This window comes from Zhenhengia yiwuensis (genome assembly GCF_014384995.1).
In the GTDB taxonomy this organism is placed as follows: domain Bacteria; phylum Bacillota; class Clostridia; order Lachnospirales; family Cellulosilyticaceae; genus Zhenhengia; species Zhenhengia yiwuensis.
Map to the genome: position 1 here is coordinate 1 of NZ_JACRSY010000013.1, position 102,100 is coordinate 102,100.

Annotated in this window: 105 protein-coding genes, 3 pseudogenes and 1 other annotated feature; of the genes and pseudogenes, 88 read left to right on the plus strand and 20 right to left on the minus strand. The window is 35.2% G+C overall.

The genetic code is table 11. From position 1 onward, the window contains the following. Nucleotides 1-314: 314 nt before the first annotated feature. Nucleotides 315-1,703 (plus strand): glycoside hydrolase family protein, encoded by a 1,389-nt coding sequence (locus tag H8718_RS09220; protein WP_249332664.1) that lies wholly within the window; start codon nt 315-317, stop codon nt 1,701-1,703. A gap of 84 nt (nt 1,704-1,787) precedes the next feature. Here the strand turns inward: H8718_RS09220 and H8718_RS09225 are convergent, their stop codons facing one another. Further along, nucleotides 1,788-2,651 (minus strand): helix-turn-helix domain-containing protein, encoded by an 864-nt coding sequence (locus H8718_RS09225; RefSeq protein WP_249332665.1) that lies wholly within the window; start codon nt 2,649-2,651, stop codon nt 1,788-1,790. 174 nt (nt 2,652-2,825) lie between these two features. On the opposite strand from H8718_RS09225, the gene H8718_RS09230 reads away from it, so the two are divergent. The 11 genes from H8718_RS09230 (at nt 2,826) to H8718_RS09280 (ending at nt 15,775) form a co-directional block, all read left to right on the plus strand. Next, complete coding sequence (locus H8718_RS09230) at nt 2,826-3,677, plus strand: SDR family oxidoreductase (RefSeq protein ID WP_177668358.1); 852 nt, start codon at nt 2,826-2,828, stop codon at nt 3,675-3,677. Nucleotides 3,678-3,689: 12 nt separating this feature from the next. Then, on the plus strand, nt 3,690-4,760 hold the full coding sequence (gene uxuA, locus H8718_RS09235; protein WP_249332666.1) for a mannonate dehydratase: 1,071 nt from the start codon (nt 3,690-3,692) through the stop codon (nt 4,758-4,760). Further along, the gene (locus H8718_RS09240) at nt 4,760-5,521 is read left to right on the plus strand and encodes a sugar phosphate isomerase/epimerase family protein (protein WP_249332667.1); all 762 of its coding nucleotides are present in this window, start codon (nt 4,760-4,762) and stop codon (nt 5,519-5,521) included. Before uxuA ends, H8718_RS09240 begins: the two co-directional genes overlap by 1 nt. Next, nucleotides 5,521-6,699, plus strand: a complete 1,179-nt coding sequence (locus H8718_RS09245; RefSeq protein WP_249332668.1) for a Gfo/Idh/MocA family protein — start codon at nt 5,521-5,523, stop codon at nt 6,697-6,699. The genes H8718_RS09240 and H8718_RS09245 overlap by 1 nt, the downstream gene beginning before the upstream one ends. Beyond that, nucleotides 6,700-8,100, plus strand: coding sequence for a glucuronate isomerase (uxaC, locus tag H8718_RS09250; RefSeq protein ID WP_249332669.1), 1,401 nt, complete (start codon nt 6,700-6,702; stop codon nt 8,098-8,100). It abuts the gene before it with no gap. A gap of 54 nt (nt 8,101-8,154) precedes the next feature. Continuing rightward, nucleotides 8,155-8,994, plus strand: coding sequence for a sugar phosphate isomerase/epimerase family protein (locus H8718_RS09255; RefSeq protein ID WP_249332670.1), 840 nt, complete (start codon nt 8,155-8,157; stop codon nt 8,992-8,994). Between the two features lie 350 nt (nt 8,995-9,344). Continuing rightward, nucleotides 9,345-10,658 (plus strand): DUF3298 and DUF4163 domain-containing protein, encoded by a 1,314-nt coding sequence (locus H8718_RS09260; protein WP_249332671.1) that lies wholly within the window; start codon nt 9,345-9,347, stop codon nt 10,656-10,658. Between the two features lie 165 nt (nt 10,659-10,823). Further along, the gene (locus H8718_RS09265) at nt 10,824-11,081 is read left to right on the plus strand and encodes a hypothetical protein (protein ID WP_249332672.1); all 258 of its coding nucleotides are present in this window, start codon (nt 10,824-10,826) and stop codon (nt 11,079-11,081) included. Nucleotides 11,082-11,138: 57 nt separating this feature from the next. Then, nucleotides 11,139-11,612 carry an LURP-one-related/scramblase family protein gene (locus tag H8718_RS09270; RefSeq protein WP_177668374.1) on the plus strand — a complete coding sequence of 158 codons (474 nt, stop codon included), beginning with the start codon at nt 11,139-11,141 and terminating at the stop codon, nt 11,610-11,612. A 281-nt stretch (nt 11,613-11,893) separates the two neighbouring features. Next, nucleotides 11,894-14,536, plus strand: a complete 2,643-nt coding sequence (locus tag H8718_RS09275; RefSeq protein ID WP_249332673.1) for a translation factor GTPase family protein — start codon at nt 11,894-11,896, stop codon at nt 14,534-14,536. A gap of 255 nt (nt 14,537-14,791) precedes the next feature. Continuing rightward, nucleotides 14,792-15,775, plus strand: a complete 984-nt coding sequence (locus tag H8718_RS09280; RefSeq protein WP_249332674.1) for a M15 family metallopeptidase — start codon at nt 14,792-14,794, stop codon at nt 15,773-15,775. 5 nt (nt 15,776-15,780) lie between these two features. On the opposite strand, the gene H8718_RS09285 is transcribed toward H8718_RS09280, so the two are convergent. Both H8718_RS09285 and H8718_RS09290 read right to left on the minus strand, forming a co-directional pair. Continuing rightward, nucleotides 15,781-16,152 (minus strand): metal-dependent transcriptional regulator, encoded by a 372-nt coding sequence (locus H8718_RS09285; RefSeq protein WP_249332675.1) that lies wholly within the window; start codon nt 16,150-16,152, stop codon nt 15,781-15,783. A gap of 70 nt (nt 16,153-16,222) precedes the next feature. Then, nucleotides 16,223-17,242 carry a helix-turn-helix transcriptional regulator gene (locus tag H8718_RS09290; protein WP_249332676.1) on the minus strand — a complete coding sequence of 340 codons (1,020 nt, stop codon included), beginning with the start codon at nt 17,240-17,242 and terminating at the stop codon, nt 16,223-16,225. 220 nt (nt 17,243-17,462) lie between these two features. On the opposite strand from H8718_RS09290, the gene H8718_RS09295 reads away from it, so the two are divergent. The 9 genes from H8718_RS09295 to H8718_RS09335 all read left to right on the plus strand — a co-directional run bounded on the left by H8718_RS09295 (nt 17,463) and on the right by H8718_RS09335 (nt 26,026). Next, on the plus strand, nt 17,463-18,428 hold the full coding sequence (locus tag H8718_RS09295; RefSeq protein WP_249332677.1) for an ABC transporter substrate-binding protein: 966 nt from the start codon (nt 17,463-17,465) through the stop codon (nt 18,426-18,428). Further along, nucleotides 18,421-19,401 carry a FecCD family ABC transporter permease gene (locus H8718_RS09300; protein WP_249332678.1) on the plus strand — a complete coding sequence of 327 codons (981 nt, stop codon included), beginning with the start codon at nt 18,421-18,423 and terminating at the stop codon, nt 19,399-19,401. Before H8718_RS09295 ends, H8718_RS09300 begins: the two co-directional genes overlap by 8 nt. 2 nt (nt 19,402-19,403) lie before the next feature. Continuing rightward, entirely contained in the window at nt 19,404-20,405 is a 1,002-nt protein-coding gene (locus H8718_RS09305; protein ID WP_249332679.1) for a FecCD family ABC transporter permease, read from the plus strand. A gap of 17 nt (nt 20,406-20,422) precedes the next feature. Further along, nucleotides 20,423-21,241: an ABC transporter ATP-binding protein gene (locus H8718_RS09310; RefSeq protein ID WP_249332680.1), complete on the plus strand. Its 819-nt coding sequence runs from the start codon at nt 20,423-20,425 to the stop codon at nt 21,239-21,241. After that, nucleotides 21,231-22,481 (plus strand): MFS transporter, encoded by a 1,251-nt coding sequence (locus tag H8718_RS09315; protein WP_249332681.1) that lies wholly within the window; start codon nt 21,231-21,233, stop codon nt 22,479-22,481. The genes H8718_RS09310 and H8718_RS09315 overlap by 11 nt, the downstream gene beginning before the upstream one ends. A gap of 131 nt (nt 22,482-22,612) precedes the next feature. Next, nucleotides 22,613-23,431: an acyltransferase domain-containing protein gene (locus H8718_RS09320; RefSeq protein ID WP_249332682.1), complete on the plus strand. Its 819-nt coding sequence runs from the start codon at nt 22,613-22,615 to the stop codon at nt 23,429-23,431. A gap of 263 nt (nt 23,432-23,694) precedes the next feature. After that, nucleotides 23,695-24,243 (plus strand): ECF transporter S component, encoded by a 549-nt coding sequence (locus H8718_RS09325; protein WP_249332683.1) that lies wholly within the window; start codon nt 23,695-23,697, stop codon nt 24,241-24,243. Nucleotides 24,244-24,274: 31 nt separating this feature from the next. Then, nucleotides 24,275-24,832, plus strand: coding sequence for a uridine kinase family protein (locus H8718_RS09330; RefSeq protein WP_249332684.1), 558 nt, complete (start codon nt 24,275-24,277; stop codon nt 24,830-24,832). A gap of 75 nt (nt 24,833-24,907) precedes the next feature. Next, nucleotides 24,908-26,026 (plus strand): aldo/keto reductase, encoded by a 1,119-nt coding sequence (locus H8718_RS09335; RefSeq protein ID WP_249332685.1) that lies wholly within the window; start codon nt 24,908-24,910, stop codon nt 26,024-26,026. Nucleotides 26,027-26,071: 45 nt separating this feature from the next. Here the strand turns inward: H8718_RS09335 and H8718_RS09340 are convergent, their stop codons facing one another. Continuing rightward, the gene (locus H8718_RS09340; RefSeq protein WP_330597630.1) at nt 26,072-26,500 is read right to left on the minus strand and encodes a cupin domain-containing protein; all 429 of its coding nucleotides are present in this window, start codon (nt 26,498-26,500) and stop codon (nt 26,072-26,074) included. Between the two features lie 331 nt (nt 26,501-26,831). On the opposite strand from H8718_RS09340, the gene H8718_RS09345 reads away from it, so the two are divergent. Continuing rightward, a complete protein-coding gene (locus H8718_RS09345; protein ID WP_249332686.1) occupies nt 26,832-27,803 on the plus strand; it encodes a tRNA dihydrouridine synthase in 972 nt (323 codons plus the stop codon). Here H8718_RS09345 and H8718_RS09350 read toward each other — a convergent pair. Then, a pseudogene (locus H8718_RS09350) lies at nt 27,793-28,008 on the minus strand (arsenate reductase/protein-tyrosine-phosphatase family protein); the annotation flags it as partial. The gene H8718_RS09345 and the pseudogene H8718_RS09350 sit on opposite strands and share 11 nt — an antisense overlap. 134 nt (nt 28,009-28,142) lie before the next feature. Here H8718_RS09350 and H8718_RS09355 point away from each other — a divergent pair. After that, nucleotides 28,143-28,856, plus strand: a complete 714-nt coding sequence (locus tag H8718_RS09355) for an HAD family hydrolase (RefSeq protein ID WP_249332688.1) — start codon at nt 28,143-28,145, stop codon at nt 28,854-28,856. A 67-nt stretch (nt 28,857-28,923) separates the two neighbouring features. On the opposite strand, the gene H8718_RS09360 is transcribed toward H8718_RS09355, so the two are convergent. Continuing rightward, nucleotides 28,924-29,670 (minus strand): 3'-5' exonuclease, encoded by a 747-nt coding sequence (locus tag H8718_RS09360; RefSeq protein WP_249332689.1) that lies wholly within the window; start codon nt 29,668-29,670, stop codon nt 28,924-28,926. A 124-nt stretch (nt 29,671-29,794) separates the two neighbouring features. On the opposite strand from H8718_RS09360, the gene H8718_RS09365 reads away from it, so the two are divergent. Together H8718_RS09365 and H8718_RS09370 are read left to right on the plus strand one after the other, a co-directional pair. Beyond that, nucleotides 29,795-30,937, plus strand: coding sequence for a metallophosphoesterase (locus H8718_RS09365; RefSeq protein WP_249332690.1), 1,143 nt, complete (start codon nt 29,795-29,797; stop codon nt 30,935-30,937). A 94-nt stretch (nt 30,938-31,031) separates the two neighbouring features. Then, on the plus strand, nt 31,032-31,550 hold the full coding sequence (locus H8718_RS09370) for a dihydrofolate reductase family protein (protein ID WP_249332691.1): 519 nt from the start codon (nt 31,032-31,034) through the stop codon (nt 31,548-31,550). Between the two features lie 106 nt (nt 31,551-31,656). Here the strand turns inward: H8718_RS09370 and H8718_RS09375 are convergent. Further along, nucleotides 31,657-32,277: pseudogene (locus H8718_RS09375) on the minus strand (DUF362 domain-containing protein); the annotation flags it as partial. A 15-nt stretch (nt 32,278-32,292) separates the two neighbouring features. After that, a complete protein-coding gene (locus H8718_RS09380) occupies nt 32,293-32,580 on the minus strand; it encodes a hypothetical protein (protein WP_249332693.1) in 288 nt (95 codons plus the stop codon). Between the two features lie 224 nt (nt 32,581-32,804). On the opposite strand from H8718_RS09380, the gene H8718_RS09385 reads away from it, so the two are divergent. From H8718_RS09385 to H8718_RS09395, 3 genes are all read left to right on the plus strand, one after another. Continuing rightward, entirely contained in the window at nt 32,805-34,280 is a 1,476-nt protein-coding gene (locus H8718_RS09385; RefSeq protein WP_249332694.1) for a protein adenylyltransferase SelO, read from the plus strand. A gap of 213 nt (nt 34,281-34,493) precedes the next feature. Next, on the plus strand, nt 34,494-36,752 hold the full coding sequence (locus H8718_RS09390; protein ID WP_249332695.1) for an InlB B-repeat-containing protein: 2,259 nt from the start codon (nt 34,494-34,496) through the stop codon (nt 36,750-36,752). Between the two features lie 82 nt (nt 36,753-36,834). Continuing rightward, nucleotides 36,835-37,008 (plus strand): hypothetical protein, encoded by a 174-nt coding sequence (locus H8718_RS09395; protein ID WP_249332696.1) that lies wholly within the window; start codon nt 36,835-36,837, stop codon nt 37,006-37,008. A gap of 80 nt (nt 37,009-37,088) precedes the next feature. On the opposite strand, the gene H8718_RS09400 is transcribed toward H8718_RS09395, so the two are convergent. Beyond that, nucleotides 37,089-37,526 carry a GatB/YqeY domain-containing protein gene (locus H8718_RS09400; RefSeq protein ID WP_249332697.1) on the minus strand — a complete coding sequence of 146 codons (438 nt, stop codon included), beginning with the start codon at nt 37,524-37,526 and terminating at the stop codon, nt 37,089-37,091. 247 nt (nt 37,527-37,773) lie between these two features. Here H8718_RS09400 and H8718_RS09405 point away from each other — a divergent pair, with 247 nt between their 5' ends. Beyond that, a complete protein-coding gene (locus H8718_RS09405) occupies nt 37,774-38,298 on the plus strand; it encodes an FUSC family protein (RefSeq protein WP_177668413.1) in 525 nt (174 codons plus the stop codon). Nucleotides 38,299-38,353: 55 nt separating this feature from the next. Here the strand turns inward: H8718_RS09405 and H8718_RS09410 are convergent, their stop codons facing one another. Next, nucleotides 38,354-39,136: an alkaline phosphatase family protein gene (locus H8718_RS09410; RefSeq protein ID WP_177668414.1), complete on the minus strand. Its 783-nt coding sequence runs from the start codon at nt 39,134-39,136 to the stop codon at nt 38,354-38,356. A gap of 180 nt (nt 39,137-39,316) precedes the next feature. On the opposite strand from H8718_RS09410, the gene H8718_RS09415 reads away from it, so the two are divergent. Then, nucleotides 39,317-39,619 carry a hypothetical protein gene (locus H8718_RS09415; RefSeq protein ID WP_249332698.1) on the plus strand — a complete coding sequence of 101 codons (303 nt, stop codon included), beginning with the start codon at nt 39,317-39,319 and terminating at the stop codon, nt 39,617-39,619. 125 nt (nt 39,620-39,744) lie between these two features. Here the strand turns inward: H8718_RS09415 and H8718_RS09420 are convergent, their stop codons facing one another. Next, the gene (locus tag H8718_RS09420; RefSeq protein ID WP_249332699.1) at nt 39,745-40,203 is read right to left on the minus strand and encodes a LysR substrate-binding domain-containing protein; all 459 of its coding nucleotides are present in this window, start codon (nt 40,201-40,203) and stop codon (nt 39,745-39,747) included. 1 nt (nt 40,204) lies between these two features. Further along, complete coding sequence (locus tag H8718_RS09425) at nt 40,205-40,624, minus strand: LysR family transcriptional regulator (RefSeq protein ID WP_249332700.1); 420 nt, start codon at nt 40,622-40,624, stop codon at nt 40,205-40,207. Nucleotides 40,625-40,816: 192 nt separating this feature from the next. Here H8718_RS09425 and H8718_RS09430 point away from each other — a divergent pair, with 192 nt between their 5' ends. Both H8718_RS09430 and H8718_RS09435 read left to right on the plus strand, forming a co-directional pair. After that, the gene (locus tag H8718_RS09430) at nt 40,817-41,638 is read left to right on the plus strand and encodes a nitroreductase family protein (RefSeq protein ID WP_249332701.1); all 822 of its coding nucleotides are present in this window, start codon (nt 40,817-40,819) and stop codon (nt 41,636-41,638) included. A gap of 20 nt (nt 41,639-41,658) precedes the next feature. Next, complete coding sequence (locus H8718_RS09435) at nt 41,659-42,480, plus strand: nitroreductase family protein (RefSeq protein ID WP_249332702.1); 822 nt, start codon at nt 41,659-41,661, stop codon at nt 42,478-42,480. Between the two features lie 292 nt (nt 42,481-42,772). Here the strand turns inward: H8718_RS09435 and H8718_RS09440 are convergent, their stop codons facing one another. After that, nucleotides 42,773-44,632, minus strand: coding sequence for a glycoside hydrolase family 20 zincin-like fold domain-containing protein (locus tag H8718_RS09440; RefSeq protein WP_249332703.1), 1,860 nt, complete (start codon nt 44,630-44,632; stop codon nt 42,773-42,775). A gap of 124 nt (nt 44,633-44,756) precedes the next feature. Here H8718_RS09440 and H8718_RS09445 point away from each other — a divergent pair, with 124 nt between their 5' ends. Beyond that, nucleotides 44,757-45,572, plus strand: a complete 816-nt coding sequence (locus H8718_RS09445) for an AraC family transcriptional regulator (protein WP_249332704.1) — start codon at nt 44,757-44,759, stop codon at nt 45,570-45,572. Between the two features lie 33 nt (nt 45,573-45,605). On the opposite strand, the gene H8718_RS09450 is transcribed toward H8718_RS09445, so the two are convergent. Continuing rightward, nucleotides 45,606-46,925 carry an MATE family efflux transporter gene (locus H8718_RS09450; RefSeq protein ID WP_249332705.1) on the minus strand — a complete coding sequence of 440 codons (1,320 nt, stop codon included), beginning with the start codon at nt 46,923-46,925 and terminating at the stop codon, nt 45,606-45,608. A 237-nt stretch (nt 46,926-47,162) separates the two neighbouring features. Further along, nucleotides 47,163-48,005, minus strand: coding sequence for an ethanolamine utilization protein EutJ (gene eutJ, locus H8718_RS09455; protein WP_249332706.1), 843 nt, complete (start codon nt 48,003-48,005; stop codon nt 47,163-47,165). A gap of 121 nt (nt 48,006-48,126) precedes the next feature. On the opposite strand from eutJ, the gene H8718_RS09460 reads away from it, so the two are divergent. The 5 genes from H8718_RS09460 (at nt 48,127) to H8718_RS09480 (ending at nt 51,553) form a co-directional block, all read left to right on the plus strand. Then, on the plus strand, nt 48,127-48,699 hold the full coding sequence (locus H8718_RS09460) for a shikimate kinase (RefSeq protein ID WP_249332707.1): 573 nt from the start codon (nt 48,127-48,129) through the stop codon (nt 48,697-48,699). 123 nt (nt 48,700-48,822) lie between these two features. After that, a complete protein-coding gene (locus H8718_RS09465; RefSeq protein WP_249332708.1) occupies nt 48,823-49,104 on the plus strand; it encodes a hypothetical protein in 282 nt (93 codons plus the stop codon). 150 nt (nt 49,105-49,254) lie between these two features. After that, nucleotides 49,255-49,410 carry a hypothetical protein gene (locus H8718_RS09470; RefSeq protein WP_249332709.1) on the plus strand — a complete coding sequence of 52 codons (156 nt, stop codon included), beginning with the start codon at nt 49,255-49,257 and terminating at the stop codon, nt 49,408-49,410. A 77-nt stretch (nt 49,411-49,487) separates the two neighbouring features. Further along, nucleotides 49,488-50,261 carry a GNAT family N-acetyltransferase gene (locus H8718_RS09475; RefSeq protein ID WP_249332710.1) on the plus strand — a complete coding sequence of 258 codons (774 nt, stop codon included), beginning with the start codon at nt 49,488-49,490 and terminating at the stop codon, nt 50,259-50,261. A gap of 104 nt (nt 50,262-50,365) precedes the next feature. Continuing rightward, on the plus strand, nt 50,366-51,553 hold the full coding sequence (locus tag H8718_RS09480) for an ROK family protein (RefSeq protein WP_177672293.1): 1,188 nt from the start codon (nt 50,366-50,368) through the stop codon (nt 51,551-51,553). A 35-nt stretch (nt 51,554-51,588) separates the two neighbouring features. Here H8718_RS09480 and H8718_RS09485 read toward each other — a convergent pair whose 3' ends face one another. Beyond that, complete coding sequence (locus tag H8718_RS09485) at nt 51,589-53,037, minus strand: sulfatase-like hydrolase/transferase (protein WP_177672292.1); 1,449 nt, start codon at nt 53,035-53,037, stop codon at nt 51,589-51,591. Nucleotides 53,038-53,605: 568 nt separating this feature from the next. On the opposite strand from H8718_RS09485, the gene H8718_RS09490 reads away from it, so the two are divergent. The 4 genes from H8718_RS09490 (at nt 53,606) to H8718_RS09505 (ending at nt 55,309) form a co-directional block, all read left to right on the plus strand. Beyond that, nucleotides 53,606-53,776, plus strand: coding sequence for a hypothetical protein (locus tag H8718_RS09490; RefSeq protein WP_177672291.1), 171 nt, complete (start codon nt 53,606-53,608; stop codon nt 53,774-53,776). Nucleotides 53,777-54,080: 304 nt separating this feature from the next. Next, nucleotides 54,081-54,290 (plus strand): cold-shock protein, encoded by a 210-nt coding sequence (locus H8718_RS09495; protein WP_177672290.1) that lies wholly within the window; start codon nt 54,081-54,083, stop codon nt 54,288-54,290. Between the two features lie 26 nt (nt 54,291-54,316). Beyond that, nucleotides 54,317-54,526, plus strand: coding sequence for a heavy-metal-associated domain-containing protein (locus tag H8718_RS09500; protein WP_177672289.1), 210 nt, complete (start codon nt 54,317-54,319; stop codon nt 54,524-54,526). Between the two features lie 180 nt (nt 54,527-54,706). Continuing rightward, entirely contained in the window at nt 54,707-55,309 is a 603-nt protein-coding gene (locus H8718_RS09505) for a carbohydrate-binding family 9-like protein (RefSeq protein ID WP_249332711.1), read from the plus strand. A gap of 82 nt (nt 55,310-55,391) precedes the next feature. Here the strand turns inward: H8718_RS09505 and H8718_RS09510 are convergent, their stop codons facing one another. Then, complete coding sequence (locus H8718_RS09510) at nt 55,392-57,038, minus strand: potassium/proton antiporter (protein ID WP_249332712.1); 1,647 nt, start codon at nt 57,036-57,038, stop codon at nt 55,392-55,394. Between the two features lie 165 nt (nt 57,039-57,203). Between H8718_RS09510 and H8718_RS09515 the strand changes: the two genes are divergently transcribed. The 35 genes and pseudogenes from H8718_RS09515 to H8718_RS09675 all read left to right on the plus strand — a co-directional run bounded on the left by H8718_RS09515 (nt 57,204) and on the right by H8718_RS09675 (nt 88,967). Then, the gene (locus H8718_RS09515) at nt 57,204-58,349 is read left to right on the plus strand and encodes a cytochrome c biogenesis protein/redoxin (protein ID WP_177672286.1); all 1,146 of its coding nucleotides are present in this window, start codon (nt 57,204-57,206) and stop codon (nt 58,347-58,349) included. Between the two features lie 326 nt (nt 58,350-58,675). Continuing rightward, nucleotides 58,676-60,499 carry a glycoside hydrolase family 20 zincin-like fold domain-containing protein gene (locus tag H8718_RS09520; RefSeq protein WP_249332713.1) on the plus strand — a complete coding sequence of 608 codons (1,824 nt, stop codon included), beginning with the start codon at nt 58,676-58,678 and terminating at the stop codon, nt 60,497-60,499. Nucleotides 60,500-60,528: 29 nt separating this feature from the next. Further along, on the plus strand, nt 60,529-61,803 hold the full coding sequence (locus H8718_RS09525; protein WP_249332714.1) for a Gfo/Idh/MocA family protein: 1,275 nt from the start codon (nt 60,529-60,531) through the stop codon (nt 61,801-61,803). 15 nt (nt 61,804-61,818) lie between these two features. Further along, a complete protein-coding gene (locus tag H8718_RS09530) occupies nt 61,819-62,757 on the plus strand; it encodes a LysR family transcriptional regulator (RefSeq protein WP_249332715.1) in 939 nt (312 codons plus the stop codon). A gap of 101 nt (nt 62,758-62,858) precedes the next feature. Then, nucleotides 62,859-64,034, plus strand: a complete 1,176-nt coding sequence (locus H8718_RS09535) for an iron-containing alcohol dehydrogenase (RefSeq protein WP_249332716.1) — start codon at nt 62,859-62,861, stop codon at nt 64,032-64,034. A 113-nt stretch (nt 64,035-64,147) separates the two neighbouring features. Continuing rightward, on the plus strand, nt 64,148-64,684 hold the full coding sequence (yfcE, locus tag H8718_RS09540) for a phosphodiesterase (protein WP_177672281.1): 537 nt from the start codon (nt 64,148-64,150) through the stop codon (nt 64,682-64,684). Between the two features lie 82 nt (nt 64,685-64,766). Further along, nucleotides 64,767-65,474 carry a sulfite exporter TauE/SafE family protein gene (locus H8718_RS09545; RefSeq protein ID WP_177672280.1) on the plus strand — a complete coding sequence of 236 codons (708 nt, stop codon included), beginning with the start codon at nt 64,767-64,769 and terminating at the stop codon, nt 65,472-65,474. A gap of 26 nt (nt 65,475-65,500) precedes the next feature. Next, entirely contained in the window at nt 65,501-66,826 is a 1,326-nt protein-coding gene (locus H8718_RS09550) for an MATE family efflux transporter (RefSeq protein WP_177672279.1), read from the plus strand. A 41-nt stretch (nt 66,827-66,867) separates the two neighbouring features. Beyond that, on the plus strand, nt 66,868-67,128 hold the full coding sequence (locus tag H8718_RS09555) for a hypothetical protein (protein ID WP_177672278.1): 261 nt from the start codon (nt 66,868-66,870) through the stop codon (nt 67,126-67,128). Continuing rightward, nucleotides 67,118-67,300 (plus strand): indolepyruvate ferredoxin oxidoreductase subunit alpha, encoded by a 183-nt coding sequence (locus tag H8718_RS21070; protein WP_177672277.1) that lies wholly within the window; start codon nt 67,118-67,120, stop codon nt 67,298-67,300. The genes H8718_RS09555 and H8718_RS21070 overlap by 11 nt, the downstream gene beginning before the upstream one ends. Nucleotides 67,301-67,374: 74 nt before the next feature. After that, a complete protein-coding gene (locus H8718_RS09560) occupies nt 67,375-68,688 on the plus strand; it encodes an FAD-dependent oxidoreductase (protein ID WP_177672316.1) in 1,314 nt (437 codons plus the stop codon). Nucleotides 68,689-68,754: 66 nt separating this feature from the next. Beyond that, complete coding sequence (locus tag H8718_RS20550; protein WP_283246190.1) at nt 68,755-68,889, plus strand: hypothetical protein; 135 nt, start codon at nt 68,755-68,757, stop codon at nt 68,887-68,889. A gap of 160 nt (nt 68,890-69,049) precedes the next feature. Continuing rightward, a complete protein-coding gene (locus H8718_RS09565; protein WP_249332717.1) occupies nt 69,050-70,180 on the plus strand; it encodes a 1-propanol dehydrogenase PduQ in 1,131 nt (376 codons plus the stop codon). A gap of 14 nt (nt 70,181-70,194) precedes the next feature. Then, nucleotides 70,195-70,545: an ethanolamine utilization microcompartment protein EutS gene (gene eutS, locus H8718_RS09570; protein ID WP_177672275.1), complete on the plus strand. Its 351-nt coding sequence runs from the start codon at nt 70,195-70,197 to the stop codon at nt 70,543-70,545. 4 nt (nt 70,546-70,549) lie between these two features. Then, nucleotides 70,550-70,999 (plus strand): EutP/PduV family microcompartment system protein, encoded by a 450-nt coding sequence (locus H8718_RS09575; RefSeq protein ID WP_177672274.1) that lies wholly within the window; start codon nt 70,550-70,552, stop codon nt 70,997-70,999. 26 nt (nt 71,000-71,025) lie between these two features. Next, a complete protein-coding gene (gene eutA / locus H8718_RS09580) occupies nt 71,026-72,459 on the plus strand; it encodes an ethanolamine ammonia-lyase reactivating factor EutA (RefSeq protein ID WP_249332718.1) in 1,434 nt (477 codons plus the stop codon). An 11-nt stretch (nt 72,460-72,470) separates the two neighbouring features. Next, complete coding sequence (locus tag H8718_RS09585; protein WP_177672272.1) at nt 72,471-73,835, plus strand: ethanolamine ammonia-lyase subunit EutB; 1,365 nt, start codon at nt 72,471-72,473, stop codon at nt 73,833-73,835. 18 nt (nt 73,836-73,853) lie between these two features. Next, nucleotides 73,854-74,753 carry an ethanolamine ammonia-lyase subunit EutC gene (eutC, locus tag H8718_RS09590; protein ID WP_177672271.1) on the plus strand — a complete coding sequence of 300 codons (900 nt, stop codon included), beginning with the start codon at nt 73,854-73,856 and terminating at the stop codon, nt 74,751-74,753. A gap of 15 nt (nt 74,754-74,768) precedes the next feature. After that, nucleotides 74,769-75,422, plus strand: coding sequence for an ethanolamine utilization microcompartment protein EutL (eutL, locus tag H8718_RS09595; protein ID WP_249332719.1), 654 nt, complete (start codon nt 74,769-74,771; stop codon nt 75,420-75,422). A 6-nt stretch (nt 75,423-75,428) separates the two neighbouring features. Further along, nucleotides 75,429-76,076 carry a BMC domain-containing protein gene (locus H8718_RS20555; RefSeq protein WP_283246191.1) on the plus strand — a complete coding sequence of 216 codons (648 nt, stop codon included), beginning with the start codon at nt 75,429-75,431 and terminating at the stop codon, nt 76,074-76,076. 15 nt (nt 76,077-76,091) lie between these two features. Beyond that, nucleotides 76,092-77,552 (plus strand): acetaldehyde dehydrogenase (acetylating), encoded by a 1,461-nt coding sequence (locus H8718_RS09605; RefSeq protein ID WP_249332720.1) that lies wholly within the window; start codon nt 76,092-76,094, stop codon nt 77,550-77,552. 62 nt (nt 77,553-77,614) lie between these two features. Continuing rightward, nucleotides 77,615-77,902, plus strand: a complete 288-nt coding sequence (gene eutM, locus H8718_RS09610) for an ethanolamine utilization microcompartment protein EutM (protein ID WP_177672268.1) — start codon at nt 77,615-77,617, stop codon at nt 77,900-77,902. Nucleotides 77,903-77,977: 75 nt separating this feature from the next. Further along, the gene (locus H8718_RS09615; RefSeq protein WP_177672267.1) at nt 77,978-78,724 is read left to right on the plus strand and encodes a cobalamin adenosyltransferase; all 747 of its coding nucleotides are present in this window, start codon (nt 77,978-77,980) and stop codon (nt 78,722-78,724) included. Nucleotides 78,725-78,743: 19 nt separating this feature from the next. Continuing rightward, nucleotides 78,744-79,367 (plus strand): ethanolamine utilization phosphate acetyltransferase EutD, encoded by a 624-nt coding sequence (gene eutD, locus H8718_RS09620; RefSeq protein ID WP_249332721.1) that lies wholly within the window; start codon nt 78,744-78,746, stop codon nt 79,365-79,367. Beyond that, nucleotides 79,364-79,987 carry a hypothetical protein gene (locus H8718_RS09625; protein WP_249332722.1) on the plus strand — a complete coding sequence of 208 codons (624 nt, stop codon included), beginning with the start codon at nt 79,364-79,366 and terminating at the stop codon, nt 79,985-79,987. Before eutD ends, H8718_RS09625 begins: the two co-directional genes overlap by 4 nt. 13 nt (nt 79,988-80,000) lie before the next feature. After that, nucleotides 80,001-80,276, plus strand: coding sequence for a EutN/CcmL family microcompartment protein (locus tag H8718_RS09630; RefSeq protein ID WP_177672264.1), 276 nt, complete (start codon nt 80,001-80,003; stop codon nt 80,274-80,276). Then, nucleotides 80,269-80,814, plus strand: coding sequence for a BMC domain-containing protein (locus H8718_RS09635; protein ID WP_177672263.1), 546 nt, complete (start codon nt 80,269-80,271; stop codon nt 80,812-80,814). The genes H8718_RS09630 and H8718_RS09635 overlap by 8 nt, the downstream gene beginning before the upstream one ends. A gap of 43 nt (nt 80,815-80,857) precedes the next feature. Beyond that, nucleotides 80,858-81,949: an ethanolamine utilization protein EutH gene (gene eutH, locus H8718_RS09640; RefSeq protein ID WP_249332723.1), complete on the plus strand. Its 1,092-nt coding sequence runs from the start codon at nt 80,858-80,860 to the stop codon at nt 81,947-81,949. Then, nucleotides 81,950-82,417, plus strand: a complete 468-nt coding sequence (locus H8718_RS09645) for a cupin domain-containing protein (RefSeq protein ID WP_249332724.1) — start codon at nt 81,950-81,952, stop codon at nt 82,415-82,417. A 106-nt stretch (nt 82,418-82,523) separates the two neighbouring features. After that, a complete protein-coding gene (cls, locus tag H8718_RS09650; RefSeq protein ID WP_177672260.1) occupies nt 82,524-84,059 on the plus strand; it encodes a cardiolipin synthase in 1,536 nt (511 codons plus the stop codon). Nucleotides 84,060-84,181: 122 nt separating this feature from the next. After that, nucleotides 84,182-84,361, plus strand: a pseudogene (locus H8718_RS20970) (cation:dicarboxylate symporter family transporter); the annotation flags it as partial. Nucleotides 84,362-84,493: 132 nt separating this feature from the next. After that, nucleotides 84,494-86,080 carry a hypothetical protein gene (locus H8718_RS09660; protein ID WP_249332725.1) on the plus strand — a complete coding sequence of 529 codons (1,587 nt, stop codon included), beginning with the start codon at nt 84,494-84,496 and terminating at the stop codon, nt 86,078-86,080. Between the two features lie 170 nt (nt 86,081-86,250). Next, the gene (locus H8718_RS09665; RefSeq protein WP_249332726.1) at nt 86,251-86,550 is read left to right on the plus strand and encodes a hypothetical protein; all 300 of its coding nucleotides are present in this window, start codon (nt 86,251-86,253) and stop codon (nt 86,548-86,550) included. A gap of 273 nt (nt 86,551-86,823) precedes the next feature. Next, on the plus strand, nt 86,824-87,438 hold the full coding sequence (locus H8718_RS09670; RefSeq protein ID WP_249332727.1) for a cytidylate kinase-like family protein: 615 nt from the start codon (nt 86,824-86,826) through the stop codon (nt 87,436-87,438). 104 nt (nt 87,439-87,542) lie between these two features. Beyond that, entirely contained in the window at nt 87,543-88,967 is a 1,425-nt protein-coding gene (locus tag H8718_RS09675; protein ID WP_249332728.1) for an amidase family protein, read from the plus strand. A gap of 6 nt (nt 88,968-88,973) precedes the next feature. Here H8718_RS09675 and H8718_RS09680 read toward each other — a convergent pair whose 3' ends face one another. Further along, nucleotides 88,974-89,378, minus strand: coding sequence for a hypothetical protein (locus H8718_RS09680; protein ID WP_249332729.1), 405 nt, complete (start codon nt 89,376-89,378; stop codon nt 88,974-88,976). A gap of 141 nt (nt 89,379-89,519) precedes the next feature. Here H8718_RS09680 and H8718_RS09685 point away from each other — a divergent pair, with 141 nt between their 5' ends. From H8718_RS09685 to H8718_RS09700, 4 genes are all read left to right on the plus strand, one after another. Further along, nucleotides 89,520-90,641: a cysteine desulfurase family protein gene (locus H8718_RS09685; protein WP_249332730.1), complete on the plus strand. Its 1,122-nt coding sequence runs from the start codon at nt 89,520-89,522 to the stop codon at nt 90,639-90,641. Between the two features lie 10 nt (nt 90,642-90,651). Then, complete coding sequence (locus H8718_RS09690; protein WP_177672253.1) at nt 90,652-91,479, plus strand: tRNA 2-thiocytidine biosynthesis TtcA family protein; 828 nt, start codon at nt 90,652-90,654, stop codon at nt 91,477-91,479. A 57-nt stretch (nt 91,480-91,536) separates the two neighbouring features. Beyond that, nucleotides 91,537-91,804 (plus strand) — a binding site (T-box leader). Between the two features lie 56 nt (nt 91,805-91,860). Further along, complete coding sequence (gene metG / locus H8718_RS09695) at nt 91,861-93,453, plus strand: methionine--tRNA ligase (protein WP_249332731.1); 1,593 nt, start codon at nt 91,861-91,863, stop codon at nt 93,451-93,453. 212 nt (nt 93,454-93,665) lie between these two features. Beyond that, nucleotides 93,666-94,583, plus strand: a complete 918-nt coding sequence (locus H8718_RS09700; RefSeq protein WP_249332732.1) for an aldo/keto reductase — start codon at nt 93,666-93,668, stop codon at nt 94,581-94,583. Nucleotides 94,584-94,656: 73 nt separating this feature from the next. Here H8718_RS09700 and H8718_RS09705 read toward each other — a convergent pair whose 3' ends face one another. Beyond that, nucleotides 94,657-96,264: a peptide chain release factor 3 gene (locus tag H8718_RS09705; RefSeq protein WP_249332733.1), complete on the minus strand. Its 1,608-nt coding sequence runs from the start codon at nt 96,262-96,264 to the stop codon at nt 94,657-94,659. A 160-nt stretch (nt 96,265-96,424) separates the two neighbouring features. On the opposite strand from H8718_RS09705, the gene H8718_RS09710 reads away from it, so the two are divergent. The 5 genes from H8718_RS09710 to H8718_RS09730 all read left to right on the plus strand — a co-directional run bounded on the left by H8718_RS09710 (nt 96,425) and on the right by H8718_RS09730 (nt 100,161). After that, nucleotides 96,425-96,817, plus strand: a complete 393-nt coding sequence (locus tag H8718_RS09710) for a hypothetical protein (protein ID WP_249332734.1) — start codon at nt 96,425-96,427, stop codon at nt 96,815-96,817. 17 nt (nt 96,818-96,834) lie between these two features. Further along, complete coding sequence (locus H8718_RS09715) at nt 96,835-97,719, plus strand: MYG1 family protein (protein ID WP_249332735.1); 885 nt, start codon at nt 96,835-96,837, stop codon at nt 97,717-97,719. 60 nt (nt 97,720-97,779) lie between these two features. Then, nucleotides 97,780-99,030: a hypothetical protein gene (locus H8718_RS09720; protein ID WP_330597635.1), complete on the plus strand. Its 1,251-nt coding sequence runs from the start codon at nt 97,780-97,782 to the stop codon at nt 99,028-99,030. 88 nt (nt 99,031-99,118) lie between these two features. Continuing rightward, a complete protein-coding gene (locus tag H8718_RS09725; RefSeq protein ID WP_249332736.1) occupies nt 99,119-99,883 on the plus strand; it encodes a TSUP family transporter in 765 nt (254 codons plus the stop codon). Between the two features lie 77 nt (nt 99,884-99,960). Continuing rightward, nucleotides 99,961-100,161, plus strand: a complete 201-nt coding sequence (locus H8718_RS09730) for a (2Fe-2S)-binding protein (RefSeq protein WP_177672246.1) — start codon at nt 99,961-99,963, stop codon at nt 100,159-100,161. 49 nt (nt 100,162-100,210) lie between these two features. On the opposite strand, the gene H8718_RS09735 is transcribed toward H8718_RS09730, so the two are convergent. Beyond that, nucleotides 100,211-100,450: a spore coat protein gene (locus H8718_RS09735; protein WP_177672245.1), complete on the minus strand. Its 240-nt coding sequence runs from the start codon at nt 100,448-100,450 to the stop codon at nt 100,211-100,213. 116 nt (nt 100,451-100,566) lie between these two features. On the opposite strand from H8718_RS09735, the gene tpx reads away from it, so the two are divergent. Then, the gene (tpx, locus tag H8718_RS09740) at nt 100,567-101,058 is read left to right on the plus strand and encodes a thiol peroxidase (protein WP_249332737.1); all 492 of its coding nucleotides are present in this window, start codon (nt 100,567-100,569) and stop codon (nt 101,056-101,058) included. 134 nt (nt 101,059-101,192) lie between these two features. Then, nucleotides 101,193-101,963 (plus strand): S-layer homology domain-containing protein, encoded by a 771-nt coding sequence (locus tag H8718_RS09745; protein WP_249332738.1) that lies wholly within the window; start codon nt 101,193-101,195, stop codon nt 101,961-101,963. The last annotated feature ends 137 nt before the right edge of the window (nt 101,964-102,100 follow it).

Consider the following 102,100-nt stretch of genomic DNA (forward strand, 5'->3'; position numbering starts at 1 on the left):
AGCACTAAGTCTCTATCATATCTTTGGAATTTCTGACCTTTTTTAGGCATAAGAAATGCACCTCCATTTAGTTGAACACATCTTTTTTATTATGTGTCTACTAAACGGGGTGCATTCTCTTCTTTAGGTGCTTTTTTTATAGACAGGTAAGCAAGCTGTATATACATATTGGTGCGACAAATAAAGCGATACGTTTTGTAAATAAAGAAGAGAAGGTTCTAGGTAATAAGAGTTTAGAATTGTTTAAAATTATGGTAAAATTTATTTGTAATATTTCTATTCTGAATAAATAAAATAACTAAAGGATAATGTGGATGATGAAATACGAAGCATACAAAAGTTTTTTTGTGAACCCAGCAGAGTTTGGTTTCTTACCTGAAGCAAGTGGAATTGAAAACACTAAAGCACTTCAAAAAGCTTTAGATAGGGGAGGGACGATTGTTATAAGCCGCCCTGGTACCTATAAGTTAGCAGGAACAGTATATATTGGGAGTCATACGTCCCTCGTATGTGGGAATAATGTTTTTATTAAAAAAGTAGATGAACAGGGCACTTTTACGCACGTTATACTAAACAAAGGGGCCTTAACCAAAACCTATGATGAACATATTAGTATTGAGAATTTACATATTATTGTAAATGGCATAGATGTACGTACCTTTAAAGAGGTATTTGGACTTCATGGGCAGATTGCTTTTTTCTATATTAAAGATTTAAAAATTGAGGGATTCCGCTGCATGGATCTAGGTGCATTGCAATATGGTATTCATGTGTGTACTTTTGAAGATATTATTATTAATGATATCATGATCAAAGGAGATAAAGATGGGGTCCACTTAGGAAGAGGTAAGCGTTTTAGAATCAGTAATGGTGTATTTGAAACATTTGATGATGCTATAGCGCTCAATGCGCATGATTATGATGTAGGAAATCCAGAGTTGGGGTGGATTGAAGACGGTATTGTAGAAAATTGTCATGACTTAGATGCTGAGAAAATGACAGGTTATTTCTGTCGTATCTTAGCTGGAGCATGGAGAGATTGGCAGCCAGGTATGGAAGTTCAAAAATCAGATACTGTTGTTGCACATCATAGACTTTATCGTGTAAGAGAAGATGCAGATGGGAAAATATATACATCTCATACAGAGCCAAGTCATGAAAGTGGGACAGCAGTTTTAGATGGCATACACTGGGTAATGGTTCAAGATGATGTGACTTATACAGCAGGGGTGAGGAATGTTATTTTCCGTAATATCTTTTTAAATAAGGCACGCATTGGATTCTCTGTGCATTTTGATAACGATAGATATAGCCGATCTTACTATCCAGGTTCCAAGGTGCCGAGTCAGGAGCAGCTTACTTTTGAAAATATTAGAGTGTTGCATGATGAAAAGAAAGCTTTTTTATCTATAGGAACACCTATGAATGTTATTACAGTTTCACACTCTAGTCTTAATCATAATCCTATTCATTTTCATGGTAATAAAGCTATGCCAGATTACCTTAAAACTAAGATTAACATGTTTGGATGTGTCTTTAATCATAAAGGAACAATGGATTTGATTATTAATAGTATTGAGAATAAAATGATAGAGTTAAAAACATTTTCAAACATTGAACTTTATGATGAGTTTAAAGCAAATATCATACAAGGTAATGGAAAAATTGAAGTATGCTCTGATCTTACAGGATTAAAAAACTAAAATTATGAGTTAAATAAACTTCTCTTTTGTGAAGTATTTAAGGCACCTGAAAAGGTGCCTTTTTATATGGAACAATGATTAAATTCATTTCTGTATAGAAGTAGAGTAAAATTCTTTAGGTGTCATGCCGTATTCTTGCTTAAAAGCTCTAAAAAAATGAGAGTAATCCCCAAAACCACAACGTTTATATACCTCACTAATAGTGTAATCTTTTAAAATAAGTTCTTTGGAGAAAGCTAATTTTTTCTTAATCATATACCTATGAACAGTAAGGCCTGTATATTTCTTAAATTCTCTAATAAGATGATATTTACTTGTATAAAGCGTCTGAGCAAGTGTATCTAAACTAAGCTCTTCTTCAATATGGTCATGAATATATTCAATACAATTGGAGACAAGCTCACTATAGTGATGCTGATAGATACAGGAGGCCTGAGTATTTTCAAAAGCCCTATTAATAAGGACGAGAAGTTCCGTTAAATAAGTATGATAAAGAATATCGCTACCAAAGGAGGTAGCTTTTTTAGCTTCGAGAATTTTTTTTAGTGTAATATGTATGGCATCAATAATAGACTCTGTGCATCTTAAAAGATTATTACTAGAGGTATAAGTAGAAAAGCAGCTTTCTAAATTCGTAAGAGGGGTAGATAAGCTTTTTAAAAAAGATTTATTAATCCAAAGAACAATGCGCTCATAAGGTATAGCGGGATCATGGATGAGTGCTTGATGAAGCTCTAAAGTATTAATTAAAATCATATCACCAGGTAAAAGCCTATAATGTTTTCCTTCTATAGACATCGATACACTGCCGGAGATAAAAAAGTAGATTTCATAAAAATCATGATGATGAAGTTCTAAATAAGGTAAGTAGGTATCTTTTGAATGTGTAATTTGAAAAGTTGTACTATCCATTGTTTGTTTGGGAGAAAAACGTGTTAATTCAGACATAGGTCCTCCTAGAGCAATTTTTGCAAGTTTTATGCCAATATTAAACTATTAAAGGCATATTTAATTGATCTATAATGAAGAAAATAATAGATTTAAAATAATGAATTATCAATTAATTTATTATAACATAATTTTTAAGCTGTTAGTTTATTAAAAGTCAATAGGAGGCTAATAATGCAAATTCCTTTTTATGTAAGTTTGGAAGATAAGGTGGTTGTTATAACGGGAGCAGGAGGTATTTTATGCCAAAGAATGGCCATGGCATTAGCAGAATGTGGGGCTAAAGTAGCTTTGCTAGACATTAATAAAAGCAGTGTAGATGGGCTTGCTACTCAAATACAAAGAGAAGGAAAAGAAGCTATGGGCATACAGGCTGATGTACTGGATAAGGAGAGTTTAAAAAGGGCACACGAAGTTGTATTAAAAACTTTTGGCAAATGTGACTTACTTATAAATGGGGCAGGAGGCAATCATGATAAAGGGACTACTACAAAGGAATATTTATTTGAAGAAGACCTAGTAGATCAGGAAGTGCAAACTTTTTTTGATTTAGATGATACGAGTATACAGTTTGTTTTTAATCTTAACTTTTTAGGAACGTTGCTGCCAACTCAAGAGTTTGCTAAAGATATGATTGGAAGAAAGGGATGTAGTATTATTAACATTTCTTCTATGAATGCTTTTACACCACTTACAAAGATTCCAGCTTATTCAGGCGCCAAAGCAGCTGTAAGTAATTTTACCAAGTGGCTTGCAGTTCATTTTTCAAAACTAGGCATAAGGGTCAATGCTCTGGCTCCAGGATTTTTTCTCACTAAGCAAAATGAAAAACTTTTATTGAATGAAGATGGGAGTTTAACGCAAAGAGCACATAAAATTATAGAGAGCACGCCCATGGGCCGATTTGGAGAGCCAGATGAATTATTAGGTGCTTTATTATTTTTAGCAAGTGAGCAAGGATCAGGATTTGTAAATGGGGTGGTCCTGCCAGTGGATGGTGCTTTTTCAGCTTATTCAGGTGTATAGGGGGGCTAAAGTATGAAGATGACTTTTAGATGGTATGGAGAGGATGATCCAGTTAAGCTGGAATACATTGCTCAGATACCAGGAATGTATGGCATCGTAAGTGCGATTTATGACATACCTGTAGGAGAAGTATGGCCTATTGAAAAAATACAACAGTTAAAGAAACGAGTAGAAGCACATCATTTAGAACTCAGTGTGATAGAGAGTGTACCGGTACATGAAGCAATAAAAATGGGTTTGCCTGAAAGAGATACCTATATTGAGCATTATAAACAAACCGTTAGAAATTTAGGACGCTCGGGTATCAAAACAATTTGCTATAATTTTATGCCAGTATTTGACTGGACACGTAGTGACTTAAATTATGTATTACCAGATGGTTCTACAACTTTAATTTTTGAAGCAGATAAAATTAAAACGTTAGACCCAAGTCTTGGGAAATTGAAGCTTCCAGGATGGGATACTTCTTATGAAGAGCATACGCTTAAGGCACTTTTAGAGCAGTACCAGAGTATTGATGAAGAAAAATTATGGGAGAATCTAGAGTATTTTCTAAAGGCAGTTATACCTGTTTGTGAAGAGGAAGATGTGAAGATGGCTATTCATCCAGACGATCCACCTTGGAGTATTTTAGGATTACCTCGTATTATGACAAACTTTGAAAGCTTAAAGCGCCTCATCACGTTATATGATAGCCCCTATAATGGTATTACCCTATGTGTAGGTTCATTAGGATGTGATTTGAAAAATGATGTTGTAAAGATGATTGAATACTTTGGTCAAGAGAAACGACGTATTCATTTTGCACATTTAAGAAATATACTGGTGGAAAAAGAAGGACACTTTAAGGAGATAGGACATTTATCTGAAAAAGGTTCCTTGGATTTTTATAAAATTGTAAAAGCGTATATAGATTATGATTTTGACGGCTACTATAGATCAGATCATGGCAGAATGATCTGGGGAGAGACAGGAAGAGCAGGATATGGACTTTATGATAGAGCACTAGGTGCAGTGTATATTAATGGACTTATAGAAGGTATTCAAAAAAGTAAATCTGCATATGGAGGGGGAAATAGGTAATGAGAGTAGGTGCGCAGCTTTACACTATTAGGGACTATACGCAGACAGAAGAGGCACTTGAGTTATCGTTTAAGAAATTAGCACAGATAGGATTTGAATGGATACAAGTATCAGGGATCGGTAATATAGATCCTTATAAGGTAAGAGCCTTAGCAGATGAGCATAAGCTAGACATTGTTATTACGCATACAAATCCAAAAGAAATCTTAGAAGATACAGAAGCTGTCATCAAAAAACATGAGATTTACGGCTGTCAACATATTGGTATAGGGTCTATGCCGCAAGGATATGAAAGAGACCTAATAGGCATTAGGAAATTCATTAAGGACTATACAGAGGTAGCTAAAAAGCTTCAAGCTAGGGGAATGAAGCTTCATTATCATAATCATGGATTTGAATTTGAAAAGTTTGAGGGAAGATTAGCTTATGATGTACTTATCCATGAAACTGATCCAGCATTATGGGGATTTATACCTGATACTTTTTGGATTCAATTTGCAGGCATCAATGCTGCAAAACAACTGATTGCTTTAAAAGATAGAGTCGTAGCCTGCCATTTTAAAGATCTGGCAATGAAGGGGCATAAGCAAATAATGGTACCTGTTATGGAAGGTAATTTATGTTTTGATGAAATTATAGCGGCATGTGAGATAGCGCATATTGCTTATGCCATGATTGAACAAGATGATTGTAATGGAGAAGATCCTTTTAATTGTTTAGAAAGAAGTTTCGTCAATCTAAGGAAAGTAGGTGTTAAATAATGAATGAAGTGAGAATAGGCATTGTAGGAATTGGGAACATGGGGAGTGTTCATGCCAAAAATATCGTAGATGGAAAAATACAAGGTCTTAAGTTAACAGCAGTATGTGATATTGATGCGCATAAAAGAACATGGGCTAAAGAAAATTTAGGTGAGGAGATAGCTCTTTTTACAGACTATAAAGAAATGATTAAGAGTGGATACATTGATGCGGTGCTTATTGCAACACCTCATTATATTCATCCGAATATTGCAATTTATGGATTTTCTAAAGGCCTCCATGTATTAACGGAAAAGCCAGCAGGTGTTTATACGAAACAAGTAGAAGCTATGAATGCTGCTGCAAAGGAAGCAGGAACTGTATTTGGTGTAGTCTATAATCAAAGAACCAATCCTCTTTATAAGGCATTAAAAAAATTAATCGATGAAGGAAAACTAGGAGAGCTTAAACGTTGTGTATGGATTATTACCAATTGGTACCGTACACAAGCTTATTATGATTCAGGAAGCTGGCGTGCCACATGGGCAGGAGAAGGTGGCGGTGTACTCATCAATCAATGTCCACATAACTTAGATTTATGGCAATGGTTATTTGGGATGCCTTCTAAAGTCACTGGTTTTACGGCTATAGGAAAGTATCATCACATCGAGGTAGAAGATGATGTAACAGCTTATGCGGAATATGACAACGGCGCAACTGCAGTCTTTATTACAACAACAGGGGAATGTCCTGGAACAAATCGCTTAGAAATCTCAGGAGATAGAGGAAAAGCTGTTATTGAAGAAGGCGTACTTAAATTTTATGAATTAGAGCAAGGAGAGAGAGAGTACTGTTTTACTAGCCAGGAAGGATTTGGAAGCCCTAAAATGAATGTACACAACGTGGAGGGAGAAGGGATAGAGACTGGGCATAATGGTATATTACAAAACTTTACTAATGCTATTTTATATGGTGAAAAATTGATTGCGCCAGGGAAGGAAGCTATTAGAGGCTTAACGATCTCTAATGCCATTCATCTTTCAAGTTGGCTAGGTCAATCTGTAGAGCTCCCAATCAATGCAGATCTTTACTTAGAAAAGTTACAAGAAAAGATTGCAGATTCTAAGGTTAAGCCTGAAGTCACTTCTAAAATTTCTGATTTACAAGGAACTTATAATAGTCGGTGGGATGTGAGATAGATGGAAACCTTTATGAACGATAACTTTTTATTAGAGACAGAGACTGCCAAGCACTTATTTATGGAGTATGCTAAGCATATGCCCATTTGTGATTATCATTCCCATTTAAGTCCAAAAGAAATTTGGGAGGATAAAAAGTATACCAATATTACCCAGTTATGGCTGTATGGTGACCATTATAAATGGCGTGCTATGCGTCTTGGTGGCATTCCCGAGGACTATATAACAGGAAATAGAAGTGACTATGAAAAGTTCATAGCTTATGCAAAAACATTGGAAAAAGCTATTGGTAATCCATTATATCATTGGACGCATTTAGAACTACAAAGGTATTTTGATATACATACTCCTTTATGTGAAAAGACTGCTAAGGAAATTTGGGATGCTTGTAATAAAGTGATTCAATCAGAAGATTTTAGTGTTCGAAAATTGCTAGAGAAGATGAATGTTTATTATGTAGCAACAACAGATGATCCTATAGATTCACTAGAATTTCATAAGTATTTAAAAGAAGAAGGAAAGTGTTTTACAAAAGTAGCGCCAACCTTTAGACCAGATAAAGTATTAAATATAGAACAAGAAGATTTTAGAGGCTATATAGAGGCATTATCAAAAATAAGTGGGATTGAAATTAGAAGTTTAAAAGCTTTAAAAGAGGCGCTTTTAAAACGAATAGATTATTTTAAGGATTGTGGCTGTTGTTTATCGGATCATTCACTTTCAATGGTTCCTTATGGTCCTATAGAAGAGTGTGAAGTAGCGTTCATATTAGAAAAGGCTCTAAGAGGAGAGCCTTTAACAAGTGAAGAAGTAGAAGGTTATAAAACTTATTTAATGATCTTTTTAGCCAAAGCCTATGAATCACATGGGTGGGCGATGCAACTACACTTAGGTGCTATGCGTAATAATAGTCAAAAGATGCTTAAGAAGATTGGACCAGATACAGGATTTGACTCGGTTAGAGATGGGGAAATAGCAGGTAAGTTATCAGGCTTATTAAATGAGATGGAACTACAAGATGGACTGCCTAAGACGATTTTATATACCTTAAATCCTATTTACAATATGATAGTAGGAACGATGATAGGAAACTTTAGTTCAGATAGTGTAGCTGGGAAAATGCAATTTGGAACGGCTTGGTGGTTTAATGATAACAAAGATGGCATCATAACACAGCTTAAAGATTTAGGTAACACGGGAGTTCTTGGAAACTTTATAGGGATGCTAACAGATTCTAGAAGTTTTCTGTCTTTTACAAGACATGAGTATTTTAGAAGAATCCTTTGCAATCTTATTGGCAAATGGATGGAACAAGGTGAAGTACCTAACGATTTAGCGATGATGGGTAAGATAGTAGAAGATATTTGCTTTAATAATATTAAAAATTACCTTAATGTCTAAGTCTATTATTGATAGCCAATTAACATACGAAGTTTAGGATAAGGAGAATGAAATATGAGCCAATTTATAGTATCAGCTTTTGCCGATGAGATTGATATGGATTTAAAAACTCAAATGGATGTACTAGATACGCATGAAATGAAGTTCATTGAAATGCGCGGCGTAAACGGACAAAATGTTTCAGACCTTACATTAGAAGAGGCAAAAGAAATTAAAAAACAACTAGAAATAAGAGGTTTTCAGGTATCAGCAATAGGTTCTCCTATTGGAAAAATTGGAATAGAGGATTCGTTTGAAGCTGAACTTGATAAATTTAAACATACATTAGAAATCGCAAAGATATTAGATACACGTTATATACGTATGTTTAGCTTCTTTATACCAGAAGATAAAAACCCAGAAGATTATTTCGAAGAAGTGATAAGGAGATGGGGAGCTTATATTGAAGCAGCAGTAGGAACAGGAATGATATTACTTCATGAAAATGAAAAAAATATTTATGGAGATACTGCCGGGAGATGTTTAAAGCTCATAGAGACATTAAAGTGTGATTTTGTAAAATTAACTTTTGATCCAGCCAATTTTGTTCAGGTAGGTCAAGATACTATAGGTGCTTATGAATTATTAAAAGACTATATTGCATACATACACATTAAAGATGCAGATCAAGCAGGAAATGTCGTACCCGCAGGATATGGTATAGGCAATGTAAAAGTTATTTTAGATAACCTTAAACATAGAGGATATGAGGGTTTCTTATCATTAGAGCCTCATCTTGGTCAATTCCAAGGCTTAGAGAACTTTGAGCTAGATGATCGTTATCAAAAATTACCACCAAGTGGTGCGAAGACTTTTGCTGTAGCAGCTGCTGCATTAAAGAAGCTTATGAAATAAATTCATTTATAAATTAGGTTCATCACCATTAACTGTGCTGGACAAATTAAATACCAAATTTTGCAAATAAAAAATGCATCTATTATCCTTTACTCTTGTAAGTGCGAACAAACTTGAGAGTGAGCTTTTGACAGTCTAAAGGCTGTCAAGCTGAGCCATAAATTATAGATGATAAGTCAGGATAAAGCTTTATGAGAGCTTGAAAATGAGGTAAACAAGATACAAAAGAAGTAAAGATGTTAATAGGCAATAGAGAGAGAAAAAAATGCAGTGAAAAATATTTTTTATTGAAACTTTTCAAACAACTAAACTGTCTAAAGAGTATTATAGTATGAAAAGGAGTAGATACAATGTTAAGAAGAAGTCAATGGTACATCAGACAATCTTTAAAAGTGGGGTTAATCGTAGCATCTTTAGGAATGGGGGGAATGACTTTTAATTTATATGCGAATGAACTCGATATAGCAGTATCACAGGATAGAGCAGATACAAAAGAGATAAACGTGCTTATGATACCAAAATCTTATCAAGAGGATACAAAAAGTTATAGCGTTCAAGTAACGGTTCCACAAATAAGTAGTGAAAAGTATAGTATGTATGCTAAAACGATAGAGGATAGAATAAACAAAGAGATGCAAGATGCTTTGGAATTAGCTAAACATAGAGGTAAGGAATATTATAAAGCTTATTTAGCAACAGGAGGTAAGGAGTCTGATTACAGACCTGTTGACATAAAAGTGGATTATGATGTGAAGTATAATACAGATGGAATCGTATCCCTAGGCATTTATAAGACAGAAAGTATAGGTTCTGCATATGATACAGCTTATTTTTACAATTTTGATTTAGAAAGTCAAAAAGAAATAACTTTAAAGGATTTTTATGGTGAAGATTACAAAAGGATTATTGATGAACAAATCATGAATCAAATAAAAGAGCGTATAGCTCAGGAAGATGCCGTTTATTTTGAAGGGTTTGAAGGGATTAAAGAAGATCAGGTCTTTTATATTAATGAAAAAGGAAATCCTGTAATTGTTTTTGATAAGCATGAAATTGCCCCAGAATTTATGGGGATGCAATCTTTTGAAATAGTAAATCCAGCCAAGTTACTTCAGCTAGAACCTGAAGCACATTATGATGTAAAAAGATCTATATTACCTAATAATCCACGTGTAAGTTATCCTAAGGTAGAAGGGTATAAAGGTGAACTTTTACAAGATTATATCAATCAAAGCCTGTATCGTGTAGTTGAAAAGTATCAAAAGGATACTTATTCTAATCTAAGACTAGATTATGATGTAACACGTATGGATGATAGCATCCTCAGTGTACTTTATAGAGGAAGTGTAGATATAGAAGGATTAGGAACAAAAATGTTCGTAGATAGTATTAACATAGATCTTAGTAAGGATAAAACAGTGGATGAGATTAATGTTAAAAATTTCATTTTACCTACTCAAGAAGCACAAACTGCCTTTAATAAAATTTTAGAGGAGAAATTAAAAGAACAGGGGATAGAAGAGGTACAGGTAGAAGGCCTTAGTGTATACTTTAAAGATAACAGAGCAGTATTTTATTACATGATTCCAGACGATAGTGTGCAAAAAGTTGTAGAAGTAGTGATACCTTTAGTTGAATTAGAAGGAATCAAGGCTAACTTTTAGGAGTACTTTAGTCTATATAAGATTGAAATTAATCCCCTTGCAGAAAGATAAGCTGTAAGGGGATTAATTTCAAGAGTGATAGGGTCTCCTATTGGAAAATTGGAGTAGAGGATACCTTTGAAGTCGAACTTGATAAATTTAAACCTACATGATTAAAAGACTATATTGCATATATGCATATTTAAAGATGCAGATCAAAAAGGAAATGTAGCACTGGAGGGATATGGTATAGGTAATGTAAAAGACATTTTAGATAACCTTAAACATAGAGAATATGAGGGTTTCTTATCATTAGAGCCTCACCTTGGTCAATTCCAAGCTTTAGAGAACTTCGAGTTAGATGATCGTTATCAAAAATTACCGCTAAGTGGCGCGAAGACGTTTGCCGTAGCAGCTACTGCATTAAATGAATTTATGAAATAAATTCATTTATACGTTATAATAGAACTAGAAGTATACTACAGGAAGGAGGGGTCGAATATGAAAATGCTTTTTAAACAACGTTTTTTCTCATGGTTTGATAGTTATGATATTTATGGGGAAGATGGAAGTGTCTTATATACAGTTAAAGGAAAGATGGCATGGGGACATTGTCTAGAAGTCTATAATGCCAAAGAAGAACATATTGCCACCTTGAAGGAAGAGGTATTTACTTGGATGCCAAGATTTCGTATATACTTAGGAGATCATTATGTAGGAGATATCAAAAAGGAGTTTACCTTTTTTAAACCTTCTTTTTCCTTAGATTATAAGGGATGGGAAGTAACAGGTGATTTTTTTGATTGGGATTATGAAATAACAGAGAGTGGCTCTGCTATCGCATGGGTTTCAAAACAGCTTTTCAATTTTACCGATACCTATACCATTGAAGTGGCTCAGCCTGAAAATGCCTTAATGTGTCTTATGATTGTACTTGCTATTGATGCTGCTAAATGTTCAGGAAATAATGCCTAAAGCGTATAAGTTTCCTTTCATTTAAAGTATTTTATTCATTTCATAATAGAGAATAAACAGCTTAAAGTAGGATTGCTTTAAGCTGTTTTATTTTGACAGAGATAGCATAAGTGTATAAACTTATTTAACGTATAGAATAAATAAAGCCACGAGGAGTTAAGTGAGACGAATTGTCATAATCTAAGCTTACTGGTATGATAAGAATAAGAGATTTAATGGATAGACCTAAGAAAGTTAGGATTTAATCATAGACAACAATAGTGAAGGATTTGAAATAACGTATGAAAAAATTAGTCATTGGAATATTAGCACACGTAGACTCGGGTAAGACTACCTTATCCGAGAGTATGCTTTATTTGAGCGGTAAAATTCGAAAGTTAGGTAGGGTAGACAATAAGGATGCTTATCTAGATACTTATGAGTTAGAAAGGGCAAGGGGGATTACCATCTTTTCTAAACAGGCTATGCTAACGGTAGAGGATACTCAGATAACCTTGTTAGATACCCCTGGACATGTAGATTTTTCGGCTGAAATGGAGAGAACACTTCAAGTATTAGATTATGCCATTTTGGTTATTAGTGGTGCAGATGGTGTGCAAGGGCATACACAGACACTATGGCGATTACTAGCTCTATATCAAATACCTGTTTTTCTATTTGTTAACAAGATGGATCAACCAGGAACGGATAAGGAAAAATTACTAGAAGAATTAAAAAAACGTTTAAATGATGGTTGTATTGAATTTGGACAAGAGGAGAGCGAGGACTTTTATGACCAGCTGGCCATGTGTGATGAAGAGCTTATGGAAAGCTATCTAGAAACGGGAGAGATTCATACTGTGCAAATTGCAAAAGGGATTAAAGAGCGTAAAGTATTCCCATGTTTCTTTGGTTCAGCATTAAAATTAGAGGGTATAGAAGCGTTCATGCAAGGCATTGTAAAGTATGCGCAGATACCTTCTTATGATGAGGCATTTGGTGCAAAGGTATTTAAGATCGTAAGAGATGAGCAAGGCAATCGCCTAACTTATATGAAGATTACAGGTGGAAGTCTTAAAGTTAAAGAGGCTTTAGTTAATCGGGATTGGGAAGAGAAAGTAAATCAGATTCGTATCTATTCAGGGCAAAAATTTGAAGCAGTGAATGAGGTAGAGGCAGGGGCTATATGCGCCGTAACAGGACTTAGTCAAACTAGGCCAGGAGAAGGCTTAGGGATAGAAGAAGCTTCAAGTACACCCCTCCTAGAACCTGTACTTTCTTATCAAATTTTACTGCCGGAAGGCTGTGACCCAAGAGTTATGCTCCCTAAATTACGTCAGCTTGAAGAAGAATCACCAGAACTTCATATTGTATGGAATGAGGAGCTTCAGGAAATTCAGGCACAGATTATGGGGGAAGTTCAAATTGAAATTTTACAGAGTCTTATAGAGGAGCGCTTTGGCGTGCGTGTAGCCTTTGACTCAGGAAGAATTCTGTATAGAGAAACCATTGCAAATGTAGTAGAAGGCGTGGGCCACTTTGAACCTTTAAGACATTATGCAGAGGTGCATTTATTATTAGAACCTGGAGAGAGAGGAAGCGGCGTGCAGTTTGCATCAAGCTGTAGTGAAGACGAATTAGAAAGAAACTGGCAAAGACTTGTGCTATCCCATTTAGAGGAGAAAGACCATAAGGGTGTCCTTACAGGATCTGTCATTACAGATATGAAGATCACTTTAGTAGCAGGACGCGCACATAAAAAGCACACAGAAGGCGGTGACTTTAGAGAGGCGACTTACCGTGCAGTGAGACAGGGACTAAAGCAGGCAAAATCTGTATTGTTAGAGCCTTATTATGCTTTCCAATTAGAGCTCCCTGAAAAAATGGTAGGGCGTGCTATGACAGATATTGAGAAAATGCAAGGAACATGTGAAATCTCTCAGACAGATGGTGAAACGGCAGTTCTTGTAGGCAGTGCACCTGTTGTAACCATGAGAAACTATCAAAAAGAGGTTATTGCTTATACTAAGGGACACGGCAGGCTATTTTGTAGTTTAAAGGGGTATGAACCTTGTCATAATGCAGATGAAGTTATAGAGCGTATAGGCTATGATTCTGAAAGAGACATAGAAAATCCAACAGGCTCTGTATTTTGTGCGCATGGGGCTGGCTTCTTAGTTACATGGGATGAAGTAAAAGATTATATGCATATTGAGAGTTACTTGAAAGATGAAAAAGAAGCCTTACAGCAAGTAGAGAAGAACCAAGAGACATTTGTAGAAGAAGAGTGGATTGGTTTAGAAGAGATTGACCAAATACTCAATAAAACTTTTTATGCTAACCAAGGAGAAAAATCAGTTTGGAAAAAACGTAAGGCAGGACGCCAGGCTTATTTTGAACCTGTTACTTATACAAGTAGACCGAGAGGTTCCAAAGAAGAGTATCTTCTTGTAGATGGGTATAATATTATCTTTGCATGGCCTGAGCTTAGAGATCTGGCACAGGATAATATGGATGGTGCTAGAATTCAATTACTCGAGTGCCTTACCAATTACCAAGGAATAAAAAAGTGTCAAATCATTGTTGTATTTGATGCCTATCGTGTGCAAGGTAACCGTGCCGAAATCCTGGATTATCAAAACATTCATATGGTCTATACCAAAGAAGCACAAACGGCAGACCATTATATTGAAAAATTTGTACATGATCATCAGGCTAAGTATGATGTAACAGTAGCAACATCAGATGGATTGGAGCAAATTATCATCAGAGGAGCGGGATGTGCGTTGCTATCCGCTCGAGAGTTAAAGGAAGAAATTGAAAGAGCTAATGAAAGAGTAATGCAGGCCTATCAAGATAAACAAGTGGTAGAGCGTAATTATTTAGCAGATGCCTTATCACCAGAACTTAAACAGCAGATGGAAAACTTAGTTCAAGAAGATTAAAAGGGCTATGCCTCGTATAAATGACGAGGCATAGCCTTTAAGTTTAAGGAAACGGATATTCAAATTTTATTTTTATTGTAGATAAATGTCAGTTCATGTAGTTTAGAGGTTGATAAAGTACGCGTGATAAGATACCATAAAGGTATAGAGAAGATGACTAAAAATTTACTTGTAGGAGCTAGCTATAGGGGATAAAAGTGATGCATACACCATACATGTATCCTATGTCAGCTAGATTAGCATAGGAGGGTTGAGATGAATAAAAAAGCTAAAAAAAGATACCGTAAGAAGATAAGAAAGTATATAGTAGGAACCAGTTTAGTTATACTAAGCACTGGAATGATTGTAACAATTTATAGTAGTACATTAGAAGATAAGCCTTTTAATGAATATAAAAATGAAACTGAAATGCTAGATAATGATAAGAATAAAGATGAGCCCATAAATGAAAAGCAAGAGGAAGGCATAAGCGAGGAGGCGTATAGCGATGAAAATACAAATGAAAATGCAGATGAGACTGCGGATGTAGAGCCCACTTTATACTATTATGAAGCGGATAAAGAAGAACGCTATTTAGCCTATGCCGAGCGTTATCCAAAGCTTCCATATGAGGAGGTAGTGTGGCAAGTAAATGCAGGTGTTGATCAGCCTCATTATACAGGAGTAACAGAAATTACGGATACAGAAGAAGAGATTATTCTCGTTAATAAATATCATAAGTTGCCTCTTGATTTTGAGCCAAAAGAGTTAGTGCCATTAAGTTCCGGGCCACTTGTAACCCCGGCTACTAAAGAGGCCTATGAACAGATGGTACGTGATGCAAAAGCTGAGGGATATTCTATAAGAGGAGTATCGGCATATCGCAGTATAGCTTACCAGATCGATGTGTATAATCGTTATCTTAGACAAGATCCTGAAGAGGTTGTAGATACTTATAGTGCCAGACCAGGATTTAGTGAACATCATACAGGTAGGACCATTGATTTAGATAATATCTACCGTACAATGGATGAATTTGAACATACTAAAGAAGCAAAATGGGTAGCTGAAAATGCTTATAAATATGGTTTTATTGTACGTTATCCTAAAGATCATGAAGATATAACAGGGTATATATATGAACCATGGCATATTACATATGTTGGAATCCCAATAGCTACTGAGATGAAAGAACAAGGAATAGAGACATTAGAAGAATACTGGGTAAAATATGTAGATCATAAAAAAGCTGAGTTCTAAAGAACTCAGCCTTTTTTTATAGCAATTAATTTTTTAATAGCTTCAAAACTTTCCTTACTTATAACATGTTCAATTTTACATGCATCTTCTAGTGCGATTTCTTCACTTACACCAAGCTGTTTTAGCCAAGAGGATAAAATCTTATGTCTTTCATAAATCATTTCAGCCACTTCTTTGCCTGTATCGGTTAAGTAGATAAATCCGGCTTCAGTGACCGTAATATAATGATTTTCACGTAGATTTTTCATAGCCGTACTAACGCTTGATTTTTTGAAGTTTAATTCATTTGCGATGTCAACGGAACGTACAACAGGAAGCTTTTGACTTAATATGAGAATGGTTTCTAAATAGTTTTCAGCTGATTCATTTAGACTCATAATGACTCCTTTTGTTGTCTAGAAAATAGAAATAGGTTACTCATTAAAATAAAGTATAGCATGGTGCACATTATTTTTCAAACGCTGAGGAGTGGCGATATTCAAGAGGCGTGCAGTGATATGTTTCACGAAATCTTTTAATAAAGTTACTGGTATAAGGGTAACCAACTTTACGAGCAATTTCGGCTATACTTTCATCTGTTGTGCAAAGAAGATGAGCAGCAAGGGACATGCGCATAGAAGTTATAAACTGTCCAATAGGCAGATGATAATAGTATGAAAAGCCTGCCTTCAACTTTTGAGGATTTAAAAGCACTAATTCACTTAAGTGTTCAATAGTAGGCGGAGATTGAAGGTTTTCTATAAGGATTGTATGGGCTTTTTGAATAGCACGAATATCCTGAGCATTGAAATGTAAATACTTATTTTTACCAACAGGTACTTTGCCGTAATAAAGTTGTTTGGTAAAGGCATGTTCAGGAGATGCTTGTAGGGTTTCCATAAGAATTCCTATACATTGAAGGAGATAGCTTTCTAAGAGAAGCGGATTAAGGGTATTTTGTTTAGCAAGAGACTGCATCTTTTCTAAAAGGGTAACGATCTCTATAGGAAGATAACGATAGGTAAAATTGGGTGTAAAGTTTTCAAAGCTAAAATCCGCATTCAAGCTCTTTTTAATAATATCCTCAAAATACGTATCATGTATAGTGAATTCTGCACCATGAAAGTGCTGACCTTTCGTCCAAGTTTGTTTCCCTTTAAGGTTTTTTTCGATGACAAAAAAAGAAGAAGGTGTAAAGGAACCTGTAGGCTGATTTTCAAGTTTGAAATTGGTAGTACCTTCATAAACTGTTCCAAAGCGGATTAAATGTTCTGGATTATCAAAAGCCAGCTTAAAAGAGTGAGGGACTGTATAATCTGCAATACCAAAAGAATAATAGCCAGGACGTTCATAAAATAGAAAATATCCATTTTCAGGATGTTGTGGATTTTTATAAAGAATAGAATGGTTTTGCTTATGAGGAAGAAATGTTAAGGCTTGTAGGACAGTTTCACGAAAGGATTTAGAAGATTTAACAAGTTTATACATAGTATTTCCTCCATGATAAAAAATATAGAAAAAGTATACGAGATTGTTTCTCAAAAAGCAAGGCTGTCTAAAAGGAGATAATGCAATCGGATGATAAAATAATGAAAAGAGATGAAAAGCTTGTTTGAGTGGAGGGGGCTATGTATAATCCAACTATCTGTTAGTTACAACTAACCAAAATGAGTCGAAGAGAACGATGTAGACGAAAAGGAGATATAAGATGAAAAAGTATATTTTACTTGTAATGAGCATCTTTGTATTAGTTTTTAGCCTTGTAGGTTGCGGCAATAATAACCAAGCAGGACAACAAAGTGCCAATGAAGGACAAGAAGCAAAAGAAACACGCGTAGTAAAAGATGTAAAAGGAGAAGTGGAAATTCCTATGCATCCAGAACGTATTGTAGATATTAGTGGAGCAAGTGATATTTTATCTATTTTAGGCTATGACGTTATTGGAACAGCCAATAGTGATGGTTATGATTATACAAAATTCCCATCTTATTTAGAAGATGTACTTGGACATGCACAAATTTTAGGTTACAGCATGTTAGCTGAAATGGATGTAGAAGCCATTATTGCATTAGAACCAGATTTAATTGTTATCTCTACAGTACAAGAAAAAATGTACGATCAATTATCAAAAATTGCTCCAGTCGTTATGGTGGAAATGAAACAAATGGACTGGAAAGAAGATTTTATGCACGTAGCTACAATCTTTGGTGAAGAAGAGAAAGCAACGGAGTGGATTGATACTTACTTAGCAAAAGCCAAAGAAGTTGGTGCAAGTATTAAAGAAACATATGGTGAAGAAAGTTCTTATTTATCTTTCTTAGCAAGTGGTGGTAGCTTATTTATCTTTGATGGTGCTGGCCTTGGGACAATCTTTTATGATGATATGGGCTTAGCAAAACCAGAAGGAATGCCACAGCAAGAAAATGTTAGCTTACCAGTTGTAACATTTGAAGGCTTAGCAGAAATTAATGCAGATTATATCTTTGCTATTGCAACAGATGAAGACTTAGCTGCTTTAACAGCAAGCAGTATTTGGAACGGAACAGAAGCTGTAAAAAATGGAAATGTCATAACATTACCAGCAAGTCCATACTTTAATCAAGGTTATAGCCCAATCGGAAGATTAGTATTTGTAGAAGAAATAGAAGCTTTATTAGCAGGTATGCATGAATAAGAAAACCTTTTTTCTTGTTAGTACGTGTAGCATAATTGCAGTAATCGGGCTAGTTATTGCAATTAGCTTTGGTGCTAAGCGTATTCCCTTACAAGTTGTTTGGGACAGCATCTTTCATTATGAAGATATTTTAGAAATGCAATTAGTCCGAGATGTTCGTATACCAAGAGTGATTAGTACCGCCTTTGTAGGCGGTATTCTTGGTATTACTGGGGCTATGATGCAGGGGGTTACAAGAAACCCAGTAGCAGAACCTTCATTAATGGGTATTACGCAAGGGGCTACATTTGCTATAGCTTTAGTAGGTGCAAGTTCATCTTTATATGGATTATTTGGCAATACTGCGGCAGCCTTTTTAGGTGCCATAGTAAGTGGTTTATTAGTACTTGGGTTTAGTATGAAAAGTGCTAGAAATATGAATATTTCACGTTTATTATTAGCAGGAACGGCATTAAGTACTTTCTTTATTTCTATGGCAACGATTATTGCACTGCTTACGAATAAATCACAAAACTTAGCCTTTTGGCTATCAGGAGGTTTTCGTGCAGTGACTTGGGAGAGTGTAAAATTAGTGGTTATAGTAGGTGGACTGACAACACTGATAGCACTCTTTTTATCGCCTAAAATTAATATCGTTAACTTAGGAGAAGATGTTTGTATAGGTCTTGGAGAAAATCCCGTTAAAATTCGTATGTATACTTTACTGCTGATTATTCCAATGTGTGCAGTATGTGTAGCTGTAGCGGGAAACATAGCGTTTGTTGGCTTAATCGTACCCCATATTGTAAGAAAAATAGTTGGGCAAGATTACCGCATCATTATGCCGATCTCTTTCTTATGTGGGGCAACCCTTGTCATTTGGGCAGACGTATTGGCTCGATTAGTTAATCAGCCGTATGAAACACCTATTGGACTCTTTACTTCTATCGTTGGCGTACCTTTATTTATATGGATGGTTAGAAAGGAGAGTTAGAAATGAAAAAACGTGTAGTTATGGCGACTATCATTACTAGTCTTCTTTTTATAGGTATCTTTTTCTTAGCGATTAGCTGGGGAAGTTACAATATAGCTTTTGAAGATGTTGTTAAAACGTTAGTTGGAGCAGGATCAAGACTTCAGCAAACAACCATATGGGATATTCGTTTACCTCGAATAGCAGTGGCAATGGTTGTAGCGATTGCCTTATCTACTTCAGGCTGCATTTTGCAAAGTGTGACACGCAATGAGCTTGCAGAGCCTGGTATGATTGGGATTAATGCAGGGGCAGCAATAGCTGTTGTCTTTTTAATATCTTATGGGCAAACAACTTATTATGATCGTATTGGAGATTTTGCCTTATTTGTTATGCCCATTGTAGCTATTTTAGGGGCATTTTTAAGTGGAGGACTTATTTATAGACTAAGCTATAAAAAAGGGATATCACCCACTAAGCTTATTTTAACAGGGATTGGTGTAAATGTTGGGATTAATGCTGTCATCTCCTTATACCAGCTGAATATGTCAAAAGGAGACTACAATCAGGTGCTTACTTGGATTAGTGGAAGCTTATGGGGAAGCAGTTGGAAATTTTTCTTCTTAGTTATGCCACTTATCCTTCTCTTTTTAGGGCTAGTCATCTGGAAGAACAAAATACTAGATGTGCTGGATTTAGGAGATGAAATTGCAATAGGATTAGGTGTATGTGTAGAAAAAGAAAGAAAGATTCTATTTTTCTATGCCATTGCATTAGCAGCACTTGCAACCTCTGTAGCCGGTAATATTGCTTTTCTTGGCTTATTAGGTCCACATATTGCAAAACGTTTAGTAGGTCCTATTCATAGAAGACAAATACCTATGGCAGCCCTTATCAGTTGTATCCTTATTGTATTTGCAGACTCAATTTCAAGAAATGTTTTTTCACCTATTGAAATTCCAGTTGGCATTACACTAGCAATTGTTGGAGTACCTTATTTTATTTATTTAATGTTAAAAGAATAAGAGGTTTGGAGGAACAAATGGAAGCCATTAATATAAAAGACTTAGATGTCGCTTATGAACAAAGATATATTATAAAAAATATGAACTTAGAAATTCCTAAGGGAAAAATTACAATGATTATTGGGTCAAATGGTTGCGGAAAATCTACTTTACTCAAAACCATTGCACGTATTATTACACCTAAAAAAGGAGAAATCCGATTAAATGGTGTAAGTATTAAAGAGCAGGCGCCAAAAGATATTGCAAAAAAAATGGCTGTGTTGCCGCAAAGTCCTACTGTTCCTTCAGGGCTTCTTGTTAAAGAATTAGTTTCTTATGGCAGATTTCCTTATCAAAGTGCTATGGGGGGCTTAAAGCAAGAAGATATAGATAAAGTACAAAAGGCTATGGAAGATACCGGTATTATTGAGTTCGCCAATCGCCCAGTGGACAGTTTATCAGGTGGACAAAGACAACGTGCATGGATTGCTATGGCCTTAGCGCAGGAAACAGAAATTTTAGTATTAGACGAGCCTACGACTTATTTGGATATGGCACATCAGTTAGAAATTCTCTTGTTACTACAGAAACTCAACAAAGAACAAAATCGTACGATTATTATGGTCTTACACGAACTGAATAATGCTACGAAATTTGCGGACTATCTTATTGGTGTTAAAGAAGGTGAAGTTATTTTTAAAGGGGAACCTTTAGAGGTGATTACGAAAGAAAATCTACAAAAACTTTATGGCATTGATGCCAAATTGCAGTTAGATGAAACAAACAGTTATCCAATTTGTGTTGATTTTAATATTGGACGAGAGGATTCAAAGGAAAGGAATGAGTATGCAAAGTAAGCTTTATCATAAAAATTTTAATATATTAGTACTTGGGCAGATTATATCCCTATTTGGAAGCTCTATTCAGCGCTTTGCTTTGTCCTTGTATCTACTGGATTTAACGGGATCAGCGAGTATTTTTGCATCTATTTTAGCAATCTCTATGATTCCTATTGTACTCATTTCACCTATAGCGGGGATTTTAGCGGACCGTGGCAATAAGAAAAAGCTTATGGTTGCTTTAGATCTTATAAGTGGGCTACTCTTAGTCTTCTATGCAGGAATTGTACTGCAAGGGAAAGATCATGTGGTCATTATAGCCCTTGTCATGATTTTATTATCTACCCTTTCTACTATTTATCAGCCTGTAGTCAATACTTGTATTCCTATTCTTGTTGCAGATGAGCATTTGGTAAAGGCTAATGCAATTATTCAGCAAGTTGCTTCTTTAAGCAATTTCTTAGGACCGATTTTTGCAGGGATGTTATATGGACTCTTTGGCATTACAGGCGTCATTCTTTTAAATATGATAAGCTTTTTATTCTCGGCAATAATGGAATTATTTTTAGACATTCCACATACCAAGGGAGAGCAAAAAGAATCTTTTAAACAGGTCTTTTTAACAGATATGAAAGAAAGTTATCAGTATTTAAGATATAAAAATCCTATTGTTTTACGTATGCTTTTATTCTCTGGATTCTATAATTTGTTTTTAGTACCTGTATTTAGTATAGCAGCACCTTATTTAATTAAGGTTACGTTTGGGCTATCTGCAGAGGTCTATGGAATAGCAGAAGGTATGATTGCACTTGGTATGATTATGGGTGGGGCTATTATTACATGGAAGCCTAACCGTTTCCATATTAAGCGTGTGCATAGGTTACTTTATATGACATCTTTAGCAATGCTTATGATGGGCGGTTCAGTATGGTTATTCCAATTAGGTAAGGGGTCAGCTCTTTTTAGTGTTATGATCTTTACACTGTTTGGAATGGTCATTATGGGCGTACTAGGCATTGCCAATGTGCTGAGCGCAGCTTATTTATATCATGAAGTAGAAGGTTCTATGTTAGGTAAAATTTTAGCCTTTGGCTCAGCCTTTGCTACTTTATGTATTCCACTAGGACAAATCCTATTTGGGGAGTTAATTGAGAACTTGGTAGGTCATATAGAATGGATTATTTGGTTTGCAGCCCTCTTTGTATTCGGTGTAACAAGCTTAGTACGTTGGAATGTCTTACAAATTAAAGATGAATAAAGTATTTTTTATTCTACGTTTTAGATGAAAAAATTACTTGGACAAGATATAATGAAATTACAGTAAAAGTTTAAAATTTTAAGCTATTAAATAGGAATAAGTTTGAGTAAACGAGGGTGAGGGGAAAGGTTATGAATTGGAGAGAACTGGCAAAGCATTTACAGATAAATGAGAGGGGGATAGCTTGCTTAGAGCGTGTGGAAGAAAGTAAGCTTAGCCTTGAAACAATTTGTAGTACTAAAAGTCATGAGCAGTTTTTTAAAGCAGTTAAACAACAAGCTTTATATGATAAGCTAGATTATAGAGAAGTATTTGCCTATGTGTATATGGTGTTAGCAGCTAGGGCTTATGACAAGTACAAAGAAGAGGGCATTGATGATGAGATTTATTATGATACGATGATGGACTTAGTCATTTGGAGTGATGATTGTTATAAGAAATTTGGCATATGGGGGATTGATGAATATGGCTGGCTTATTCATCATGTACAGCTTAAAATCTTTAAATTAGGGCGCTTACAGTTTCAGCCTATAACACTTGGAGAAGCCATAGTTTGTGAGGCGTACAAACTAGAAAAAGGAGAAAAGGTTCTTAATGTACATATACCAGCAGGGGAAGCATTAGATCATGATAAGTGTAAGGCATCCTATAAGATGGCCAAGCAATTTTTTAAGGATGGCAGCATGAATTGTATATGTTCTTCTTGGCTTCTTAATCCAGTTTATGAGGCGCTTCTTCCTGCAAGCTCTAATATCGTTCAATTTCAGAAGGATTACTATATCTATGAGGTAGATGATTTATGTATGCAAGCTGAGGAAAGAATCTTTGGAGAGGTTAAGTCTAATCCGAATTTCTATGCACAAGATACAACTTTGCAGAAAGTAGCAGCTACTTATTTAAAGCAAGGGAAAAGGTTAGGAATAGGTAAAGGGGTTTTAAAAGTAGATTAATAAAAAGCGAATAAGAAAATAAAAGCATTAAAACAATTAAGGTTTTAGTGCTTTTTTTTATTGAGAAGCTAAGTGAAATGAAATAAGAAGTGTAAAAAATATTTGTTGCAGATCGTGTTAAGATGGAGATCTTTAGTGTTTCATAACTTTTTTTGTTCTAAAATACATAATTATACTTATATACTTGACTTAGAGTAAACTTTAAGTGTTATGCTGAATAAGATTAAAACATTCTTAAAAAAGTTCATGAGGAGGGGATAAGGATGAGAACGAAAAAATTATGTATAGCAGGTATATGCCTTACATTATGTATGCTACTACCCTTTTTGACAGGGCAAATTCCTCAGATAGGTAATGCACTAAGTCCAATGCATATTCCTGTTTTACTATGCGGTATGTTATGTGGAGGAACTTATGGAGCTCTAATAGGTTTTATAGCGCCTATACTTCGATTTATGCTATTTGGAATGCCGCCTATCTTTCCAATAGGGATTGCTATGGCCTTTGAACTCGCAGCTTATGGTATGGCTTCAGGTGTGATTTACCGTGCATTGCCTAAAAAGGCGATTAATATTTATATTTCACTAATAAGTGCTATGCTAGTTGGGCGAGTAGTTTGGGGAATTGCAAGATTTATAATGGCTTTGGCTTTTGGCATTGAATTCTCTTTCCAAATGTTCTTATCCGGTGCTTTTATTACAGCTATTCCGGGGATTATATGCCATATTTTAATTATTCCAATCCTTGTAATGGCTTGTCAAAAAGCAGGGGCAGTTCTAAAAGCAAATGAGCAAGAAATAAAGGTAGGGTAAAATACACAGTACATAGGAAGGAAATAGAAAGATGCAGAATGAGGTTATCTTGAAGATAGAAGCGTGTATTAAAGAAAAGGATAAATGCATTTTAGCCATAGATGGCAGAGCAGCAGCAGGCAAAACAACTTTAGCCAATTTACTTCAAGAATACTTTGATGGTGCAGTTATCCATATGGATGATTTCTTTTTACCTTTGGAATTAAGAACAAAAGAACGTTATGCTACGCCTGGTGGTAATGTACATTATGAAAGGTTTAATGAAGAAGTAGGAAGTCAGCTTACAATAGGGTATGCTTTTAAATACCAAAGGTTTAATTGTAAGAAAATGCAGCTCGATACTTGGCAAGAAGTAGAAAATAAAAAAGTGATGATTGTAGAAGGGACTTATGCTACACATCCAGAAATTCAAGTAGCTTATGATATGAAGCTCTTTTTAGATATCAATAAGAAGGAGCAGAAAAGTAGAATCTTACATAGAAATGGGGAGAAGATGTTAGAGCAGTTCTTAAGTAAATGGATTCCTTTAGAGGAAATGTATTTTGAAAGTTACAGTGTAATGGAGCATTGTCATAGGGTATTGACTTAGAGCGTACTCGAAGTGCTAGGCTAATAAAGTTAGAAAAAGTAATTCTATTACAATAATCAAGGGGGATGAAGTAGAATGGAACAGAAAAAATTAGGCTTTGGATTTATGCGTCTGCCATTAACCAATAAAGAAGATCAAAATAGCATTGATTATGAGATGCTCAGTCAAATGGTGGATACTTTTCTAGAAAGAGGCTTTACTTATTTTGATACAGCCTATATGTATCATAACTTCAAAAGTGAGATTGCACTACGTGAAGTATTAGTTAAGCGTCATGACAGAGCATCCTTTACAATAGCAACAAAGATGCCAACTATGTTTTTACGTCAGAAAGAAGATATGGAAAGGATCTTTAGTGAACAGCTAGAAAAATGTGGAGTAGAGTATTTTGATTATTACATGCTTCATAATTTAGGTGTTTCCCACTATGAAATTGCAAAGAAAATGGATGCTTTTGCTTTTATACAGCAGAAGAAAGCAATAGGCCAAATCAAGCAAATAGGTTTTTCATTCCATGATACAGCAGATTTATTAGATGAAATTTTAACAGAGCATCCAGAAGTGGACTTTGTACAACTTCAAATTAATTATCTGGATTGGGATAATGAAAGCATTCAATCAAGAAAATGTTATGAAGTGGCAATTAAGCATAAAAAGTCCGTTATTGTTATGGAACCTGTTAAGGGAGGAGCATTAGCAGATATTCCAAGGGAAGCTGAAGAGCTGTTTAAAACTTATCATCCAGATTTATCTATACCATCTTGGGCCATTCGTTTTGCGGCAAGTCTAGAAAACGTCATAATGGTTTTAAGTGGTATGTCAAATATGGAGCAGCTTTTAGATAATACGAGCTATATGCAGGAATTTGAGCCTTTTACTCAAAAAGAATATGAAAAAGTAGGAGAAGCAGTAGAGATAATCAATAAAGCTATTACAGTTCCTTGTACAGCTTGTCAGTATTGTGTAGATGGATGTCCAAAGCATATTCCGATTCCAAACTATTTTGCCCTATACAACACAGAAAAGCAGGTAACCAATTCCGGATTTTCTACACAGCGCGTTTATTATAGCAATTATACAAAGCAGTATGGAAAGGCATCGGATTGCATAGGGTGCAAAAAATGTGAGAGAAGTTGTCCACAGCATATTGAAATAACAAAACACCTAGAGGATGTAGCAAGAACATTTGAATAAATAAAAAGCCAGAGTACTTTATAGAAGGTACTCTGGCTTTTTGTTTTAAAACGAATGTTGCCCTTCTTCTAATTCAGCATCTGCCTTTGTTACATGGACTGTTCCATGTGGGTGATTTGGCGGAGCGTAGATGGAATACAGCTTAAGTGGAACTGAGCCAGTATTGATTAGATTATGCCAGGTGCCAGCAGGAATGATAAAAGCATCGTCAGCAAATACAGGTTGCTGGAAACTAGGTATATCTTTATGAGTACCCATCATAACAAGGCCTTGACCTTGTTCAAGACGTATAAATTGATCGACATCACTGTGCATTTCTAAGCCAATATCTTCTCCAGGAAGAAGACTCATTAAAGTGAGTTGCAGATATGGACCTGACCATAAAGCTGTGCGGAAGTTATTATTACTTTTAGTAGCCTGCTCAATATTAATAGCAAAAGGATAAGGTCCATAATCTTTAAGGCGCTCGGTCATATCTTGGGAAGTGGCATTACCTCTGTATCGTCTAGGGTTTGGGGAATTATAATGATTAAAAAGACCCATTGTAGTGCTCCTTTCATGGTGATACATTATTAGTATATGTAAGGGCTGTATAGAAGTGATAAGTTGGGAGTATTTACTGATTTTAGATTGGATAAAAAAGGATTAAGGATTAGACAGTATAAGCTATTAGACCATTGCATAAGGACTTAGAAGGAGAAGTAAAAAAGGTAAAAGGTTTTTATAGACCTATATAAATAGGCTTTTCTGTATCTATCGCTTTAGTATATAATAGAAGCAACCTAAATAAAGGAGTTACGAATCGATGAAGTTTTATTTTGCACCTATGGAAGGCATAACAGGATATGTTTATAGAAGGGCTCATGCCCATTTCTTTAATAATGTTGATAAATATTTTCTTCCTTTTATTGCAGCTAATCAGCATGGAAGTTTTTCAACAAGAGAATTACATGATATTTTACCGGAGCATAATGAGGGGGTAGTAGCCATCCCTCAGATTTTAACGAATAACGCAGAAGATTTTATTCGTACGTCTAGGCAGCTGCAAGAATTTGGTTATAATGAGATTAATCTGAACTTAGGTTGCCCTTCAGGGACCGTAGTCACTAAAAATAAAGGGTCTGGTTTCCTTTCACAAAAGGAGGCGTTAGATCAGTTTTTAGAAGAAATTTTTGCACAATCTCTTACGAAGATTTCAATTAAAACACGTATAGGGAAAGATAGTGCAGAAGAATTTTATGAGCTTATTGAAATCTTTAATAAGTATCCTATGGAGGAGCTTATTATCCATCCTAGAATTCAAAAGGACTATTATAAGAATAAACCGAACATGGAAATCTTTAAGGAAGGTCTTGCTTTAAGCAAAAATCCAGTGTGCTACAATGGGGACCTTTTTACAGTAGAGCACTATGAGAATTTTACAAAAGCTTATCCAAATGTAGAAATGGTCATGCTAGGAAGAGGTTTACTTGCTAATCCAGGCCTTATTCGTGAAATTAAAAGCCATAAACCATTAGATAAAGAGGTACTTAAGGCCTTTCATGATAGAATTTATGCAGATTATCAAGGCATTATGTCTGGGGAACGTAATGTCCTCTTTAAGATGAAAGAATCTTGGTTCTATATGATTTATATGTTCTCTAATCATGAAAAGTATGCCAAGAAAATTAAAAAAGCTCAAAGATTATCTGATTATGAGCTAGCAGTAGAAAGTTTATTTAGAGAGCAAGAGATTGTAGAAGGCGCGGGCATGTTTTCTTCTAAATCTATAGAGTAAGCCATAAAAAGTTTAAAAGTGCTTCACAACCTTCTACAATATCCTCATAAGTTACATCAAAGTTACCTGTATACCAAGGGTTTGCAATATCCTTCGGACGAGAAGAAAAATCTAGTAGACGTTTGACTTTGCCTGTTTTATCCTCACCAATAAGGCGGAATAGATTTTTAGTATTATAACTATCCATACACAGAATAGAGCCATATTGATCATAGTCTTCCTATAAAACACTTCTAAACTTGCAAAGCCCAAAAGGATAAAATATAATAGCTTTAAACAGAAAATTGAACTAGAGTAAAGTGTAATATTGCGTAAACCATAAACAGTTAGGAGACAGAAATGGAAAAGGGAAAGCATATCAAAGGCATACTATTTGACAAAGATGGCACATTACTTGATTTTGAGGAAACCTGGAGACCTGTATGGAATATGACAGAAGAGCAATTGGGCATCATTTTACAGATAAGTGAAAAGGAAATGAGAGAAATCAGAGAAAGATTAGGGATTTTAGAAGATGGATTTACCTCAGATAGTATCTACGTAGCAGGTACACTCTTAGATTATGCACAGATTATTTCTAGGGTGAGTCAAAAAGAATTAAGTACAGTTTTAGAGGTATTGAACGCAGTATATAAAGATTTTGTAGAGAGTAAAAGATTACATATTGTACCCATTGGAAATCCAAAAGAAATTATGACTTACTTAAAACAAAAAGGCTACAAATTGGGTATTGTAACAGCAGATAATTTGTTAAATACAGAGTACTTTGTTAAGGAGACAGGTCTAGAATCATTAATCGATTTTATTGCATCAGATGATGGGTATTACCAAATGAAACCCCATCCACACATGTTGGAAGCATTTTGCATGCAAATGGGGCTAGAGAGGCATGAAGTAGCAGTAGTAGGAGATACCTTAAAAGATATGAAATTTGGTAAGCATAATCAAATGGGACAAAGTATTTATGTAACAAGTAGCTATCCTAATGCAGAAGCCATGAAGCTCGCAGACCATGTTATTAAACATGTAGGTGATTTGATAGATTTATTTTAGTAGCGTGTGATGATAGAGTAATTAGGCCTAGAACATAAAGAGAATGTTCTAGGCCTTTGTAGTTCGTTTATTCTAAAAATTGATGGGTTTTACCCATTTGATAGGCAAGCTTAATCATAGCTACTTCTTCAGGTGTCATAGCTCTTTCATACATCTTTTCAAATTGCTGGATAAGCTTTTCAAAATTAATTTTCTTTTTAGGCTGACTTGGGCGGACTGGTTTATAGAAGGGGTCATATTGAATAGAGGGCATATGAGAAGGTCTATAAACTTTTTTAAAAATTTCAGCTGTATAGTAGGCATCGTGAAGTGCATTATGAAAAGGATGAGCTATAGGAATATGCAACATAGAAACAGCAAGTTCAAGACTCAGTAGTTTTTTTATAGGGAGATGAAAGTGTAGGGAGGTATAGGGCTGAATATTAATATAATGCTTTGGCAGAAGATTGATATCAAGTTCATGAGAAAGTGCATTTTTAAAAAGTTCTTTCATATCAATAAGACCCCATACACAAAAGAGGGTATCTGTGCTTCCTATAAAATCTATAAAATCTCTATAAACTTCAGGAAAGCGTGCTTCACTTTCAAGCTGCTCAGTTGTAATGCTAGTAAGTTCTGCAACAAAGGGGCTAATTTGTCCATAGAAGGTGGGTTTAATATAGCGATTAAAGGTTTCAATTGTATGAAACTTTTCATCAAGTTTTAAAGCTCCAATTTGAATAATTTCAAAAGAACAGAGCTTTTTGGGACGATCAAAAATCCTTAAAGATGGCGCATCTTGATTAAATTCTAAGTCAAATACAATATATTGCATAATTATCTCCTTCAATCTATAAACTGCATTTATTTTTAGCCTATTGTGAAGAATCTATTCCATAAATGAAACAAAACAAGTTTGTACATATTAAAAGAAAAGACTTTTTTAAGGAGTAGACAGTATGTATAGAGACATTCCAGAATTTGCGCTTGTTATGATCATAGGACAAGATGAAATAAGTACAAAAAGTTTTGCCAAAAAGTATTTTAAACAAGAAGAAATGGTTAATAAAGAAGACTTAGAAAGTAAGGCAGAAGAAAGACTTGAGGCACGAAAGCTTACTGTTATATTGTTAGAAGACCAAAAAGAGCAGGCTTATGAGATATTTATTCAGTTAGCCAAAAGGCATCACTGTAAGCCTGTAGCTTTTATCCTTCAAACTTCACCAGAAGAAGAGGAAGCAAGGCGTATAGAAGCTTTAACCGCAACATTGCAGAAAAAAGGATTTAAGCAGATAGAGCGTGTGGACTGTGAACAAGATGATCAACACATGACCATAAGGCGTGTAAAACTTGCGAATAATAAAAGAGAAGATCATGGACCTTTTGATATCATAGGGGATATACATGGCTGCTATAAGGAACTTTATACATTACTGGAGAAATTGGGCTATAAGGTAGATGAGAAAGCCTATAAAATAGAGGGGATGGAACCAAGAAAAGTTGTTTTTGCAGGAGATCTGGTAGATAGGGGGCCTGAAATTGTAAAAGTACTAAAACTTGTTATGGGGATGGTGAAAGAGGGGCGAGCTTACTGTGTACTCGGTAATCATGATGGTAAGTTGCAGCGTAAATTAAAAGGCTCTAAAGTTCAGGTTGCTCACGGGCTTGAGAAGACTATGGAAGAGTTAGAAAAAGAGCCTGAAGCTTTTAGGCAGGAAGTCAAAGACTTTTTAGAGACGCTTGTTAGCCATTATGTATTGGATGAGGGACAATTAGTAGTTGCCCATGCAGGCCTTAAAGAAAGGCTACAAGGTAGGGAATCTAAAACGATACGTGACTTAGCTATGTTTGGGGAGACGACAGGGAGGGTAGACCAATTTGGACTTCCTGTAAGATTAAACTGGAGTGAAAACTATGAAGGTGATGCTCTAGTTGTATATGGACATACACCTCAAAGAGAGACTAAAATCATTCATAATACTATTAATATTGATACAGGTTGTGTGTATGGAGGCAAGCTAACTGCTTTTAGATACCCTGAAAGAGAATTAGTACAAGTGCAGGCGGAGAGGACTTATTATGAATCTGCTAGACCTTTCTAAAAATAATTAGATTTAAACTTTCTCTTTAAATAGTAATGCTAATATGTTAAAGTTAAAGACTAATGAAATTAAGTAAGCATAGAGAGGTATTCAAATGAGAAAAGTTATTTTATACATTGCTATAAGTATAGATGGATATATTGCAAGAAAAAATGGAGATGTAGATTGGTTAGAAGGGGATGGCAGTGCGCCACAAGCAGATAATGGGTATGAAGCTTTCTATAGTCAAATTGATACAATTATTATGGGAAATAGCACCTATAAGCAGATTAAAGGATGGGGTGAGTATCCGTATAAAGGGACTAAAGGCTACGTATACACGACTCAAAGAGAAGGGGCCAATGAGGATGTTACTTTTACAAGTCAAAAGCCTGTAGAGCTTATCAGTCAGCTTAAACAAGAAGAAGGCAAAGACATTTGGCTTGTTGGAGGAGCAGAAATTATAGATGCATTTATAAAGGATAACTTAATTGATGAGTATATCCTTACAATAGCACCTGTTATTCTAGGTGAAGGGATACCTTTATTTAAAGATAAAAATCTTGAAACGCGATTAAAGCTAAAAGAGATGAGGTCCTTTGATGGCTTTGTTCAAAACCACTACAGTGTTTAGCAAGGGACTAGCTAAGTAAAATAGATTTATAAGTGTAAGAGATGTAGCCTATTCAAGTATACTCAAATAGGCTGCATCTCTTATTTTACAAGGAAATGAATCTATTTTAGACGGGTTTATTCGAATCAATTGCAAATTTCTTTTGATAAGCACACTGGCTGAAATGTTCTTCTGCTTGATCTAAAGGAATACCTTTAAATTGAATGCCAGTTTTGTTCTGTAGGTCAAAGGTACTTCGTCCAAGACCTTTTTTAATAATTTTATGCAGATAATGAATAGCCTGTGGTTTGAAGCCTAATAGTCTAGCACCTACTACATCTGTGCTGACAGGGTCTGTACCACAAAGAACCATATCCGTATGAATAGCCGTTCCTTTATGAGGACCTGTACCAATCATAGCAGGGCTTGCGCTAACTATAGAGACATCAATCGTAAACTTTTCAAATAGGGCAGCCATAAAATCATGAAGTTCATCATGAATACCTAGGTCTTTTTTAGGATAACCTTGTTCATCACCAGCAGGCCAGCCCATAGTAATGTTTTTTATAGCACCTGATAGAGTAGCTTCTTCATGGATCTTGAGTTGAGTAAAAGAAATAAGAAAGGTCATTTCATTAAAAAGTTTATTGAGGCACAGTCTGCTGGGGCAAGGATGATTAATGTCTAGACTGATAAAAGGCCCTTTATTCAAGTTAATGAATTCTACTTGCTCCTCTTCTATAACTTGTAAGAATCCTACTTGTTACATTAAACCTTGTACATCTTCTTGTCCTGGACCTGTTGCTACTACAACACGTTTAGGGTGATGAGCTTTAACAAGCTGAATAAGTTTTTGTAAACTTTGAGGGCCTACTACGCGTCCACTTTCAGGAGTAGCTGGACTTACCCAGTTCGGTGTAATAACAACTACATCATCTTGGCGAATCATAGAGGAAAAGTTAATAAGATTAAGGCCTTCTTCGATGGCCAAAGATTCATTTTCATTTTGTGTAATAGCTACAATGGGGCTAACTTGCCTTCGAACTCTCATGATACACATCCTTTATCCATAAGATTGATTTCAAATCTATTATGTGTATAAGGAAGCTTTTTCATACACAAAAGATATACATAAGTATTTAAGAACTTTACAATAGAGATAAGGGGAGAGGGGTTAACACTATAAAAATAAAAAATGGCAAAGCTTTTATAAAGGTATAAACAAGAAGTAAAAGCAGATATTATCATTAAAAGGAAAAATGAAAGGAAGGCATTATGCAAAAACGATCATTGGCAGATTCTATAGGCTGGAAACTAGAAAATAGCTATGCAACATTACCAGAACTATTATTTACATTTATAAATCCAACACCTGTACGTGCACCAAAATTAAATAAACTTAATCATAAATTAGCAGAAACATTAGGACTTAATGGTGCAGCTTTAGAAAGTGAAGCAGGCATCCGTATACTTGCGGGTAACAGCATTCCAGAAGGAGGGTTACCTTTAGCACAAGCTTATGCAGGCCATCAATTTGGTCACTTTACCAAGTTAGGAGATGGACGTGCCCTATTGCTCGGTGAGCAGATCACACCAAATGGTAAACGTGTGGATATTCAGTTAAAAGGTTCAGGGCCAACACCTTATTCTAGAAGAGGAGATGGACGCGCCGCTTTAGGACCTATGCTTAGAGAATATATCATTAGTGAAGCGATGTATGCCCTAGGTATTCCAACGACACGTGCTTTAGCTGTTGTAACCACTGGAGAAAGTGTATGGAGAAGAGAAGAAGAAATTGGAGCTGTCCTTACGCGTGTAGCAGATAGTCATTTGCGTGTAGGTACTTTCCAATACGCAGCCAACTGGGGGACTAAGGAAGAACTTAGGGCTCTTTCTGACTATGCAATAGCAAGACACTATCCAGAGTTTATTCATAATGAAAATCCTTATTTGGCATTTCTTGAAGGGGTTATAAGCCGTCAAGCAAGAACAGTAGCTAGTTGGCAACTTGTAGGTTTTATTCATGGTGTTATGAATACGGACAATATGACCATTAGTGGTGAAACGATTGACTATGGACCTTGTGCCTTTATGGATACGTATAATCTAGCAACTGTATTTAGTTCCATTGATACGGAGGGGCGTTATGCCTATGGCAATCAACCACGTATGGCTGCTTGGGATTTAGCAAGATTTGCAGAAGCTTTATTACCACTTATAGATGAGGAAGAGGATAGAGCCATTAAACAAGCAGAAGAGGCCATTGGGCAATTTGGTAAGCTCTATCAAAAGCATTGGTTAGGCGGTATGAGAAGAAAGTTAGGACTCTTTAATGAAGAGGTAGAAGATTTAGAGCTGATTCAAAAGCTTCTTAGTATGATGCAGCAGTATAAGGCAGACTATACAGGAACTTTTATTGCCTTAACAACAGAGACATTAGAAGATACAGTACTTGGAGGTACCTCTGAATTTGTGGAGTGGTTTAAGCTTTATAAGGCAAGACGCACAAGGCAGCAGAAGACGAAGGAAGAGGTTTATACTTTAATGAAAGAGCATAATCCATCTATTATTCCGCGTAACCACCTAGTAGAAGAAGCCTTAGAGGCAGCTGTCAAAGAGGGAAATTATGAGCCTATGGAACGTTTACTTAAAGTGCTTTCTAAGCCCTATTCTTACTTAGAAGAGCAGAAAAAATATAATAGTTTACCAGGCCCATCAGTCTGTCCTTACCGTACATTTTGTGGGACTTAATTAAGAGGTATTTAGCCATATAGAATAGACGCTTTAGAAATCATTTTATAGAAGAATCTTACATTCTTAAAACATGAAAAGGCTTTATCTGTTATTAAGACCCAGTAACAAATGTATTAAGAGTTCGTGACATTTCCCTTTTTAGAGGCCATTAAGGAAGTGGCTAGGCATACACTACTTATATAAGAGGCCTAATAAAAGGGGGAAAAGTGTATGAAAAAAGGTTCTAAAAAATCTATTATATGGATGCTCGTCGTATCCATGATGGTCATTGTCATGCATGTCTTACCTGTTAAGGCTTATACGCCTGAACAGAAAATAAGTGTAAAGGATTATGTTCAGTACGGAACATACGAGAACAAGCCTATTTTATGGTATGTGCTAGATGAAAGCGAAAAAGGTTTACTACTTTGTCAGGAGGAATTATTAAAACATAGAAAAGGAGAAAAATCTTGGCTAGATGTAGAAGAACTACTCGAACAAGAGGATTTATATATGGGGATGGTAGCGGCCTTTTATCTTGATCCAGATCGTATTATCTTTCAAACAGGAGAAGGAACAAAGAAAAATCCTTATATCCTTTATGAAGAGTGGAAAGATCCTTACATTTTTGTAAATGGTACACAAGTAACCCTACCTGATATAGAACAAGTAGGGGATAAAAATATAGAAGAGCCCAGACCGAGTATTGAAGTAAATGGTGTTCTTCAAGAGATTCATACAATGACTTATGATGAGACAGGTAATAAGTTAACTTATGATCTTAAACAGCCTGTTAAGCAAAAGGATATAGTTACTTTTTCCTATAACTTAGGAGAAGATGCGACCAGTGCTATTGCTAAAAAAGGAACAAATCTTATACTCACAAATCTTTATAGAACAGCTGTTCAAAATACAACAATAGATCAAGGATTTGATCCTATTCGTATTATAAAGCCTTTGCAAGATGAATGGGTAACATTAGGAGAACAGAAAAAACTTACTGTCACAGCAAAGAGTGCAGAAACACTTCATTTTAAATGGTTTAAAGAGGATAAAGTCATTAAAGAAGAGTATCAAAACAGTGTAAAGGGTGAGGTAAGTTCTTCTTACACGATTCCCTCTATTACGCAACAAGATATAGGTAAATATAGCGTAGAAGTAAGTCATGCTTCAGATATGAAAAAGACAGAGTGTGAACTTAAAATGAAGCAGCAATATCAAGTAACTACAGCCACTTATCCTTATGATGCAGGAACGATTAGAGATAATAGTGTTAGACAAGATGGTATTTATTATTTAAATGATATGGCAACTGTTACAGCAAATGGAAAAGGCCGTTATGATTTTGTGAACTGGACTGAAAATGGAAAAGAAGTAAGTAGAGATAGAGCTTATACTTTTAAAGTAACAGATCATAGAAATCTAGTAGCTAACTTTAGATGGGATGAACCAGAATACATTCCCCAGTATACGATTCATGTTAAAATAAATCCTTCTGATGCAGGCACAGTAAGAGGCGATTATACTTACAATAAAGGAGAACATGTAACGCTTAAGGCACGTGCCAGGGATGGTTACGTTTTTGACAGCTGGATGGAAGATGGTGAAGTTGTAAGCCGAAATGAAGAGTATAGCTTTACAGTGAAGCAAGATAGATGGCTTAAAGCGAACTTTGAGCCTGAAGAAAAGAACTTTAAAGAGGAGTGGGAAGGATTAAGTTCTAGACAGCAAAAAGCTATTAAAGAACAGTTTGAAGAGTATCTTCCTTATACAACCTTAGAAGAAGAGTTGACACTTGAACAGTTAGATGAACTGACTAAAGGATATTTTACAAGAAAACAACTAAAAGAAGTTTATAGAGATCTAGATTTATTTGAAGATATTACAGATCTAGATTTAGACTGGAAAGTTGTTAACCTTGAAAAAGTAAGAGATGTTTACTTTACAGATTTACCAGTAAGGCACTGGGCTTATACGAATATTATAGAACTGGCTAAACGTGGTATTGTAACAGGTTATCCAGATTATACGTTTAAACCTAATAAAGCGCTTACTGTAGCTGATACTTTCACATTCCTTGATCGTATACTTTTAACCCATAATGAATTAGCTATTAGACAGCCAAGAAGTACTGTAGAAAGATGGATAGAGGATGAAGAGAGCTGGGCATTTGAACACGTAGCCTCCATAGGTTCTAAGCTTAGTGAGAAGACACTTAGAACAATAGGGAGCATGGACGATGAATATGTATCTCGAGAGCTCCTTGCACAGGTACTTTATGAAGTAACAGATGGCCAGCTGAAAAAAACAAAACCTTTAGTAGCCTTTACGGATACGTATTATTCAGATTATCAAGATGGGATTAATTATTGTATTCGAACAGGACTTTTAGAAGGTACAACATCTTATACTATGGAACCAACTAAACCTGTAACAAGGGCTGAAATGATGACAATCTTACAAAGGTTAGATAAGGCTTTAAATAAATAAAGGAATAAGAAGAGGTAAAGGAGTTCATAATAAGAGGAGAACATTAAGTTTAAGTCTTTCACCATAGGTAAAGGAACGTATTATGGATAATAAACCTTATAAACAGTCTGAAGAAGAACCACTTATTCCTATACCACTAGCAGCTATGTCTCCTATCCAGAATATTGGGGGTATAGAAAATGCAGTAACAGATAACATGGGTACTGGGCTTGTAGCGTATATGGGATGGAAGATGGCTACAGAAGACGATAAGTAAAATAGGAATCATAAACATGAATAAAAGAGGATGCTGCATAACAATTTGTTTATGCAGTATCCTCTTTTTTAATGAATAGATTATTTTACAAAGCTTGCAATGATTTCATTCACCATTTTGCCATCTGCTTTGCCTTTAAAGAGTGGCATTAAGTTCTTCATAAGAAGACCTTTGTTTGAAGTATCTAATCCTTGCTCAGCAATCGTTTTTTCTACAAGACTTCTTACATCTTCTTCTGTCATTTGTTTTGGAAGGAATCCAGCAAGTGCATTTAACTTAGCTTGTTCTTCATCAGCAAGGTCAGAGCGATTACCAGCAGTATAAGCTTCAATAGATTCTTTAACTTGTTTAACATGTTTGTTAAGGATAGCAAGTTCTTCAGCTTCGTCTAAATCATGTTTAGATTCTTTAGCAGCTAATTTAATATCAGCAACAACACCACGAAGTGTATCTCTTGTAACGGCATCTTTATTTCGCATAGCATCTTTGACAGCATCATTTAATTTTTCTAATAGCATAGTTCCTTATCCTCCTCAAAAAATATAATTTTTAATAGATGGTTAAATTATAACATAATTTATAGGAAAATATACAGAAAGACTTCTTTAAAAACTGATGAATGAAAGGAAGGCACATAAGAATATTGCATAAGAAGAGCAAGGTTTTGGTATAAGTTTTCTCTATATAGCCTAATTTACTTTCTTAAAAACTATATTATAATAATATTCGAGTGAACAAGAATATAAAATCAATAGAGGTCGAATAATGGGAACACAACTTAAAATAGGGATGAGAACGGTTAAAACATTACTTGCAGTAGGCATCTGCATTATTTCGCTTGCCTATATGGGGGTACCGGATCCATTCTTTGCTTGTATTGCAGCGATTTTCGTCATTCAAGGAGATAAAGATGGTTCTGTGCAGAATGCTAAAAACCGTGTATGGGGGACAGCTTATGGAAGTATTATCTCCAATATTGTTTTATTAGCTTTAAGTTTTTTACCTTATAATGCTTATGTACAGACTATTGCAACGTGCTTAAGTATTTTCTTGCTGATTCAAGTAGCTATCTATTTTAAAAAGCCTATGGCTATTTTTCCAGGATGTATTGTATTATGTGCCATTTTATGTACAACAACAAACATTCAAATGCCACTTTTCTATGGGCTGAAGCGTACACTTTATACTTTATATGGTGCCTTAGTAGGTTTAGGCGTTAATCTTTATGTATGTCCTTATGAAAAGGGAGTAGAGAAAGAAGCAGAAATAGATATTGAAGAATGTTTATAAGTATAGGCATAAAAAAACAATCCACTCGTAGAAAGAGGAGGGATTGTTTTTTTTATTAAATAAGACATTTACCTTCCCATTCAGGTGCATTTGGAAGACCTAAAAGGTGTGTTATCGTTGGTGCAATGTCTTTAATATTTGCTGATGAAAACTCATGAGCCTCCGTAAAAGAAGGGCCATGTCCAATGATTGGAATCGTCATATCTTCTGGAATGTCTGCGCCATGTCCACGGTCATGTCCTCCATGATCAGCTGTAATAATGACTTCATAGCCTTCTGGAAGACTCGTTACAAGTTTTTCAATACAAGAAGAAGCATTAGCAACGGCCTCAAAGTAGTTTGGTGTCATCCAACCAAAGTTATGGCCAGCTGCATCCACATAACCTAAATAGAGGAATAGAAAATCTGGATTTTCTTTCTTAATATAGGAAAGCGTAAGATCTGTCATAATTTGCTCGTTTTCTAAAGCTGTTTGGTGGTCATGAGGAATACGTTCATAATGTGAGAAAGCTAAACTACCAGGACGGCTTAAGTCGCGAAGTTCCTCCCAGTTGTAAACCATTGCAGCTTTTTTGCCAAATTTACTCACTATTTCACAAATCCCTTCTATAGGGCGTACAGGGGGCATCCATGTATTCGTGGTAATACCATGTCTGTCCGCATTCACACTGAAGAAAAGAGAAGTGTGACAAGGTAATGTTACAGAAGGCATAATGGTAGAAGCTGAAAATGAATAACTGCTCTTTTGACGTAATGCAGAAAGATAAGGATGGCCACATTCAAGAATGCCATCAGGGCGCATACCGTCTACGAGAATTAAGATAACTTTTGAACTCATGTTATAAATATCCTCCTTTTATACAAAGTTTTTCTTAGCTTAACACAGGTTTAAAAAACGAACAATGGACAATTTTATCAAATACATGGATTATTTAAAAGTTCAACTTATCTACATATTCAAGCAGTAGAATAAAAGTAATTTTTAAGATTTTAATTTAAAAAATAAAGGAGAGAAACCATGTTAATTAGTCTAATCCTTATTATAGTTTCAGATTTAGCTTTTGAGTTTTTATTTGAAAAGCTTAATCAAAGCAAGCTTGAGCCTTTTGAGAAAATTCAAGCTAAAACAAGATATTTATCTAAGAAGAGAGTATGGCAGTGTGGGGCTTTAATGCTTGCCTTAGTCAGTGTATTTTTATTAGGTGTACGAATCAATATGAATAGCCTGATCCTGACTTTCTTATTAGGGCTTACTTTAGCGATTATTAATACTATTTTTGAAAGTACAGTATTTGATCAAATGCGCAATACATTACGTTAAAAAAGAGAGATAAGACGAAATACCCTTTTAGTGAGCACATAATAAAAAAGTAGCCTTATCCTTCGTTCTAAAATAGGCTCACTCCTTTATTTAAAAAGATTTTTCGCTATCTTCTCCTTGTATTACTATTTTTCTAAGGACATGACATACGCCTTAAAGTCCTTTTTAATCTCCGAAGAAGATAGCTCTTTATTCCATCCCATATAAATATGCTTATATCCAATATTATCCTTGATTTTAATTACAGAGATTTTATTTGTATTAATAAGGGGTGTATTTAAAATAATGGCTATGCCTGCTCCAGCTGCTACTAGTCCTGCAAGTACACTGGCTTCATTAGGTTCAGCAAATATTTTGGGAGTATAACCTATAAATTCCGCATAAGAAATCTGCTGGTCATATGATTTACCTTTGTATACAATAAAGTTTTCGTCTTTTAAATCCTTTAAAGCAATTTCTTCTTGACTGGCCAAAGGATGATGTTTCGGAACAATTAACACATACTCCTCCTTCTTTACAAGAACCGTCTCTATTTCAGGATAAGCCTTCAACTCTTCTACGTAATCAAAAAATCCGAAATCCATTTTACCATACTTTAAGTCCTTTTAAAATCTCTTCTGTAGACTGATTATTAATATTAAACTTAACTTGTAAATGGTTATGAAAGAAGTTACTGATTAAAAATGGAATAAAGGTTGCCCCAATACAATAAGTCGATGCAATGGCAATCTCCATATCACTACTTCTTTTCATATCCCGAAGCTTTTCTTTACCTCTTTGAATTTCCATTAAAGCAGAATCAGCATATTTTAAAAATGCTTCTCCAAATACACTTAGTTTTATATTTCTTCCTTCTCTTTCAAAAAGGGAAACTTCCAGTTCCTCTTCTAGTTTTGCAATCGCTTTGCTAAGTGCTGGCTGAGTGACCAACAATTGATTAGAAGCGAGTGTAAAATTTCTAGTTTCAGCTATTACTTTAAAATACTCGAGTTGTTGTAGGTTCATTTTATCTCCTTATTCTAATGGATACTTTCAATTTAGTTCTATATATAACTTATGGTTATAGAATTATGATTTATTTTAATTAGACATATCCCTCTATACAATATATAATCTGATTATCTTTTTAATTATAGGTTTTAAAATTATAAATTTATTTTATAGATATGTCAATTTAAATGATCGGAGGTAATCATTATGGATTCTATATTTAGTACATCAGTGACCCAAGTCATCAAGCAAAGGCACTCTGTTAGAAACTATGCGGACAACCCTATTGCTCAAGATATTCTTAAAAAACTAGAAGATTATCTAACTACAGTAGATAATCCTTTCGGACAAAAGATTCGAATTCAACTCATAACAAAGGACAACTCTACCCAAGAATTCAAATTGGGAACCTACGGTGTTATTAAAGGTGCGCGCTACTTTTTAGCAGCAGCCTGTGAAAATACTGACCAAGCATTAATTGCATTAGGATATACCTTAGAAAAAGTTATCTTATACTGCACTTCTTTAGGCTTAGGGACTGTATGGCTAGGTGGTACTTTTAACAAAGGGGAATTTGCAAAAGCAATGCACTTAAAAGAAGATGAAATTTTACCAATAGTTTCTCCTATTGGTTATCAAGGAGGTAAAAAATCTTTCATTGCAACTTTAATAGGTGAAAATACTAACAAACGCAAACCTTATCATGAACTCTTCTTCAATCAAAATTTCAGTACGCCCCTTGCATCAGATGTATCTGATGTGTACTTCGAACCACTCGAAATGCTAAGGATAGCGCCTTCTGCTCTAAACAAACAGCCTTGGCGTGTTGTAAGAGAAGAGTATTTATTACATTTTTACCTAGCCTCTAACAAAGGTCTAACTAAGATTGATATAGGTATTGCACTTTGTCATTTTCACCTAACTGCTATCCAAAATCATATTCAAGGTAAATTCATAACACTTGATGCTTCTAAATACCCACAAAATAAAGACTTTACTTATATTATGTCTTGGACACAATTATTATAGTACAAAGGAGTATATGAAAAATGTTTATAGTAAATAAAGAAACATGCGTTGCTTGTGAAAGCTGTATTAAAGATTGTCCCACTCGTGTTATCTCCCTAAAAGACGGAAAAGCAGATATTAATAATGAAGGCTGTATAAAATGTAGCCACTGCATTGCTATCTGCCCTGTAGATGCGGTTTCAACAAATGACTATAACATGAATGAGGTTATTCGTTACAATAAAGAAACCTTTGCCGTAGAGGCAGATAATCTCTTAAACTTTATCAAATTCAGAAGAAGTGTAAGACGATTCAAAGGCCAAAAAGTTGAAGTGGAGAAAATCCAGAAAATCATTGAAGCAGGACGCTTTACTCAGACTTCGACGAACAGTCAGGATGTTTCTTATATTGTCATTACTGAAAAGCTAAACGAACTAAGAGAATTAGCTTATGAAAGCTTAAAGAAAAAAGGTGAGGCAATACTTGCTAACTTAACGCCTGAGACAGAACACCTTAAAAGATATGCTAATATGTGGATTTACAGCTACAATGCTTACAAACAGGACCCTGTAGCAAATGATAAATTATTCTTTAATGCCCCGCTTGTTATAATGGTGACTTCTCCTACGCCTCTAAATGGTGGATTAGCTTCCTCTAATATGGAACTTATGACAGATGCATTAGGTCTTGGTACCTTCTTTAGCGGCTTTTTAACACATGCTGCTCAGGGCGACAAAGAAATCCTTGATTTACTAGGGCTTAAAGAGAGCAGGCATATCATTTCATGTTTAGTAATCGGCTATCCTGATGTACGCTATCACAGAACAGTTCCTAGACAAGACGCAACTGTCAGCTGGATATAAGAAAAAAGACTCACTCAAGCTACTGTGTGAAGTACTAGATATTCGCCGTTTCACTTTTTATAAATATCGCTGTCATAACAGTTAAGATTTCAATGAGTATCTTATTATCAAACAAATCTTTGATGAGACGGGATGTATGTATGGCTAGCGTAGGTTGAAGAAGGCAATTTTACACCATAAAAAATAGACACGGTTTTTTCCGTGTCTAATAAAAAGGTAGCATTATCTGATCTCAATAAGTTTTATTGCTCTTTTTTTGTTTGTCTCTTTTATTTAGAGAAGTGGCTTATTTTTAAAGAGCAGTATCACGAAGGTAACCACACATATAAGTGATGACTTCTCTAATTCTATAGAGCTCACTCTCTTTGTTACGTGCTCTCCAGATTGCAGTATATTCAGTAAACCAAATTTCAAGTGCAGCGGCAAGTTCGAGTTTAGAAAGTGCAGGGACAGCTTCTTGTGTACCTACTTTATCTTGAATTAAAGTAAGAACAAAAGTATCTATGAGCTGAATAGATTTAGAAGAAATCATAAATTCTTGAAGATCAAAGTGGTTATGACGTATACCTAAAGAGAGTGTAAGAAGTTCTTTTTCCACATCTAAAGCAGTTTGGTAACCCTTTAGGATACGCTCTACATTAAGATTTGAAAGGACTTCTACTTCATCATGTTGGTTATGTTGAAGTTCTTTCCACCTTACAACATCATACCAGCTACAGCCTTGTCGTCCTGATAGCTGATGAAGTAAGCTTACAAGTTTTTCAGAAGTATCGCCATATTCAATACGAGAAATAGCTTTATACAGATCAGTAAAATCTGTTTCCTCTGTCACAGGGTTCCATGAAAGGTGAGCGCCATAAATCATACCTGGCATAGAACTTCCAAATAAGTTGATATGTCCATAATCGCCCCAGTCTGTATTAAGAACACCGATTGCGCCATGGTTTCTACCATACTCAGTCATTCTACGGATATTCTCGAAAGCGTTCCATATAAGATTCATAAGCATGTTCCAGCCACCTACGCCAGGACATACATATTGAGGACGACCTGTTTCAGCAATTTTGCTTACAGCATGGTCACTACAGCCAGAACTATAGTCCCAAGTTAAACAGATTACATCTTTAGGAATTTCATTTAATAATTCTGGATGGTGAAGGATAACATCTCCCCAGAACATAACTTGCTTATTGTGTTTTTTAACACAATTAATAATTTTATTAAGGAAATCCACGTAAAGTCTTCCTGTACCAACTTCGTCAGCTTTAGCTTTACTACGGCCTTTACCAAGGTCAAATGTTTCATCACAGCAGATATTGAATTGATTAGAGCTGAAAAGTGGAATAAAGTCATTAAGCATTTTTTCTACAAGCTTGAAGCTACCTTCTTCAAGTGTATTAAGTGTATGGTGTGCCATACGGTCTATAAAAGAGTAGTCTTTTTTGCCTGTAATATCAATCTCACAAAGGTGATTGAAAGATTTGCTTTTTAAAATTTCATAGAAATGACCAAATGTAGAAAGAGATGGTACAAGTTCTACATGACGTTTTTGACAGTATTGGTCTAAAAGTAAAATTTCTTCAGCAGTGAGAGGGTCTTTATCTACCCAAACTTCACTAAGTCCAGCAAAAGCAAAGCTGTGTTCTACATAAAGCTGAATTTGATTTAATTTATAGAAAGCTGCACGATCCACTAATGTTTTAAGTGTTTCAAGCGTCGCTACTTTTCCGCGTGTAACATCATGATAGAAGCCACGATTTTCAAAATGTGGTTCATCTTGAATGGTTAAAGCAGGTACTAAAGCGCCAGCTTGACGAATGATTTGACGAAGTGTTTGTACACCATAGAAAATACCAGCACCTGTAGAAGCGTATACAGTAATGGCTTCACTCGTAATGATAAGTTCATAACCTTCTTTGGCATAGCCAGCTTTTTTCACTAACTGAATCGTATGTAGTGTCTCTGCTGCATTAAAGCTTTTACTGATTGCAAGTGTAAAACCTAAATCAGCTTTAATTTCATCTTGAAGAGTAACAGCGGCATTTAAATCATCAAAGTCACAAGTGCCATCTAATAATAGACATGTAGAAGGCTTAATGATAAACTGACCATCTGTTAAAGAAAAGTGTTTTGGTTGTGGTAATAAGTACATGATGTCCTCCTAAAAATTTTATAGTTAAATAATGTTCTTGATAGATTCATTATATAGCGATAAGATAAATAATAAAGTATGCATTTTGCTTTAAATTAACACAATATTGCTCAAGGAGTAGCCTATGAATCCTATTATTTATGAACATCACCGTCATGACGATCCTAAATTTCCTATTATTTTTCACTACGATACTTTAGAGAGTACGCAGGAGAAATTTATTGTACATTATCATGAAAATATTGAAATACTTTACTTTGTAAAAGGAAGTGGCGTTGCTACATGTGGCAGTAACCATGTAGAAGTAAAGGAGGGAGACTTACTTGTAGTCAACTCTAATGAATTGCATTTTATTTATACGACTTCACCTGTATTAGAATATTATTGCTTAATTGTAGATAAGGCATTATGTGAAGGTTTTCAAATGCCGATAGAAGATGTAGTCGTGCAGAATCTTATTGAAGATAGTTTATCTGTGAGTTATATGGAACATATTATAGAAGAGATGGATGCTAGAAGGCCTTATTACAAATCGGCTGTTCAAGGCATGGTTCTTTTATTATTTACTCAGCTTTATCGAAATTATAGTGTCATTAAGAGCCCAGTAATAGCAGACACATGGAATCATAAGATGGAAATAGTTAAGAAGGCCATAGGTTATATTAAAAATCATTTTACAGAGGAGCTTACTATTGATGAAATGTGTAAGCAAGTAGGTTTTAGTAAGTACTATATGTGTCGTATTTTTAAAGAAATTACAGGACAGACCGTTATAGAGTATATTAACTTTTTGCGCTGTGATTATGCGCGAAACTTATTAACTTCTGGTAAGTACAATGTAAAGGAAAGTGCAGAAAAGTGTGGGATTCCTAACTTATCTTATTTCAGTAAAACCTATAAAAAATATATGGGTAAACTTCCATCTAAAGAAAATAGTTAAAGTCCTCTATCTTAAGTATAGAGGACTTTCTTGTTAAAGTTTTACAAAGTATTTTTTTAGGGTTATAAAGATTATAAAAGTAATGATTTCTGTAACAGGTAATACAAGCCATATGCCAGCTTCGCCTAAGTATCTAGGCAGAATAAGAAGGAGAATAAAGATGAGACCAATTCCTCTTAGAAAAGACATGACACTTGAGTAAAAGGATCGCTCTATAGATTGGAAATAATACATAAGTACTGTATTAAAACCTGTAAAAGCAAAAGCGATAAAATATAGATGAATAGCTTTCATACCTTGTGATACGACAGCTGGCTCTGACGAAACAAGACCTTCTATAATAGGTTTTGAAAATAGAGCAAGGAGGAGAAAGGCTAAGAGGCCACTACCTCCCGCTACCCACATAGCAAATTGATAGGCAATATGTACGATTTTAAAGTCTTTTAGGCCATAGTTTAGACTGATAATAGGCTGGCTAGCCTGAGCCATACCACCAAATAGACCTTTGGCAATAAAGCTAATGTTAGAAATAACACTAAAGATCGCAACAGCAGTAGCACCACTTACCTCCATTAAAGCAAGATTAATAAGAAAGATTGTGACGCCTGTAGAAATTTCTAAAATACTTGCCCCTACACCATTTTTAAGCATACGATTATACAGACTTAAATCCCAAAAGTATTTAGTAAAATGGACTGTATTTTTCTTTAATACAAAATGAAAGAGCAAAATGACCATACTGATTGTAAACCCAATAGCTGTAGCTAAACCTGCACCAAAAGTACCAAGGCCCATAGGCATAACGAATACATAGTCTAAAACAATATTGACAACATTCCCCACTACCCCAGCAACCATAACCAGATTAGGGTTTCCATCTCCACGTACAATAACAGTGAGAGCACCTGATAGCATATAAAATAGGACGCCCCATGAAACCGGTTTTAAATAAGCGATTACTTCTTTTAAGATAATAGGATCAGCACCTAAAATAAGTGCAAGTTGCTCAGTAAAGAGAACGCTAATGAGTGTAAAGAAGCTGCCTAAAAGAGCAATGGTTAAAAGTGCCATAGTAAGTAGTTTGTTAGAGGCCTCATGAAGGCCTTGACCTTTGCACACACCTATCGTAATAGAAGTTCCTACACCAATAAGAAGTGCAAGAGCAGAGTAAATTGTAAAGATAGGAAGTGAGATATTTAAAGCTGCCAGGCCATTACTCCCTACACCAAGAGAAACAAATAATACATCAGCTAGGCAGTAGAGGCTATAGGTAACCATCCCGATCACTGTAGGGATAAGATAGCTCACATAGTTTTTCCAAATATTTTTTTTGAGTGAACAAGAACTTTGCATAATAGACTCCTCTAAAATTTATAAAAGTTATACAGACCTATTATAGTGCAATTTAAATTTTACTTCTATAAAAAATTAATAAATTTGAATACATTAACATGGAATTCTATACGTCAAAAAGTTTGATTACCCAGAGGGCAAGGAAAACTCCAAAAAACAGTCTTTCTTTGGAAGAATATTGAGAAAATCTTAGGAAATTAAAAATAAGGTTTAGGCTTTTGGGCCTGAACCTTATTTTTAATAATGAGCTTTACTTGGTAGAAAGGGTTCACAGCTCATAGCAATGCCGGTAGGTGTAATCAGGAGAGGGTTGCTCGGTTTAATCGTTTTAATACCTACTGTTTTTTCAAATACTTTTTCCATACCGTGGAGGCAGCAAGTACCGCCACATAAATAAATGGTATCGACTGTATAACCTTTAATGTGATTTTTAACAATAGTAGCCATTTTTTCAATAACAGCTTTTACACTGCCAAGTACTTCACTTTGATGGATGGGATTTTTTTTGAAGGATTCAGCCTCTTCAACGGAGAGGTGATGGCTACCTGCTAAGACTAAGGTGAGGTGGGTTCCACCTGTTGGTTCATCTGCCACATAGACTACTTTACCTTCTTTAAAAATAGAAAGTCCCGTAGTGCCACCACCAATGTCTACAACCACACCTTCTGAAATATGGAGTACATTATTTGCAGCAGTAGGTTCATCTAGGATATGGCTCACCTCCATTTCGGCGCCTTCTATAACATGAGAGTGGGTCTTAATGCTAGATTCTGTACCAGGAGGCATAGCAATAGAAGCTTTAAGTAGTGTAACGCCTAATCTTTTCTCAAGTTTCTCCTTAAGTTGTTTAACAATCTGCAGAGCACCTACATAATCTACGATAATTCCGTCTTTAAGAACATGAGCTTCTTGAAGCTCAGAAGCTACAGGGGCATCTTGTTCATTTAAGACGACTATGCCAATATAGGCAGTACCTAGGTCTATACCTACTTTTAATTTTTCACCAGGCGTATAGTGGGTTTGTTTTAAACTTTTTTCTACTTGTTCAATTTGTGATTTAACAGCTTGTTCATCATACATAGTTTTAATTCCTCATCTTTAGATTTCTAGCTTGTGTCTTTATTTTAGTTTAGAAAATAGGCGAGTATATGTATAGGGGTAGAGCAGTTATTCATATAGATAAAGAAGAGGAGGGAGCCTAATGGATAACAAAAAACAATGTATTATTCTTATAGGGCCTATGGGAGTAGGTAAGACAACGATTTCAAAAAAATTAGCAAAGCAACTTGGATTACCCTACATTGATTGTGATGGTATGAGGCATAAATATTATGCCCAAATGTCCGGATATAATAAGAAGTACGTTAGGCAACTGCAAAAAAATAACGAAGCTTTAGCTTATTATCAGTATATGAATCCTTTTGAACTTATTTATATTGAACAAATTCTTAATCAGTATCCTAGGGGGATATTTGATTTTGGTGCAGGACATTCTGTGTACGATATAAAAGCGCATAAAGATAAAATGATGATCCTTCTTAGACCTTATCAGTATGTATATATGTTACGTTACTGTGGTGATAAGGAGGAAAGCATACAGGCATTAAGTAGACGTCATAGGTTGCCATATGGCATTAGTAGTGAGTTTTATAACATTATTAATCGCCTTTATATTGAAAGTAACTGTAATATTCGATTAGCTAAATATATAGTAGATACTAAAGGTAAAACCGTACAGCAGGTGGTAGATCAAATAAAAAGACAGCTTTATTAAATGGATTTTATAAGCAGGGAGAAAAAAGAAACGGTCATACTTTATTCATTGAGAGGGGATTATCCCGTAAAAATATGATACAATAAGCCTAGAGACTTAAATCTCTTAGAAAGTAGGTGTTATATGGAACCTAAAAATTATACATCAAAATTAGATACAGTGTATCAGGATGCAAAAAAGCGTACCTTGCTACATATTGATAAGCTTAGACATGCCAAAGAGAGTGAAATCATTGAATCAGATCGTATTTTTCAGTACTTACAGCAGACGATAGACTGTTTACAACTTTGCATAGAACATTTGCCAAAGGAATCTGAAACAAGAATACGTTATGCACAGTATAAAGATGAACTAGGAGAGCTAGGAGAAGAAGTAGTACGTCTGACTAATCCTAATAGATGGTAAGTAGAACCATTATAAAAACTTTGATAGCCTATAGAAAAACCTCATTGTAATTCCTTGTAGAAAAGTATCAAACAACCCTCCTGTTTGATAGAATAAAGTATAAGATTTTTTAGAAAAGTAACGAAGTCAAATCAAATAGGGGGGAAGAGCATGAGTTCTGAAAAGAAAATAATGCGTTTTGTCACAGGTGGAACTTTGATTGGAAGTTTAATAGGTTACTTTTTAGCGTTACCTTATGTAACAGTATGTGGTTTAGTGTGTTTAGCCATTTCGGGAGTAGGTATGATGGTTTCAGAGAGAGATTAAGAAAGGTCTAGGTGTAGTAGCCTAGACCTTTTATAGTGAAATTGTAAAATAAATTAAAGTTTAGGAGAGGGCAATATATGCTTTATGAAGTAGATAGAAATAATAGGGAAAGATTAACACCTTTATTTGCACAGATGCATGATACAATGATTCGTTCATGTTTAGAAGGACATATGGGTATTGCTAGAGCAGATGATTTAGATGATCCTACAGTAGCACAAATTGGAGTCGGTGATTTTGTATTTTTAGCAGGTGATGTAAAAAGCGAAGCTGCTAGGAAATTGTTAGAATGTATACCTTTAGGCAAGTTGGTCATTGCCCAAAATGAACAGTGGAAGGTTCAAATAGAGGCGCTTTATAAAGAACGCGTGGTTAAAGTAACACGTTATGCCTTTAAACAAGATCCTAAATATTTAAAGTGTGAACGTTTAAAGATATTGATAGGTGGTCTTGTAGAAGAATATGAGCTAAAAAGGATGGAGGGAGATATTTTAAAGAATGCTTCACTTCATGCGCTATCGGAGGATTTTACTGCTCAGTTTGACTCATTGGAAGACTTTGAAAAACGAGGAAGAGGTTACTGCATTTTATATAAGGGGCAAGTAGTATGCGGGGCCTCTAGCTATAGTATTTATAATGGGGGACTAGAAATAGAGGTAGATACACATCCTAGCCACAGGAGAAAAGGATTAGCAACAGTAGCTACTGCTGCTCTTGTATTAGAGTGCCTAGAAGGGGGGATTTATCCTAGTTACGATGCGGCTAACTTAGCGTCTGTAGGCGTAGCTCAAAAATTAGGTTATCAATTAGAAAGACCTTATGATACATATATTATTAATGAGAAGCTGTAGATAGCCCAAAGAGGTTATGGGCAGTTTTTATAACATATAAAATCATTATATGATATAATTAATTATTATAAATAATTATGACCTAGAATAGAAAAGGTGAATAGATGAATCCTATAAAAAAATCAAATCGTACCAGGATATTAGAGTATATCTTTAGAAATGCTCCTGTATCGAGAGCAACTATAGCAGAACAGACAGATATTACGCCTGCTACAGTAACGACAACTACTATGGCCCTAGTGAATGAGGGGATTATTGTAAACTTAGGTGAAGCGGAACAAGTAAGTGATAATACACCAGGGCGAAAAAGGCAGCTTATTGATTTAAATGCGGATTATGCCTATGCAATTGGCATTGAGTTTAATGAAAAAAATATTGCGTTTTGTATAACCAATTTAAGAGGGCACATTATAGATCAAAAAATTGTTTTAACTACTTATAAAGAGGTTAACAATATTACTGCTTTTATTCTTGAAGAGGTGGAAAAGCTCATTCAGCACAATGAAGGAATTTTAGGTAAACTTATAGGGATTGGTATAGGTGTACCGGGCAAAATTAGTCGTAATAAAAAAGAACTTATTACCGATTCGAAAGTATGGGAATCTTTTAATCCTGAGCGTATAAAGGAAAAGTTTGATGTACCTATTATTATGGAGAATAATGTAAGATGCAAGGCGTTTGGGGAGTATTTATTTCGTCCATTGCAGACACCAGAACATTTTTCATTTTTCCATATAGGAATGGGGATGTATTGTGCAAATGTTATTAATGGGGAGTTATTTGAACAAGAGAATTATATATCTGGAGAGATAGGCCATACTATTGTAGAAGTTGATGGGAAGCTTTGTGAATGTGGAAAGTGTGGTTGTTTACAGACTTATGCAAGTGAACGATGGCTTATTAAAGCCGGGAAGTTACTTGTAAAAAATAAAAGCTCATTAATCCTAAACAGTTTAGTAAAAGAAGAAGAGGATGTAACCATTGAGAAGCTTATAAGTGCATATAATCTAGGCGATGAAATTATAAGAGGTTATATCTCAAAAGCTTTAAAATATTTAAGTATGACAGTTTCGAATTTATCGATTGTAATGAATCCTACTAAAATCTTTTTGCACGGACAGCTTTTAGGTAATCAAGAGATTTTAAAAGAATTTCAAACCTATATTGAAAAGGATTTGAACTTTATGGGCAATAATTACTTCGAAAATATAGAAGTGCTCCCTTATGAACCTAATAATGGTGCTGTAGGGGCAAGTGCAAGAATAATCTATACTTACTTTATCAATGAATAAAATAAGGTGTCCTCATTATGAGGACACCTTATTTTTTAGTAAAATTCTTTTATACGATGGAACCAAACGCCAGCAGGGTCATGAGTTGCTTTCATATAATGAGACATTTTTTCTATGTATTCTTTTTTGATATCAGCATAGTCTTCATCATAGCATACGTTATTAAGCTGATAAGGATCTTTCGTAAAATCGTAAAGTTCCCCACGTTCATTTTCATTAAAGGTAAACTGATATTTGTTATCGCGAACCATTCTTTGGCGGGATACATAGAAATGGTTATGGTATTCGCCATAAATTTCTGTTCTACCATTAGTGGAAGATTCACCTGTCATAAGAGGAAGGATACTTTCTCCATCTACAGGTTTAGGAGGATGGGTGCCTGCAAGCTCAAGGAATGTTGGCATAAGTTCTTGAAGGTAAACAAAGCTATCATTATCTTGAGTACCAAGGCCTTTTACTACCATAGGAATTCTATAAATTTCATCATAAGTAAAAGCCCCTTTTTCAATAAGTTTATGAGCACCTAGACAGTCCCCGTGGTCTGCACTGTAAATAATAATGGTATCTTCATAAAGACCTAAAGCTTTAAGTTTCTCTACAATCATGCCTACCATATCATCAATCATAGTGCAGTGGCCATAGTATTTAGCAGCAATATCTGCAAAGCCATCCCAGCCATAATCACCAAGTCCCCACATTTTTTCAGAAAGGTAGTGACCATAAGGTTTATTTTCAAAAGTTTCTTTGTAACTTGGATGCTCTTTAATATCTTTAGGATTATACATAGAGTAATAAGGTTCAGGAACAATACTTGGAGAGTGTGGTCCCCAGAAGTTAGCCCAGATGAAGAATGGTTTATCCTCCGTATTTGCCTTATCAATTAAGCGGTTCGTTTCATGAGCAACGAAATACTCGATAGTACTTTCAACAGGACCTTCATGTTTAGCATACATTTCTTGAATTTGAAGAGCAGGATTATTACCTAAGAAACCATGAGAAACATCAGGAATGTCAAAACCATTTTCTTTTAAATACTCTTCATAGTAGTTTGGTGCATTATCTGGTGGCTGATTAAATTTAAGGCTAGGGAAAACTTGACTACCTGGGAAACCATAACCCATAAAAGGTTTTCCATCAAAGCCACAGTCTTCTGGTGTTTTAGAAGGAGACACATGCCATTTGCCTGCAAAACCGCAGAAGTAACCCTGGTCTTTCATGCACTGACCAAGAAGAGGTGTACCTTCTTTAATATCTGTAAAGTTATCAATGACTCCATGATTATGAGGATAAAGGCCAGTCATGACACTTGCCCGAGCTGGTGCACAAATAGCTGAAGAAGTAAAAGCGTTAGTAAACTTCATACCTTCTGCAGCAAGCGCATCAATATGAGGAGTTTTACATACATCATTCAATCCATAAGCACTAACTGTATCATAGCGCTGTTGGTCTGATAAAATAAGGATTATATTTTTTCTTTTAGACATCTATTCAAATCCTTTCTCTCTATGAAATGAGTAATTAATTATAAAAATAAATTATATATTTACTATAACATTAGAAGAAATTAAATACAATAATATTACTATAATTAATAATTTGTTATAAAAAATAAATAAAAATAATAAAACTAAATATTTAAAAAATATATATTTAAAAAATATATATTATACATTTTTGTATGTGTTTCTATAATAAGGCTTATTAAATAAATAATAAGAAAAAAATTTAGAAAGGGTTTGATAAAAATTATTTTTTAAAAATAATAGAATGGGATTAGAAATAGTGCTCATACAGCTCTTTTTACATTTGTTAGTCATAGAGTATGTTCTATTACATAAATATCTTAGGTATTTTAGCAGTTGTTGTAAGTTCAAGATGAATACTAAGCGTCAAAGAGAACTTGCAGGGGGAGAAGAAGGAGATTTAGATAAAGTGTGAGATGTTGAGTTCATATAATTTAAGAGAAAAACTTTTAGATTAAAAGAAATAAGCACTACTAAAAGATGAATTTTATATAGTATACTAAGTCGATAATATAAAGGAAGGAATAGTATGTTTTTTTCTTGTATAAATAAACAAAATTTAAAGTGGATTATTTTAGTAGTCATTGTCAGTATATGGATTGCTACATATACTGAAGAAAATTCGGATTTAGAGCAAATAGGCAATATCCTTTTACTTGCAGGGCAAGTGCTAATTGTATTGGGTTTCGGGAAAGAGTAAAAAATAAACATTAAGTTATTTTTTTATAAAATATATCCTTATCATAAACTTAAGGAAAAAAGTTGTAAGAACTATGAATTAAACTTTATGCAGTAAAACAAGTTATTGAACAAGGCAAAACAGCAGATCAGGTAGCTAGAGAATTAGAGGATGCTCAGCAAATACGAAGTCAATAGATTCAAAGTATAATGAAGATTCCTAAGCAGTTTTCTTCAAAAAGGAGTTTTTCATATAATTACTATTATGAAAAAATTTATTTGCACCCATACTAATAAGGAAATCGAGTTTAAAAGGAGATTTTCATATGGCAACTTATACAGGTGTTGTAAAATGGTTTGACAATGAACGTGGTTATGGTTTTATTTCTTGTAATGAAGGAGAAGATGTCTTTGTACATCATACACAAGTAAAGGAAAAAAGTCATAACAAAGATTTACATGAAGGTGAAGCTGTAACTTTTGATACAATTGAAAATGAAAAAGGTCTATCAGCTATTAACGTACAAAAATTTTAGGTTTATAGGATGGAAGGAGCTTACTCATGAATCGTGTACATTATTATGTAACTGGATTACAAAATTCACAGAATAAAACACAGATTAAGAATGCTTTAGATCAAATAGAAGGTGTTCAGATGGTGAATGTAGACTTAGGAAGAGGCTCTATTGAAGTAGGGTATAGTGAGTCTGCAAGTGAATGTGAAATTAAAGATTGTATAGAGCATACAGGTTTTACGATTAAGTCAAATTAAATAGAAGGAAGCCCTCTGTAATCCAAGCACGATTAGAGAGGGCTATTTTTATAGAATAGAAATAGGGTACATACCACTTTCTTATCCTACAAGAAAAAGATTAGACTTTAACTTTATAGGAATTTACTGGTATAATGAAAAGGTATAAAAAGAGAATAGGAATATTAATGGAGGGAAATTATGCAGTACCAAGTTAAAACAGTAACTGAAAAAGTAGATTGGGCACAAATTGAAAGAATAGATATTATGAACTATCCATGGGGAAGTGATTACATGCCTCATACTTCTGCCTGGCTTTATAGGGTTGAAGGAGAAGGCTTTTATTTAAAGATGAGATGTGAAGAAAATGAGCCAAAAGCTGTTTATAAAGAAGCCAATGACCCTGTTTATAAAGATAGCTGTATGGAATTCTTTGCAAACTTCTATCCAGAAGATGAAAAAGCAGGCTATATGAACTTTGAAATGAATAGTAATGGAGCTATTTTATGTGAATATGGTCATCCAGGAGATCGTTTTTATTTAAAAGATAAAGGTTTTGACTATCCTAAACCAATTGTTACAAAAGGTGAAGGATACTGGGAAGTAGAACTGATGATACCCGATACACTTATTCAAGCTGTTTATGGACATGACCATATGACTACAAGTGGTAGGATTAAAGGGAACTTCTATAAATGTGGAGATGAAACACATACAGCGCACTATGGTTGCTGGAATCCTATAGAAAATGAATATCCTGCATTCCATAAACCAGAGTTCTTTGGTGAACTTATTTTAGGATAAGAATATAAAAAGCTGACTTCATTAATGAAGTCAGCTTTTTATATATGAGAGAAGATCTACTTTTATAGCATTTAAGAGAGACCTAAATTTCTAGAGTGGGAGTAATAGGAGGATGAGATATTTTTTTATGAATACGATTGGAACTCATAACAAGTGTATCATGAGCCTCAATAATCGTAGTACCATTAGGAATAATAATCTTTTCACCACGTTTGATCATAATAACAAGATGGTCAGGAGTAGGTGAAAATTCTGCAATGGTTTTAGAGGTCCACTTGCTATTAGGCTGAATATGGAATTCTGTAAGTTCTAGAGAAACACTGCTTTCAAAAGGCGGTGCACTCAAAATTACGATATCGTCCGGTAAAAGGACGGTGTTTCCATTAGGAATAATGGTTTGACCTTGACGCATAAGCATAACGAGAAGGGTATGAGGTGGCAGTATAAGTTGATGAATAGACTGGTTAGCCCAAGGGTGGTCAGCTGTTAGAATAAGTTCAATAAACTGTACTTGCACTTCTTCTGTATAATCTGTAAAGGTTTTAAGGACATCCGCATGAGGGTCAATCATATGAAGCTTTTTGGCAACGAAAGGGAGTAGTGTGCCTTGAAAAGTAATAGAAAGCAGTACAATACAAAAGACAATATGGAAAAGATCATACTGTGTATAAGCAGGACTAATTGTTGCTAAAATAGCAAATACAATAGAAGATGCCCCCCTAAGACCTGACCAGGATACCAAAAGTTGTTGCATAAGAGGAGCTTTAAAAGGTGTTAGAATAAGTCCTACCGCGAGTGGTCTTGCAATAAACGTTAAAAAGAGCGCAATAGCAAGAGCAGGAAGTAGCACAGAAGGCAGTAATGAAGGAAAAGCAAGAAGTCCTAACAGGAAGAAAATAAGCATTTGCATAAGCCCTGTTATCCCATCGAAGAAATGGACTAAAGCACGTTTGTTAGGAAGTGGACGATTCCCTAAAATAAGACCTACTAAATAAACACTAAGATAGCCATTTCCGCCTACTAAGGAAGGAAGTGCATAAGCTAAAAGTGCAGTTGCTAAGACAAAGGCTGCATCAAAACCTGCTGTTACAAATTGAAAATGATTTAAAATCCATAAAGCAATACAAGCAACCAAAATACCTATAAGTATGCCATATACAACTTGAGCAAACAGCATATACAAGATGGAACCTGTATGTATAGGTTCTAGCATAAGAGATAAAGCAATAAGTGTCAGCATATAAGAGAAGGGGTCGTTACTACCGCTCTCTACTTCTAGCATAGAAGCTGTATGTAATTTAAGATTAAGCCTTTTAGAACGCAATATGGAAAAGACAGAGGCTGCATCGGTAGAACTAATAACTGCGCCTATAAGGAAACTTTCTAATACAGGCATGGCTAAAACGACATGACAGAAAAGTCCTGTTAAAAGGGCAGTTAGTAAAACGCCTAAAGTGGAGAGTAAAATGGATTGTGGTGCAATGCAAATAGCATCTTTTAACCTTGTTCCAAAGCCACCATAAAACATAATAAATATAAGAGATACAGAGCAGATCTGCTCTGCAAAAGAATAATTTTCAAATGGAATTTTAACAAAACCATCGGAACCAAAGAACATGCCTAGCAAGATAAAAATAAGAAGTGTAGGGATGCCCCATCTACTTGAAAGTTTGTTGAAAGCAATACACGAGATGATAACCACAGAAGTCACTAGAAGAGTAAGTGCCATAAGATTCCTCCTTTGAAAATAGCCTTTTAGTATATCCCTATGCTATGAGGGGTATAAATAGGCGTAGTTTTTAGAAAAGCTTATTTAAAAAATAAGTTATTTTATGTTATGATAAATATTATCATAAATATTATTATACACTGTAAACTAAGAAAGGAGTAGAGTATGGAGCAGATTAATTATATTGTTGTTTTTCTAGAAGGAATATTTTCATTTTTATCACCTTGTGTTTTGCCCATTCTGCCGGTTTATTTAGCTGTTTTATCAAAAAGTGTTAATGAGGATACAATGCGTAAACGTTCTGTACTTATTAGGAATACCCTCTTATTTATATTAGGTATTTCCACTGCCTTTTTTATATTAGGGACAGGCATAAGTGTCTTTAGAGTCTTTTTAAATACGTATATGAAGTGGATTTTAATAGTAGGCGGTCTCATGATTGTAGGTCTGGGGCTATTTTCTATAGGAGATTTGAACATACCTTTTTTACAAAGGGAAAGAAGGTTTCATTATCAAATGAAGGAGATGAGACCTTGGACAGCGTATTTATTAGGATTTACTTTTAGTTTTGGATGGACACCTTGTATAGGACCTATGTTAGCTTCTGTACTTGTACTAGCCTCTACTAGACATGCAGTAGAAGGTAATATCCTGCTTTTATTATATACAGCAGGTTTTACAGTGCCATTCCTATTGATTGCCTTATTTTCTGAGAAGATGATTAATCTTTTAGATAAGCTTAAAAAGCATATGGGAAAGATTCAAAAAATAGGTGGCTTTATTCTAATTGTCATGGGGCTTTTAATGTTTACAAAAGGTATTACAATGCCGGAGTATGTTCAGCCTTCTAATGAGCAGCAAGGAAGTGAAAAGAGTCAGCAGATACCTATGGCACCAGACTTTACACTGGTAGACCAATATGGACAAGAGCATACTTTAAGTGATTATAAAGGGAAAGTAGTCTTTATCAATTTCTGGGCTACTTGGTGTCCACCATGTAAAGCAGAACTACCCGATATAGAAGAAATTTATAGAGAGTATGGTATGAATAAAGATGATGTAGTGATTTTAGGTATGACCTTCCCGAATATGGATAGAGAAAAGTCTAAAGAAGAGATTATAGAGTTTATTGAAGAAGAAGGATATACTTTCCCAACTTTATTTGATGAAAGCATGGAGCTTGCCTATAAATATTATATTAATGCCTTTCCTACAACTTTTTTAATTAATAAAGATGGGACAGTAGAAGGTTATGCAAGCGGTATGTTAACAAAAGAAACAATGAAAGAAATTATTGAAAAACTTAGATGATGCCTAAAGCATTATCTAAGTTTTTGTGTTTTTAGAGTGCAAATCTTATAGGCCAAGTAAATCATAAAACATTAATGAACTGTTTGCATTACAGGTCTTATATCTATCAGACAAAGGAAATTTGGCGTAGACGTCTTGAATTACTTTACAAGCATATGAGCTTACCACTTTATATGCAGCCATATACTTCAGCTTATTTTATCCAGCATTTTAGGAGAAAGGTTGATAGAAATAGAAAGGATGTGTATAACTAAGGTTTGAAAAAAATCTAAATACATTATAAAATATTATAAAATATATTATCTCGTATTAAAAAGGAGAAGATTATGTATATTATACCGACACCTTATAAAGTCATCTTGCAAGAAGGGATTTTTAAGTTGCGTCCAGATACTTTACTTTTATTAGAAGTATCTTGTAATGCAGAAGATTTAAAGGCAGTACAACTTTTAAAAGAAGAAATACTTATAGAGTTAGGACTTGACTTAAAAATTAACAAAGGGTTTAAGCCTTTTGAAAAGTTATCAGCTATTAGGCTAAGCAAGGTAGAAGGAGAAAAAGAAGCCTATAAGCTTTCTATTAATGAAAAAGGTGTACAGATTATAGGTGGAAGTTCAACAGGGCTTTTTTATGGGCTACAAACCTTAAGACAAATTATAAGACAGCAAAGAACATCTTTAAATTATATGATGATTGAAGATAAGCCTTATTTCAAGCATAGAGGTTTTTATCACGATGTAACTAGAGGTAAGGTACCCACTTTAGAGACACTTAAGTTATTAGTAGACCGTTTAGCTTACTATAAAATCAATCAGTTTCAGCTTTATATAGAGCATACTTTTGCTTTTAAAGGCATGAGTGAAGTATGGGTAGATAAAGACCCACTAACTGCAGAAGAAATTCTTATATTAGATGTTTATTGCAAGGAGAGACATATAGAGCTTATCCCTTCTTTATCTACTTTTGGCCATTTATATGAAGTACTACGTACCCATTCGTTTACCGAGTTATGTGAGCTTGAACACGTAAGAGAAGAACCTTATCTTTTTACAGGGCGTAATCATACCCTAAATGCAACAGATGTAAGAAGTATAGAGCTTGTTAAAAATATGTTAGAGCAGTATATACCACTATTTAGATCAGATATTTTTAATATTTGCTGTGATGAAACCTTTGAACTAGGTAAAGGGAAGAGTAAAGCCTATGCAGATAAAGTAGGTGTAGGGAAGCTTTATACACAGTTTTTAAACCAAATTGTAGAATTTGTAAAAGGGCATGGTAAAAAAGTTATGTTTTGGAGTGATGTTATTTTACATCATCCAGAACTCCTTAATGAAATACCAGAAGATGTTATAGGGTTAACATGGGATTATTTAAGCAGTGCGGATGGAGAAGGCATTAGAACCATAGCAAAGGCGGGGAGAAGTCAGTATGTATGTCCTGGAGTAGGAGGATGGAGTATGATGATGAACCTGGTAGGTAATGCATTTGAGAATATAAGAAGAATGGTAGCTTATGGTGTAGAAAATGGTGCTATTGGTGTACTTAATACAGATTGGGGTGACTTTGGACATGTAAATTTCCTAGGGAACTCTATACCAGGTATGGCTTATGGAGCCGGTTTATCTTGGAATCCTAATGGGGAAAAAGATTTTGAAACGATGTATGAGGCGATTTCACTTCTTGAATTTGGAGACCATAGTAAGCAGGTAGTAGGCTTACTTCATAAATTATCAGCAAGTCAAAATGTAGGTTGGTGTGAGCTCGTACGCTGGAAAGAAAAGGGGGAACATCCGGACTGGCTAGATATAGATAAGATTTTAAGGGGGTATCAAGTAGCTACCCAAGTAGGTGAGGCATTAGTCGATTTAAGTGGGGAACTTAAACGATACCCTATAGATATGAAAGGATTTATAGTAGCTGCAAAAGGAATCCAGCTTATTGACTTATTCTATCTCTATTTAATAAAAGGTGAAGAAATGCTGGAAGGAGCTGAGGAAGGTTATACGCCTTGGAAATTAGCAGAAGCCTTTGAGGAATGGATCTATGAGTTCCAAAATGTATGGCGTATGCAAAATAAAGAAAGTGAATTGGCTAAGGTAAGAGAAGTGGTTATGTATGTATGCCATATATTACGTACATCCAAATAAAAATATAAATTATATGAGGTGAACAAAAGATGAGTAAACAAATTACAACGGTTATTATTGGACTTGGGGGACGTGGTAAAGATACCTATGCAGAGTATATTAGACAAAATCCAGATAAAATGAAAATAGTAGCCATTGCAGATATTGAACCAGAGAAAGTAGATAAAGTATCTAAAGCTTTTAATATTCCAAGAGAAATGTGTTTTGAGAGTGCAGATGATTTACTTAAAGAAGAAAAGCTAGCTGATACAGCGCTTATTTGTACACAAGATAGAGATCATGTAGAGGAAGCACTTGTAGCCCTTGAAAGAGGCTACCATTTACTTCTTGAAAAGCCAATCTCACCAGAACTTGAAGAATGTAAACAGTTACTGGCAGCAGCTAAAAAATATAATAAACATGTTATTGTATGCCATGTTTTACGTTACACACCTTTCTATGAAACCATTAAAGCTATGATTACAGAAGGTAAAATTGGGGAAGTTGTAAGTATTCAAGCTATTGAGAATGTGGCATATTGGCATCAGGCACACAGTTTTGTAAGAGGTAATTGGAGAAGAAGTGATGAGACAAGCCCTATGATTCTTGCAAAATGTTGCCATGACATGGATATTCTATTATGGCTTGCAGACAAACGCTGCAAAAAGGTAAGTTCATTTGGTAGTACTTACTTATTTAAGGCAGAAAAAGCACCCGAAGGAGCAGCTATGAGATGTATGGATGGCTGCAAATGCCAAGATGAGTGTCCATATGATGCAGTGAAATGTTACATAGATGATCCTAAAATGGGTATTAAACATGGCAATACAGGATGGCCAGTTAATATTGTAGCCCTTGACCCAACCCTTGAAAAGGTAACAGAGGCATTAAAAGAAGGTCCATATGGTAGATGTGTTTACCATTGTGATAATGATGTGGTAGACCATCAGGTTGTTAACTTAGAACTTGAAGAGGGTGTAACCATTAACTTTACTATGAGTGCTTTTACAGGTAGATGCTACCGTTATCTTAAAATCATGGGTACACAGGGTTGTATCGAGGGACATATGGATAAAAACTTAGTGGTATATGAACCATTTGGTGGTGAAAAAGTAGAAATTGATATTACAAAACAAGGTGAAAGCTTAGCAGGACATGGTGGTGGAGATTACCGCATGATGGACCGATTTATAGAATTAATACAAAATCCAGAAGCTAATACAAGTATGGGTACAACCATTGAGCGTTCTATTGAAAGCCATGTTGTCGCACTGTTAGCTGAAGAATCTAGAATAAATGGTGGTAAGTGTTTAAGTCTTGAATAAGAAGAGGGTGATTCATTGAATCTCACTTATTTAAAATATGCATTAGAAGTAGAAAAAACAGGTTCTATTACCAAGGCTGCCCAGCATCTTTTTATGGGGCAGCCTAATCTAAGTAAAGCCATTAAAGAATTAGAGGAAAGTATAGGTATTACACTTTTTGAGAGGACTTCTAAGGGAGTTCTTGTTACCCAGGAAGGTAAGACATTTCTTAGTCAGGCCCACCATATTATAGAGCAGATAGACCGGATGGAAGCGCAGTATAGACCTGTTACAAAACCTAAATTATATTTTAATATTTCTGTACCAAGAGCAAGTTATATTACCTATGCTTTTACACGTTTTGTTAATAGTCTAGAAGAGGGTGAAGGATTAGAAATTAACTTTAAGGAGACAAATTCTATAGAAGCAGTACGTAATATCTTAGAATGTCATTACCAGCTTGGCATTATGAGATACCCTTTAGAGTATGAGAAGTATTTTATGCACCTTATTGAGGATAAGGCATTTGAAATGCAGAAAATATGGGAGTTTGAGGATGTACTGCTTATGTCTAAAGAACATCCTTTAGCAAGGAAAGAGTCTATTGTGCGAGAAGACCTTATACCTTACATCGAACTGATACATGGAGATCTGATGGTGCCTAATGTATCGGAAGAACTTAAGAAAAAAAAAGAAAAAGACTTTGTTAAAAAACATATTCTAGTATATGAAAGAGGGAGCCAGTTTGACCTATTAAGACAGGTGCCTACAACTTATATGCATGTCTCCCCTGTACCAGAAAACTTGTTAGAACATTATCAACTTGTCCAACGTCGATGTGAAGATTTGGTTCAAAAAAATAAAGATGTACTCATTTATTCTAAGCATCATCGTCTTACAACAATAGAAGAAAGATTTATAAAAGAGTTGATAAAAGTGCAGCAAGAAATGAAGCATATCTATAAGTATATATAGGTATGCTTTTTTTTATATTACCTATAAAATATAAAACGGTGTTAAAATTATAACATAGAAGATAAATTTGAATTGCAAATAGCATAGGGGGGGCAAGTCATATGTCACGATTTACATTACCAAGAGATATTTATTATGGAAAAGGTTGTTTAGAGACGCTTAAAACACTTAAAGGCAAACGTGCTGTACTCGTTTTAGGTGGAGGTTCTATGAAACGTTTTGGTTTTGTAGACCAAGTTGTTCGTTATTTAAAAGAGGCACATATAGAAGTCCAGCTTTTTGAAAATGTAGAACCAGACCCATCTGTGGAAACAGTTATGGTAGGTGCTCAGTTTATGAGAGAATTTGAGCCAGACTGGATTATTGCTATGGGAGGCGGTTCACCTATTGATGCCGCTAAGGCTATGTGGGCCTTTTATGAATATCCAGATACAACTTTTGAAGACCTGATCACGCCTTTTAATTTCCCAGAGCTTAGAACAAAAGCTAGATTTTTGGCTATCCCTTCTACATCAGGTACAGCAACGGAAGTTACAGCTTTCTCTGTTATTACAGACTATGCAAAAGGTATTAAGTATCCATTAGCAGATTTTAATATTACACCAGATATCGCAGTAGTAGATCCTCTTCTTGCAGAAACGATGCCACCAAAACTTACAGCACATACAGGAATGGATGCTTTAACCCATGCTATAGAAGCTTATGTTTCTACTTTAAACTCACCTTTTACAGATCCACTTGCTTTAAAGGCTATTCATATGGTATTTGACTATTTACCAGCTTCTTATGAAGGAGATAAGGAAGCAAGAGAGCAGATGCATTATGGACAATGTCTTGCAGGTATGGCTTTTTCAAATGCTCTTTTAGGTATTGTCCATTCTATGGCACATAAAACAGGAGCAGCCTTCTCAACAGGACATATTCCACATGGCTGTGCTAATGCTATTTATTTACCTTATGTTATTCAGTTTAATGCTCAATGTGCTGAGAAACGCTATGCTGATATTGCAAGATTTGTTGGTCTTGAGGGAGAAAGTGATAAAGAACTTGTGCAAAAACTTTGTGAGAAAATCGATGACTATAATGTGAAATTAGGTATTCCAAAAACATTAAAAGAGTTTGGGATTAATGAAGAGGAATTTAAGGCTAAAGTCAGTGAAATTGCTAAATTAGCTGTAGGAGATGCTTGCACAGGTTCTAATCCTAGATCCATTACACCGAGTGAGATGGAGAGACTTTTAACATGTACTTATTATGGAAATAAAGTAGAATTCTAAGAAATAAAAGATTAAAAACCGGTAAAGAATCCTTTATGAAAGGATAGTCTTCTACCGGTTTTTGTGTTTTAATAGAAAAAGATAAACTCATATAAAAGAAAAGGAGAAGAACAATGAAATACATTATTTTTTCTGATATACATGGCTCAGCAAGTCGTACAAAAAAAGTTTTAGAGATTTTCGAAAAAGAACAATGCGATAAAATGATTATTTTAGGAGATGTGCTTTATCATGGCCCACGCAATGATTTGCCAGAGGGACATGGACCTAAAGAGGTGGTAACGCTGCTAAATCACTATAAAGACCGTATTATTTGCGTAAGAGGAAACTGTGAAGCAGAGGTAGACCAGATGGTTCTAGAGTTTGCATGTATGGAGACTTATACACGTATTATAGAGGGAGAGAGAACACTTTTTGCTACGCATGGGCATCACTATAGCCCAGAGAAGCTTCCTATGCTTAAAGCAGGGGATGTATTTCTTTATGGGCATACGCACCTTTGGGAGCTAAGTGAAAAGGAAGGAATTCGTATTTGCAATCCAGGATCTATTAGTCTTCCAAAAGAAAATAGACCAGCTACTTATGCTCTTTATAATGAGGGAAAGCTAAGTGTTTACACACTAGAGGGGGAATGCTTAGCACAAGAGTAAAGGAGATATAAAAAAGTTTTTTCTATAAAAAGTCTTCCTAAGGGCATACTAAGAAAAAATGCTTCTAAAGGATGATTTATACATGACAATTATTTTATATTTTATTATTATACTTTTAACCAATATGATTCAGGGTATTACTGGATTTGCAGGTACAGTACTTGCCATGCCTTTTTGTATATTGCTTTTAGGTATAGGTATTGCTAAACCTGTATTAAACATTTTAACCATTATTGCTTGTACTCTTATTGTTGTAAGATCCTATAAGCATATTGTATGGAAAGAATTTTTTAAGATGACAGGGATTATGTTTGTCGGTGTCTTTATTGGAGAGTATGTATATACCTTATTTCCAGTAGATATTTTACTTACTCTTTATGCCATCTTTATCATCTTTATTGCACTTAAAGGTCTATTTGTTAAGAAAGAATTTGATTTGAACGAAGGGATTTTAATCGGCATTATTCTATCAGCGGGGATTATTCATGGCATGTTTATTTCAGGTGGGCCACTTCTCATTATTTATGCAGTGAAAAAAATCAAGGATAAGGAAAGCTTTAGAGCAACTTTATCACCTGTATGGATTGTACTCAATATATATATTTTAATAAAGCAACTCTTTTTGGGAATTATTACAGTACCTATGGTAAACTTAGTTTTAATAGGTATACCTGCATTAATGATTGGGGTCATTATAGGAGGGCAAATGGCAAAGAAGATGAGTCAACAGACTTTTATGAGGCTTTCCTATGTACTTCTACTGATATCTGGGGTGAGTTTAATTATTTAAACACAAATTGAAAGAGAGAAAATAGAATGTTTACAAATAGGGATTTATACAAACTCATTATTCCACTTATTATTGAGCAGCTTTTAGCTGTTACAGTTGGTATGGCAGATGTGATGATGGTTGCAACAGCAGGGGAAGCAGCTGTTTCAGGCGTATCACTTGTAGATATGATCAATGTACTTATTATTAATATTTTTGCAGCACTTGCGACAGGAGGGGCAGTCGTATGTGCCCAGTGTATTGGGCGTAAACAAAAAAAGGAAGCGGGTGAGTATGCTAAACAGTTACTTTTTATTGTTAGTACGATCTCCATAACAATTGCTCTTTTTGTTTTAATATTTAAAGAGCCTTTATTACAACTGGTGTTTGGCAAGATTGAAGCAGAGGTGATGAAAAATGCTTTAACCTATATAATCATTTCTGCTTTGTCTTACCCCTTTTTAGCCCTCTATAACGGAGCGGCAGCCCTGTTCAGAGCGATAGGAAATTCAAAAATATCTATGAAAATATCTATTTTAATGAACGTATTGAATATTATAGGTAACGCTATATTTGTCTTTGGTTTTAACATGGGTGTAGCAGGTGTTGCTTTATCTTCTTTATTTTCACGTATGCTTGCCGCATGTATGATGCTTATACTCCTTAATAAACCAAATGAACTTCTGTACATAGAATCCTTATGGAAAATACGCCCTGAAGGTTGGAGACTAAAAAGGATTTTGGGTATTGGTATACCCAATGCTCTAGAAAATAGTATGTTCCAGTTAGGGCGTGTGCTTGTAGTAAGTATTATTTCAGGATTTGGTACAGTACAGATTGCAGCCAATGCTGTAGCGAATAACCTCGATGCATTAGGATGTATACCAGGGCAGGCTATGAGCCTTGCTATGATTACGGTTGTAGGACAGTGCGTGGGGGCTGGAGACTATAAAGCTGTTAAGTATTATACAAAAAAACTCCTTAAGATGACGTATGTGTTTACTATTCTAGTCAATGCCAGCATCTTAATAGGCTTACCGTTTATATTATCTATTTATAAGCTTTCTCCAGAAACACTAAAGCTTGCAACTATTTTAGTACTCATTCATGATGGGTGTGCTATGTTGATGTGGCCAGCAGCCTTTACACTTCCTAATGCACTACGTGCAGCCAATGATGTGAAGTTTACGATGGTGGTTTCCATTTTCTCTATGTGGACCTTTAGAATTTTATTTAGTGTCATTTTAGGAAAAGGAATGGGACTTGGTGCTATAGGCGTATGGATTGCTATGATTATGGATTGGATTTTTAGGCTGACATGTTTTATAATAAGATTTAGACGAGAAAAATGGCGTCTAAAAAGTGGCTTATAGTATGCTCGTCTTAGAAGATGTATAGCGAAAGAGGAGAAATAATGGAAGAATTATATAACTTAATTGAAGATAAAATTAGAAGTGCAGGTTATTTAGGTGCTGTAAACGGTATGGAAGTTTACGATGAAATCTGTGATGAAATTGATGGTAAAGAAAATGGGAGCTACATTTTCATGTCTAAAAAAGAAGATAACGTATTCTTTGAATACAAAATTGACGTAATGGATGAGGAATTTAACTTGTCTTATGTGAATATTAATACACCAGATGGCATCATTCATGTAGATTTTGATGCAGAATAAAAAGAGCTACATTATTTCTGAGAAATGCAATGGATGCGGAGCATGTAAAGTGGTTTGCCCTAAACATTGTATTAGTCGTGGGAAGCCCTATGTGATTCAGCAAGAGCGTTGCATTAAGTGTGGCTTATGTGTGACAAGATGCTGGAGAAAAGTAATTGTGAGACAAGAATGATGCAAAAAGGGCTCCTTTAAAGGAGCTCTTTTCTTAATGAAAAGACTAAATGAAGGAGAAAGGAAGTGAAGAAGATGATTGTTACCAAAGAAGATCATCTCTATGAAGAGAGCAGGAGAGCATGGAATAGAGCTATTCAGATGTATCCCTTACAAATTATATACTGCAAAAATAAAGAAGAAGTAAGTAGAGCACTCCTATGGGCTAAAGAACACGGTTATCCTATTCGCATTCGCTCAGGTAGACATCATTATGAAGGATATTCTACTGGCAACGATGTAGTTGTTATTGATGTAAGCCAAATGAATGGTATACAGGTAGATGAAGAGAATGAACTGGTAACCGTTGAAGGTGGTGTACGCAATAGAGCCCTCTATGAGGCAGTATGTCAGTTAGGGTATCCTTTTCCTGGTGGAGGTTGTCCTACTGTAGGCGTAGCAGGACTTGTTCTTGGTGGGGGCTGGGGTTATTCAGCTAGAATGCTTGGATTAAGTTGTGACAGTTTAATTGAAGTAGAAATGATTGATGTAGATGGAAATTGTATTAAAGCTAATGCTATGACTCATCCAGAACTGTTCTGGGCTTTAAAAGGTGCTGGTGGCGGTAACTTTGGTATAGTCGTTAGCATGACTTTTAAATTACCTAAGAAGAATCCTACAGCTACACTTATTCAGTTAGAATATAAGCATATGAATACTGAGGCACGTCTAGAGCTTGTTAAGGCATGGCAGACTTTATTTGAAACTTTACCACATCATACGAATATGAAAATGGCTCTTTACAACTCTAAGGAAAAAGGGATAGGGATTGCCATAACAGGTGTATGCTATGGAAGCCAGCAGGAAGCTTTTGAAACCATTAAGCCTCTTATTATGCCTGCAAAAGAAATGCTATTAAAACTTAATGAATGCTCGGTTTTAGAAATCAATCGTATCATTCAGGATAGTCACCCTGATTATGAGAAATACAAGTCTACAGGAAGATTTGTTTATAAGACTTATAATGAAGAGCAGATTCAATCTCTCTTAGAAATTGTAGATAGTAAGCCAGAAGCATCTGATTATACAGCTATCACCTTCTATGGGTTAGGTGGGCAGATACAGGCTACATCTAAAAGAAAATCAGCTGTATTCTATAGAGATGCTAGGTTTATATTAGGTTTTCAGTCTGTATGGGAGGATGACCGAGCTAAAGCTGAGAACTGCACATGGCTCCTTGAACATTTTCCTATTATTGAGGCCCTAACAGAAGGTTCATTTATTAATTTTCCATTAGCAGAACTTACAGATTACAAAAAGGCTTATTATGGTGACTATAAAGAACCTCTTGAAAATATTAAAGCACAATATGATCCAGAAAATAGACTACACTTTCCACAAGGACTTTAAAAAATAATCTAATAAAAGGGTATATTTTCATAAAAAATGCCATACTAACCCTAGGAGGTGAGAGTTATGGCAAAAATGCACCGTTACTATGAAGAATTAGCAAATACAAAATATAATAATCATCTAGAGATGTGTAAAGATTTAGGCGTTACTTTAAATGATCTTTATACAGATGAGATAGATGAGGAAGATTTATATTAAGTCAAATTAAAAAATAGATTTAGCCGAAGTGAAGCTAAGTCTATTTTTTTTGCATAAGTATGACTAAAAATTTAGAATTCTATATGTCATGTATAAAAATACTAATAATTTCGTAGCATAATGCAGTAGATATTTAAATTTCACGGATAGGATGATGCAAGTGGATACTTTCGAAATAACGACCAAAGTTGTATTTGGTCAAGATGCTTTAGATTATATTAAGAATTTCCAAGACGAAAAAGTATTTATTGTAACAGACCCTTTTATGGTGAAATCAGGGATGATTAACAAAATCACAGCCTATCTCGGGTCTAATCAATATGAGATCTTCAGTGATATTGTACCAGACCCTCCTATGGAATTGGTTGTAAAAGGTGTTGAAGCTGTTACAGAATTTAAACCTAACTGTATGATTGCTCTAGGTGGAGGTTCTGCCATCGATGCAGCTAAGGCCATTATGGATTTCTCAAGAAAAATTGGTCGTTTAGAGGCTATGAAGTTTATTGCTATCCCAACTACAAGTGGTACAGGGTCAGAGGTAACTTCTTTTGCTGTTATTACAGATAAAGAAAAAGGTATTAAATACCCTCTTGTTTCCAATAGTTTATTGCCTGATGTAGCCATTCTAGAGCCTGAACTCGTTAAAAGTGTACCGAGTAGTATTGTAGCAGATACAGGAATGGACGTACTTACTCATGCCTTAGAAGCTTATGTGTCAACAAAAGCTACAGATTTTTCTGATGCACTGGCTGAAAAGTCCGTAGAACTTGTATTTGAATACCTTAAACGTTCTTATGAAAGTGCTGATGATATAGAAGCCAAAGAAAAAATGCATAATGCCTCTTGCCTAGCAGGCCTTGCTTTTAATCTAGCTTCTTTAGGGATCAACCATGCCATTGCACATAATATTGGTGGGAAATTACACGTACCACATGGAAGAACCAATGCCTTGCTTCTACCTTATGTTATTGAATTTAATGCAGATATAGAGGGGTATACCCCATCTCATTATACAAAAGCAGCAAAAAAATATGCTTATTTAGCAAAACTCATTGGACTTGAAGGGGCTAATACCCGTTCATCCGTACGTAATCTCATTAATGAAATTATAAAGCTACAGAAAGAAATGAAAATGCCAACCACATTGCGTGAATGTAAAATCTCAGCAGAGGATTTAAATAAGTCAAGAGAAGACATTATTAAAGGGGCCCTAGAAGATGCTTGTCTTATAACAAATCCTAGAAAAGCAACACATGGTGACATTTTGGAAATACTCCATAAGATTGACTAAGGAGGGCCTAAAAAATGGAGATTGAAGATAAACAGCGTATTATACAAGAGTTTGTACCAGGTAAACAAGTTACACTTGCTCATGTCATTGCCAATCCTACAGAAGACATTTATAAGAAGCTAGGGCTAGTAGTAGAGAATATTAATGCTATTGGTATTTTAACTATTACACCAAGTGAAGGAGCTATTATAGCAGCAGATGTAGCCACTAAAGCATCAGATGTTACATTAGGATTTATTGATCGTTTTAGTGGGGCGCTCGTTATTACAGGAGATGTAAGCTCTGTAGAAGCAGCCGTACGCGATATTTTAGATGTACTTGAGCATAATCTAAAATTTACACCAACAACCATTACAAGGACTTAATAGAATGAGCAGAGTTATTTTTATAGGTAAGACAGGATGTGGCAAGACAACCTTATGTCAAAAACTCAATGAACTAGAAATTAAGTATAAAAAGACACAGGCAGTAGAGCTTTATGATAATGCCATTGATACACCTGGTGAATATTTAGAAAATAGGCATTATTACAGTGCACTGATTATGACAGCTGTAGATGCAGAAATTATAGCACTTGTAGCGGATCCTACTGCTTATGAAAGCTTTATTCCACCGGCTTTTGCAGGAAGCTTTGCAAAAGAGGTTATTGGTATCATTACTAAAATCAATTTGGTTCAAGAATCAGCAGATATTGATAAGGTGGAAGAACGTCTTAAAGAGGCAGGTGTTACAAGAATTTTTAAAGTCGATACAGTAGATGATGTGGGTATCAAAGAGCTTTTTGAGTATCTCGATAGCTTTCTAAATAAAGATAGGTAAAGAAAATATAAGAAAGGTGGAGGATAATGAGGGAAGAACTTTTAAGTGTAGGAATAGATATTGGGACAAGTACCACGCAACTTATTTTTTCTAAGATTATTGTAGAAAATATGGCTTCTAGCTATTCTGTTCCACGCATTGTCATTGTAGATAAAGAGATTATTTACAGAAGTGAGATTTATTTTACACCTCTTATTTCTCTAAGAGAAATTGATGGGCTAAAAGTTAGGGATATTATCCAGAAGGAATATAAAAAGGCTGGTATTGACCCTTCTAAAATTGATACAGGTGCCGTCATTATCACAGGTGAAACAGCAAGAAAAGAAAATGCAGAAGAAGTATTAACTACTTTAAGTGGACTTGCTGGTGACTTTGTTGTAGCGACAGCAGGACCAGATCTTGAAAGTATTATATCTGGTAAGGGTGCAGGTGCCCATACTTATTCTAAAGATCATAACACAAGTGTTGTGAATATGGATATTGGAGGTGGTACAAGTAATTTAGCTGTCTTTTTAAGGGGGGAAGTAAGGGAAACAGGGTGTCTAGATGTAGGTGGGCGTCTCATTAAGGTAGACAGTACAACGCATCAGATTACCTATATTGCTCCTAAACTTGAGACCCTTATTCGTGAAAACAATATGGGACTTGCCATAGGCACTAAAGCTACTAGAGAAAATTTAAAACCTATTATTGACAAAATGGTACAGGCATTAGAGCAAAGCGTAGGTATAAAAAAACAGGATGATCTATTAAAGCTCATTATTACAAATAAAAATATTGAGCTTAATGTGCCTATAGAATGTATATCCTTCTCTGGTGGTGTGGCAGATTATGTTTATTATGAGGGAGAAATAGACGATTATTTCAAATTTGGGGATATTGGTATTCTTTTGGGACAAGCTATTAAGGAATCTGATTTATGTAAGAAACTAAAAGTTGTAAGAAGCCAAGAAACCATTCGCGCCACAGTAGTAGGTGCGGGCACTCATACAACAGAAATTAGTGGCAGTACCATTACGTATACCAAAGATGCTTTTCCTATTAAGAATTTGCCTATCTTAAAACTTGCAAAAGATGAGGAGAGCGAAGATGCCCAGGCTTTAACACAGGCTATTAAAAAGAAACTTCAGTGGTTTAAGCTAGAAGGCGATTTACAAAGAGTAGCCATTGCTATGGAAGGTAAGGATAATCCTAGCTTCAAGGAAATCCAAGAATATGCTAAAGGATTAGTAGAAGGCATGGAAGAACTTATTGAAAGAGAGCTTCCTCTTATTGTCATTGTGGAGAAAGATATGGCTAAGGCATTAGGACAGAGTATGTATCATCTATTAGGGTACAAGAAAGATATTATTTGTTTAGATAGTGTCAAGCTAGATAATGGAGATTATATCGATATTGGAAGCCCTATTGCAGAAGGAACTGTATTACCAGTAGTAGTAAAAACATTAGTATTTTGTTAAGGAGGATTCAAATGATCTTAAAAACAAAATTATTTGGACATACTTATGAGTTCAAATCACTTAAAGAAGTTATGGCAAAAGCCAACGAAGAAAAATCAGGAGACAGATTAGCAGGGCTTGCACCAGAGTCAGCAGAAGAAAGAGTTGCAGCAAAAGTTGTACTTTCTAATGTTTTACTTTCAGATTTACGTAACAATCCAGCAGTACCTTATGAAATGGATGAAGTAACACGTATTATCCAAGATGATGTCAATGAAAAAATCTATGATGAAATCAAAAACTGGACAGTTGGAGAATTCAGAGAATGGATTTTAGATGAAGGCACAACAGGTGCAGATATTACACGTATTTCTAGAGGACTTACATCTGAGATGGTTGCTGCTGTTGCAAAGCTGATGTCAAATATGGACCTCATTTATGGGGCGCAAAAAATTCGTATTACTAAACACTGTAATACAACAATTGGAGAACGTGGCACACTTTCTTCAAGACTTCAACCTAACCATCCAACAGATGATCCAGATGGTATTATGGCATCTTTACTTGAAGGTTTAACTTTTGGTGCAGGGGATGCACTACTTGGACTTAACCCAGTAGATGACTCTACAGAAAGTGTTGTACGTGTTCTTAAACGTTTTGAAGAAATTAAACAAAAATTTCAAATTCCAACTCAGACTTGTGTATTAGCTCACGTTACGACTCAAATGGATGCTATTCGTCATGGGGCACCAGCAGACCTTATATTCCAATCTATTGCAGGTTCAGAAAAAGGAAATACAGCTTTTGGTTTTAATGCAGCAACGATTCAAGAAGCAAGAGATCTTGCGCTTAAAGAAGGTACAGCGGAAGGGCCAAACGTTATGTACTTTGAAACAGGACAAGGATCAGAGCTTTCCTCAGAAGCACATTTTGATACTGACCAAGTGACAATGGAAGCAAGATGTTATGGTTTTGCAAAACACTTTGACCCATTCATTGTTAATACAGTAGTTGGTTTCATTGGGCCTGAATATCTTTATGATGGTAGACAAGTAAGTCGTGCTGGGCTTGAAGATCACTTCATGGGTAAACTTACAGGTGTTTCAATGGGATGTGACGCATGTTATACCAACCATATGAAAGCAGACCAAAATAGTATTGAAGACTTATCTGTTCTTTTAACAACCGCAGGCTGTAACTACTTTATGGGTATTCCTCATGGTGACGACGTTATGCTTAACTATCAAACAACAGGGTTCCATGAAACAGCAGCTCTTAGAGAGATGTTTGGCTTAACTGCTATCAAACCTTTCCATGAATGGCTTGTAAAAATGGGCTTTGTAGATGAAAAAGGACATCTTACAGCACGTGCTGGTGATGCATCAATATTATTCTAGGATAAGGAGGCAGTCAAAGTGAACGAACAAGATTTAAGAAAAATGGTAGAGCAACTTGTAGAACAAATGGTAGGAAAAGAAGGAAATGGTGCAACCATTACTGAAACGATTACCATAAAACCTAATACAACAGCAGGCGGTAGTGATATAGACCGTAATGGATGTATTGAAGATATTACAGCTATTGACCTTAAAAAACAATTCCTTGTTAAAAATGCTAAAGATAAAGAAGCTTATCTAGATATGAAGAGCAAAACGCCAGCAAGACTTGGTATTGGTAAAGCAGGTGCAAGATATCGTACGATTACTATGCTTCGTGTAAGAGCCGACCATGCTGCAGCACAAGATGCTGTTTTCTCTGATGTATCAGAGGAATTTGTTAAGAAAAATGATTTTGTATTTGTCAAAACACTTTGTAAGGATAAAGATGAATATTTAACAAGACCAGACTTAGGGAGAAGATTTGCACAACCTGAACTTGAAATTATCAAAAAAACATGTGGTCATAATCCAAAAGTGCTCATTATTGTAGGAGATGGTCTTTCTTCATCTGCTATTGAAGCAAACGTAGAAGATATGATTCCAGCTATTAAACAAGGTTTAAGTGCTTATGGCATTACAGTACCACCAATTCTTTTCATTAAATATGCACGTGTTGGTGCAATGGATGCAGTAGGTGAAGTAACAGATGCAGATGTAATCTGTATGCTCGTTGGTGAAAGACCAGGTCTTGTAACTGCTGAGTCTATGTCAGCTTATATTGCTTATAAACCAAAACATGGTCTTGAAGAAGCAAAACGTACTGTTATTTCTAATATTCATAAAGGTGGGACAACACCTGTAGAAGCAGGTGCTCATACTGCAGAACTTATTAAAAAAATGCTCGATAAGAAAGCATCAGGTATTGATCTAAAATAAAAGGAGGCAAAGGACGTGAAAAATGATAAACTTCGTCCCAATGTTCTTGGTGTACGTGTTATTTCTAATGTAAGCCCTGATCTTGCAAAAAAATTAGAGTTAGGACCTCGCCATAAAAGTTTAGGTATTATTACTGCAGATATGGATGATGTGACCTATACTGCACTTGATGAAGCAACAAAAGATGCAGATGTAGATGTTGTGTATGCAAGATCTATGTATGCAGGTGCTGCTAATGCATCTACAAAGCTTGCAGGTGAAGTTATTGGGATTATTGGTGGTCCAAGTCCAGCAGAAGTAAGAAGTGGCCTTAAAGCAGCTCTTACTTTTATGGAAAGTGGTGCACACTTTGTAAGTGCAAATGAAGATGACTCTATTGTCTACTATGCACATACTGTATCTCGTACAGGCTCTTATCTTTCTAAGACAGCAGGAATAGAAGAAGGAAGACCACTGGCTTATCTTATTGCACCACCTCTTGAAGCGATGTATGCCTTAGACGCTGCACTTAAAGTTGCTGATGTTACACTTGTAGAATTCTTTGGACCTCCTTCTGAAACGAACTTTGGTGGCGGTCTTTTAACAGGTTCACAATCTGCATGTAATGCCGCATGTTCTGCCTTTGCCGAAGCTGTAAAAGCTGTTGCAGATAACCCACAGGAATACTAATAGCTTATGATGATAAATGCATTAGGGCTTATTGAAGTAATCGGGTATCCTACCGTTATAGAAGCCGCAGATGCAGCGCTTAAGGCAGCCAATGTACAGTTAGGTGGCATTGTAAAAGTTGATGGCGGCATTATGACTGCACAAATTTTAGGTGATGTAGGCGCTGTAAAAGCAGCAGTAGAGGCTGGTGGTATGGCAGCATCTAAAGTCGGAACAGTAAGAGCAACTCATGTGATTCCTCGAGTGGATGAATCACTGTTTGGTACAGTCATTAAACTAAGAGGCAAGGGTACGGAGGAAAAGGTGCCAAAGCCAGCTTCTACTAGCATACCAGTGCCTATCAAGGAAGAAACAAACCTTGATAGACCTGTGGCTGAGGAAGAAGTAGAAGGTATAGATGAATTACAGGGTTTAGAAGGGACTGCTCCTGTAGAAGCAGTAGAAGATGAATGGATTAATCCTAAGGATGATACGACTACCCTTATACCACCTGTAGATGGTGCAAAAGCTACGGAAAAAGAGTGGCAAAATATGAGTAATAAGGAACTTAGAGAGCTTATTACTTCACTTGGCATTAAAGTGGCAGAGAAAAAATTAAAATCAGCGAAGAAAGAGGACCTTATAGGAATAGTAAAAGATTTTTATAAGGAGTAAGAGAGGAGAAGCTTAATGGAATTACTTGATAAAGATTTAGTCTCTATTCAAGAGGTTAGAGGACTCTTAAAAAAGGCCTATGAGGCTCAAAAAATTCTTGCAACCTTCAGCCAAGAACAAATTGACCGCATTGTAAAAGCCATTGCAGATGCAGGTTATGCCAATGCTGTAAAATTAGCGAAAATGGCTAATGAAGAAACAGGGTTTGGTATTTGGCAAGACAAAGTTATTAAAAATGTTTTTGGATCTAAGGTTGTTTATGAAGCGATTAAAGATGAAAAAACAATAGGTATTATTTCTGAAGACTCAGCTCATAAAACGATGGATATAGCAGTACCAATGGGGGTTGTCGCAGCAGTTATTCCTTCAACTAACCCTACTTCAACTGTTATTTATAAAGCTATGATTTCTCTTAAAGCTGGTAACAGTATTGTGATTTCACCTCATCCAGGAGCTAAAAATGCTATTGTAGAGACAGCACGTATTATTACAGAGGCAGCAGAAGCGGCAGGATGTCCTAAAGGTGCTATTGGTGTTATTACTGTACCTACAATGCAGGCAACTCAAGAACTCATGAAGAGCAACTATACTTCAATTATTCTAGCAACAGGTGGACCTGCCATGGTTAAATCTGCTTACTCATCAGGTAACCCTGCTATTGGTGTAGGTGCAGGTAATGGACCAGCTTTTATTGATAAGAGTGCAGATGTGAAAATGGCTGTTAAACGTATTTTTGATTCTAAAACATTTGATAATGGTACAATTTGTGCATCTGAACAATCTATTATCGTTGAAAAATGTATGGAAGAAAAAGTCGTTGCAGAGCTTAAAGCACAAGGTGGTTATTTACTTGATCAAGATCAAAGTGATAAACTTGCTAAATTCATTTTAAGAGCAAATGGTAGTATGAACCCTGCTATTGTTGGTAAGAGTGTTGAGCATATTGCAAAACTTGCAGGTATTCGTGTACCATCTGATGCACGTGTTCTCATTGCAAAAGAAAGCAAAGTAGGTCATGATGCACCTTATTCAAGAGAAAAACTTGCACCAATTCTTGCTCTTTTTGTAGAAGAAAATATAGATGCAGTTTTAGAAAAAAGTATAGAAATTCTTAAATTTGAAGGTATGGGACATACATTTAGTATGCATGCAAATGACACAGAACTTGTTAAACGTTTTGGTCTAAGAATACCAGCTTCTCGTATTCTTATTAATACACCTGGAGCCCTTGGCGGTGTAGGTGCAACAACAGGTCTTTTCCCAGCCCTAACACTTGGATGTGGTGCTGTAGGTGGAAGTTCAACTTCAAACAATATCGGTCCTATGGATCTTATTAATATTAAACGTGTAGCTTATGGAACAAAAGAACTTGAGGAACTTAGAGTAGGTGTGCCAGGTCAAGAGGGTAATTGTTGTGAACCTTCTAGCTATATGATTGATGAAATTGTTAAAAAGATTATGAAAGAATTAATATAAAAGGTTTAAAAGTAGAATACTAACTAGGTATTACTATTTCTTTATTTAAGGAGGAAAACAAAATGGCAAATACAAATGCATTAGGAATGATTGAAACAAAAGGATTAGTAGGTGCAATTGAAGCTGCTGATGCTATGGTCAAAGCAGCTAACGTAACACTTGTAGGTAAAGAACAAGTTGGTGGCGGTCTTGTTACTGTTATGGTAAGAGGAGACGTAGGCGCTGTTAAAGCTGCTACAGATGCAGGTGCTGCTGCTGCTGAAAGAGTAGGAGAACTTATTTCTGTACATGTTATTCCAAGACCACATACTGAAGTAGATGTTATTTTACCTCATGGCGCACAAGCTTAAATCAAGGTAGCTTTATAAAGTGCATCTTTAAAGATGCACTTTATAAAAATTAACATCAGGTGTGGTGGTGAAAAAATGTCGGTTTTAACAGAAGATGATGTAAGAAGAATGATTGCGCATGATGAGTTACATGAAAAGGGTGATTTCTATTTAACCCCGAAACAAATCATCACTCCTTCAGCCAGAGCTTATTTGGCAGAAAAGAATATTACCATTAAGAACAAAGAGGATTTAGAAAGTGAGGCAGAGCCTATGGACCTTAAAGAAGAAGTTTTATTTGATACTTTATTTGGTGCAAAGCTTACTGAAAAGCCAGAACATATGACTCACTTAAGAGGAAATCTTCTTGTATTTAAAGATCATCCACGTATTGCTTTTAGAGGGGCTATGGATTCCTTAGAAGCAGAAATCATTATGGTACAAGTGCTTGCCGAAAAGCAGGGACTTAAAAAACTGGTTAAAGACTTAGAAGAAATTATAAGATTTGTACGTAATCTTGTAAGATGTGAAGTAAGTGGTGAACCCCTTAATGAATTTAACTTACAGGGTTTAGATGCACCAGCACTTCGTGCACATTCACATCACCCAAGTCAATATTATGGTATGCATCATTTCTTACCAACTTATAGACATGGTGAAATGGTAGCAAATCTTAATAAGCTGCGTACTTTAACAAGAGAGTCCGAACTTGTAGCTTACAGAGCTTTTAAAGATGAATATGGCCAAGCGACTAGAGAAGACCTAATAAGAGCACTTAATCGTCTATCTTCCCTCTTCTGGATTATGATGTTTAAATATTTGACAGATCAATATAAGGAATAGATGGGAGAAAGGAGAGCATATGACACAGATTATACAACGTATTGCAAATGAAATTGTAAATGAGCTTAAAGAAAAGCTCTTTATCCCTGTAGAAGCATCTGGAAGGCATATTCATTTAAGCCGAGCTGATGCAGATAGTTTATTTGGAGAAGGCTATCAGTTTACCAAAGTAAAAGACCTCTCTCAACCAGGACAGTATGCCTGTAAAGAACGTGTAACTGTAACAGGTCCTAAAGGCTCTATTCACAATGTTATTGTTTTAGGTCCAGAACGTAAACAAAGTCAAATGGAAGTTTCACTAACAGATGCACTTGCATTAGGGATTAAAGCACCTGTAAGACAAAGTGGTGATACTAAAGGGAGTCCAGGTATAACAGTTACCAATGGCAGTCGTAGTGTAACCCTTGCAGAAGGTATTATTGTTGCTAAACGTCATATTCATATGACCCCTGAAGATGCACAGAAATTTAATGTCAAAGATGGTGAGATTGTTAAAGTTAAAGTTTCTGGGTCACGCCCTGTCATATTTGAAGATACGGTTGTAAGGGTAAGTAAAGATTTTAGAACGTATATGCATATTGACTATGATGAAGCCAATGCTTGCGGATATAATAAAGATAGCTGGGGTATTATTGTTAAATGATGGAGCAACAAGTAATTGATGCTATTGTAAATGAAATTTATAACCGTCTTAAACAATGTGACCATGCATCGTATCTCTTACTTATAGGTGCAATAGGCGTAGAAGATGAGAAAATGCTAAAAGGAAGTTATCAACTTACACGCAACACTTTAGAAAATCTAGATCATACTACCATTTTAATAAGTGAACTTTCTGAAGAACAGCTTGCACATCTTGCATTAGGATGTAGCTATACGGATGAAGAAAGATGTATTTTAAAAGCTTTATTAGAAGGTAGAACTGTATATCTTCTTGAAAGTGGCATAACTTATAGAAAGTATAAAAAAACAGCTCATAAACCTCTTTATACACTTTACCAAGACTATGAAAGTAAGCTTATACAATATGGTATACGTATAATTAGTCATATAGGTGAACTTTTTACGAGTCAAAAAGAAGAGCCTATCTTAACACACTCAAAAGAGGTAGACTTAAAGCACAAAAAACTTTTACTTGAAACAGACCTTATGCATACACATCTAGAAACCTTTACAGTCATTGAGATAAGTAAGAAATGTATTGTAACGCCTCTAGCAGAAGATTATATAAGGTCTCATAAGCTAAAGATAAAAAGAGTGTAGTGGAGGCGAGAAATTGGAAATTGCAAGAGTAATCGGGAATGTATGGGCCACTAAAAAAGACCAAAAGCTTAATGGTCTTAAATTATTAGTGCTTAAGGTACTTGTAGATAAGGAAAGAGAAAAGGAAGGTCTTATTGTAGCATCGGATATAGTAGGAGCAGGTGTTGGAGATTTAGTACTGATCAGTAAAGGTGGTAGCGCAAGACGAGCTGTTGGCAATATAGATGCCCCTATTGATGCAGCAGTTATAGGTATTGTAGATTCAATAGAGGTGTTTGAAGATGAATAAAAGTATAGGTGCTCTAGAATTTAGAAGTATTAGTAAAGGAATAGAAGTATCTAATGAAATTGTGAAAAAAGCTAATGTAGAAATTATCTATTTTAAAACGATTTGTCCTGGTAAGTTTTTAGTTATTGTAACAGGGGATGAAGGAGAAGTGAATGAAGCAATAGACTATGGCGTTATGATTGCAGAAAACACTTTAGTAGATAGTTTCAAAGTACATGCAGTGAGCACACCTATTATAGCAGCTTTTAAGAATAAGTATGATTCCAAAGAGATTGCAGATGCTGTAGGCATTATGGAAACAACCAAGGTGTGCGCAGGTATTAAGGCGTTAGATGCTGCCCTCAAATCAAGTGATATAAAGCTTATTAAAATGCATCTTGCTTTTGGGATTGGTGGCAAGCTGGTATATATAGTCACAGGAACATTAAGTAGTATAGAGTATGGTCTAGCACAAGGCAAAGCACAATTGTCTAAAACAGAAGCAGCCAACATTTCTATTATTCCATCTCCAAGTCCTGAAATGACCAAATACCTCTAATGTACTTACCGATAAAATTTAATAAAAATGGAGTGAAAGCTTTATGAGTATTAATGAAATTATCATCTATATTATGGTATTGTTTGCAGCACTTGGCGCACTTGACCGTATTATTGGCGACAAATTTGGACTCGGTGAAAAATTTGAAGAAGGTATTATGGCAATTGGTGCCCTTGCTATTTCCATGGTTGGGATTATTGCACTTTCACCTGTTATTGCTAATATTTTAAAACCCGTTATCGTACCTTTATTTGGTATTTTAGGGGCTGACCCTGCTATGTTTGCAGGTTCTATTTTGGCAAATGATATGGGTGGTGCACCTCTTGCACAAGCACTTGCTATTGATCCAGCAGCAGGACTTTTCGGTGGGCTTATTGTAGGAGCTATGCTTGGACCAACAATTGTATTTACTATTCCGGTAGCGCTTGGTATTATCGAAGAACAAGATAGAAAATATCTTGCAACAGGTGTACTTGCTGGTGTTATTACTATTCCTATTGGTGCTTTTGTAGGTGGACTTGTAGCTGGTTTTCCATTTATGATGGTTATTCGTAACCTTATTCCAATTATTATTTTCGCAGCTTTAATTGCAATAGGACTTTGGAAATTTGAAGATGCTATGGTTAAAGGATTTACTTATTTTGGTAAATTTGTAGTAGCTGTTATTACTTTAGGATTAGCTGTAGGGATTATTGAAAAGCTTACAGGTATCGTGCTTATCCCAGGTATGAATCCTATTTCAGAAGGCTTTGAAATTGTAGCAGATATCGCTATCGTACTTGCAGGTGCATTTCCTCTTGTTTATGTCATTACAAAAGTATTTAAAACTCCTCTTATGAAACTTGGTAAAGTTATGGGTATGAATGATGTAGCAGCTGCAGGTCTTGTGGCAAGTTTAGCCAATAGTATTCCGATGTTTGGCATGATGAAAGATATGGACAATAGAGGTAAAATCTTAAACGTAGCTTTTGCTGTATCAGCAGCGTTTGTATTCGGAGACCACTTAGGTTTTACAGCTGGTTTTAATGCAGAGATGATTTTCCCTATGATTATTGGTAAATTAGTAGGTGGTATTTCAGCTATTTTTGTAGCTATGTTTATTGCGAATAAAACTTTAGGAAAGGAAAATGCTTAGATGGATATGGATAAATCAACAATAGAGTCCTTAGTTAGACAAGTTCTAATGGAAAAGCTTTCAGGTGTATCTCATAATCAATGTGATTATGTAAGAGAAGTAGCACCTGGTGGTGTTATTGCAGTGAAAGTACCTACAGTTAAAGTAGATGAAAGTAATCGCATGGATACAGGAACACCTTCAGATATTGTCTACACAAAAGATTTATTTACTTTAGAAGAAAGTCCAAGATTGGGTTGTGGTGTTATGGAAATGACTAAAACAACGTTTGATTGGCATCTTAATTATGATGAAATTGATTATGTAATTGAAGGTTCATTAAGCATTGTTATTAATGGAGCTACAGTAACAGCAGGCCCTGGAGAATTAATCCTTATCCCTAAAGGATCAAGTATTAAATTTTCAGTACCCAATTATGCAAGATTTATATATGTAACTTATCCTGCAGACTGGTCAGGTCAGGCTTAGAGAAAAAGTGTACTATATTCTTTTTAGGGTATAGTACACTTTTATGGCGTAAAATAGGGGATTATGATACAATGGAGACAAGTGAAATGAGGAAGGGAGAAATGAGATGCGGAAAATACTAAAGCTTATTTTTCAGCGTGTAGTCATAGTAGGAGCATTTTTAGCTATACAAGTTGCTATACTAGTGAGCATGATTTTGAAGTTTAATAATTATTTTGTTTATTTTTATGGAATTTCTATTTTATTAAGTGCTATAGCGGTACTTTCTATTATTAGTAATAAAAGCAATCCAGGTTATAAGATTGCATGGATTATTCCTATTCTTTTATTCCCTATTTTTGGCGGACTTTTTTACATAATGTTTGGTGTCAATCAATTAAGCAAGCGTGAAAAGAAAAAAATGGCTATTATTGGTGAAAAAATGGTGCAAGCTCTTAATCAAGAGGAGCCAATTTTAGAAAGTATTCAAGAGGAAAGTGAGACAGCAGCTAATCAGTCACGCTATATTAGTCATTATGCTTATTGCCCTCCTTATACCAATACAGCAACGGAATATCTGCCACTAGGGGAAATAGCCTTTGAACGTTTAAAGGAAGAATTAAGAAAAGCCGAGCATTATATTTTTTTAGAGTATTTTATTATTGAAGAAGGGATTATGTGGAATAGTATTTTAGAAATTCTTCAAGAAAAAGCTGCGCAAGGGGTAGATGTACGTGTTATTTATGATGATGTAGGCTGTATCATGACACTTCCTTATAAATATAATAAAAAGTTAGAGTCTATGGGGATTAAGTGTTGTGTATTTAATCCTTTTATTCCTATTTTATCTTCTAGACTTAATAACCGTGACCACCGTAAAATTTTAGTTATTGATGGACATACAGGTTTTACGGGAGGCATTAACTTAGCAGATGAGTATATTAATGCTTATGAAAAGCATGGGCACTGGAAAGATACAGCTATTATGCTTAAAGGAGATGCTGTATGGAGTTTAACGGTCATGTTCCTTACATTATGGTCTTATAATACCAATACAGATGAGGATTATAGTAGATATAAGCCTCATGTGCACCAAAAGGAACGGCATCAAGGACAGGGATATGTACAACCTTTTACCGATAGTCCACTAGATGGAGAGGCTGTAGGGGAAACAGTTTATCTAAATCTGATTAACAAAGCTAAAAAATATGTGTATATTAATACACCCTATTTAATTATTGATAATGAAATGGTGACAGCCCTTTGTAATGCTGCTAAATCTGGTGTAGATGTACGTATTGTGACACCTCATATTGCAGATAAATGGTATGTACATGCTGTAACACGTGCTTATTATGAAGCCCTTTTAGAAAGTGGCGTGAAGATTTATGAATACATACCAGGGTTTATTCATGCTAAGACTTTCGTAGTAGATGATCTTTATAGTGTAGTAGGAACCATTAACTTAGACTATAGAAGTTTATATTTACACTTTGAATGTGGTGTATGGCTGTATAAAAATGAGAGTGTACAATCTGTAAAAGAAGATTTCTTAAGTACTCTTGAAATATGTAAAGCTATTAGCCTGCAGGAATGTCAAGAAGTATCTTGGTATAGAAAATTAGGGCGTTCAATATTACGTGTATTTGCGCCACTTATGTAAAAGTTGACCTATAAGTAAATTACTTATAGGTCAACTTTTTTGCATAAAAACAATATTGAAATTCAATTTTTGTATTGTTAAAAAATATATAGAATTCGTTCTATTAAGGAGACCGTACAGATACAGTAGCTAATTTCTTTAGTCAGTTTAATAATATTATGATGGATATGACTATGATAGTTATGAAAGTAGCACCAGCAGGTATATTTTGTTTAGTTGCTAAGACCTTTTCTGAAATAGGATTTGATGCTTTTATCCTTATGATAAAATATATGGTTGCTATATTTTTGGTAAAGGGATAGATGCTCATCGTATTTTTTAATAGAATAATAGGGTTTATGTCAGAGTTTTTTATTTTATATTTTAAATGCTTATGTCAGAAGTTTATAGTATAATAGATATACTATAAAATGATTTTAAGGGAGAGTTCAATTTTGATAAATTTATTTGACGTAATGAAGAAACTTTCAGAGGAAGAGCTAAAAGAACAAGGGGCACTTTTAGAAACTTTAACAATGACTAATTTATCTAAACAAACAAGTCAAAAAGTAGCACATAAATTAGTTAAGGCTACTAATCTATTTGCGGGACTTATGAAAAAAGAACCTTTTCAGACTCCAGAAGTTTTAACTATAGAAGAGCGATTAGAGCAAAATAAACAGAAGTGGCAAGCTTATGCAAGAGAAGAAGCTGAAAGAAGCCTTAAAGAGCTTTTAAAAGTAAGATGTAGTAAACTGGATTTAAGTCGTGTAGAAGAGGCGCTTTCTGAAGAAGCTTTTTCTATTTTAATTCTTGAGGAGGCCGGAGAGCGTTATGACCTAAAAGACGAATTATTACCTTCACAAAAAGCAGATTTTATTGCGAAGTTCTATCAAAGAGAAATCAAGGAAATAAGAAAAGAATTAGAAAAGCAGAGATCAGAAGATAAAGAGGATAAAGAAAAAGATAAAGAAAAAGATAAAGAAGATACCAATCCAAATGAGGAGGCACAAGAAGAAGCAAAAGAAGAAGCAAAAGAAGAACAACAAGGGGAAGAGGAAATATCAGAAATTAAGTGTCTCATGCAGTTAGGATTAGGAAGAAATAAACTAATTAGAGCATTATTTGCAAGATGGATTACACTATGTGTACAGGCATGCGGTGGGCAAATGACAGTAAAAGAAGAAGCCCTACCAAGTTTTCAGCCACCTAGAGAAAGAATACAGCGTGAACATGATTATCAGGAGTTACTCAGACAACATCAGCGCAATGAGGCAGAATACGAGAAGGTTCTACATAGTCTTTTAGAAGCGGATCAAAATCTTAGTATGAAAAATAAAGTAATTGATCATGAAGAGAAAAAACAGTTAGAGATTCAAGCACATATTGAGAAACTCATAGAAGAGAGAAAGGCTTTAAATGAGAGGATAGAAGCTACAAGACAAGATTTATCACATAGAGCTAATAAGGAAGAAGCCAATGAGCTGGAACAAATAGAAATGCAGCGGTTAACCAAAGAAGTCAAAATGAAAGAAAAGCAGATGAATACTTATGAAAGCATGTTGGCAATCAGTGCAGAGGAAGTAGAAGGTGCTACAAGGTCTATAGAGCTTATTAATATGAATAAAGAAGAGTGTATTGCACCTTTACTTAAAAAGGTTGCTGATAGGAGAGCGATTACATCTAAGCAACTTGAAGAAGAAGAAGAAAAAAGGCAAAAAGATTTAGTGGAAAAGTGGCAACTAGCCTATAAAGACTTTATATTTGATGAAGAATGTTTAAAGAGTATACAGGATTTTGCGCCTTATGAGCTTTTAGATATTGAGCGTGCTTTATTAGAGTTGCATACTGTACAAGATAAAAAAGCTTTAAGCTGGGGTGAGATAGAACGAAAAGAATATGAGCTATTTGAGATTGAACCCGATGGGCAATCTTTAGAACATATGTATTTAAGCTTGTATGGTGGAGAAATTATAGTCCTTATTTATAAGGTTCAAGAAGAAATAAATAAGGTAAAAATTATTAAAGTTTTAAAAGTGTAAAAATAAAATACAAAGGCACTCTAACGACTTATTAGGGTGTCTTTTTTATGTGTAAAATGAGTATAAAAATAGAAGGATTAGGGAATGATATTACAAAAAATAGAGGGAAATAGACATATGGCAGAACATGTTACGGCTATGCGGCACGAGGATAGGGGGCAACACACAGTATGCCTTTTATGCTGGTAATGGCATTATTGTTCGGTATGTTGCCGAAAATGTTAGCTATAGGGGTAGCCTATCTGTATGCATTTCTCAAGAGAAGAATGAGAGGATTTACCCTATTTGGATTAGAAAAGGAAGTAGAGAATATGTTCTTTAGACGTAAAAAAGAAGATCCTGAGTTAGAAGCTGAATATAGGAGAGTACTAGAAGAGTTCCAATGTGAAATGGACCTAAAAGGTGTAATGCAGGAACATGAGTTGGAATGGCGTGATGTATTAAATATTGTAAAGGATAGTTTAAAATAAGGCATCTTATTGGATGCCTTATTTCGTGTAAAAGTAATGTAAGAGTTAAACCTTTTCATGTTTACATTAAGTGAACAGTTTTTTAGCTCTGTATAATCAACTTATATTAAGGGGGACACAAACAGGACTATGCTAAGCTAACCCCAATTGTATATTTACGAGGTACTTCAAAGCTCAGCTTATTGTGCTTTGCCATTAGGGCATATTTTTGTTTTTAAAACATAATATAAAATGGGTAAGAATACAGTAAAAGCAATATATTGGAGGGGTTTTATGGATAAGTATACCATAACGATTGCGAGAGGATATGGCAGTGGAGGACGTGTTATTGGGAAGTTGTTAGCGAAGGAGTTAGGCATTCCTTTCTATGATAGAAATTTATTAAGACTCGCGTCAGATGACAGTGGCATTAATGAACAACTTTTTGTAGATGCAGATGAAAAAGTGAAAAATACTTTATTATATAAGGTAGCTAAAAAAGTTTATAAAGGAGAACTTATTCCACCTGATCGTGATGATTTTATTTCTAATGAAAACCTCTTTAATTATCAAGCTAAAATTATTAAAGAACTGGCTCGTGAAGGGTCTTGTGTCATTATGGGGAGATGCGCAGACTACATCTTAAAAGATTATGACCATATACTACGTATTTACATTCATGCACCACTAGAAGACTGTATTCAAGCAGTAGATAAAATTGCACCTGTTAGAAATCCTAAAGATTATATTCTTATGACAGATAAACGTCGTGGAGCCTACTATCGTTATTTTACAGGAAGAAACTGGCGGGATGCAGATAACTATGACCTGTGTCTTAACAGCAGTCATTTAGGCTATGAAAAATGTGTAGAAGTCATTAAAGCTTATTTAGACATTAAATTTAATTAGTGAAAAGGCTTATAAGAGAAGCACTTCTTATAAGCCTTTTCATTGCCTATTTTACGCTCATTCTTTATACTGAGAAATGAAGAAATTTAAATAAAGGAGTACATATGATAGAAGTAGAAGAGATGACTATAGAGCAGGTGAGGGATTTATTAGATAGGGGGGAACTCACATCAAAGGCTTTAGTAATGTTCTATTTAGAAAGAATAGCAAAATATGATAAGGGAGAAAGAGGTCTTAATGCTATTTTAGAGCTTAATCCAGAGGCACTTCAGATGGCAGACCAGTTGGATGAGGAAAGAAAGCAGTGTGGATCTAGAAGTATACTACATGGCATCCCCATCCTTATTAAAGATAATATAAGTACTAAAGATCACATGCATACAAGCGGTGGAAGCTTAGCTTTAGCAGACTTATACGTACCCTTTGATGCTTTTATTATTAAAAAGCTTCGAGCAAGTGGAGCTATTTTGTTAGGTAAAACCAATATGGGAGAGTTGATGAACTTTATGTCTTATACGATGCCAGATGGCTATAGTTCAAGGGGAGGGCAGGTGAACAATCCTTATAATAGAAGGCTTACACCTTCAGGTTCTAGTTCAGGTTCTGCCGTAGCTGTAGCATCCAATTTAGCTATGGCAGCAATAGGAACAGAAACGAATGGTTCACTTACTATGCCAGCAAGATATAATCAACTTGTTACCATTAAGCCAACGGTAGGGCTTGTAAGTAGACAGGGTATTATGCCTATTTCTTATTATCAGGATACACCAGGGCCTATGGCAAGGAATGTAGCAGATGCTACAATTTTGTTAGAAGCAATAGTAGGTAGGGATGAGCAGGATGAGCTAACGGATAGAAGTATGGGACGTATACCTAAGAGCTATAGAGAGGAACTTGGTAAAGACATAAATGGGAAACGAATTGGTTATAATCCAAAGACTTTTGAAGAACTCGACTCAGAAGAAAAAAGGGTTATGCAAGAGGCTATGGAGATTTTAGAAAAAGCTGGAGCTCATCTTATACCTACACTATTAGAAGAAATAGGGGACTATGGTTTTAAACCTAATCTATATGAATTTAAAGCTGGGTTTAATAGGTATCTTAAAAGTGTCAAAGGTGCCACTAAGATAGAAACGTTACAAGACCTTATAGCTTTTAATGAGACGCACCCAGATACATGTCTTAAGTATGGACAAGACATTCTGTATGAGGCACAGGCGACAACGGGTAACCTTAGTGACCCTTATTATATGATGCTTAGACAAAATAGCTTACAGCAAGTAAGGACTATAGGAATGGATAGACATTTTGCCAAAGATCATTTAGATGCTTTTATGACCATGGCGATTAGTAGTCTTGCGCCTGTATCAGGATATCCTAGTCTTGCACTGCCAGCTGGCTGGAAAAGAGAGGGGGAACCGATGAGTTTATTATTAATAGGTAAGGCCTTTACAGAATCTATCCTAATTCGTATAGGGTATCAATATGAAAAAAGAACACAAAAAAGAAAGGCACCTATCTTAGGATAAGGTGCCTTAAGTGCGTTTATGCAGTTCATGTTTACATTTAGGGCAAGTAATACAAACTTTGCCCTTACCTCTTGGAACGCGAAGCGTTTGTTTACATTCTGGACATTTAAAGTATTTATGCGTTTTCATGCCTTTTAGGCGGTTCCACTTGCGCAAAGAAGCATTTTTGACAGGATGCCAAATTCTAAGGAACTTAAAGTTTTCTTGTTGTCTTGCATAAAGGTTTTTAGATAAAATTCTAAAATAGCATAAAAAGATTGCTCCTAAATCCACAATGGTTAAAATTGTACTGCCTATAAAGCCATTAAGAAGAGATAGTACAAGCGAAAAAATAAGTAGAGCTACAGAAAGTTGGTCAATGCCATAGCGACCAATCATAAAGTGTTTGAGTTTATCCATAAACTTTTCCATAGAAGAGCTCCTTTCAAAATCATAGAGTATCAATTAAATTTATTATAGGATAAAATTGTTAAGAGAATATATACACATTGACAAATACAGGGGAAAATTTTATGATGGAAACTGATTAAACAACATAAAGAGAGGTAGAACATGATTTATTTAGATTATGCTGCAAATACACCTGCTCATGAAGAAGTTTTAAAGTCTTTTGTAGACTTTTCTACACAATATATAGCTAATCCTAATGCCTCTCATGCATTAGGTAAAGAAACAAAAATTGTTTTAGATGAAGCAACTGAGCGTATTGCAAAGCTTTTAGGCGTTCAAAAAAGTGAAATTATTTATACATCGGGCGCAACAGAATCCAACAACCTTGCGCTTAAAGGTATTGCCTATCAGTACAGACGTAAAGGCAAACATATTATTACGACTTACCTTGAGCATTCTTCTGTAACCAGTACAGTAACAGCACTTCAGAATGCAGGATACGAAGTAGACTTTGTAGATGTTTTAAAGGATGGACAAGTTGATTTAGAACATCTTAAGGAACTTTTAAGGCCAGATACGATTTTAGTATCTCTTAGTCATGTGGATAGTGAAGTAGGCATTAAACAGCCACTTAAAGCCATTCATGATTTATTAGAAGGATACCCAAATTGCTTTTTTCATGTAGATGCTACTCAAGCTATAGGTAAAATAGTGGTAGATTTAAAAGATGTTGACTTATTAACATTTGCACCACATAAGTTTTATGGCTTAAATGGTATAGGTATTCTCATTAAAAAGGAAGGGATTATGCTTGAGCCAGTTATTCACGGAGGTATTAGCACAACAGCTTTTAGAAGTGGTACACCAACACTTGCACTGATTGAAAGTGCAGCAAAAGCACTGGAATTGGCAATTCCTCATATAGATGAGCGTTATACTTATGTAGAAGGACTTAATATAAAATTACGTAAAGGATTAGAGAAATATGCCAATGTGCATATTAACAGTCCAAAAGATGCAAGTCCATTTATCGTAAACTTTAGTGTAAAAGGCGTTAATGCAGCTGCCTTCCAACAGGCTTTAGAAGAATGTGAAATTTATGTAGCAACTAAATCAGCTTGTTGCGTGGTCAATACACCTTCGAGACCAGTCTATGCGTTAACTAAGGATCGTAAACTCGCACTTTCTACGCTTAGAATAAGTTTAAGTCATTTAACAACAGAAGAAGAAATTGAGAGCTTCTTAGAAGTTTTTGAACGTAGTTATAAAAATTTAGTAAAATAAGGATGAACTTATGGAAAAATATCAAGAAATAGAACGTAGTATTATTAAAAAATACCGTAAAACCATATGGACTAAATTCGTTAAGGCTATTAATGAATATGAACTGATTAAAGAAGGCGATCGTATTGCCGTATGTATATCAGGTGGGAAAGACTCTATGCTTCTTGCCAAATGTATGCAAGAACTTTATAAGCATGGTAAGCGCAACTTTGAACTGAAGTTTGTTGTAATGGACCCAGGTTATAATCCTTATAACAGACAAGTTATTATTGATAATGCAGAGCTTTTAAATATTCCTATTGAAATTTTTGATACAGAAATTTTTGATGCTGTAGCAGGTGTAGCAGACTCACCATGCTATCTTTGTGCAAGAATGAGAAGAGGTTACCTTTATAAATATGCTCAATCTATTGGTTGCAACAAGATTGCACTTGGGCATCATTTTGACGATGCGATTGAAACCATTCTTATGAGCATGCTTTATGGTGGAGAGATTAAAACCATGATGCCAAAACTTCATAGTACAAATCATGAAGGTATGGAACTTATTAGACCACTTTACCTTGTAAAAGAAGCGGATATTATTGCATGGAAAAACTACCATGATCTTCAATTCATCCAGTGTGCATGCCGTTTAACAGAAAACTGTTCATTAGGTGATGCAGGTGGGGGTTCTAAACGTCAGGAAATGAAAGTTCTTGTTAAGAAGTTTAGACAAACAAATCCACATATTGAAATGAATATCTTCAAGAGCGTTCATAACGTAAACTTACAGACTATTATTGGTTATCGTGATGGAGAGAAGGTATATAGCTTCTTAGATGATTACGATAAATAAAATGACCTCTTGACTCGAAATAGGATATGTGATAGGATTCATTTAATTAAATCAACTCTAAATACATTGAAAAGGAAAGTATATTTAGAATGTCTTTTACAGAGAGCTTCAGTAGCTGAAAAGAAGCAAAGAATACTAAATAGAAAATGGCCTTGGAGTAGTGCAATCGAGTATTGAAGTCATTTCTTGAATTTAGATTGCAACAGGTTCGCCTGTTATAGCGATAGAGTATAACCATAGATAAATGGCGTACTTGAAGAGTTCTATACTGTGAAGTATAGATGAAATAGAGTGGTACCACGGGAATTAAGGCCTCGTCTCTATAGCAAAAGCTATAGAGCGAGGTCTTTTTAGTTTACGTATTTAAAGGAGGCAATAAAAATGAATATTTTAATTGGAGGCGCATGGCCATATGCAAATGGGTCATTGCATATAGGACATTTAGCTGCATTATTACCAGGAGATGTACTTGCGAGATATTACCGTAAGAAAGGGGAACAAGTGCTGTATGTATCAGGGAGTGATTGTCATGGCACACCTATTTCAGTAAGAGCAAGACTAGAGGGAGTAGAACCTACAGTCATTACAAATCAGTATCATGAGGAATTTCAAACATGTTTTAACAAGTTAGGTTTTTCTTATGATATTTATACAAGAACAGATGAGGAATTTCATAAAGAAGAGGTTCAAGGTATAATCAAAAAACTTTATGAAGCAGGGTATATTTATGAAAAACAGATAGAACAAGTCTATTGTGAAAGATGTGAGCAATTTTTACCAGACCGATTTGTAGAAGGTATTTGTCCAATATGCGGGAAAGTGGCAAGAGGAGACCAATGTGATCATTGCCAAAGCTTATTAGATCCTTTAGAGTTACAGGAGAAAAGGTGTAAAACATGTGGTCACATACCAACAGTTAGAGAGACAAAGCAGCTGTACTTTGCCTTATCAACATTTGAAGAGAAGCTAAGAACTTATGTAGAGCATCATAAGGAAAACTGGCGTACGAATGCAGTTCATGTAGCCGATCGTTATATTAATGAGGGCTTACAAGATAGAGCCATTACAAGAGATTTACCTTGGGGGATAGAGGTGCCTATTCCAGGCTATGAAGATAAAAAAATTTACGTTTGGGTAGATGCTGTATTAGGTTATTTAACAGCAAGTAAAAAGTGGGCACAAGAGAAAGAACAAGATTACAGAGATTTTTGGAATGCAAGTACACTTTCTTACTATATACATGGCAAAGATAATATTCCATTTCATAATATTATTTTGCCGGCATTGCTGAGTGGAATAGGCTTTAAAACATTGCCAAAAAGAATAATTTCAAGTGAATATATGACTATTGAAGGGAAGAAGCTTTCGACAAGTAATAATTGGGCAATATGGGCAAAGGATTTAATAGGGCAATATGAACCAGATGTTATTCGTTATAGTTTACTTGCGAATGGACCAGAAAAACGAGATGCTGATTTTTCCTATAGGGAATTGATTACACTTAATAATGCAGATTTAGTAGGTGCTTATGGGAATCTTGTAAATCGAACATTAGCTTTTTTAGTAAAGAGTTATAAAGGGGAATTACAATCTTGTGTAGTAGAGGAAGCACTAGAAAGGAAGATACAAGGTGTATATGAGAAAACAGGAGGATATATAGAAAACGGAGAATTTAAAAAGGCACTTAAAGAGATTTTTGAATTAATTAGATGGACAAATAAATATTTTGATGAAAATAGACCATGGGTAATGATTAAAGAGGATTCGAATAAGTGCTATGAAACCCTTTATCATTGTATATATAGCATCATTAATATAGGCAATTTATTAGAACCATTTTTACCATTTTCGTCTGAACGTTTAAGGAAGATAGTAGGCGTAAAGGAAATAAGCTGGAAACCTTTAAGTGTACCTGTAGGGAAAATAGGTGCTGTAGACTTATTATTTAAAAGGTTAGATAAGAGCGAGTCATAAAAATAAAAATGCCATTAAAAGAGACTAATGGCATTTTTATTTTAAACTGCAAGACTATTTTCTTGTAGTTTCATACGAGTTCAAAACATTATTTTAAGTAACTTATAGAGGTTAAATTGGATAAAACGGATAATCAATGGACAAAATCATACTTGCTACCTAAATTTACCTTTTATATAATGAAAGTATCTTACATATAAGGAGTGAAAGAAATGAAAACACTTAAAATAGGAACGGGAGCACTGACAGGCTCAGAAATTTCATTAGGTTGTATGCGTCTTGCAGGGCATACAGTAGAAGAAGTGGCGCAGCTTATTGAGGGAGCTTATGAGTTAGGTATAGATTTTTATGATCATGCAGATATTTATGGACAAGGAGAATCTGAAAGCGTTTTTGCTAAAGCTTTAAAGACTTTACCGATTGAAAGAGAGAAGCTTATTCTGCAAACAAAATGCGGGATTAGACCAGGCTTTTTTGACTTTTCGAAAGAGCATATTATTCAGTCAGTAGAAGGGAGCTTGAAGCGTTTAGAGACAGATTATGTAGATGTTCTTTTATTACATCGACCAGACACGCTGATGGAGCCAGAAGAAGTTGCGGAGGCCTTTAATACACTTTATGACCAAGGTAAAGTAAAGTATTTTGGTGTAAGTAACCAAAATCCGATGCAAATGGCACTCCTTAATAAATATTTAGAACATAAGATTATGATTAATCAACTTCAGCTAAGTATTACAAATACAACCATGATTGATGCAGGGCTTAATGTGAATATGGAAAATGGAGCTGCTGTGAATCGTGATGGTAGTGTACTCGACTATTGCAGACTCCATGATATTACCATTCAAGCATGGTCACCTTTCCAATATGGTTTCTTTGAGGGTGTCTTTTTAGATAATCCCAAATTCCCAGAGCTTAATCAGGTTCTTGACCGTATGGCTAAGGAAAAAGGGGTAACAAATAGTGCGCTAGCGGTAGCATGGATTTTAAGGCATCCAGCCAAAATCCAAACTATTGTAGGAACAACTAATAAAGAGCGTCTTGCTGCAATCTGTAAAGCTAGTGATATTGTGCTTTCAAGACAAGAGTGGTATGAAATCTATAGATCAGCAGGGAATATACTTCCATAAACTAAGTTTGAGCTAAAACATGAAAAAAGGCTACAGTGATGACTGGAGCCTTTTAATCTATAAAAAGAGGTTTTTAAGATTCTTTTAAATGTGTCTCTCTAAGGATAGCACCTTCATTACGTTCACTTACTTGTCTAATAGACCATTCATATTGACAAAGAAGTACTGGATCGCCATCTTCAGTTTCAGCTACGATAGCATCTGAAGTAAGCTTGAAATTAGAAGGGCTGTAGTTTTCCATTTCAATCCATCTAATGTAGTTGTATGGTAAGCGTTGTTTCTTGATTTCAACACCGTATTCATTGTTAAGACGGTATTCAAGAACCTCAAATTGAAGTACCCCTACAACGCCTACAATTAATTCTTCACTACCTGTAAAGTGAGGTTTGAACACTTGGATAGAACCTTCTTCTGCAAGCTGTGATACACCTTTTAAGAATTGTTTACGCTTAAGGGCATTCACTGTAGAAATCTTCATAAAGTGTTCTGGTGCAAATTGTGGAATACCTTCATATTTAAGTTTAAGATCTGCGCTACATAAAGTATCTCCAATGTTGAAAATACCTGGGTCATGAATTCCAATGATGTCACCAGGGTAAGCTTCTTCAACCATAGCACGATCTTGTGCTAAGAATTGTTGTGGCTGAGCCAGTTTAACTTTTTTATTCTTTTGAACAAGTGTAGTCATCATACCTTTTTCAAATTTACCAGAGCAGATACGAAGGAATGCAATACGATCACGGTGTGCAGGATTCATATTTGCTTGAATTTTGAAAATAAAACCAGAGAAGTATTCCGTTGTTGGGTCAATTGGCCCTTCATTACTCATACGTGGTTGTGGTGGTGTACTAATTTCTAAGAATGTTTGAAGGAAAGGTTCTACACCAAAGTTAGTCATGGCACTACCAAAGAAGACTGGTGTAAGTTCACCTTTTAAAATTTGTTCTAAGTTATAGTCATCTCCAGCCATATCTAAAAGTTCAATGTCTTCAAGAAGTTTCTCGTGAAGGTCAGAACCAATAATATTAGTTAAGTTTGGATCGTTGATATCACATTCAAGTGTACCTACCATAGATTGGCCATGGTCCCCATCTTCGAAAAGCTCAATATGGTTTTTACGGCGATTATATACACCTTTAAAGGCTTTACCACATCCAATAGGCCAGTCCATAGGATATGCACGAATACCAAGAGCATTTTCAATATCTTCAATAAGTTCAAGTGGATCTTTACCTTGAGCATCTAATTTATTAATAAAAGTAAAAATAGGAATACCACGCATTTTACAAACTTTGAAAAGTTTTTTAGTTTGTTCTTCGACCCCTTTTGCAGAGTCAATAACCATTACAGCGCTATCTGCAGCTACAAGTGTACGGTAAGTATCTTCACTGAAGTCTTGATGCCCAGGTGTATCTAGAATGTTGATACAGAAGCCATCATAATTAAATTGGAGCACACTTGATGTAACAGAAATCCCTCTTTGTTTTTCGATTTCCATCCAGTCAGAAACAGCATGTTTTTGCGTTCTTCTTGATTTGACAGAACCAGCTGAGCGAATAGCTCCCCCGTAAAGTAAGAATTTTTCTGTAAGTGTTGTTTTACCAGCATCAGGGTGAGAGATAATCGCAAAAGTTCTTCTTTTTTGAATTTGATCTGTATAATTTAAGTTTTCTTCTGACATTTTAACCATCCTTATCTTCGCTTTGCTAATCTCTGTAATTATTATCTCCGTAGACTGAAAAGTCAAGCATAAATTAAGATTATTTTCATCTAAAGCCTTGTAAGGTAGCGTGTAACATGTATAATCTAAAAGATAGAGTATGTATAAAAAGGAGAACAACATGAACGAAAATACAAATTTAGAAGCATTTTATGAAGACATTGAAGGGGATTACAGAAAACTAGAAGAGCTTATCATGCAACTTGAAGTTTGGAGTGATACCTACACCATTAATCATAAAAAAGAAGAAGAACGTCTTGAAGAATATATGGAACTATCCGAGAATCTTTACAATCAAGAAGCGCTTATTCGTGAAAAGGTAGAGGCACATGTAGAGGGAGAGGAGCACATAAGCTATTTAAGTCGTTTAGAAGAAAGAATGCTTCATTATAAAGAAACAGAAGACATTATTCATAATTGGGTAAGAGATATTCATGAACTACACATTATGATGATGCGCTCACCTATTTTAAGGGGTTACAGAGATGAAATTGAAGCAATTAAAAATGCGTAGTGAAGGAGAAAACAACAATGAAAATGGCAGTACATAATGGTGTATTCCATGCAGATGAAGTATTTGGCGTAGCGCTTATGGAGACCATAGAACCAGACCTTCAGGTCATTAGAACAAGGGATGAGGCGGTTATAGCAGAGTGTGATATTGTAGCAGATGTAGGAGGGGGTAAATATGACCACCATCAAGCAGATAAAGTCTTACGTGAAGATGGCATTCCTTACTGCGCTTTTGGCCTTTTATGGCGTGATTATGGCAAGCAGTTTACTAAGATCATATGTCCTTCCTTAAATGAAGTAGAATCCGAAGAGGTAGCCTATAAAGTAAGCATGGATTTTATTACACAAATTGATGCAAGTGATAATGGCGTCACTTTAAATACTTATGAGTCACCTGTAACCACACTTTCGCAAATTATTAGTAGCTATATGCCGCTTCAAAGTGAGAATAAAGATGTAGATAGAGCCTTTTTTGAAGCAGTAGCTTTTGCAAAGCGTTTGTTGCAAAGGGTAGTACGTCAATATGGTGAATACTATGACAATTTACGATATATGAAAGAAGCACTGAATACCCAGGATGTAAAGAACACCCATATTCTTATTCTTGAAGGTGCTGTAAAATGGAAAGATATATTGCTTGAACTAGATAAGGAAGAAGATGTTTTATTTGTCGTATTTGAAGATTTGACGGGTTCATGGCGTGTGCAGACTGTACCAAAGGAAGAGAATAGTTTTGATGCACGTAAAGACCTTCCTAAACCTTGGGCTTCTTTAAGAAGTGAGGAGCTTTCAGCCTTAACAGGTGTAGAAGGTTGTATTTTCTGTCATCCAAATCTTTTTATTGCAGGAAATGAAACAAAAGAAGGAGCACTTGCTATGGCACATTTAGCTGTACAGGCTTAAAAGGTATATAAAATAGGGAACCTACACATACTAAAGGAAAATTGTGAAGGAGAGAACCCTATGAGTATGAACCCTTTTGATGAAAAGCCTGTTAGTGTCGAGTCTACGTTGCAGGATTGGGATAGTCTTTATCCTAAACCTTATAATAAGCATGAAGTGGATCCGTACACTAAAACTCGTATTATTTTAATGAATGGTACAGAATTTGAAGCCAATTGGTTTTCACATCAATTTTCACGTCACTGTGACGATAATGATTTAAGACGTGAAATTGCTTTAAGTAGAAGGGTAGAACAACAACAGCAAAAGAAAATAGCTGTACTTAAGCCTGCTGATGAAAGCTTGTTAGAGACAACTATTGGTTATGAGCAGTTAGCTGTTGACTTAACAGCTAGACTTGCTCAAGATGAAAAAGATCATAATGTAAAGAAAGCGCTAGATTTTGCCTTACTTGAAGACTTTGATCATCTCTATCGTTATTCAGATTTATTAGATATGGAGTATGGGATTCATGCAGAACGGTTAGTAGGTAAATACACAGAAATTATGCCTGGTAGACCGACTATTTCTGAGCACCGATTCCCATTTGACGATATTAGACGTTATATAGATGCTAAAACTGCAGATCCACTTACAAAACTGCATGTGAATATTATTACAGCAGCCGAACAGCAAACCATGAATTTCTATATGAATGTCGCACCTATTTATACAACGGATTTAGGACGAAGACTGTATCAAGAAATTGCCATGATTGAAGAGCAACATGTTAGCCAATATGGTAGTCTTATTGATACCCGTTGCAGCTGGCTTGAAAATCTTCTTATGCATGAATATACAGAGTGCTATTTATATTATTCTTGCTTTGAAGATGAAACAGATCCACATATTAAGAAAATATGGGAGCAACATTATATACAAGAAGTGGCACAGCTTCATAAAGCAGCAGAACTTCTTAAGAAGTACGACCATAAAGAATGGCAGGAAGTTATTCCTAATGGTGCTTTCCCTAAACTACTCTCTCTAGGTCCTAATATTGAATATGTAAGAGAAGTCCTTAAATCAGTTAGACTTACTGCACAAAAAGAAGATTATACAGAAGTTGATAATCTTCCAGATGACTATGAATTCTTTAAATATCAAGATTGTGTTAATAAAAATGTAGAGTCCGTTATGAGTCACCATGTTATTCATAGATATCTAGATGGCCATAAACAAGACTATCGCTTTGAAGTTGAGCCACATCCAATACAGGATCTTCAAGATCGTACTTGTGATAATACAAAACTAGGACGCGTAAAAGGCGTTTAAAATAAAACCAGTTATTCTGCAAAAAGAATAGCTGGTTTTATTTTTTTGTACTATAATACATTTAAAAAGTTTAAAAGAGGGAAAGAGGATGAATGAAACATTTTTAATGCTGATAATCATATGCCCACTTGTCTTTTTAGCAGGACTTATTGATGCAGTAGCTGGAGGTGGAGGGCTTATTTCATTACCAGCCTATATGATAGCAGGCTTACCACCTCACCTTGCAACAGGAACCAATAAATGTTCCTCTACTTTTGGTACTTTATTTTCGACGCTTAGATTTATGAAAAATAAAAAAATCTGTTATTATTCAGCTGTTAGTTCAGCAGTTACAGCACTTATAGGGTCTTATTTGGGTGCACGTCTTAATATGATTGTAGACGAAAAATATTTAAGGTATATGCTCATTGTAGCCTTACCTATTATTGCACTCTTTCTGATTTTTAAGAAAAATTTCGGTGACCAGGAGCAGATCGTAAGTCACGGTGCTGTAAAAGTAACCATTCTTTCTATTCTATCAGGCTTACTTATAGGAGCATATGATGGTTTCTTTGGGCCAGGGACAGGTACATTTCTTATTTTAGCTTATACAGGGCTTATAGGATTTGATTTGGTTACAGCTTCAGGTAATGCAAAGATAGTGAATTTAGCTTCTAATATAGCTGCTTTTATCACCTTTGCATTAGGGAGCAAAATTGTATGGGCTATAGGTTTACCTGCAGCTGTATTTGGTATTGTAGGGAATTGGATTGGATCAGGACTCGCTTTAAAAGGTGGAAAGAAAATAATTAAACCTATGTTTTTTATAACCTTGGGGCTTCTCATGTGTAAAATTATTTACGATTTACTGTAAGCTGCTTGAGATTTCCAATAGACATATAGGACCTTATCCTATATAGTTAAACTAAAGTAAGTAGCAGAGGTGATGACATGAGCACAGTAAGTGAAAAAATTTGTCTTTGTAAAGCTGTTCAAACAGAAATAGTAAAAGAAAGTATCCGAACAGGTGCTAGAACTATAGAAGGAGTAGCAAGTAAGACAGGCGCAGGAACTGGTGCCTGTAAAGGAAGCCGTTGTAAAATGGCAATTTATGAACTGATTAAGGCATATGAAAAAGGAGAGTGGCAATAGGCCATTCTCCTTTTTATTTTTATTAAAAGTGAGCAAAGGCTTTACGTGTTTATTTTAAGGCATGCTTATCAGCTGGAGGGGCAGGATAATAACCCCTATCGTGTAACGTTATTAAAAGGTTAAATTCATTTTGATGCGTGTCAGTAAGTAGATCAAGAAGTAGTGCATGTAAATCTGGAGTAAGAGAATTGGTTGTAGCTAAGTTATAAAGGATAGTAGTGGATTGTTCAGTTTCAAGTGCATCAGCTAAAAGTTCTCTTTCACTATAATGTTTTAGATTGGTTTGCATCCTATAACCTCCTCTTCTAATTAAACAAAAGTATAAATGAATTTCAAAAAAGTAGATAGGCTGTAAATAGAAATAGAGAACATAGGGTAAATTAAATGAGAAAGGAGATGAGTGAGATGGATGTTAAATTTTTAGGTAATCCTGTGATACTTGAAGGACATCATATTAATGTAGGTGATTTGGCTCCAGATTTTTTAGTTGTAAATCATGATTTGAGAACGATATCAGCAGAAAATTTTAGAGGTAAACGTATTTATGTAAGTGTACCTTCTATTGATACAGAAGTATGTGATAGGGAAGTGCGTCGCTTTAATGAAGAAGCTACAGCATGCAAAGATGTAAAAGTCTATGTGATTTCTATGGACCTCCCTTTTGCCCAAAAGAGATGGTGTGGGGCTGCAGGCATAGAAAATGTAGAAGTATATTCTGATTATAAAGATCGTAACTTTGGAGAGAATTATGGTACTTATGTAAATGAGATTGGACTACTTGCTCGAGCTATTTTTGTCATTAATGAAGACAATCATGTAGTTTATGCAGAATACTGTGAAGAAATCAGTCATGAACCGCATTATGAAGAAGCTTTAAAAGCACTAAAAGATTGCTAAGGATGGAAAATTAGCTTATATTTAACTCGCTTATAAATTAGTAATAAATTGCAATGTCTTTATTTATATAGACAATAGGTCAAAGGGTACATTATAATTTGACATAGTTTATGACATAAGACAGGGAGGATGCAATGAAAGCGAAAAAATTAAAAGCTATGTTAGGTACAATCCTAATAAGTACAATCTTATTAGCAAGTATGACTACTTATGCTTATACGGATTCAACTATGAGACAAGATAAAAAGATTATTTTTAATACATCATGTGATGATGACGAAAATCTTTATGTTCCCAATAAGCCAAGCAAACCAGAAAAGCCAGAATTACCAAATTGCCCAATTTTTCCAAACAAACCAAACGTGCCAGATAAACCAGAGGTGCCAGAAGGGCCAGAGGTACCAAGTAAGCCAGTTAGTCATTTACCTTATATTAAAGGGTATGAAGATGGTACATTTAGAGCCGAACGTCCTTTAACAAGAGAAGAAATGGCAACGATGATTGCAAGACTTCTTTTAAACGGAGCTGAGCCAGATGAAGAGGCTTCATTTGAAGATATTGCACCAACACGTTATAGTAATAAATATATAGGTTACTTAGAAAAACGAGGTATTGTATCAGGGTACAGTGATGGTACATTTAGACCCTATGAATCTGTGACAAGATCAGAATTTGCTTCAATGATTATAAAGGTCGAAGCTATACAAGGAAAAGCAGCTAAAAGGATAGCACCTTATGAAGATAAATATCTTACAAGGGTAGAAGCTGTTTTGGCACTTAATGAGGTTTTTGGAAGAGAATGTAGTGATGCTCATATTCCTAACTTATTTAGCGACTTAGATGAAAGCAATTCAGCATATAATGATATTTTATTTGCAGCAGTTGAGCATACACATAATCAATAATAAAAAAAGCGCCTTATATGATGTGACCCCAATAAGTTAGACTTTATAGCGTAGTAGCGTTTAAGCTGCTACGCTATTTCTTTATGCAGCTAAGAGGCTCACCCTGTATTCTACTGGGCTCATCCATCCTAGTTTCT

Excerpts from the sequence above, each read along its gene's own strand:
- H8718_RS09220 (WP_249332664.1), top strand. The coding sequence starts at position 315 with ATGATGAAATACGAAGCATACAAAAGTTTTTTTGTGAACCCAGCAGAG.
- H8718_RS09225 (WP_249332665.1), bottom strand. The coding sequence starts at position 2,651 with ATGTCTGAATTAACACGTTTTTCTCCCAAACAAACAATGGATAGTACA.
- H8718_RS09230 (WP_177668358.1), top strand. The coding sequence starts at position 2,826 with ATGCAAATTCCTTTTTATGTAAGTTTGGAAGATAAGGTGGTTGTTATA.
- uxuA (WP_249332666.1), top strand. The coding sequence starts at position 3,690 with ATGAAGATGACTTTTAGATGGTATGGAGAGGATGATCCAGTTAAGCTG.
- H8718_RS09240 (WP_249332667.1), top strand. The coding sequence starts at position 4,760 with ATGAGAGTAGGTGCGCAGCTTTACACTATTAGGGACTATACGCAGACA.
- H8718_RS09245 (WP_249332668.1), top strand. The coding sequence starts at position 5,521 with ATGAATGAAGTGAGAATAGGCATTGTAGGAATTGGGAACATGGGGAGT.
- uxaC (WP_249332669.1), top strand. The coding sequence starts at position 6,700 with ATGGAAACCTTTATGAACGATAACTTTTTATTAGAGACAGAGACTGCC.
- H8718_RS09255 (WP_249332670.1), top strand. The coding sequence starts at position 8,155 with ATGAGCCAATTTATAGTATCAGCTTTTGCCGATGAGATTGATATGGAT.
- H8718_RS09260 (WP_249332671.1), top strand. The coding sequence starts at position 9,345 with ATGTTAAGAAGAAGTCAATGGTACATCAGACAATCTTTAAAAGTGGGG.
- H8718_RS09270 (WP_177668374.1), top strand. The coding sequence starts at position 11,139 with ATGAAAATGCTTTTTAAACAACGTTTTTTCTCATGGTTTGATAGTTAT.
- H8718_RS09275 (WP_249332673.1), top strand. The coding sequence starts at position 11,894 with ATGAAAAAATTAGTCATTGGAATATTAGCACACGTAGACTCGGGTAAG.
- H8718_RS09280 (WP_249332674.1), top strand. The coding sequence starts at position 14,792 with ATGAATAAAAAAGCTAAAAAAAGATACCGTAAGAAGATAAGAAAGTAT.
- H8718_RS09285 (WP_249332675.1), bottom strand. The coding sequence starts at position 16,152 with ATGAGTCTAAATGAATCAGCTGAAAACTATTTAGAAACCATTCTCATA.
- H8718_RS09290 (WP_249332676.1), bottom strand. The coding sequence starts at position 17,242 with ATGTATAAACTTGTTAAATCTTCTAAATCCTTTCGTGAAACTGTCCTA.
- H8718_RS09295 (WP_249332677.1), top strand. The coding sequence starts at position 17,463 with ATGAAAAAGTATATTTTACTTGTAATGAGCATCTTTGTATTAGTTTTT.
- H8718_RS09300 (WP_249332678.1), top strand. The coding sequence starts at position 18,421 with ATGAATAAGAAAACCTTTTTTCTTGTTAGTACGTGTAGCATAATTGCA.
- H8718_RS09305 (WP_249332679.1), top strand. The coding sequence starts at position 19,404 with ATGAAAAAACGTGTAGTTATGGCGACTATCATTACTAGTCTTCTTTTT.
- H8718_RS09310 (WP_249332680.1), top strand. The coding sequence starts at position 20,423 with ATGGAAGCCATTAATATAAAAGACTTAGATGTCGCTTATGAACAAAGA.
- H8718_RS09315 (WP_249332681.1), top strand. The coding sequence starts at position 21,231 with ATGCAAAGTAAGCTTTATCATAAAAATTTTAATATATTAGTACTTGGG.
- H8718_RS09320 (WP_249332682.1), top strand. The coding sequence starts at position 22,613 with ATGAATTGGAGAGAACTGGCAAAGCATTTACAGATAAATGAGAGGGGG.
- H8718_RS09325 (WP_249332683.1), top strand. The coding sequence starts at position 23,695 with ATGAGAACGAAAAAATTATGTATAGCAGGTATATGCCTTACATTATGT.
- H8718_RS09330 (WP_249332684.1), top strand. The coding sequence starts at position 24,275 with ATGCAGAATGAGGTTATCTTGAAGATAGAAGCGTGTATTAAAGAAAAG.
- H8718_RS09335 (WP_249332685.1), top strand. The coding sequence starts at position 24,908 with ATGGAACAGAAAAAATTAGGCTTTGGATTTATGCGTCTGCCATTAACC.
- H8718_RS09340 (WP_330597630.1), bottom strand. The coding sequence starts at position 26,500 with ATGACCGAGCGCCTTAAAGATTATGGACCTTATCCTTTTGCTATTAAT.
- H8718_RS09345 (WP_249332686.1), top strand. The coding sequence starts at position 26,832 with ATGAAGTTTTATTTTGCACCTATGGAAGGCATAACAGGATATGTTTAT.
- H8718_RS09355 (WP_249332688.1), top strand. The coding sequence starts at position 28,143 with ATGGAAAAGGGAAAGCATATCAAAGGCATACTATTTGACAAAGATGGC.
- H8718_RS09360 (WP_249332689.1), bottom strand. The coding sequence starts at position 29,670 with ATGCAATATATTGTATTTGACTTAGAATTTAATCAAGATGCGCCATCT.
- H8718_RS09365 (WP_249332690.1), top strand. The coding sequence starts at position 29,795 with ATGTATAGAGACATTCCAGAATTTGCGCTTGTTATGATCATAGGACAA.
- H8718_RS09370 (WP_249332691.1), top strand. The coding sequence starts at position 31,032 with ATGAGAAAAGTTATTTTATACATTGCTATAAGTATAGATGGATATATT.
- H8718_RS09380 (WP_249332693.1), bottom strand. The coding sequence starts at position 32,580 with ATGAGAGTTCGAAGGCAAGTTAGCCCCATTGTAGCTATTACACAAAAT.
- H8718_RS09385 (WP_249332694.1), top strand. The coding sequence starts at position 32,805 with ATGCAAAAACGATCATTGGCAGATTCTATAGGCTGGAAACTAGAAAAT.
- H8718_RS09390 (WP_249332695.1), top strand. The coding sequence starts at position 34,494 with ATGAAAAAAGGTTCTAAAAAATCTATTATATGGATGCTCGTCGTATCC.
- H8718_RS09395 (WP_249332696.1), top strand. The coding sequence starts at position 36,835 with ATGGATAATAAACCTTATAAACAGTCTGAAGAAGAACCACTTATTCCT.
- H8718_RS09400 (WP_249332697.1), bottom strand. The coding sequence starts at position 37,526 with ATGCTATTAGAAAAATTAAATGATGCTGTCAAAGATGCTATGCGAAAT.
- H8718_RS09405 (WP_177668413.1), top strand. The coding sequence starts at position 37,774 with ATGGGAACACAACTTAAAATAGGGATGAGAACGGTTAAAACATTACTT.
- H8718_RS09410 (WP_177668414.1), bottom strand. The coding sequence starts at position 39,136 with ATGAGTTCAAAAGTTATCTTAATTCTCGTAGACGGTATGCGCCCTGAT.
- H8718_RS09415 (WP_249332698.1), top strand. The coding sequence starts at position 39,317 with ATGTTAATTAGTCTAATCCTTATTATAGTTTCAGATTTAGCTTTTGAG.
- H8718_RS09420 (WP_249332699.1), bottom strand. The coding sequence starts at position 40,203 with ATGGATTTCGGATTTTTTGATTACGTAGAAGAGTTGAAGGCTTATCCT.
- H8718_RS09425 (WP_249332700.1), bottom strand. The coding sequence starts at position 40,624 with ATGAACCTACAACAACTCGAGTATTTTAAAGTAATAGCTGAAACTAGA.
- H8718_RS09430 (WP_249332701.1), top strand. The coding sequence starts at position 40,817 with ATGGATTCTATATTTAGTACATCAGTGACCCAAGTCATCAAGCAAAGG.
- H8718_RS09435 (WP_249332702.1), top strand. The coding sequence starts at position 41,659 with ATGTTTATAGTAAATAAAGAAACATGCGTTGCTTGTGAAAGCTGTATT.
- H8718_RS09440 (WP_249332703.1), bottom strand. The coding sequence starts at position 44,632 with ATGTACTTATTACCACAACCAAAACACTTTTCTTTAACAGATGGTCAG.
- H8718_RS09445 (WP_249332704.1), top strand. The coding sequence starts at position 44,757 with ATGAATCCTATTATTTATGAACATCACCGTCATGACGATCCTAAATTT.
- H8718_RS09450 (WP_249332705.1), bottom strand. The coding sequence starts at position 46,925 with ATGCAAAGTTCTTGTTCACTCAAAAAAAATATTTGGAAAAACTATGTG.
- eutJ (WP_249332706.1), bottom strand. The coding sequence starts at position 48,005 with ATGTATGATGAACAAGCTGTTAAATCACAAATTGAACAAGTAGAAAAA.
- H8718_RS09460 (WP_249332707.1), top strand. The coding sequence starts at position 48,127 with ATGGATAACAAAAAACAATGTATTATTCTTATAGGGCCTATGGGAGTA.
- H8718_RS09465 (WP_249332708.1), top strand. The coding sequence starts at position 48,823 with ATGGAACCTAAAAATTATACATCAAAATTAGATACAGTGTATCAGGAT.
- H8718_RS09470 (WP_249332709.1), top strand. The coding sequence starts at position 49,255 with ATGAGTTCTGAAAAGAAAATAATGCGTTTTGTCACAGGTGGAACTTTG.
- H8718_RS09475 (WP_249332710.1), top strand. The coding sequence starts at position 49,488 with ATGCTTTATGAAGTAGATAGAAATAATAGGGAAAGATTAACACCTTTA.
- H8718_RS09480 (WP_177672293.1), top strand. The coding sequence starts at position 50,366 with ATGAATCCTATAAAAAAATCAAATCGTACCAGGATATTAGAGTATATC.
- H8718_RS09485 (WP_177672292.1), bottom strand. The coding sequence starts at position 53,037 with ATGTCTAAAAGAAAAAATATAATCCTTATTTTATCAGACCAACAGCGC.
- H8718_RS09490 (WP_177672291.1), top strand. The coding sequence starts at position 53,606 with ATGTTTTTTTCTTGTATAAATAAACAAAATTTAAAGTGGATTATTTTA.
- H8718_RS09495 (WP_177672290.1), top strand. The coding sequence starts at position 54,081 with ATGGCAACTTATACAGGTGTTGTAAAATGGTTTGACAATGAACGTGGT.
- H8718_RS09500 (WP_177672289.1), top strand. The coding sequence starts at position 54,317 with ATGAATCGTGTACATTATTATGTAACTGGATTACAAAATTCACAGAAT.
- H8718_RS09505 (WP_249332711.1), top strand. The coding sequence starts at position 54,707 with ATGCAGTACCAAGTTAAAACAGTAACTGAAAAAGTAGATTGGGCACAA.
- H8718_RS09510 (WP_249332712.1), bottom strand. The coding sequence starts at position 57,038 with ATGGCACTTACTCTTCTAGTGACTTCTGTGGTTATCATCTCGTGTATT.
- H8718_RS09515 (WP_177672286.1), top strand. The coding sequence starts at position 57,204 with ATGGAGCAGATTAATTATATTGTTGTTTTTCTAGAAGGAATATTTTCA.
- H8718_RS09520 (WP_249332713.1), top strand. The coding sequence starts at position 58,676 with ATGTATATTATACCGACACCTTATAAAGTCATCTTGCAAGAAGGGATT.
- H8718_RS09525 (WP_249332714.1), top strand. The coding sequence starts at position 60,529 with ATGAGTAAACAAATTACAACGGTTATTATTGGACTTGGGGGACGTGGT.
- H8718_RS09535 (WP_249332716.1), top strand. The coding sequence starts at position 62,859 with ATGTCACGATTTACATTACCAAGAGATATTTATTATGGAAAAGGTTGT.
- yfcE (WP_177672281.1), top strand. The coding sequence starts at position 64,148 with ATGAAATACATTATTTTTTCTGATATACATGGCTCAGCAAGTCGTACA.
- H8718_RS09545 (WP_177672280.1), top strand. The coding sequence starts at position 64,767 with ATGACAATTATTTTATATTTTATTATTATACTTTTAACCAATATGATT.
- H8718_RS09550 (WP_177672279.1), top strand. The coding sequence starts at position 65,501 with ATGTTTACAAATAGGGATTTATACAAACTCATTATTCCACTTATTATT.
- H8718_RS09555 (WP_177672278.1), top strand. The coding sequence starts at position 66,868 with ATGGAAGAATTATATAACTTAATTGAAGATAAAATTAGAAGTGCAGGT.
- H8718_RS21070 (WP_177672277.1), top strand. The coding sequence starts at position 67,118 with ATGCAGAATAAAAAGAGCTACATTATTTCTGAGAAATGCAATGGATGC.
- H8718_RS09560 (WP_177672316.1), top strand. The coding sequence starts at position 67,375 with ATGATTGTTACCAAAGAAGATCATCTCTATGAAGAGAGCAGGAGAGCA.
- H8718_RS20550 (WP_283246190.1), top strand. The coding sequence starts at position 68,755 with ATGGCAAAAATGCACCGTTACTATGAAGAATTAGCAAATACAAAATAT.
- eutS (WP_177672275.1), top strand. The coding sequence starts at position 70,195 with ATGGAGATTGAAGATAAACAGCGTATTATACAAGAGTTTGTACCAGGT.
- H8718_RS09575 (WP_177672274.1), top strand. The coding sequence starts at position 70,550 with ATGAGCAGAGTTATTTTTATAGGTAAGACAGGATGTGGCAAGACAACC.
- eutA (WP_249332718.1), top strand. The coding sequence starts at position 71,026 with ATGAGGGAAGAACTTTTAAGTGTAGGAATAGATATTGGGACAAGTACC.
- H8718_RS09585 (WP_177672272.1), top strand. The coding sequence starts at position 72,471 with ATGATCTTAAAAACAAAATTATTTGGACATACTTATGAGTTCAAATCA.
- H8718_RS20555 (WP_283246191.1), top strand. The coding sequence starts at position 75,429 with ATGATGATAAATGCATTAGGGCTTATTGAAGTAATCGGGTATCCTACC.
- H8718_RS09605 (WP_249332720.1), top strand. The coding sequence starts at position 76,092 with ATGGAATTACTTGATAAAGATTTAGTCTCTATTCAAGAGGTTAGAGGA.
- eutM (WP_177672268.1), top strand. The coding sequence starts at position 77,615 with ATGGCAAATACAAATGCATTAGGAATGATTGAAACAAAAGGATTAGTA.
- H8718_RS09615 (WP_177672267.1), top strand. The coding sequence starts at position 77,978 with ATGTCGGTTTTAACAGAAGATGATGTAAGAAGAATGATTGCGCATGAT.
- eutD (WP_249332721.1), top strand. The coding sequence starts at position 78,744 with ATGACACAGATTATACAACGTATTGCAAATGAAATTGTAAATGAGCTT.
- H8718_RS09625 (WP_249332722.1), top strand. The coding sequence starts at position 79,364 with ATGATGGAGCAACAAGTAATTGATGCTATTGTAAATGAAATTTATAAC.
- H8718_RS09635 (WP_177672263.1), top strand. The coding sequence starts at position 80,269 with ATGAATAAAAGTATAGGTGCTCTAGAATTTAGAAGTATTAGTAAAGGA.
- eutH (WP_249332723.1), top strand. The coding sequence starts at position 80,858 with ATGAGTATTAATGAAATTATCATCTATATTATGGTATTGTTTGCAGCA.
- H8718_RS09645 (WP_249332724.1), top strand. The coding sequence starts at position 81,950 with ATGGATATGGATAAATCAACAATAGAGTCCTTAGTTAGACAAGTTCTA.
- cls (WP_177672260.1), top strand. The coding sequence starts at position 82,524 with ATGCGGAAAATACTAAAGCTTATTTTTCAGCGTGTAGTCATAGTAGGA.
- H8718_RS09665 (WP_249332726.1), top strand. The coding sequence starts at position 86,251 with ATGCCTTTTATGCTGGTAATGGCATTATTGTTCGGTATGTTGCCGAAA.
- H8718_RS09670 (WP_249332727.1), top strand. The coding sequence starts at position 86,824 with ATGGATAAGTATACCATAACGATTGCGAGAGGATATGGCAGTGGAGGA.
- H8718_RS09675 (WP_249332728.1), top strand. The coding sequence starts at position 87,543 with ATGATAGAAGTAGAAGAGATGACTATAGAGCAGGTGAGGGATTTATTA.
- H8718_RS09680 (WP_249332729.1), bottom strand. The coding sequence starts at position 89,378 with ATGGAAAAGTTTATGGATAAACTCAAACACTTTATGATTGGTCGCTAT.
- H8718_RS09685 (WP_249332730.1), top strand. The coding sequence starts at position 89,520 with ATGATTTATTTAGATTATGCTGCAAATACACCTGCTCATGAAGAAGTT.
- H8718_RS09690 (WP_177672253.1), top strand. The coding sequence starts at position 90,652 with ATGGAAAAATATCAAGAAATAGAACGTAGTATTATTAAAAAATACCGT.
- metG (WP_249332731.1), top strand. The coding sequence starts at position 91,861 with ATGAATATTTTAATTGGAGGCGCATGGCCATATGCAAATGGGTCATTG.
- H8718_RS09700 (WP_249332732.1), top strand. The coding sequence starts at position 93,666 with ATGAAAACACTTAAAATAGGAACGGGAGCACTGACAGGCTCAGAAATT.
- H8718_RS09705 (WP_249332733.1), bottom strand. The coding sequence starts at position 96,264 with ATGTCAGAAGAAAACTTAAATTATACAGATCAAATTCAAAAAAGAAGA.
- H8718_RS09710 (WP_249332734.1), top strand. The coding sequence starts at position 96,425 with ATGAACGAAAATACAAATTTAGAAGCATTTTATGAAGACATTGAAGGG.
- H8718_RS09715 (WP_249332735.1), top strand. The coding sequence starts at position 96,835 with ATGAAAATGGCAGTACATAATGGTGTATTCCATGCAGATGAAGTATTT.
- H8718_RS09720 (WP_330597635.1), top strand. The coding sequence starts at position 97,780 with ATGAGTATGAACCCTTTTGATGAAAAGCCTGTTAGTGTCGAGTCTACG.
- H8718_RS09725 (WP_249332736.1), top strand. The coding sequence starts at position 99,119 with ATGAATGAAACATTTTTAATGCTGATAATCATATGCCCACTTGTCTTT.
- H8718_RS09730 (WP_177672246.1), top strand. The coding sequence starts at position 99,961 with ATGAGCACAGTAAGTGAAAAAATTTGTCTTTGTAAAGCTGTTCAAACA.
- H8718_RS09735 (WP_177672245.1), bottom strand. The coding sequence starts at position 100,450 with ATGCAAACCAATCTAAAACATTATAGTGAAAGAGAACTTTTAGCTGAT.
- tpx (WP_249332737.1), top strand. The coding sequence starts at position 100,567 with ATGGATGTTAAATTTTTAGGTAATCCTGTGATACTTGAAGGACATCAT.
- H8718_RS09745 (WP_249332738.1), top strand. The coding sequence starts at position 101,193 with ATGAAAGCGAAAAAATTAAAAGCTATGTTAGGTACAATCCTAATAAGT.